This is a genomic window from Caulobacter segnis (assembly GCF_031454995.1).
Taxonomy (GTDB): domain Bacteria; phylum Pseudomonadota; class Alphaproteobacteria; order Caulobacterales; family Caulobacteraceae; genus Caulobacter; species Caulobacter segnis_E.
The window spans coordinates 109,680-219,610 of sequence record NZ_JAVDRV010000007.1; the positions used below are offsets into that span (position 1 = coordinate 109,680).

Consider the following 109,931-nt stretch of genomic DNA (forward strand, 5'->3'; position numbering starts at 1 on the left):
TGCATCAGGCGCGTCGTCAGGCGCATGCTCTCGCTGGCGTAGCTGAGAGCGGCGTTGCGCGAGAGGATCTTGCTGTCATGCCGGCCGGCGCCGTCCAGATAGGCAGCGGTCTCCTCGACCAGCTGCATGCCTTCCTCGAACGTGCGGTCGAACAGTTCCGATCGGGCGAAGTCCTGAATGACTCCGGCGCGCCAAGGCGTATCGGCCAACGCGTTGACTTCGGTCATAGCTACTCAATGCCCCTTCGAAAGGCCGCGAGGAGATCTCGCTCAGACCGAGGGAACTGCAACCCTCGTGCCAGACGCCGATGTCCCGTTTCGCGACCCGCCCTCTCGAACCGACCACATCTAAACTACGTCCGGGGGCGGAATGGAACGCCTTAAGACGCCAGTAACCTCACCGAAACCTTAAAAGAACCGTTAGTCGAGGCGACCAAACAGCGCATTGGCCGCGTCGCGGCCCGCTTTCTTCTTGGCCAACTGGGTCTTGGTGCGTTCGATTTCGGCCTGGAGCGCGGCGATGCGCTCTTCCAGTTCCGCGACGCCGTAGATCTCAAGGTCCTCGTGCGTGGCCTCGATCAGAGCGCGTCCGCTGAAGGCGCGCGGTTCCGCAGCATCCTCGAACATCGGCATTCTCCCTTTTCCGGCCGTCATCTGACGCCTACCTAGGCCGCAAGGCAAGTCACACGAAGGGAGCCGCCCATGGGCGAGACGATGACCGCGATCGCGATCGAAGGCGGCAAAGGCCCCGCCGAGGCTCTCAAGGCCGTGACCGCCAACCGTCCCGAACCGGGACGGGGCCAGATCCTCATCAAGGTCGCCGCCGCCGGCGTGAACCGGCCCGACCTCCTTCAGCGCCTGGGCTTCTATCCGCCGCCGCCCGGCGCGCCCGAGACCCTGGGCCTGGAGGTGGCTGGCGAGGTCGTGGTCGGCGCGGGGCGCTGGCAGGCCGGCGACAAGGTTTGCGCCCTGCTGGGCGGCGGCGGCTACGCCGAGTACGCGATCGTTGACGCACGCCACGCCCTGCCGATCCCGGGCGACCTTGATCTGATCCACGCCGCGGCCCTGCCCGAGACGGTGTTCACGGTCTTCGCCAACGTCTTCGAGCACGGCGCCCTGAAGGCCGGCGAGACGCTGCTGGTTCATGGTGGGACGTCCGGAATTGGGACGACCGCGATCGCCATGGCCAAGGCGGCCGGCGCCAAGGTCATCGCCACGGGGCGCGGCGCCGACAAGAAGGCCAAGGCTCTCGAGCTGGGCGCCGACATCGCCATCGACGCCAAGACCGAGGACTTCGCCGAGGTCGTGAAGGCGGGCGGTGGCGCGGACGTCATCCTCGACATGGTCGGGGCCAGCTATTTCGAGAAGAACCTCGACGCCCTGAACACCGGCGGCCGCATCGTCTACATCGCCAGCCTGGGCGGTTCGACGCTGGAGGTCCCGGTGATGAAGATCATGCAGAATCGGGCGGTGATCACCGGTTCAACCCTGCGTCCTCGCCCAGCGGACGAGAAGGCGCGCCTGGCCGCCGAGGTCGAGCGCGTCGCTTGGCCCTGGGTGGCGGCGGGCAAGCTGAAACCGATCGTCGACGCGACCTTCCCCCTGGCCGACGCCGCCAAGGCCCACGCGCATCTCGAGGCCGGGGAGCACGTGGGCAAGGTGGTGCTGACGGTCGGCTAGCGATCGCCGCGCCTGGGGCGCTGGTGGCTCTCGATCCCCGTTCCCTTTTTTCCAGAACCGCATTATAGCGTTTACAACATCCCGCCCGGCCGAAAGGCCGGGCGCCGTCATTTCTGGAGGACCGCATGTCCGACATCCTGATGCCCAAGGCGACCGCCGTCTGGTTGGTGGACAACACCTCGCTCAGCTTCGAGCAGATCGCCGATTTCTGCGGCCTGCACCCGCTGGAAGTGCGTGGCATCGCCGACGGTGAAGTGGCGCGCGACATCCGCGGCGCCGACCCGATCGGCAACGGCCAGCTGACCCGCGAGGAGCTGGACCGCGCCCAGGCCAATCCGGACTACCGGATGAAGGCCCAGGTCAGCCGTCACGCCGAACTGCTGAAGCCGCAGAAGAAGGCTCCGCGCTACACCCCGGTGTCGCGTCGTCAGGACCGTCCGGACGCCATCGCCTGGTTCCTGCGCCACCACCCCGAAGTGACCGACGCCCAGATCTCCAAGATCCTCGGCACCACCAAGGCCACCATCGAGCAGGTCCGCGCCCGCACGCACTGGAACGCGGCCAACATCAAGCCGGTCGACCCGGTGACCCTGGGCCTCGTCGGCCAGCTGGAGCTGGACGCGCTGGTCAAGAAGGCCGCCGAGAAGAAGGCCAAGGACGACCTGAAGAAGGGCATCCTGCCGGAAGACCCGACCCTGCGCCCGGCCTCGGAAGCCGGCCAGTTCGAGCCGGAGGTCGAGGAAGAGGAAGAAGACTTCCGGGCCAAGCGCGGCGAGATCAAGGCCGAGGACGTGTTCGGCCAGTCGACGGCTTACGTCGACGAGGAAGACGAAGACTAAGGACAGCACGATCCTCCCCGGCGCCGCGCTCCGGGGGATATCGGCGGCTGAAAAGCAAAGGCCCCGCTCCTTGCCGGAGCGGGGCCTCTCGTTTTTCGGCTGCCGTTAGCAGCTAGTGCATTCGCGCCCTAAGGCCCTCGATCTCTTCCTTCAGCCGAAGCTTCTGTCGCTTCAGCTCCCGGAGCATCGTTCCATCGCAAGCGGGTCGACTGGTCTCCTCCTGGATCTTGCGCTCGAGGTTCTCGTGACGGGACCCAAGCTCGCGGATACGGGATTCGATGGCCATGGCTCTCGGCTCCTTGCTGTTGGAGAGGAAAGTGAACACCCGCTGCGCGAGGCTGTCAGATCACATATGATTGCAACCGGCGGCGCTTGACGCGGCCGTTTTTGCTCCCATGACGGACGAACATTCACCATGAGCGACGTTTCGAAGACCGTTGATCGGCAAAGGTTGGCGGTTGGGATCACGGGGGCCTCGGGGGTGATCTACGGCCTGCGAACGCTGGATGCGTTGCGCGAGCTGGGCGTCGAGAGCCACCTGGTGTTGTCCAAATCCGCGGCGTTGACGCTCACGCAAGAGGCAGGCCTGACCGTCTCCGAGGTCAACGCCAAGGCCGATGTCGTCCATCGCCCAGCCGATGTCGGGGCCGCGATCGCCTCGGGCTCGTTCCGGACACTGGGCATGATCATCGCGCCTTGCTCGGTGCGCACGATGAGCGAAATCGCCACGGGCGTAACGTCTTCGTTGCTGACCCGCGCCGCCGACGTGACGCTGAAGGAGCGCCGGACGCTGGTCCTGATGATCCGCGAGACCCCGCTGCACCTGGGCCATTTGCGCACCATGACCAAGCTGGCCGAGATGGGCGCGGTGATCGCCCCGCCGCTGCCGGCCTTCTACGCCAAGCCCGCCTCGATCGCCGAGATGGTCGACCAGTCGGTGGGCCGGGCGCTCGACCTGTTCGACCTCTCCTGGCGGCCGGTGAAGCGCTGGGGCGAGGATCTGGAGACCATCACCGGCAAGGGCGCCCAAGGGGACGAGGGTTAATGGCGATGCGCATCTGGGACTGGGCCTTGGACGTCTATGCGCGACAACCTGTCGCGGAGGCGTGCCTGAACCTGCAGGACGGCCATGGGCAGAACGTCCCGTACCTGCTGTGGGCCGCCTGGGCGGCGGGCGAGGGGCGCTCGGCGGACCTGAAGGAGGCCGCCCGGCTGATGCGCGGCTGGGACGCCGAGATCGGGGCGCCGCTACGGGGCGTGCGCCGGGCGCTCAAGGCTCCGCGTCCGCCGGTCGACGACGGCGCCAAGGAAGCGCTGCGCGACGCGGTCAAGGCCGTGGAGCTGCGGGGCGAGCGCGTGTTGCTGGAAAGCCTGGAGGCCCTGACCGGCCCCGCGGGCGCGCCGGCCTCCGTGATCGAGGGCCTCGTGGCCGCCGCCGAAGCCTCCGGTGACCCGCCACGCCGGGCGGCCTTGGAGCAGCTCGCCAAGGCCCTTGAAAATCAATCGGCTTAAGCGCTTTTACCGCTCGTCAGCCTTTCCCATCTATCTTTCCAACGGGCCCATCTGAGATCATGTCCATGAACGACGACGATCCGTCGGACGACTCCGACATCGCGATCGAACGCCGCCTCGCCGAGCTGCGCGAGGAGCACAAGGATCTCGACGACGCCATCCAGGCCCTGGAAGAGCGCTACCAGCCCGACATGCTGCAGATCGCCCGCCTGAAGAAGAAGAAGCTGGTCCTGAAGGACGAGATTATTCGTCTGGAAGACCAACTGACGCCGGACATCATCGCCTGACGGCAGATTCCGACAATCCTGGTGACGACGATCCGGGCATTCCGCCTTTCGGCCGGGCATTCCATGGAGCCCCGACCCGTGGCTAGCCTTTACCTTCAAACGACCATGCGGTCTGCCAGGGGGCGGGATTTGAGGGCGCTGATCGCACGCTTTATGCTGTCGAATACGGGACCGGCGTCCTCCTCGATCTCGGCGTAGGCGCGGTCGAATTCCGAGGCGAGCCTATCCAGCAACGCCAGCTGCTCGCGCCCCTTGTCCGTGATCTCGATCAGAATGACGCGCTGGTCGTCGGGATTGGGGCGGCGGCTGACCAATCCTAGCGTCAGCAGCTTTGGCAACTTCTGTTGAATGAGCTGGTGCGAACGGTCCAGGGCTCGCACGAGATCGGCGACCGAGACCGGACCGAGCGTGGCGATCGCGCCCAGCAAGGACGAAGACTTGACCGGAATGACAATGCCGGCGCGCTTGAACACCTCCGCCGATTGTTGCTCGATCAGGTCGCTTAGCTGCTCGCTAAGGCGACCCAAGAAGGTGCGGTTCAGCTCGATCAATTCCAACGACCCTCAACCCAGACGGCGATAGGCGACCGTCTTGCCCGACTTCCAAACGCGCTCCAGGCCGCTCACGGCGCCCTTTTCGCGGACCAGACGGATCCGGTAGTCATCCGTCCCTTGCACCGCGAACAGGTCTTCGCCGATCGGATTCAGGGCGAGAACGAAGCGATCACGCCATTGGTAGGCCAGACCGGTCGCTGTGCGAATAAGCGTTCGTCCCTCGTACTTTCCGACCGCGGCGTCCAGGTCCGTGGCGCTCGCCGTCTTGCCCGAGAGCGCGAACGCGATGGGGAGCAGGGCCCAACGCGCGTCCGCGTCGCCCGCCTCCGCTCGACGTTGCAGCAAGACTCTTTGCCCGGCCAACAAGGCTTCCGAGGCTGGGACGACAATGTCGGGGGACACGCCGACGCCCTCGAAATCCCGCCCGCTGACCGGATCCTGGATCTGACCGAACGGCGTCTGAAGCATGAACCGGTCATCGATCGGCACGCTGGTGACCGGGTGCGCGCCGCCGGCGGTCCGTTCGCCGATGATGGTCGCGCGCCCTAGCCGTTGCAGTGAAAACGCCATCCATTCGGCGGAGGAGAACGTGGTCGATCCCGTGAGCACCACCACGGGCATGTCCGCGGAGCGCTGGCCCGGTACGGCGGCCAGATTCCATTGGCTCCGTCGCACCCGGACCCCTTGGTCATTGTAGTAGTAGTCGAAGAACTTCAGTTCCTTGCCCGCCGGGTAGAGGTAGCTCATCAGAAACTGCGCCATCTCCAAGACCCCGCCGTTGTTGTAGCGCAGGTCGATGATGAGCCCCTTGGCGCCCTCGGCGAAGCGCATGGCCCCCGCCGCCATGTGCTGGGCGTCTTGCGGATCGGCGAAGAAATCGAACCGGACATAGGCCAGACCGCCATCAAGGCGGCGGGCGTCGCGAAAGCCGAAATTGGCCGCCCGTTCGCTTTCCCGCCGTGCTTGGGTGGTTTCATCGCCCTTGGCTTTCGCCTGGCGTTCCGCCGCGACGCGGTCTGGATCGAAGGCCACCGAGAAATGCAGATCCTCGCTCGCCTTGATCAAGCCCAGCGTGAGGCTCTCGGCGAACTGTTCGCTGTCGATTGGCTGGGATTGAACCCGGCGGCCCAACTCGGCGGAGATGGCGGGGATGCGGTCGGGAAAGATGTAGTTCCGCTTCAGCGCGGCATCGAGGCGAGAAATGATTTCTTGCTGCGCCGCGCGATCCAGGGCTTGCGCGAGGGCGGTCACGGGACTCAGCGCGGCGATAGCCAGCAACGAAAGAAAAAGCCGGGAAGCCATGTTCAACACCATTATACAATGTGTTGCGCAACATATTGTATAAATGTCCGCCGTCAATCCGTGGACGGGCGCGGGTTCGTCAGGCCCAGCGCTTGTCGGTTGTCGCGGATCGAGAACGGCGCGAGCTTTAGTGCCCTCGGCCCTGCGCGGCTTCCATCGCGCGGACCATATCCAGCAGTCGCCCCGGCGTGATCGGCTTTTCCAGCCGCGCGTCGGCGTGCTGGTCGGCGCGCAGCAGGTGCGTGTCAACGCCCGACGCCATCAGGGTCACGGTGTGCGGACATGTCCGGCGCACGGCGCTGATCAGGTCGCCGCCGCTCATGCGCGGCATCGAGTGATCGGTGATGACGAGATCGGGCGAAAAGCCAGCCAGCGCCTCGAAGGCCTCCTGGCCGTCATGGCACAGCAGCACCTCGAAGCCCGCCTCCGTCAGCGTGATCTCGTAGATCATCGACAGGACGGGGTCGTCCTCGGCGATCAGAATTTTTTGCATCCGTCCCGTGCCGCCATGCTTAACAGAACCTGAAGAGCATAGTCCGCGAACGAGAAGCGGTCGCCGCGCGATAAGGTCGCACGATCTTCGGTTGTCCCCGCTGTTCGGGGAGGGGGGCGAAAAGGACCTAGGCGACGGCCTTGCGCTTGCGCATGAACATCGCCGCGTCGGCCTCGGCCAACGCAGTTTCGGGATCGGCGCCGGGCTCGATCTCGCGCACGCCGTAGGAGATGTGCAGCGGCGCGGACCACTCGCCGAACTCGACTGGCGCGCCCATGACCGCGTCGGCCAGGGCGCGGGCCTTGGTCATGGCGGTTTCCTTGTCGGCCTGGGCCAGCAGCACGGCGAACTCGTCGCCGCCCATGCGGCCGACGATGTCGCTTTCGCGGACGTTATTCTGAAGTCGTTTGGCGACGGCCTTGAGCGCCTGGTCGCCCGCGGCGTGACCAAAGCGGTCGTTGACCCGCTTGAAGTCGTCCAGGTCGAAGAACACCACGCTGGCCGGCGAGCCGTAGCGCTGGGCGAAGGCGGCGACCCGCTTCATCTCGCGCAGGAAGGCGCGGCGATTCAGCACCGGGGTCAGGGCGTCCATGTCCGCCAGGTTCTGGGCCTCGTTCAGCCGCAGCTTCAGCGCCGAGACCTCGTTCCGAAGGTCCTGGATCTCGGTCATCAGGGTCTGGAGCGCCTCGATCACCTTGGGCGTCAGGTCCGCATCGGTCAGGCCCAGGAAGGCGGCGCTGTCGGGCGCCGAAACCTCCCTGACCGCGACCTGGGCCCCAGCTCGCGCCAAGGCCCGCTTGCGGATGGCGGCGAAGGGTTCGGTCCGGGCGCCGGTAATCTTCATGACCCTACGCGAATCGAAATGGCACAGCTTGAATATGGTTAACGCCAACCGTGACGGGCGCAATCGGGGCGCCGGGATGTCGTGGTCGAGGGTCGTCGCGCGCTCTTGTTTCAGGCGTTTGGTGACGTTTTGGGCTTGCGCGAAAGGGGTGGACGCGCATACGGGGCGGCTTTCATCAACGGGATGACGCCGATGTCTTCGACCACCCCGCCTGTCGCCATCATCATGGGCAGCCGTTCGGACTGGCCGACCATGAAGGGCGCCGCCGACGCGCTGGACAGCCTGGGCGTGGCCTGGGAGGCCAAGGTGGTCTCGGCCCACCGTACGCCTCAGCGCCTGTTCGACTTCGCCACGGGCGCCGAGAAGGCCGGCTACAAGGTGATCATCGCCGGGGCCGGCGGCGCGGCGCACCTGCCGGGCATGGCCGCCTCGATGACCAATCTGCCGGTCCTCGGCGTGCCGGTGCAATCCAAGGCGCTGTCGGGTCTCGATTCGCTGCTGTCGATCGTGCAGATGCCCGGTGGTATCCCCGTCGCCACCCTGGCGATCGGCGAGGCCGGCGCCAAGAACGCGGGCCTTTTGGCCGCCCAGATCCTGGCTCTGTCGGACGGAGCCCTGGCCCAGCGCCTGGCGGCCTTCCGCGCGGCCCAGACCGACAGCGTCGCCGAAAGCGTCGAGGACTGAGAGACCAAAGATGGCTGAGTTTCCCCTGGTCCCCGGTTCGACCATCGGCATCCTGGGCGGCGGACAGTTGGGCCGCATGCTGGCCCTGGCCGCCGCGCGCCTGGGCTTCGACGTGGTGATCCAGGATCCGGAAGAGGCGTCCCCCGCTGGCCGTGTCGCCGCTCGCCAGATCGTCGCGTCCTACGACGACCGCTGGGCCCTCAAGCGCCTGGCCGAGGCGTGCGACGTCGTCACCTACGAGTTCGAGAACGTCCCCGCCGACACCGTGGCGGAACTATCCGCTCTTGGCGCGGTGGTCTCGCCGGGCGCCAAGGCCCTGGCCGCCGCCCAGGACCGGGTGGCCGAGAAGAGCTTCCTGGCCGAGATCGGCGTGCCGACCGTGGCCTTCGCCTCGGTCCACGACAGCGAGAGCCTGGCCGAGGCGGTGGCTCGCATCGGCGCGCCGTCGCTGCTGAAGACCCGTCGCGAAGGCTATGACGGCAAGGGGCAGGCGTGGATCCAGAAGGCCGCGGACGCCGAGGCCGCCTACGAGAAGATCGGCCGCCAGGCCGCCATTCTGGAAGCCCCGGCCGACTTCGGCCGCGAACTGTCGGTGATCGCCGCGCGCGGCCGCGACGGCGAGATCGCCTGCTATCCGGTCAGCGAGAACCACCACGAGGGCGGCGTCCTGCGCCGCACGGTCGCTCCGGCCAAGATCACGCCCGCGACCCGCGATCAGGCCGAGGCCATCGCCGCCAAGATCCTCACCGCCCTCGACTATGTCGGCGTGATCGGGGTGGAGTTGTTCGAGCTTTCCGGCGGCAAGCTGCTGGTCAACGAGTTCGCCCCGCGCGTCCACAACACCGGGCACTGGACCCAGGACGGCTGCGAGGTTGATCAGTTCGAGCAGCACATCCGCGCCGTCGCCGGCTGGCCGCTGGGCCCCACCGAGCCGCACCACCACGTCGAGATGACCAACCTGCTGGGCGTCGACGTCGACGCCTGGAAGAAGCTGGCGTCCGAGCCCGAGACGAGGCTCCACCTTTACGGCAAGGGCGAGGCTCGCCCCGGCCGTAAGATGGGCCACGTCAATCGCCTAAGGCCGCTACGGGATTGAGGACCGGCTTGGCCGGGGCGGGCGGCAGGCGCGCCTTGAGCCGCAGCGCCGGCTTCTCGACCAGCAGCCAGGACGCCAAGGCGAAGGGCAGGGTCAGGGCCAATGACGTCGCCAGGTTCAGCTGGCTTCGCTCGGCCAGCATCTGCTGCAGCGGAAAGCTGTAGATGTAGAGGCCATACGACAGGTCGACCGGCGCGCGCGGCGCGTTCAAGGCGCCAAGGCGGAGCGCGATCAGCGGCAGGCCCAGGAACCAGAGCGGCGTGATCAGCGGGATCAAGGCCGCGACCGCCAGCCAGGACGGGGCTCGCCACGCGCTCGTTCGTAGGGCCGCGCCGCTCAGGAAGAGAAAGCCGTTGATCGCCGCCAGATAGGCGATCCGATAGAGATCTCCCCGAGCGTCCAGGCCCAGGGCGTGGATCGCGATCGCGCTCGCCGCGGCGGCGAGCGCCAGGACGGTCAGGACCCTTGGCTTCACCTGGCGCGCCGCCCCCAGCGCCGCCAGGGCCAGATAGGCGGTGAACTCCAGCCGCAGCGTCCACAGCGACCCATTGACGACGCCGGCCACCGGCGCCGCCAAGAAGACCCCGGGCAGGTCGTAGGTCACCGCGTAGAGGGTCAGGTTCTTCAGCACGTAGCCGTAGACCTCTGGCGAGGCCAGGTAGTCGCTTCTCGCGAGCGCCGTGCTCGCGGGGCCGATGACGAAGGCGGTGACCAGAAGCGCCGCTAGCAGCCCCGGGAAGATGCGCAGGGCGCGCTTGGCGATGAAGCTCCAGAGGCGGGGCGTCCGTTCGAGGCTTCCCGACACCAGATAGCCGCTGATCACGAAGAACACCCCGACCCCAAGCGCGCCGAGATCCAGGCTTGTCCCGATCATGATCGGGGGCTCCCCGTTCAGCACTCGGGCGTGGTGGGCGATCACCAGGATCGCGGCGATCAGCCGTAGATAATCAAAGCCGCCCATGGTGAACTCAAGGTGGAGCCTAGGCCTCACCTTAGACTCGTCGTTGAAAGGCCTGGCAAGGGGCCATGGAGGGGACGCCGATGCCGCCGACGATCGAGACCGAACGCCTCGTCCTGCGGGCGCCGGTCCAGGCGGACTTCGACGCCGGCTGGGCCGAGTTCCATGCCGACCCGGAATGCATGCGCTATCTCGGGGGAGCGATGCCCAGAGCGGTGGCCTGGCGGGCCTTGGCCCAGGTGGTCGGCATGTGGTCGCTGCTGGGCTTTGGTCAGTTCTCGGCGATCGAGAAGGCGACCGGCCGCTGGGTCGGTCGCGTGGGCCCCTGGCGGCCCGAGGGCTGGCCCGCGCCGGAAGTCGGCTGGCTGTTCCATCGCTCGGCCTGGGGCAAGGGCTACGCCACGGAGGCGGGCCGGGCGTGCCTTGAGCATGTCTTCGAGACGCTGGGCTGGGACTTCGTCGGCCACATGATCCACCCCGACAACCGGCCCTCTCAAGCCGTGGCCCAGCGGTTGGGCTCTCGCCTGGTCGAGATGGTCACCCTGCCGCCGCCGATGGACGTGGCCGGGCCCACACAGATGTGGGGGCAGACCGCCGATGCGTGGCGTCAGTCCGCCTCGTCCGGCGCGCTCAGATCGTCGACGTCGAAGTCGTAGTCCAGCAGGTCGCCTGGCTTGCACTCGAGGGCCGCGCAGAGCCGGGCCAGGGTGCGGAACCGGATGCCTTTCACCTTGCCCGAGCGGAACAGCGATAGCTGGGTTTCGCTGAGCCCCACTTCGGCGGCGAGGTCGCGGGCCTTCAGGCCCTTGGCGACAATCAGAGCGTCCAGGGTGACGCGGACAGGCATCAGATCATCTCGTCGAGTTCGGCTTGCGCCGCCAGGGCTTGGTCCATCACGCGGCCAAGCAGGAAGACCGCGCCGCCGATCATGCCCAGCGTCATGCCGGCCACGTCGAAGTGCAGATAGCCGCCCTTGGCGTGGCCGACCAGCCGCATCAGGTTGGTGACCCCGAACACGCCGATGAGGCCGCCGACGCCGAGGGCGATCCCGACCCTCCGCAGCGCGGGCGGCAAGGCCGCCTGGATAAGTCGGCCGTTCGCCAATTCCCCGAGCGTCCGCCCGATCGTCCAGACCGCGAACAGGTAACAGGCGATCGGCAGGTTCCAGATCGTCGCGGCCAGCATCTGGTCGCCCCGGATCGGCTCCCGATGCACCAGCGCATAGAGCAGGGGGAAGATCCAAGCCATCGCCGCGACCAGGGCGCCGACGCTGATCACCATGAACATCGCCAGCCAGCGAAACTGGCGGCACATGCGGCGGAAGGCGAGGGTTTCGGTCTGGCTCATGGGGGGCTCGCGCGGCGGGATCCTGTCCTTTCTTTAATCTTGACTTAAAGACCGGGTGTCCGCAACTTTATCTTAGACTTAAATTTCGTGAGCGCCGCCCATGCCCGCCGCCATCGAGACCAAAGGCCTTTCCCGTCGTTTCGGCGCGCGCCTGGCGGTCGACGGCATGTCGATGACCGTGCCCGAGCGAGCCGTCTATGGGTTCCTGGGCCGCAACGGCGCGGGCAAGACCACGACGCTGAAGATGGTTCTGGGCCTGCTGCGGCCGACCGCCGGTCGGGTGCGGGTCCGCGGCCTGGACGTCGCCCGCCACCGAATGGCGGCGGCGCGCGAGATCGGCGCCCTGCTGGAGGCGCACGGCTTCTACGGCAACCTGACCGGGCGCGAGAACCTGGCGTTGACGGCGACCTTGCTGGGCCTGGGCGCGACCGAGGTCGAGCGGGTTCTGGATGTGGTCGAGATGCGCGCCGACGCCCATCGCAAGGTCGGTGGCTACTCCCTGGGCATGCGCCAGCGCCTGGGCCTGGCGCGCGCCATGCTGGGCGCGCCGCCGGTGCTGCTGTTGGACGAGCCGACCAACGGCCTCGATCCGGACGGCATCGCCGACATGCGCCGCTTCCTGAAGAGCCTGCCCGAGCGCACGGGCGCCACGGTGCTGCTGTCCAGCCACCTGCTGGGCGAGATCGAGCAGACCGCGACCCACGTGGGCGTCGTCAACGACGGCCGCCTGGTGCTGGAGGGCGAACTGGCGCGACTGAAGGCGGATCTCGCCCCAGAGCTGATCCTGCGGACGAGCGACGATACGCGGGCCGCGAGCCTGCTGCTGGCGCATGGCCGCTCGCCCGTCGCCGCCGAGGCGGGCCTGACCGTCACGCTCCGGCCCGGAGAGGACGCCGACCAGGCCGCCGCCGCCATCACGCGCCTGCTGGTCGAGAGCGGCGCGTCCGTCTTCGCCATCGGCCCACGCGAAAGGTCCCTGGAGGACATCTATCGTGGCGTCGCCGGTTTCCGTTCGTCCCTCGCCGAGGCCGCCTGATGATCGCCGTCCTGTCCGTCGAACTGCGCAAACTGAACCGATCCCTGGCCGCCCTGCTGGCCGTCGCCGCGCCCGCCTTGATCGGTCTCATCGCCTTCTTCAGCCTGCTGCGCGCCCAGCATCCCATGCCCTGGGAGAAGTGGCTCCAGATGTCGGCGGGGGTATGGGCCTTCTTCATGCTGCCGATGAGCGTGACGGCCCTGACGGCCCTGGTCGCCCAGATGGAGCACGCTCCACGCGCCTGGGACCACCTGCGCGCCCTGCCCGTGGCGCGATGGAAGCTCTACGCGGCCAAGGCGATCTGCGTGGTGGCCCTGGTCGCGGTCATGACCCTGCTGAACCAGCTGATCACCTGGGCCGCGATCTCCGCCGCCACGGCCCTGAAGCCCGCCGTGGCCCCGACGGGCGCGGTCGATGCTTCCAAGGCGCTCTTGCTCAATGGCAAGATCGTCGCCGCCGCCTTGCTGATGATCGCCATCCAGCTGTGGATGGCGCTGAGGTTCTCCAGCTTCGTGCCGGCCCTGGCCGTCGGGATCGGCGGGACCTTCTTTTCGGTGGTGGCGACCAGCGCCAAGCAGGGCGTGTTCTTTCCCTGGCAGATGCCGGTGAACATGCTGGCGCGCGAGGCCTGGCGGATCGAGACGGCCCTGGCGCTGGGCGGAGGACTGGGCCTGCTGGCCCTGATCGCCGCCATCGCTCACCTGGCGCGGCGGGAGGTTCTTTAACCCGTCCCCACCTGCTAGAGGGCGTCGCGTCGACAGCGCGGAGATCGCCATGACCGAACAGGCCTTGATCGGATTGATCGGGGGCATGAGCTGGGAAAGCTCGGCCCAGTATTATCGGCTGATCAACGAAGCCGCGCGCGAGCGGCTGGGCGGCGTCGCCTCGGCGCGGACCTTGATGTGGTCGTTCGACTTCGCCGAGATCGAACGCCTGCAGCACGCCGGCCAATGGCCCGAGCTGTCCCGGCGTCTGGCCGACGCCGCGAGGGCGCTGGAGGCCGGCGGCGCCGACTTCCTCGTGCTCTGCACCAACACCATGCACCGCGAGGCCGAGACCATCGAAGCGGCGGTGCGTATCCCGCTGCTGCACATCGCCGACCCGACGGGCGAGGCGATCAAGGCCGCCGGTCTCTCCAAGGTCGGCCTGCTGGGCACGGCCTTCACCATGGAGCACGACTTCTATCGCGGGCGCCTGGAGGCCAAGCACGGTCTGACCGTGTTGACGCCCGACGCCGACGATCGCGCCGCGGTGCACCGGATCATCTACGAGGAGCTGGTCGCCGGCCGCGTGTTCGACGTCTCGCGCGAGGCCTACCGCGCCGTCATCGCGCGCCTGGTGGAGCGAGGCGCCGAAGCGATCATCCTGGGCTGCACCGAGATCATGCTGCTGATCGGACAGGCCGACAGCGCCGTCCCCGTCTTCGACACCACCACCCTGCACGCGCTGGCCGCGGTGGACCGGGCCTTGAAAGGCGGCGCCTAGCCGATAGGGTGCTTCCGCTCAAGTTGCGGAGTTTCCGAATGCGTCTGCGCCTCGCCCTGCTCGCCAGCCTTTCGATCCTGGCGGCGACACCGGCCCTGGCTCAGACCACCAGCGCCTACGACGCCGTGGACCCCTTCATCGGCACCGGCGGAGACGGCCACACCTTCCCGGGCGCGGTGGTTCCGTTCGGCATGGTGCAGCTCAGCCCGGACACCGACATCCTGCCGTTCAGGCAGAGCTATGCTCGCGCCGCCGGCTATCGCTTCGGCGACCCGACCATCCTGGGCTTCTCGCACACGCACTTCTCGGGCGCGGGCCACTCCGACCTCGGCGACATCCTGCTGACGCCGGTCGTCGGCGAGGCCAAGCTGGAGCCGGGCGAGGCGGACCAGCCGGGAAGCGGTTATCGCTCGCGCTACAGCCACGACAGCGAGGTCGCCCAGCCCGGCTATTACGCGGTCACGCTCAGCGACAGCCAGGTGCGCGCCGAGCTGACCGCCGGCCCGCGCACGGGCCTGCACCGTTACGCGTTCCCGAAGAGCCAGCGCGCCCAGGTGCTGATCGACCTGCGCAGCTCGATCTACAACTATCCGGGCAAGGTCTTGTGGTCGCGCCTGCGCGTGGCGCCGGACGGGACGATCACCGGCTATCGCGAGACGCGCGGCTGGGCCCCTGGGCGCAAGCTGTTCTTCGCCATCCGCTTCGACAAGCCGCTGGTCGGCCAGGCCTTCCACAACCGCGAGACGGACGTGCCCTACAAGGGCCTCGCCCAGCCGGGCCGGACGCCGAACGACCGCGCCCAGATCCAGGGCCGGGCGCTGGTCGGCGTGTTCGACTTTGGCCAGCTCGACGGTCCTCTGACGGTCAAGGCGGCCCTGTCGTCGGTCAGCGAGGACGGGGCGATCGCCAATCTCGCCAGCGACGAGCCCGGCTTCGACTTCGACGCCCAGCGCGCCCGCGCCAAGGCCGCCTGGGAGAAGGCGCTGTCGGCGGTCGACATCGAGGCTCCGGCCCCGATGCGGAAGACGCTTTACACGGCGCTCTACCACACCCTGCTGGCCCCCAGCGTCTTCGCCGACGCCGACGGCCGTTATCGCGGGCCAGACGACCAGGTGCACGAGGGCAAGCTGGACGGCCGCCCCTTCACCTTCCACTCGACCTTCTCGCTGTGGGACACCTTCCGGGCCGAGCATCCGCTGCTGACCCTGGTGCAGCCCGCCGACTACACCAACGATGTCGTCAACTCGCTGATCGCCTCGCGGCGCCAGAGCCCCTACCAGATCCTGCCGGTCTGGCAGTTCCACGGCCAGGAGACCTGGACAATGATCGGCTATCACGCCGTTCCGGTCATCGCCGACGCGTGGATGAAGGGCATCCGGGGCTACGACGGCAAGGCGGCCCTCGACGCCATGGTCAAGAGCGCCACCTACGCCCCGTACGGCGGCCTGGGCGACTACATGAAGCTCGGCTACGTCCCGATCGACAAGGAGCCCGAGGCGGCCTCCAAGACGGTCGAGTACGCCTATGACGACTGGACCATCGCCCGCATGGCCCGCGACATGGGTCAGGCCGACACCGCCGCCACCTTCGAGAAGCGCGCCGCCTACTGGCGCAACAGCTTCGACGCCAAGACCGGCTTCCTGCGCGCCCGCAAGAGCGACGGGACCTATCGCGAGCCGTTCAACCCGACCGCCATCAACTACGGCTCGGACTACACCGAGGGCAACGCCTGGCAGTACTCGTGGTTCGCGCCGCAGGACCTGGGCGGGGTGGTCAGGACGCTGGGCGGCGACGCGGCGACCGTGAAGAAGCTGGACGCCATGTTCGACTTCGACAACTCCAAGGTCGACTACTCGCACGCCGAGGACATCGCGGGCCTGATCGGCCAGTACATCCACGGCAACGAGCCCAGCCACCACGTCGCCTACATGTACAACTACGCCGGCGCGCCCTGGCGGACCCAGGCGCGGCTGACCCAGATCGTGAACAGTCAGTACAAGCCCACCCCGGACGGCCTGTCGGGCAATGACGACCTGGGCCAGATGTCGGCCTGGCTGATGTTCACGAGCCTCGGCTTCTATCCCGTCACGCCGGCCTCGAACGAGTACGCGATCGGGCGCCCATTCGTGGACAAGGCCGCGCTGAACCTGCCGAACGGCAAGCGGTTCACGGTGCGCGCGGTGGGGATGTCCGACGCCGCGCCCTACGTCGCCAAGGTGACCCTGAACGGCCAACCGCTGACCCGCGCCTTCCTGAGGCACGAGGAGATTGTCGCGGGGGGCGAGCTAGTGTTCACGATGAGCGCCGCGCCGAACAAGACCTGGGCGACGCGGGCGGTCGATCGGCCGGCCTCGATGACGGGTTATCGGTAGGGCGGTTAGTTCACCGGCTCCTCGGTCGCTGGCGCCCCGACGTCCTCCCGCTCCGACGCCGTCCGCGCGAGCTCGGCGGCCAGGGTCTCGTAGAAGCCGTTGCGCGGGTCGGGCTTGGTCTCGGCGACCGGATCGTCCAGCAGCCAGGGGAAGTCGCTGACCGCCAGAGAAGCGTGGGCCGCGACCATGAAGCGCCGCCAGATGCCTGCCGGGATGTCGCCGCCGACCACCCTGTTCATCGGCCGCTCGTCGTCGTTGCCGACCCAGACGCCGGTGACGTAGTCGGGGGTGAAGCCGACGAACCAGGCGTCGCGCCAGTTCTGGCTGGTGCCGGTTTTGCCGGCGGCGGGCCGGCCGAACTCGGCGCGGCGGGCCGTGCCCTCGGTCACCACCTTTTCCATCATCCGCACCATGATGCTGGCGTGGCCGCGATCATAGACGCGCCGTTCGGCCTCGGGCGGTTGGTGCGCCCAGATCTCCTGGCCGCCCTGGGTGCCGACCGACTGGATCAGATAGGGCTCCAGCCGGGCGCCGCCCAGCTGGAAGACCTGGAAGCCCGAGGTCAGCTGCAGCAGGGTCACCTCGTAGGACCCCAGGGCCACGGATAGGTCCGGCGCGTCGGGCAGGCTGGTGATCCCGAAGCGGCGGACCAGCTCGCCGATCGTGGCGCCGCCGACCTCGTTTCCCAGCTGGGCGGCGATGGTGTTGGTCGAGGCGATCAGGGCCTGCTCGACGCTGATCGGTCCGCGATACTCGCCGCCATAGTTCTCCGGCGCCCAATCGCCGAACTTCACCGGCTCGTCGACGCGGATGTCGGTCGGCAGCACGCCGTGCTCGACGGCCGCGGCGTAGATGAACGGCTTGAAGGTCGAGCCCGGCTGGCGCCGGGCCTGGATGGCGCGGTTGAAGGGGCTCTCGACATAGTCGGTCCCGCCGATCATCGCGCGGATGGCGCCATCCGACGACAGCGACAGCAGCGCGGCCTGAGAGACACCTGAGTTCGGGCCGTCGACGGCGATGGTCTGGCGGATCGTCTCGGCGGCCTCGCGCTGCAGCAGCGGATCGATCGTCAGGCGCACGACGAGGTCAGGCGCGTTGGGCCCGGCGATCTTGACCGCCTCGGCCGTGGCTTGGTCCAGCACCCAGCCGAAGTCGCCCTCGTCCTGGCCGACGGGCGACAGCGCCGGCCTGTCCTCCAGGGCCTCGCGCTCCTCCTGGGCCGTGATCCAGCCCTCGGCGCGCATGTTGGCCAGGATCAGCCGCGAGCGGGCCAGGGCGCGCTCCAGGTCGCGGTTCAAGGCCAAACGCGACGGCGCCTTGGGCAGGCTGGCCAGCAGCGCCGCCTCCGACAGGGTCAGCTGGCTGGCGGACTTGCCGAAATAGGTCTGCGCCGCCCCGTCGAGGCCATAGGCGCCGGCGCCGAAATAGATGCGGTTCAGATAGATCTCGAGGATCTCGTCCTTGGTCAGCACCTGCTCCAGCCGATAGGCCAGTAGCATCTCCCGCAGCTTGCGCTTGATGACGCGGTCGGGGCTGAGGAACAGGCCCTTGGCCAATTGCTGCGTCAGGGTCGAGGCGCCCTGCACCGTTCGGCCGGCCCGCCAGTTGATCCAGGCGGCCCGCGCCACGCCCTGGATATCGATGGGGCCGTGTTCGTAGAAGCGACGGTCCTCGGCGGCCAGGAAGGCGCGGGAGACGTATGGCGGCAGCTCGCCGACCTTGACCGCTCGGCCGTAACGCGGGCCGCGCGTGGCGATCACCTGGCCGTAGCGATCCTCGAAGCGAATTCCGGGCGCGCGGTTAAGGGCGAACAGGGCCTCGCGCGGCGGGAGCTGGGGCGTGTCCTTCAGGTACTTGTTCCAGACGATATAGGCGCCGCCGGCGGCCGCCAGCGCGACCACCAGGATCGCCGCCAGCAGCCCGCCCAGCACCCAGGCCCAGACGCGCCAGGCGCCGCGCGGCTTGGCCGGCTTGGTCTCGAAGCGAAGCGGCGCTTCCGGCGGCCTTTCCGCGGCGTCTGGAGCCGGGGCGGGAGCCTGCGGCGGCGGGGTCTCGTCGGTCGGCGGCGTCGAGTCGGTCACGGTTAAGGTCAGGCTCTATTTGGTCGCCGGGTCATTCGGGTTTAGGACGAGCCCATGAGTTCAAGCAAACCTTTCTGGCGAACCAAGACGCTCGCCGCGATGACCGTCCCCGAATGGGAGAGCCTGTGCGACGGCTGCGGCCTGTGCTGCCTGGTCCGTTTCGAGGACGAAGACACCGGCGAGATCGTCCCAACCCGCGTGCACTGTCAGCTGTTCGACGAGCACCTGTGCCGCTGCAAGGACTATCCGAACCGCAAGAAGACGGTGCCGGACTGCATCAAGCTGACGCCGTACAACATCGAAGACTTGGAGTGGATGCCGCGATCCTGCGCTTACCGGCGCCTGTACGAGGGCAAGGATCTGCCGCAATGGCATCCGCTGGTGACCGGCGATCCGGAGAGCACCCACAAGGCCGGGATCTCGGTGCGCGACCAGACGGTGTCGGAGCTGTGCTTCGACGACGCCGAGGACGCCCTGGATTTCACGGCCACGGATCTGATGCGCGACCGGGGCGATGATCCGTACGAGCCGGAAGAGACCTGACCTCCAGACACAGAAAAAGCCGGCCCGCGATGCGCGGAGCCGGCTTTCCGTCGCCCTTACGGCGAGAAGCGCGAAGCTTCTTACTTCTTGCCGGTGAAGCCGGCGAACTTGGCGTTGAAGCGCGAGACGCGGCCGCCGCGGTCCATCAGCTGGGCGTTGCCGCCCGTCCACGCCGGATGGGTGCGCGGATCGATGTCGAGCGCGAGCGTCGCGCCTTCCTTGCCGTAGGTCGAGCGGGTCTTGTAGCTCGAACCGTCGGTCAGGGTGACGGTGATGAAGTGGTAGTCGGGGTGAATGTCTTGTTTCATGGCGGCGATCCAGACCGACTAAGCCGGCGAGTGAGAATGGGGTAAGCGCCAAACCGCGCACGCGCGGGGTGGCCCTCGAAGACGCGCGGCTATAAAGAACGCGCGCGATTTTGGCAAGGGACAGTTGATGACCGACGTGACCGCCGGCGAGCAAAAGGCCGAAGGCCGCCCCGGCGCGGGAGCGGAATTGGTCCAGGGCATGGCCGAGGCCAAGGCCCGGCGGCCGCGCCGCAAGGACATCCGTCCGCTGGCCCATCTGCTGCCGTTCGTGGCCGCCCACAAGGGCGACGGCCTGGCGGCGGGCTTCTTCCTGCTGTTCTCGACGGGCGCGACCCTGGGTCTCACCGCAGCCTTCAAGGAGGTCATCGACCACGGATTCGCCAAGGGCCAGGGCGCGGAGATCAACAGCGCCTTCGTCGGCCTGGGCGCGGTGGCCATGGTGCTGGCGATCGCCACGGCCTTGCGATTCTTCTTCGTCACCCGGCTGGGCGAGCGCGTCGTCGCCGACGTGCGCCGGGCGCTGTATGGCCACACCCTGACGCTGGACCAGGAATATTTCCTGAAGACCCGCACCGGCGAGGTGCTGTCGCGTCTGACCACCGACGTCGCCCTGATCGAGCAGCTGGTCGGCGCCTCGGCCTCGATCGCCCTGCGCAATATCCTCAGCCTGGTGGGCGGCCTCGGCTACATGGCGGTGGTCTCGCCCAAGCTGGCGGGCTTCATCGTGGCGATGGTCCCGGTGATCCTGGCGCCGATGTTCCTGGTCGGCCGCCGCGTGCGCAAACTGACCGTGACCGCGCAGGATCGTTTCGCCGACGCCGTCGGCTACGCCGGCGAGAGCCTGGACGCCCTGGAGACCGTGCAGGCCTTCGGCCGCGAGAAGGCCTCGGCGACTCGCTTCGCAGGCGCGGTGGAGGCGGCCTACAAGGCTTCGGTCCAACGGATCGCCACGCGCGCCAGCATGACGGCGATGGTTATCACCCTGGCCTTCGGCGGCATCACCCTGTTGCTCTGGACCGGAGCGCGTCTGGTGCTGTCGGGCGAGATGACCGGCGGCACCCTGGCTCAGTTCGCCATGCTGGCGGTGATGGCGGCCGGCTCGATCGGGGCGCTGGGCGAGGTCTGGGGCGACGTCCAGAAGGCCTCCGGCGCCATGGATCGTATCTCCGACCTGCTGAACGCCCGCCCCGGCATCGCCGCGCCCGCGGTTCCCAAGCCCCTGCCGACGCCCGCGCGCGGCGAGATCGCTTTCGAGAACGTCACCTTCGCCTATCCGGGCCGGCCCGACCTGCCGGCCTTGAATGGCTTTGATCTTTCCGTGAAGGCCGGCGAGACCGTCGCCCTGGTCGGCCCCTCGGGCGCGGGCAAGAGCACCGTCCTCCGGCTCCTTTTGAGGTTCTACGACCCCCAGGCTGGAGATATCCGCCTGGACGGCGTGAACCTGCGCGACGCCGATCCGGCCGAGGTTCGCGCCCGCATGGCCCTGGTCGCCCAGGACTCGCCGCTGTTCTCGGGCTCGGCGCTTGACAACATCCGCTTCGGCCGCGCGGACGCCGCCGATGAAGAGTTGAAGGCCGCCGCCGAGGCCGCCCAGGCCGCGGGCTTCCTGTCGGCCCTGCCGCAAGGCTTCGACACCCCCGTGGGCGAACGCGCCAAGACCCTGTCGGGCGGCCAGCGCCAGCGCCTGGCCATCGCCCGCGCCCTGGCCCGCGAGGCGCCGATCCTGCTGCTGGACGAGGCCACCAGCGCCCTCGACGCCGAGAGCGAGCGCCTGGTGCAGCAGGCCCTGACCGCCGCCATGGAGGGCCGCACGACGCTCGTCATCGCCCACCGCCTGGCCACCGTGCTGAAGGCCGACCGGATCGTGGTCATGGAGGAGGGGCGCGTGGTCGAGCAGGGCACGCACGCCGAGCTTTTCGCCAAGGGCGGCCTCTACGCCCGCCTGGCCCGCCTTCAGTTCGGCGTCGAGGCGGCGTAGCCGTTACGTCCCTTCTTCGCGCTTGATCACGTCGACGTGCTCGATCTGAAGGCGCAGAGCCTTGATCGCCGGGTCTTTGCCGGACAGCCCATTCGGCTGGGCCTCCGCCCAGTCCAGCAGGACCTTGAGCGCGTCGCTGATGCGGCCGATCTGGCGGCCGTAGCTGCCGACCTCGGCGAGCACGCGACTCTCGACGCCCGGCGCCGCCGACTGGCCGAGATTGATGCTGAACAGGCTGAAATCGCCGAACGTCCAGCTCCACGGGTTGATGGTCTGGGTAAGCTGACGGGGGGCGAGAGAGACTTGAAACGCCTTGGGCATGTGAAGTCCTCCATGGGGAGGACCTCAGCATGCGTCGGGGTTCGGCTCGGCCGGCGCCAAAAACGCCGCTCTCGGTCCAGAACCTCTACTTCGCCAAATCCGCGGGCGTCGTCGGCTCGCTGATCACGCGTTCCATGGCCGCCCAGCGCGCGGCCTCGCTCTTGCCGGCGCGTTCGACGTGGGCGCGGACCAAGTCCTGGCCCAGGCTGTAGTTGATGATGTAGGCGCGGTAGGCCTCGATGAACGAGAGACGCTTCTCGGCCCGGGCCGTGGACGTCAGGCCGTACTTGGCCAGGGCCCTCACCGCCTCGGGCTTCTTCATCTTGCCGTCCAGATAGGCGGCCGCGATGGTGAGCTCGCTCTGGGCCAGAGCGGCCTTGGCGTCCATCAGCGCGCCGTAGGCCGCCGCTGTCTTCGGATCCAGCCCCGCCAGCGGGTAGAGCTTGTCGCGCTCGAAGTCGGTCTTGGTCTTGCCGGGGAAGGCCAGGGCGATGCCGTAGTTGGCGCTGCCCTCGGCGATCAGCGATTGCGGCGAGAACAGCGGATAGACGCTGAACTCCACCCAGCCCTTGCCCTTGGTCAGCTTCTCTTCCAGCAGGGCGTTCAGCACGTGGTGGCCGGGATAGCCCTCGTGGCAGCCCAGGTCCAAGGCGCGGCTGATGTAGATCGGCAGGTCGGTGTTGATCTCGATCAGGCTGTGCGCGCCGCCCTGGTACCAGTTGTAGCCGCTCCAGGGCTTCTGGGTGACGAACGACAGGTCGAAGCGCTCGTTCGCCGGCAGCTTGATGTGCTCTTCGGTCTTGGCCTTGCAGGCGGCGATGCCGGCCTTCATCACCGGCTCGAGGCGGTCGGTCGGGATCACGTAGGCGGCCTGGAAGGCGTCGACGCGGGCGGCCAGATCGCCCTTGCCGGGGACCAGCTTGTCGAGGCGCGCCAGGATCGGGTCGTAGCTCTTCAGAGGCTTGATCGCGGGGCGCACGCCGAACAGGCCTTGGGCCTCGTCCTGGAAGCTGAACTTGTCGCCGGCGATCATCGCCAGCCGCGTCTGGGCGGCTTTCACTTGGCCCTTCAGGAACAGCTTGCGGCGGCGCTGATCGGGCGTGAGGTCCTTGTCCGCGACCTTGGCTAGCCGCCCTTGCAGGCGATCGGCCTCCTTGCGCAGCACGGACACCGGACGCGGGGCTTGCTTGGCGGCCGCCTGCCAATCCTTGGGGCCGTAATAGGCATCGACATAGCCGGGCTCGCGCTCGCCAGCTTCCAGCGTCAGGCGCACGAAATCGACGGCGATGCCGTCGAGCCGTTCCGAGCTGGGCGAGGCGAGGGCGGGCGCGCCGACGGCGAAGGCGACGGCGACGGTGGCGGCCAGCGAGGCGGCGGCGTGATGGAACTTCATGGAACTCACCCAGAGGATCTAGGGCCGGCACGCTGCACCGGTCCGACCCGTCTGGGCAAGAGGAGGGCTAGCCTCGCGCGGCGACCGCCAGGGCGGGGAAGTCGCTGAACACCCCGTCGACGCCCGCCGCGTAGAGCGCCTTGAGCACGGCCGTGGCGTCGCCATGCTGGGCCAGGAAGGCCGGGTCCTTGGGATCGCCTTTTCGCAAGGTCGCGGGCAGGAAGTAGTTCTCGGCGCGCACCGTCCAGGGGTGGACGACCAGGCCCGCGGCGTGGGCGTTCTTGACGAGGTCCGTGGCCGGCAGCAGCGCGTCGGCGCTCTGCGGGACGACCATGGTCTTCTCGGGGCCCAGGCCGTCGGCGTAGATCGCCACGTCCTTCAGGCCCTGGGCGGTGACGAGATCGGCATACTTGACGTTGGGCAGGTCGGCGGGCCCGCCCTCGCTGGCGACCAGGAAGACGAGGCGCGCGGGGGTCTTGGCGCGCAGGCGCTTGAGAGGCCCGACTTCGAAGCACTGCACGAACACGGGCGCGTTAGCCGAGTTCAGGTCCAGCGCCTTCAGCTTGGCGACCAGGCGGTCCTCGGTGGGCAGGCCGATCGAGGCGAAATAGGTCGGATGCTTCAGCTCGGGATAGACGCCGATCGTTCGGCCGGTGCGCTGGCTGCCGGCGCGGGCGATGGTGACCACTTCCTCGAAGGTCAGCAGCTGGGCCTGGCCGTCATAGGCGGTGTTGGTCGGGCGCAGTTGCGGCAGGCGTTCGCGGGCGCGCAGGGTCTTCAGCTCGGCGAGGGTGAAGTCCTCGGTGAACCAGCCGGTGATCGACTCGCCATCGATGGTCTTGGTGGCCTTGCGGGCGGCGAACTCGGGGCGGCTGGCCACGTCGGTCGTGCCGCCGATCTCGTTTTCGTGGCGGGCCACCAGGTGGCCATCCTTGGTCGGGACCAGGTCGGGCTCGATGAAGTCCGCGCCCTGCTCGATGGCGCGCTCATAGGCGAGGACCGTGTGCTCGGGCCGCTCGCCGCTGCAGCCGCGGTGGCCGATGACGATCGGCTTTCGGTTCTGGGCGCGAGCCAGGCCCGGCAGGAAGGTGCCGGCGAGGGCGGCGGTGGTCAGGGCGCGGCGGGTCAGCAGGGTCATGGGCCGCGATTTAGCGCGCGGATGTGACGGTTTGGCTAGGCCTTGAAAACTGTCATCCCAGGTCGCCTACGTCGCCTGGGATGACACGAGAGAGTGGGCTGCTTACGCCGCCCGCAGGCGTTCCAGGATCTGCGGGTGCAGGTCCTGGTTCGAGGCCAGGATCGACTTGCCGGCCACGAGATCGAGGTCGCTCTCGTCGATCGTGGTGATCTTGCCGCCGGACTCCTGGATCATCAGGATGCCCGCCGCGACGTCCCACGGATTGAGGTTGCGCTCCCAGTAGGCGTCGAAGCGGCCGGCGGCGACCCAGGCCAGGTCCAGGGCGGCCGAGCCGAAGCGGCGCACGCCGGCGACCTTCTGGCTGACCTGGTGCAGCTCCTTCAGGAACTGGCCGTGGCCTGGCTTGCCGGCGAACGGCACGCCCGTGGCCAGGACGCTTTCGTCCAGATGACGGCGGGCGGCGACGCGCAGGCGCTTCTCGGCGCCTAGGAACGCGCCCTTGCCCTTTTCGACCCAGAAGAGGTCGTTGCTGATCGGGTTGTAGGTCACGCCGGCGACGATGCCTTCGCCCTCGCGCTGCAGGGCGATGTTGACCGCGAAGTGCGGGATGGCGTGCATGAAGTTGGTGGTGCCGTCCAGCGGGTCGACGATCCAGGTGTGGGTCTTGTCGGTGCCCTCGATCATGCCGCGCTCTTCGCCTAGGAAGCTGTAGCCCGGGCGGGCCTTGGTCAGGATCTCGAACAGGGTCTGTTCGGCCTTGAGGTCGGCGTTGGTGACGAAGTCCGCCGCGCCCTTTTTCGAGACCTGCAGTTCCGTGACTTCGCCGAAGTCGCGGGCGAGGCCTCGGGCGGCTTTCCGGGCCGCGTCGATCATGACGTTCAGGAGGGCGGAAGGCGTGGCCACGGGCGGACTATCCTCAATGAAAGCCGTCGACGCCCACCGGAAGGTCCGGCGGCGGAGCGGTAGGTCGACGGTGTGAAAGAACGGGCGCGGAACTTAGTCGTCCACAGGCGCGAAGGCAAGGCAAGGCGGATTCGAAGGGGTTAACCAGGGCATGATCAACGCCGTGTCATCCCGGAAGCCTCGCGGAGGCTATCCGGGACCCAGGGGCGGCGCGCACAGCGTTCCCGCACCCCCTGGGCCCCGGCTCTTCGCTTCGCCGCAGCCGGAATGACACGGTTTGGACGTCTTGGGATTATGCCGTCGCCTAGGGCAGCTCGACCTTCGGCAGGCTGTCCTTGGTCTCGCACAGGAGCTTGCCGGATTTGCCGACGGCGCCCGAGATGTCCTCGATCTTGGCCTCCTTGCGCCAGCCCTTGGGCAGGCCCTTGGTTCCGTCGAAGTCCATGCCCAGGTCCATCCACTTGTCGGCCGCGCAGTCCAGCGCGAACAACAGGATCGGGCCCTTGCTGGCCGGCCAGTTGCGGTAGGGGCCGTTGGCCTTGCCCTCGGCGATGCGGGTGACGATCAGGCCGGTGGCCTGATCCACGCGAGAGAAGTCCTCGTCGTAATAGGTCTTGGTTTCGCCCGGCGCCAGTTTCCAGGTCTCGGCGGTCGCGGCCGTCGAGACGGCCAGGGCCGTTACGCTAAGCAAACACACTACGAGCCGCTTCATATCGAGCGTCCTCCCCAGGTTTTTGTTCGCTGGAGGGGAGGCTATGCCTGTGTGCGGCGCGTCACAAGGCGGGGCGGGGACCTCGTTTTACTTACGCAGCGCCAGGCCCTCTGCGATCGCGGCGTTGAGCGCGGCCACGGCGGCGGCGGGACCTCGCGGATCGGCCCAGACCCCGGCGGAGACCGCCAGGAAATCCGCGCCCGCCGCGGCGAGGCCCGCGGCGTTGGCGGCGGTGATCCCGCCGATCGCGACGCACGGGGTCTCCATCGTCTCCTGCCAGATGGTCAGGATTTCGGGATCGGCGGTGGTCGGGGCGTCCTTGGTCGTGGTCGGGAAGAAGGCGCCGAAGGCGACATAGTCCGCGCCGGCCTCGGAGGCTTCCATCGCCAGGTGGCGGCTGTCGTGGCAGGTCACCCCAACCATCCGCTGACCCATCAGCTTGCGGGCTTCCTTGTAGGGCATGTCCGACTGGCCGATGTGGACGCCGTCGACGGCGAGGCGCGCGGCGAGGTCGGGGCGGTCGTTCAGGATCACGGCCACGTCGCGCGCCTGGGCGATCGGCGCCAGGACGTCGACCGCGGCGGCGACCGCGTCGTCCGGCGCGTCCTTCAGGCGGATCTGCAGGGCGGCGACGTCGCCGCCTTCCAGGGCCTGGGCCAGCGTGCGGCCGAAGCCGGCCAGGTCGGGCAGGGCGGGTGGGGTGATCAGGTAGAGGCGGCAGTCGAGCGTCATGGGGTGGGTTTAGGCCAAATCCTCTCCCTGTGGGAGAGGTGTCGACCCGAAGGGGCGACGGAGAGGGGCGTATTTCATCGACTTCCCCCTCCGGTCGCCGCGCGATCACCTCCCCCGCTAGGGCGAGGATTTGAGCGTGCTCCCCCATCGCAATGAGAGTCAGTTGCAAAACCCTCCTCGGTAAGCTAGATGAGAATGACACTCATTCGGTAGGGCGTTCTTCCTTGTACGTCTGCAACTGTAACGGCATCCGCGAGCGCCAGGTGCGCGCCGCCATCGACGCCGGCGCCCAGCGCCCGGTGGAGATCTTCCGTCATCACGGCTGCCAGGCCCAGTGCGCCAAGTGCGTCTGCGAGATGCGCCAGATGATCCAGGAAAACCGCGAAGCCTTGGCCTACGCCGCCGAGTAACGGCCAAAAGCCTTGTAAAATCAGAGATCGCGAAGCACTCGCACGAATTTCCGTGAGAGCGCGAAACACTCGCACATATTCGTGTTGAAGCCCGCTTCGGCTTGCCCCAGGTTCCGGCCAACAGTGAATCTAAAGGAGGCCGCCATGCAGGGCGATCCCGGCATCATCCGTTTGCTCAACGCGGTGCTCACCAACGAGCTGACGGCGGTCAACCAGTACTTCCTGCACGCGCGGATGTACGACAACTGGGGCTTCAAGCGCCTCGGCAAGATCACCTATGACGAGTCGATCGGCGAGATGAAGCACGCCGACATGCTGATCAACCGCATCCTGTTCCTGGAAGGTCTTCCCAACCTTCAGGACCTGCACAAGCTGAAGATCGGCGAGACGGTTCCCGAGTGCCTGAACAGCGACCTGCAGGTCGAGCTGGGCGGGCGCGAGACGCTCATCCCCGGCATCGTCCAGTGCGAGCAGGCGCGCGACTATGTCAGCCGCGAGCTGCTGCGCGAGATCCTCAGCGACACCGAGGAGCACATCGATTTCCTGGAGACCCAGCTGTCGCTGGTGAAGTCGCTGGGCGAGGCCAACTACCTGCAGTCGGCCATGGGCGAGCTGCCGTCGTAAGGTTCGCTAGATCGGTCGCTGCATGAACAGGCGCGCGCCCTCGTCGAGGCCGCGCGCCACATGCTCCCGTCGAACCGCGCGCAGGGCGTCCGAGAGCGCGGCGTCGGGGATGTCGAGAAATCCTAGCCGCCGGTAGTACGGGGCGTTCCAGGGGATGTCGCGGAACGTCGACAGCGTCAGGCGCGCCAGCCCCGCGGCGGCCGCCCGCTCGGCCACGGCGTCGATCAGGGCCGCGCCGATCCGTCGCCCCTGGAAGCGGGGATTCACGTCGATCTGTTCGATGTAGTGGCTGTCCTCGAGCGGACGGAACATCACGAAGGCCGCCAGCTCCCCGTCGATCGTCGCCGCCAGCAGGCCGTCCGCGCCCAGGCGCCGCGCGAGCACGTCGGCGGGCGTGGGATCATCGACGGCCAGGGCGTCCATCACGCCCAGGAAACGGCGCGAGGACGCGCGCTCAAGATCGCGGATCGCGTCGATTTCGCGTTTCAGGGCGGGACGGATGGCGAGCGTCATGCCCACTTTTCTAGTCCACGCCTTCGTCTCGGCGAAGGCGTCAGGCGGCCTGTCGCCGCTCCTGATCGTCGAACTTCTCGACCAACTCGCCCAGGCGCGAGGCTTCGCCCTTCAACGAGTGGGCGGCGGCGGTGGTCTGTTCGACCATGGCCGCGTTCTGCTGGGTCATCTGGTCCATCTGGTTCACGGCGCTGTTGACTTGGCCAAGGCTCAGCGCCTGCTCCTTCGCGGCCATGGCGATCTCGGCCACCAGCTCGGAGATGTCGGTGACGCGCTGGATGATGCTGCCCAGGGCCGAGCCGGTGCGGTCGACCAGGGTGACGCCGACCTCGACCTTGTCGGTGGCCGCGCCGATCAGCCCCTTGATCTCCTTGGCGGCGTCGGCCGAGCGCTGAGCCAGGGCCCGCACTTCCTGGGCGACGACCGCGAAGCCCTTGCCGCTTTCGCCCGCCCGGGCGGCCTCGACCCCGGCGTTCAGAGCCAGCAGGTTGGTCTGGAAGGCGATTTCGTCGATCACCCCGATGATCCGCCCGATCTGGGACGAGGCGGTTTCGATCTCGCGCACGGCGATGACGGCCTCGCGCACCGACACCTCGGTGGCGCGGGCCTCCTCGCGGGCCGCGTCGACCATGCCGTTGGCGCGGCCGGCGCTGTCGGCGGCCTGGCGCACGGCGCCGGTGATCTCGTTGAGGGCGGCGGCGGTCTCTTCCAGGCTGGCGGCCTGCTGCTCGGTCCGGCGCGACAGGTCGTCGGCGGCCTGGGCGATCTCGGCGGCGCCGACATGGACGCCGCGCGACGAGGTCCCGATGTCGCCGAGCGTGGCGTTCAGGGTCTCGGCGGTGGCGTTGAAGTCGTGGCGCAGGCGTTCGTAGTCGGCGTGGAAGGTCTTATCGAGGCGCACGCCAATATGGCCGCCGGCCAGCCCGGCGAGACCTTGGGCCAGGCCGTCCATGGCTTCGCGGCGGGCCTCCTCGGCGGCGCGGCGCTCGGCTTCGGCCGCCGCCCGGCTGTGCTCGGCGTCCATGCGCGCCTGGTCCTCGCGGTCGCGTAGCGCCCGGCGCTCGAGCGTGGCTTCGCGGAACACGGCGATGGCCTTCGCCATCTCGCCCAGCTCATCGGTCCGCTTGGCGAAGGGGACTTCGTTTTCGTAGTCGCCCTGGGCCAGCTTGGCCATGTAGGCGGTGATGGCCTCGACGGGACGCACGACCGCGCGGCGCATGGCCCAGACGCCGCCTAGGATCAGCCCCCCCAGCAGCAGGGTCAGGCCGGCCATCAGGCCCAGATCCCAGACTTGCTTGCGATGGGCCAAGGCCTCGACGGCGGCGTTGTTGGCGGCGATGACGGGCGTGGCCTTGTCGACCAGGGCGCGGTGGGCGGTATAGGCGGTTTTCAGTTCGGCATAGGCGGCGTCGGCCGTCGTCTGATCCCCGGTCTCGACGGCGGCGACGAGCCGGTCGGCGGCGGCCAGCATCTGCTTGGCGCGCGCGTCGGAGTCCACCAGGAGAATCTGCTTCACCTCGGGATCGACGTCGGTCGTCCGCCAGTAGGCGATGCGGGCCTCGTACTCGCCGCGCAGCCGCTTGAGCTCGCCGGCGGCCCATCGCGCGGAGTCCGGCGTGCGGGTGAAATAGGCGGTCTGGGCGTCGAGATAGGCCTCGATGACGTACATCGGCGGCGGCAGGATATCGGCCGTCAGGTCCTTGCCCGCGACGATTTCGCGGTAGAGCGGCCCGCCGACCCGTTGGTTGGCGATCGCGTTCCACGAGCCCGCGGTGAGCAACACAAGGCCGACGGCCAAGGTCGCGCCGAACAGGCTCATGGCCCCGGACAACTTAAGACGCATAGCGCCCACTCCCCCAAACAGGAGGCTAGAAACGCCACAACAGGCGTGAACTGCGTCTTAATCACGCAGGTCGCCTACCCATATCGGGCCGCTTTGCGCGCCCCTAGGCCCTTCGCGCGCAAGGTTTTTGCAAGGCCCGGGCCGGCGCCGCGGCAAATCGACGCAGGGACGGATCCCGTTTTCGCGCATCCCGCCGCCGGGGTGCTCTGAGGCATTTTCGGGTGGCGTCGCGCGAGGATCGCGCCATGATGAAGCGAGCCCGGCCGCCCTGGAACCAAGGCTTGAGCCGGGCTGTTTGACCTTGCGAGTTTTAACAGGGAGTTCCGCCATGCACATCGCCCACGGAAAGTCGCGCGAGCGCGCTTTGGCCGGCCGCGAGGCGTTCGAGCTGGAGCAGCGGAAGGACTTCCATCCGGTGGGGCAGATCGCGGTCGGGGCGGCCTTGGCCAGCGTCGCCATCGTGGGGGCGCTCGTCATGGGACGCCGGCACGAGAAGGTGCTGGACGACGAGATGTACGCCGTCGAGTTCGCGGAAATGCACGAGCCGGTCGCCCACCAGCCCAAGCCCCTGACCAGCTTGCTGCTGCCGCCGCTGTTCATCGCCATGACGCTGTCGGGCCTGCGCACCTGGAACGCGCCGTCCAGCCCGGCCCGCACGCGCGCCCTGACGATCTGGAGCCTGGTGCAGGGCTTCAACGCCCTGTGGCTGGGGCTGGGCGCCAAGCGCCTGGGCGGCCAGCTCAGCGCCGCGACGGCCTCGCTGGCGGCCTCGGCGGCCTACGCCATCGAGGCGCGCAAGGTCGGCGGCGGCACGGCGCCGGACCTCGGCTGGGTCGGTCTCGCCAACGCGCTCAGCTCGCAGCTGTGGCGCAAGCCCGTGCCGCGCGCGCCGACGATCCACTAAGGCCTCTCGGGTCAGGGAATCTTCAGCAATCGGTCCAGGCTGAGCTTTCCGCCGCCGCGCGCGAGAATGAGGAGCAGCAGGCCCGCCCACGACAGGTGGGTGGGCCAGGCGTCCGGATAGACGAAGATCTCGATGACCGCCGTCATGCCCAGGAGGGCCATGGCCGAGACGCGGGTGAACAGGCCCAGCACCAGCAGGATCGAGAAAAGGTGCTCCGAATAGGTCGCCGCGTGGGCGGCCACCTCGGGCGGCAGTAGCGGCACGTGATACTCGCTCTCGAACAGGGCGTAGGTCCCGTCGGTGATGTGCAGGATCCCGTCGACCTTGGTCCGGCCCGACAGGAAGAAGACGGACGCGATCCCCAGGCGCGCGACCAGCAGAAGCAGATCCTCGGGCAGCAGCTTTTCAGCCATACGGGCGAGCAGGGTCATCGGCGCGCGAAGCGCCGTCGAAAAGTCGGTCATCGGGATGGTCCTCTAGGGTGAGCCGGCGAAGACGCCGTCGGCGATCAGGGCGGCGAAGAGCGGAGCGAACGGTGTGTCGGGATCGGCGGTCGCCGCGGACCGCGCGGCCTCGGCGGCGGTGAGGCCCTCGCGGCAGGCGCGCAGGAACGCGGTCTCGGCGGCGCCGACCACGCGGCTCGCCACCACCTGGCCTTGGCGGACCAGCAGCAGGGTCTCGGGCGTCTCGGAGAGTTCAAGGTCCTCGGCGCCGTCGCGGGCCGCGCGCCACAGGCTGGGCAGGCCCGCGTCGAAGGCGGCGAAGCGGACGCTGGGATGGAGGACGAGGGGCGTCTCGGCCAGCGCGTCGGGTGAAAGGCGCGACAGAGCTTCGGCGTCCAGCATTGGGGCCTCGGCGGCGAACAGGGCCTCCGTCCATAGGCGATCCAGGTGGGCGATCCCGGCGAGATAGGGCAGCTCGGCGGCGGGCGGAAAGCGCTCCAGCCAGGCCGGGAAGCCCGCGCCATAGTCGAGCAGGGCGGCGCTGGTCGGCGGCGCCTCGCGGGCGAACAGGGCCGCGGCGGCGCGGAACCAGTCCTCGCCGACCATCGACTGGACGGTGGGGAAATTGGCGGCCAGGGCGTCGACGCAGCCCTTGGCGATGGTGTTGCGATAGACGGCGAGGCCGGGGTGCTCGCCTTCGTCTAGCCAGGGCGACAGAGCCGCGCGCTGGCCGCCGATCGCGGCGACGAAGGCGTCCTGGAAGTCGAGCAGCTCAGGCATCCGCCATCTCCAGGGCGGAGAGCTCGGCGGCGGCGCGGTCGCGCTCGGCCATCAGCGTCGCGAAGGCGGGAATGTCGTCGTCGCGCTCGATGAGTGTCGGGCGCGCACCGACGCGGCGGATCAGGCGGCGGTAGAGGGCCCAGACGGGCTCGGCCACTGGCGCGCCATGGGTGTCGATCAGCAGGCCCGAACCGCCGGCGTCGGGGCCGTGGCCCGCCAGGTGGATCTCGCCGATCGCCTCTGCGGGAAGAGCGTCCAGATAGGCCTCGGCGCCGTAGCCGAGGTTGCTGGCGCTGACGAAGACGTTGTTGACGTCGACCAGCAGACCGCAGCCGGTGCGGGCGACCAGGCCTTTGAGGAAGTCGACCTCGTCGAGGTCGTGGCCCTTCAGCGGTAGGTACAGCGACGGGTTCTCGATCAGGACGCGGCGGGCGAGGGCCTCCTGCATCTGGTCGATATTGTCGGCGATGCGGGCCAACGCCGCCTGGGTGCGGGGGAAGGGCAGGAGGTCGGGCTGGTGCGTCCCGCGATGGGTCGACCACGCCAGGTGCTCGGAGACGACGAACGGCTCGAAGCGATCGGCCAGGCGCCTGAGGGCGGCCAGGTGCTCGCGGTCCGGGTCGGCGTCGGCGGCCAGCGACAGGCCCACGCCGTGCAGCGAGAGCGGCCGACGCTGGCGGATCGCCTCCAGCGCCGACAGCCTCGGACCGCCGGCCGACATGTAGTTCTCTGGATGGACCTCGAACCACAGGCCGTCAGCCTCCGCCGCGAGGGCGTCGGCATAGTGCTCGGGTTTCAGGCCAAGGCCGGCGGTGATCATGGGGGAGACGAGCGCTTAGGGGAAAAGGGGGCCCGCCGCCGACGAGGTCGCTGGAGGTCCGCGCGATGTGGGGGGATGAAGCGCGGAGGCCGCGAACGCCGGCGGCGGGTTGGCGGAGGCCTAGGCCTTCGGCGTCAGCGAGCCCATGCCCTTGGGGGTCTTGATGGTGGCGCAGGTGCCCTTCTTGACCATCTTCCAGGCGTCGCCCTGGTAGTCGACCTTCGAGGTGCCGGCGCACGAGGTGCCAGCGCCCGCCTTGCAGTCGTTCTGGCCGGCCTTGGCCACGCCGTAGCACTTTTCGGTGTCGCCCTTGCCCATGTGTTCGTCGGCGGCGGCCATCGAGACGCCGGCGCTGAGGGCGAAGATGGCGGCCAGGGCGGCGGAAGCGGTGCGGTTCATGGAAGTTCTCCTTGGCGTTTCTCGCCGAGGCGGCCTCGTCGCCGCTCGGTCATGGGCAAGTACGAAGCGGAACCATTCAAGGTTACACCGGTCGGCGAACAAATTTTCGACCGATCTTCCGGGGCAGGTTCCGGCCGCGCGGCAGGGTGTGTAACCATTGGCGACTCGCGCGCGAATAGGGGTGGGCGTGACGGAGACCGAGACCCGTTTGAAGGCGCTGATGCTGCGCGGGCTGGAGGGCGATGCCCCGGCCTATCGCGCCTGCTTGGCCCTGCTTGGGACCCGGCTTCGGGCCTATTTCGCGCGTCGGATGACCGGCGCGCCCGGCGATGTGGAGGATCTGGTGCAGGAGACGTTGCTGGCGGTGCATCTGAAGCGGTCGACCTGGGACTCCTCCCAGTCGTTCACCGCCTGGGCGCACGCGGTGGCGCGCTACAAGCTGATCGACCACTGGCGCCGGCGGAAGATCCGCCAGACCCTGCCCATCGAGGATCACATCGAATTCCTGGCCGCCGAGGAGCCAGAGCCCTCCGTCGGGATCGAGCTGGACCGCGCGCTGGCCAGCCTGCCCGAGCGGCAGCGCATCCTCGTCTCCGACGTCAAGCTGACGGGCCTTTCCCTGGCCGAGGCCGGGGCGCGGGCCGGCATCTCCGAGGGCGCGGCCAAGGTCGCGCTGCACCGGGCGCTGAAGGCCCTGGCCGAAAGGATGCGTCGTGCGGACGGATGATCTGATCGACGCCTTGGCCGCCGACGGCGCGCCGGTCCGCACGCCCCCGCGTCGCCTCGCGGCGGTCGCGGTCGCTGGCGCGCTGGTAGCGCTCGTCCTGGTGCTCACATGGCTTCACACGCGCCATGACCTGATGCCCGCCATGCGCGGCGGCATGTTCTGGATGAAGGCGGCCTATACCGCCGTCCTGGGCCTGGCCGGCTATCTGGCGATCGAGCGTCTGGCGCGGCCGGAGGGATCGGGGCGGCGCGGCTGGCTGCTGGGCGGGGCCGTGCTGGCGCTGTTCGCCGCCGCGGGCCTGATCCAGGCGATGGTCAGCCCGGACATCCAAGCCACCCTTCACATGCTGCGCGGCCATTCCTGGCATTCGTGCAGCCGCAACATCCTGGTCCTGGGCCTGCCGATGCTGGCGCTGGGGCTGCTGGCCGTGCGGGGCATGGCGCCGACCCGGCCGGTCGCCGCCGGCTTCGCCACGGGCCTGTTCGCGGGCGGGGTCGCGGCGACGGTCTATGGCCTGCACTGCGCCGAGAACACCTTCACCTTCGTGGCGCTGTGGTACAGCCTGGGCGTTCTGCTGCTGGCGGCGCTGGGCGCCGTGCTCGGGCGCTGGGTCCTGCGCTGGTAGGCCCAAGAAAAAGGCCTCCCGGATCGCTCCGGAAGGCCCTTCGTCTCGACAATCAGCCTCGCCTTACTCGGCGGCGGCCTTGGTCTGGCGGTCGCCGAACTTGGCGTGCAGCTCGCCCGAGGCGTAGCGCTTGGCCATGGCGGCGGTCGACATCGGCTTGATCTTGTCGGCCCAGCCGGCCGAGCCGAATTCGGTGAAGCGGGCTTCGCAGACCTTGCGCATGGCTTCCTTGGCCGGCTTCAGATAGGCGCGCGGATCGAATTCCGACGGCTTCTCCATCAGCACCTTGCGGATCGCGCCGGTGATGGCCAGGCGGTTGTCGGTGTCGACGTTGATCTTGCGCACGCCGTGCTTGATGCCGCGCTGGATCTCTTCCACCGGCACGCCCCAGGTCTGGGGCATCTCGCCGCCGTACTGGTTGATGACGTCCTGCAGGTCCTGCGGCACCGAGCTGGAGCCGTGCATGACCAGGTGCGTGTTGGGCAGGCGCTGGTGGATCTCCTCGATCACGTTCATGGCCAGGACGTCGCCGTCCGGCTTGCGCGTGAACTTGTAGGCGCCGTGGCTGGTGCCCATGGCGATGGCGAGCGCGTCGACGCCGGTGGCGTGGACGAATTCGACCGCCTGGTCCGGATCGGTCAGCAGCTCGTCATGGGACAGCTTGCCTTCGAAGCCGTGGCCGTCCTCGGCCTCGCCCATGCCGGTCTCCAGCGAGCCCAGCACGCCCAGCTCGCCCTCGACCGAGACGCCGCAGGCGTGGGCCATCTGGACGACGCGACGGGTGACGTCGACGTTGTACTCGTAGGTCGCCGGGGTCTTGGCGTCCTCCATCAGCGAGCCGTCCATCATCACCGAGGTGAAGCCGTACTGGATCGCCGTGGCGCAGGTCGCCGGACCGTTGCCGTGGTCCTGGTGCATGCAGACCGGGATGTTCGGATAGAGCTCGACGAGACCGTCGATCAGGCGGGCCAGCACGATGTCGCTGGCGTAGTTGCGCGCCCCGCGCGAGGCCTGGATGATGACCGGCGAGTTGACGGCGTCGGCCGCCTCCATGATCGCCAGGCCTTGTTCCATGTTGTTGATGTTGAAGGCCGGAAGCGCGTACTCATGCTCGGCGGCATGGTCCAGCAACTGTCGCAACGTAATGCGAGCCACGTAATTCTCTCCTGCAAGCGTGAAGTGGGTGGGTTCGTTTCTTGTTGTTGGGGCCGTGACGCTTGTGCGTTCTCTGCCCGGTCTCTCTTCAGTCTAAAGCGCGCCGGGGCGGTGAAAAACCGCACACACGTTCGCCCAACGCGCTCCATAATCCAGTCTGGCACAGGCTGAACGCGGATCTGCACGATCCGCGCCAGCGAAGTTCGTGTTTAGGCCTCGAGCGCGGCGACGCCCGGGAGGGTCTTGCCCTCCATCCATTCCAGGAACGCGCCGCCGGCGGTCGAGACGAACGTCATGTCGGCCGCGACGCCAGCGTGGTTCAGGGCCGCCACCGTATCACCGCCGCCAGCCACGGCCACGAGTTTACCCGATTTAGCCCGTTCAGAGACATGTTTCGCCGCCGAAACGGTCGCTTTGTCGAACGGCGGGACCTCGAAAACGCCCAACGGGCCGTTCCAGATCAGGGTTTCGCACCGGTCGATCGTGGCGTTGAGCGTGGCGACGGTCTCGGGGCCGGCGTCGAGGATGCGATCCTCGGGCTGGACTTCGTAGACGTTGCGGACGCTGGAGGCGACGCCCGGCTTGACCTCCTGGGCGACCACGACGTCGGTCGGCAGCAGGATCTTGCAGCCGGCGCTTCCGGCCAGGTCGATGATCTGACGCGCGGTCTCGGCCATTTCGGTCTCGCACAGCGAGGCGCCGACATCGATCTTGGCCGCGTAGAGGAAGGTGTTGGCCATGCCGCCGCCGATGGCCAGGTAGTCCAGCTTGGTCACCAGGTTGCGAAGCAGGTCGAGCTTGGTCGAGACCTTGGAGCCGCCGACGATGCCGATGACCGGCTTCTTGGGCTTGCCGAGGGCCGCGTCCAGGGCTTCCAGTTCGCGCTGCATGGAGAGGCCCGGATAGGCCGGCAGCAGACGGGCCAGGCCTTCGGTCGAGGCGTGGGCGCGGTGGGCGGCGCTGAAGGCGTCGTTGACATAGACGTCGCCGTTGGCGGCCAGGGCCTTGGCGAACTCGGGATCGTTCTTTTCTTCGCCGGCGTGGAAGCGGACGTTCTCCAGCAGCGCGACTCCGCCGTTCTCGAGGCCGTTGACGACCTGGGCGGCGGCGGGGCCGACGCAATCGCTGGCGAAGGCGACCGGCTGCTCCAGCAGCTTCGAAAGCGGCTCGGCGACGAAGGCCAGGCTCATCTCCGGAACGACCTTGCCCTTGGGGCGGTCGAAGTGGGCCAGCAGCACCACCTTGGCGCCTTGCTTGGACAGGTAGGCGATGGTCGGCAGGGCCGCGCGCAGGCGGGTGTCGTCGCTGATCTTGCCGCCGTCGACGGGCACGTTGAAGTCCACGCGGACCAAGGCGCGCTTGCCGGCGAGGTCGGCGGTGTCGAGGGTGCGGAAGGTCATCGGTCGTCCTGAATGTCGAGCAAGGAAAACCCCCGCTCCTTGCGGAGCGGGGGCTGGGTATCTCGGTTCCTTAGAGGAACTTCGCCATCTCGAGAGCGGTGTCGCTCATGCGCGTCGCGAAGCCCCACTCGTTGTCGTACCACGACAGCACGCGGGCCAGCTTGCCCTCGATGACTTGCGTCTGGGGCAGGGCGGCGGTCGAGCTGGCGGCGATGTGGTTCAGGTCCGACGAGACCAGCGGCTCGGTCGTCGTGGCCAGGACGCCCTTCATGGCGCCGTCGGCGGCGGCCTGCAGGGCGGCGTTGATCTCGGCGATGTTGGTCTCGCGGGCGGCGACGACCTTCAGGTCGATGACCGAGACGTTCGGGGTCGGGACGCGGATCGACGAGCCGTCCAGCTTGCCCTTCAGTTCCGGCAGGACCAAGCCCAGGGCCTTGGCGGCGCCGGTCGAGGTCGGGATCATGCTCAGGGCCGCGGCGCGGGCGCGGTAGAGGTCCTTGTGCATGGTGTCCAGCGTCGGCTGGTCGCCGGTGTAGCTGTGGATCGTGGTCATGTAGCCACGCTCGATGCCGAACAGGTCGTGCAGGACCTTGGCGACCGGGGCGAGGGCGTTGGTGGTGCACGAGCCGTTCGAGACGACGATGTCGTCGGCCGTCAGGGTCTCGTGGTTGACCTTGTAGACGATGGTCTTGTCGGCGCCGTCGGCGGGAGCGGACACGAGCACGCGCTTGGCGCCGGCCTTCAGGTGGGCGCTGGCCTTGTCCTTGGCGGTGAAGATGCCGGTGCACTCGAAGGCGATGTCGACGCCCAGGTCCTTGTGCGGCAGCTCTTCGGGGTTACGGATGGCCGTGACCTTGATCTTGCCCTGGCCGACGTCGATCCAGTCCTCGCCCGAGGTGACGACGCCCGGGAAGCGGCCGTGGACGCTGTCGTAGCGCAGCAGGTGGGCGTTGGTCTCGACCGGACCCAGGTCGTTGATGGCGACGACCTCGATGTCGCGACGGCCATGCTCGGCGATGGAGCGCAGGACCAGACGTCCGATGCGGCCGAAGCCGTTGATGGCGACGCGAACAGCCATGGGTCATTCTCCGATTTGGCCGCCGAGCGGGATCGTTCGGCGTTCCCTATTTTCGCTGCGCGTTTTGCGGCCTGGGGGCGCGAAGTCAAGTCCGGGAGGCCGCGTTTTGGAGCGTCCGGCGCCAAAATCGGACCCCGCCTAGGGCTTGGCCCGTCCCCAACGAAACAAGCTTTGACCCGCATGGAGCGCGGACAAAAGGCGGCGAATGCTGCTATGGGCTTTGCATCGCCCAATTGTCGCCCCGCGCGACTGGCTTAGAGGGCATCGATCTGTATGTTGCGTTGCATGATGGAAATCCGCCGATGATCCCGGCCGACGGTACGGCCCTCGACCTCGCCGTGCGCCGTCTGGAGCGCGCGGTGAGCCAGCTTGAGCAACGCCTGGCGGCCAAGGCCGCCGAAACCAAGCGCGCGCTCGCCGCCGCGACCGCCGCGGGCGGCGGCGCCGTCGCGCCTGGACTGTTCGAGGAAGACGAGAAGGCCCAGCTGGTCGCCGACCTGGAAGCCGCCCGCGAACGCGAGAAGGCGCTGGAGGAAGCCGGCGAGCAGGCCTCGGTGGCCCTGGGCCGCGCGATCGCGGAGATCCGCGCGGCGCTGGGCGAGGACGGCGCGGCCAACGACCTGCACGCGCCGAACGACGATGACGACCTGTTCGAAGACTCCGAGGAGGCCTGACGCATGGCCCAGGTGACGATCCAGGTGAACGGCCGGCCCTATATCGTCGGCTGCGAGGACGGCCAGGAGCCGCACCTGACCGAGCTGGCCCGCCTGTTCGACCGCCAGGTCCGCCAGGTCAGCTCGGACGTGGGGCAACTGGGCGAGACCCGGCTCTTCCTGATGGGCGCCCTGCTGCTGGCCGACGAACTGTCGGACATGAAGCTGCGCCTGGCCCACGCCCAGGCCGAGATCGCCCGCATGCAGCAGGAAGGCACCAAGGCCGAGATCGCCGCCATCCGCGCCCTCGACGCCGCCGCCGAGAAGATCGAGAAGCTCGCGGCGGACTGATACGCGTCATCGCGCCGCTGGCGTTTCCGCCTCCGAACCCCTATCTATGACCACGGCGGGTCTTGCTGTGGCTCTCGTCGAAGATTTCTATTCCCAGGGACCTTAATCTCTCTATCGGGACCTGTTCCCTCCCGTGGCCGTGGCCGCGGGAACACGGGGCCCACCTGTTACTGACAGGTTCGAGTGGATTGAAACGTCTTCACGGTTCTTCGCGGCGCCGCCACCTTTTCTTCCCTATAAGCGGTCCATGACCATCGCCGACCCCGTCGCGGCCAAGACGGCCCTGCGCGTCTTCCTGCGCAACCAGCGCAAGCAGCTGGCTCGCGAGCATCCGCAGGCCGACTGGATGATCGCCGAGATCGCCCGCGAGCCGCTGGCCGCCCAGTTCCCCGATCCGGCCGGGAAGGTCGCCGCGCTCTATCATGGCCTGGGCTCGGAGTTGTCGCCGCTGATCCTGGCGGACCATCTGCGCGAGGCCGGCTGGACCTTGGCGCTTCCAGCCGTTGTCGACGCCGACGCCCACCGGATGGTGTTCCGCGCCTGGACGCCGGGCGATCCCCTCGTCCACGACAAGATCGGCCTGCGCGCGCCCAGCGCCAAAAATCGTGTCCTGGAACCCGATCTGGTGATCACGCCGCTTCTGGCCTTCCAGCGCGACGGCGTCAGACTGGGGCAGGGCGGAGGCTACTACGACCGGGCGCTGGAGGCCTTGCGGAGCCGCAAGCCGACCTTCGTGCTGGGCGTCGGCTACAGCGGTCAGCAGACGGAGAATTTGCCGCGCGAGCCGCACGATCAAAGGTTGGACGCCATTCTCACCGAAAAAGAGTATATCGCCGTCAAACCCTGAGCCGTTGGCGGCTCGATCCATACTGTTTCTTGGGACTCTCGATGCGTTTCGCCTTTTTCGGCGATGTCGTCGGCAAGTCGGGCCGGGATGGCCTGGCCGACCATCTGCCCGACCTTCGTCGCCGGCTCGGGCTCGAGTTCGTGATCATCAACGCCGAGAACGCGGCGGCGGGTTTCGGCATCACCGAGAACACCGCGCGCGAGCTGTTCGAGGCGGGCGCCGACTGCCTGACCCTGGGCAACCACAGCTGGGACCAGCGCGAGGCCCTGACCTACATCGTGCGCGAGCCGCGCCTGATCCGGCCGGCCAACTATCCGATCCTGTCGGACGCGCCGGGGCGCGGCAGCCATCTGTTCCAGACCGACTCCGGCAAGACGATCTTCGTCGTCAACCTGCTGGGCCGGGTGCACATGGACGCCATGGACGACCCGTTCGCCGCCGTCGATCGCGAGCTGGATAAGGCGCCGCTGGCCCAGGTGGCCGACGCGGTGGTGGTCGACATGCACTGCGAGGCGACCTCCGAGAAGATGGCGATGGGCCACTATTGCGACGGCCGCGCCTCGCTGGTGGTGGGCACCCACACTCACGTGCCGACCGCCGATTGCCAGGTCCTGCCGGGCGGCACCGCCTATCAGACCGACGCCGGCGCCTGCGCCGACTACGACAGCGTGATCGGCAACCAGAAGGAAGAGCCCCTGCGGCGCTTCACCACCAAGATCAGCGGCGGCCGCTACCAGCCCGCCAGCGGCCCGGCCACGGTCTGCGGCGTGTTCGTCGAGACCGACGACCGCACGGGCCTGGCCACGCGCGTCGAGCCGATCCGGGTGGGCGGACGCCTGAAGCCGACCATCCCCGAGGTCTGATCGACGGCGGACTCCCCTTTTCTCGGGGATCCAACGGCCGTCCTCGCGGTTGTCATGATCCGCGCCTCAAATGCGGATCTCGCAAAGGAGACTTCCATGACCGACGCCATCTACACCGCCCACGCCCACGCCGTCGGCGGCCGCAACGGAACCGTGAAGTCCGACGACGGGCATCTGGACGCGCGCCTGGCCTATCCCAAATCGATGGGCGGCGACGGGAACGGGACCAATCCCGAGCAGCTGTTCGCCGCCGGCTATAGCGCCTGCTTCCTGGGCGCGCTGGGCCTCGTCGCGCGCAACCAAGGCGTCAAGCTGGGCGAGCACAGCCTCGACGCCGAGGTTGATTTGATCAAGGACGAGACCAGCTTCCACGTTGGCGTGCGTCTCAAGCTGAACGCCCCCGAGCTTGACCGCGAAACCGCCGAGAAGCTGCTGCGCGACGCCCACGAGGTCTGCCCCTATTCGAAGGCCACGCGCGGCAACGTGCGGGTCGATCTGGAAGTCGCCTAGCCTCTTTCGGGCCGGCTTTTCGGAGGGCGGGGTGACAAAACCCCGCCTCAGGGGCTAAAAGCCCCGCCTCCAATCGTATCAGAAGCAGAGCCTCCGAATGGCCGGCCACTCGAAATTCAAGAACATCATGCACCGCAAGGGTCGCGCCGACGCCGCGCGGTCCAAGCTGTTCTCCAAGCTGTCGCGGGAGATCACCGTCGCGGCCAAGTCGGGCCTGCCCGATCCGGCCATGAACCCGCGCCTGCGCCTGGCCGTGAACAACGCCAAGGCCGAGAGCCTGCCCAAGGACGTCATCGACCGCGCGATCAAGAAGTCGCAGATGGGCGACGCGGCCGACTACACGGAAATCCGCTACGAGGGCGTGGCCGCTGGCGGGGTCGGGATCATCGTCGAGGTGATGACCGACAACAAGAACCGCGCCGCCGCCAATGTCCGCTCTTACTTCACCAAGATGGGCGGCAACATGGGGGCCACCGGCTCGGTGACCTTCAACTTCGATCGCGTCGGCCAGATCAGCTATCCGGCCAAGACCGCGTCGGAAGACGACATGATGGAAGCCGCCATCGAGGCCGGCGCCGATGACGTCACCTCGGACATGGACGAGGAAGGCGAAGGCCACACGATCTACACCGCTTTCGAGGACCTGAACGAGGTGGCCGCGGCCCTCGAAGCCAAGTTCGGCGCGGCGGCGAACACCAAGATCGCCTGGCGTCCCAAGATGCAGGTCCCGGTGACCGGCGACAGCGTCGCGACCCTGATGAAGCTGCTCGACATGCTGGACGAGGACGACGACGTCCAGGCCGTCTACTCGAACGAAGACATCAGCGAAGAAGACCTGGCCAAGCTGGGCTGATCCCCCTTCTCCCCTTGCGGGAGAAGGTGTCGCCAAAGGCGACGGATGAGGGGTTGAAGATCTTGAACGCCGCGACCGGCTCGACCGCCGTCGCGGCGTTTTCTATTTGAGCGACCCCTCACCCGGCCCTTCGGACCACCCTCTCCCGCGAGGGGAGAGGGATCACGAACCACCTTTCACCCGTTACAGCCGACATGGCCTGGCTGTCTCCCTCAGACTTCCTACCCATTCTCGGGGCCATGATCGCGGGCGGCGTGATCGGGTTCGAGCGCGAGTACCGCGCCCGGCCGGCGGGTCTGCGCACCCACATGCTGGTCAGTCTGGCCTCGGCCTTGCTGATGTTGGCGGCCGTCCATCAGGTGCGATGGATGAGCGACACGCCAGGGGACATTCTGCGGATCGATCCCGTTCGCATGGCCCACGGCGTGCTGACCGGGGTCGGCTTCCTGTGCGGCGGGGTGATCTTCCAACAAGGCTTCTCGGTGCATGGCCTGACAACGGCCGCGTCCCTGTGGATAACTTCGGCGATCGGCACGCTGTTCGGCGTCGGGCTCTATGACCTGGCGACGCTGGGCACGGTGCTGGCGGTGGTCACGCTCAGCGCCGCGCGATGGCTGGACCGCAGCTTGCCGCAGACCAACTACACCGAAATCATCGTCCGCTCGCGGGGCGAGACGCCTCTGGAGGAGGAGGCGCTGCGCCGCTTGCTGGCCGAATACGACCTGAAGGGCCAGAGGCTAAACCAGCGTCTGCGCGAGGGCGGCGCGGTGTTCGAGCTGTCGGGGCCGTTCTCGGGCAAGGGCGCCTTGCGGTTGCGCGAGGTGGCCGATCGGCTGAGGTCGGACCCCCGCGTCGTCGAGTTCGACATCCTGCCGCGCAAGGACTGACGGACGCGTCGTCTTCTCGCGGTGATCTGGCCCCGCTAGAGTGGCCGGATGGTCCTGAAGGTTCACATCGACACCGATTGCGGCGTGGACGACGCGCTGGCGCTGGCCCTGCTGGCGCGCGCCCGCCAGGCGGTCGAGGTGGTGTCGGTCTCGGCCGTGTTCGGCAACACCTATGTCGACCAGGCGGCCGCCAACGCGCGGGGCGTGCTGCGCCTGGCGGGCTGCGGGGCCGAGGTCTATATCGGCGCCGGCTCGGGCCTGGCCAAGCGCCGGGTCGAGCGGATGCGGCCCGCTCACGGCGTGGACGGCCTGAACGGGGCCGGCTTCTCCCAGCGCTGGAAGCTGCCCGAACTCGATCGCGGTCACTCGACCAACTTCCTGGCCTTCGCCGCGCGCCGCAAGGTGGTCGGCCTGTTCCTCGGCCCCCTGACCAACCTCGCCAAGAGCCTTCTGGAGGATCCAGCCGCTTTCCGAGGCTGGCGTCCAACGATCACGGCCGGCGCCTTCGCCGTCGAGGGCAAGGCCGCCGGCGGCGCCGACTTCAACAGCTGGAGCGACCCTGAAGCCCTGCAGCGCACCCTGGAGGCTGGCGCGACGCCGCGCCTCGTGCCGCTGGATGTCAGCCGAATGGTCGAGATCACCGCCGCCGACCTGGCGCGCGGCGCCGACTGCTGCGGCTCGCCGCTGTCGGCGCGCCTGACCAAGGCCGCGGAGCGCTATATCGCCTTCCACCAGAGCGTCTGGGGCGGCGAGGGGTGTCGCCCGCATGACGCCGTGGCCGCCGCCAGCCTGATCGCGCCCGAGTTCTTCACCTTCGAGCCGGCGCGCTTGCGCGTGGCCGTCGAGGGGCCGCGCCTTGGACGCGTGGAACGGATCGATGGCGCGCCCAATGCCGAGGTTTGCGTTGGCCTCGATGTCGAAGGCGTCCGCCGGTTGATCGTTGGCGGCCTGTTCGGCGCGAAGGCGGTCGAGGCGGCCTGAAGCGCCTAGTGCGGTTGGCCCCACTGCGCGGCCCGTTCGCGGACGAGGTCGCGCATGAACTGGTCGAGGTCGGCCAGGCGCTGGTCCATCTCCGACACGGGCACGCCGTTCCAGATCGCGTGGTCATAGGCCGAGCGCGCCTCTTGCAGGTTCTCGCCCGCCCGGTACCGCTCGGCGATGTAGAGGGTCTCAAGCAGCTTGGTGGGACGGTCGATCTTCTCGTGCTTCATCGACCAGTAGCTGACCATGTACTCGGCCAGGATTCCTTCGTCCGACGTACCGGCCATCGGCGTCTCCCTAACGACTGCCCGCTAGATAGGGAGCCCCTTCGAGCCCGCCAGGGTTTGGATCAAATTCCATCGGCGACTTCCCCGCGAGAGCGCGCGGCGTTTACGACTCGTTAGGGAAGAGGGGGCTTTTCCTCCGGGGCGGAAGCGAGGAAAGTGCGAGAACACATGATGAACGCGAATCGCACGCCTGTCCGAATTCTCGGCCTCGATCCGGGGCTGCGCCGCACCGGCTGGGGCGTGCTGACCATCGACGGCGCGCGGATGAGCCACGTCGCCCACGGGGTGATCGTGCCGGATGAAAAAGCCGACTTCGCCCAGCGTCTGCTGCACCTGTTCGAGGGCATCTGCGCGGTGATCGAGCAGCACCGTCCCGACGAGGCGGCAGTCGAGGAGGTGTTCCTGAACACCAACGCCCAGTCGACGCTGAAGCTGGGCCACGCCCGCGCCGCGGCCCTGATCGCGCCGGCCCGCGCCGGACTCCCGGTCGCGGAGTATTCCACGCGCCTGGTCAAGAAGGCGGTGGTCGGGACCGGCGCGGCCGACAAGGCTCAGATCGGCTTCATGATCGCGCGCCTGCTGCCGACGGCCGGCAAGACCACGGCCGACTGCGCCGACGCCCTGGCCGTCGCCATCACCCACGCCAACCTGCGCGCCGCCCACCGGAGGGTCGCATGATCGGTCGTCTCAGGGGCGCAGTCGCCGAGGTCGGCGAGGAAGAGGCCCTGATCGACGTCATGGGCGTCGGCTATGTCGTCCGCTGCGGTCACCGCACCCTCCAGCGCCTGCCGGCCCTGGGCGAGGAGACCCTGCTGCACATCGAAAGCCAGTGGAGCGAGAGCGCGGGCCTGCGGCTCTACGGTTTCGCCACGCGCGAGGATCGCAAGGCCTTCGTGCTGCTGCAGGCGATCCAGGGCGTGGGCCCCAAGGCCGCCATGGCGGTGCTGGACGTGCTGTCGCCGGCCGAGCTGGCCTCCGCCGTCGCGCGCGAGGACAAGGCCGCCGTCGGCCGCGCCAATGGCGTGGGGCCGAAGCTCGCCCTGCGCATCGTCACCGAGCTGAAGGACAAGCCGATCACCGACGGACCGGTGCTGATGACGGCCCCCGCCGCCAGCGCCGCCTCTTCCGCGCCCGCCAAGCCCGCCCCGACCGGCGACGCCGTCGCCGCCCTGATGGGTCTTGGCGTCGCCGAGGTGAACGCTCGCCGCGTGGTCGAGGCCGCCGCCGATCGTCTCGGCGAGGAGGCGACTGTTCAGGCCCTGATCAAGGCCGGCCTGCAGGAGCTGGGCCGATGAGCGCTGTACAAAGCCCTTCCCCCCATCAAGGGGGAAGGGGGAGGATCGCGCCATGACCCGCGTCATCTCCGGCGAGCCCCAGCACGGCGACTTGGCGCCCACTGATCGCGCCCTGCGGCCCCAGACCCTGGCCGAGTTCGTCGGTCAGGAGCAGGCCAAGGGCAATCTCCGGGTCTTCATCGAGGCCGCCAAGGGCAGGGGCGAGGCCCTGGACCACGTGCTGCTGTTCGGCCCGCCGGGCCTGGGCAAGACCACCCTGGCCCAGATCGTCGCCCGCGAGCTGGGCGTGAACTTCCGCGCCACCTCGGGCCCGGTGCTGAACAAGCCCGGCGACCTGGCGGCGATCCTGACCAATCTGGAAGCCAACGACGTCCTGTTCATCGACGAGATCCACCGGCTGTCGTCGAACGTCGAGGAGATCCTCTATCCGGCGATGGAGGACCATGTGCTGGATCTGGTGATCGGGGAGGGGCCCTCGGCCCGCTCGATCCGCATCGATCTGGCGCCCTTCACCCTGGTGGCCGCGACCACGCGAGCGGGGATGCTGGCCACCCCCCTGCGTGACCGCTTCGGCATTCCGATCCGCCTGGAGTTCTACACCCCGGCCGAGCTGCGCCACGTGCTGCAGCACGCCGCCCGCAAGATGGGCGCGCCGCTGTCGGACGACGGCGCCGACGAGATCGCCAAGCGCGCCCGGGGCACCCCGCGCGTCGCCGGCCGCCTGCTGCGCCGGGTGCGCGACTTCGCCACCGCCGACGGCGCGACCGTGATCGACCGCAAGGCCGCGGGCCTGGCGCTCGCCCGCCTGGAGGTCGACGAGGTCGGCCTCGACAGCCTGGACCGCCGCTATCTGCGCGCCATGATCGAGCACTATGGCGGCGGGCCGGTGGGCGTGGAGACCATTGCCTACGCCATCGCCGAGGCCCGCGACGCGGTCGAGGACGTGATCGAGCCCTATCTGATGCAGCAGGGCTTTATCCAGCGCACGCCGCGCGGCCGCATGGCCTGCGGCAAAGCCTATCTGCACCTGGGCCTGACCCCGCCCGCCGCCCCGCCGGGACAGGCGCAGGGAGGTCTGTTCGATGAAGGTTAGCGACCCGCGCGCTATCCGACTGTTCACGGCCGGTCTGGCCGCCGTGGGTCTCGCCGTCTCCCTGGCCGCCATCGGCGTGGCGGGCGGGCCGCGCAACGCCTTGATTGTCCAAGGACTTGCCGCCGTGCTCGCTGTGGGTCTGGCCCTTCTGGTCGGGCGTTTCTGGCGACGGACTCGCTGGCGGCTTTGGGTGCTGACGGCCGCCTGCGGCCTGGCCCTGGTCCTCACGCTGATGAATGGCGTCTCGCTGGAGGGCGCTAGGCGTTGGCTGGCGCTGGGGCCGATCCAACTGCACACCGCCTCCCTAGCCCTGCCGTTTGCGGCCTGGGCCTTCGCCAAGGGCTTCGACGATCGTCGCGTGGCGCCGATCGCGGGCCTGGTCGCTCTTCTTCTGCTGTACCAGCACGACGCGGCCTCTTCGCTGGCCTTCGCCTTGGCGCTCGCGGCGGCGGCGCTGGTGGAGCGCCCGCGTCAGCTGACGCCCTGGGCGTGCGTGATCGTCGCTGCGCTCTTGGCCTACGCCGCCTGGGTCGAGCCCGACACCCTGCCCGCCGTGCCCTATGTCGAGGGGCTGCTGGTCAATGCGATGGCTGCCAATCCCGTGCTGGGCTTCGTGGCGGGCGTCTTGATGATCAGCTTGCCCGCGCCATTCCTTGCTGTTGCCCAGGCGCTGCCCGAACGCCGCGCCGAGGCGCTGGCGCTGGCGGCTCTGTGGACCGGCTGGATCGCCGGCAACCTGTTTGGAAACTATCCCGCGCCCGTTCTAGGCTACGGCGCCGCGCCGATCCTGGCCTGGGGTCTATCCTTGGGTTTAGTGCTCGGAGATTCCGAAAACCAGGACCCGCCCGCGTCATGATCGAACCCACCGCCGGCGTCTTCGACGGCCGCGAGCACCAACTGCCCGTGCGCATCTATTACGAGGACACCGATTTCACCGGCGTCGTCTACCACGCCAACTACCTGCGTTATCTGGAGCGAGGGCGCAGCGACTTCTTCCGGGCGGTCGGCATCTCTCACAGCGAGCTCGCCGAGCAGGACACCGGCTTCGCCGTCATCCGGATGGAGCTGGACTTCAAGCGCGCCGCCAAGATCGACGACGCCTTGGTGGTTCGCACCCTGTACGAACGGGTCGAGGGCGTGCGGCTGCACGTCAGCCAGAGAATCACGCGCGGCGACGAGGTGATCCTTGAGGCCAAGGCGGTGGCCGTCTGCATCAGTCTGTCCGGGCGGCCGCGCCGGCCGACGGCGGAGATGACGGCCAAGCTGGCGCCCTGGCTGGCGCCGACCGCCCAGGCTTAAAGCGCCGCGCCGATTTTTTCGGATCGATCGACCCTCGTCATAGTTTCACCCAAGCGCCGCTTCATGCCATACGGCGCACACCTGTCCTGATCAGACGCCCCAACGGAGCCCTACCCCGCATGGACGCCTCGGCCGCCGCCCCCAATTTCTCGTTCTTCGCCCTGTTCATGCAGGCCGACTGGGTCGTCAAAGGCGTGATGATCGGCCTGATCCTGGCCTCACTGGGCTCGTGGGCCGTGATCCTGGACAAGCTGTTCCGCTTCACGAACCTCAACCGCGCGGCCGACCGCTTCGAGGAGCAGGTCGGCGGCGGACGCTCGCTGGAGGACGTGGCGGGCGAGGCCGGCGCCAATCCGCCCCACGCCCTGCCGCGCATGCTGCAGGCGGCGCTGAAGGAGTGGCGCGAAGCCAAGACGCGGGCCATGACCGAGAATCAGACGGCCTTCCTGGTCGCCCGCATCGACCGGATCCTGGACACCATGATCGCCCGCGAGACCGCCAAGGTCGAAGAGGGCCTGGGCAGCCTGGCCATCGTCGCCACGGCCAGCCCGTTCATTGGCCTGTTCGGCACGGTCTGGGGCATCATGCACGCCTTCCAGAACATCGCCCTGTCGAAGAACACCTCGCTGGCGGTCGTCGCCCCGTCGATCGCCGAGGCGCTGTTCGCCACGGCCGTGGGCCTGATCGCCGCCATCCCGGCCTATATCGCCTACAACAAGTTCTCGACCGACGCGGGCAAGTACGCCGGCCGCCTGGAAGGTTTCGCCGACGACCTGTCGACCGCGATCCAGCGTCGCCTGACCGAGCGAGTCTAGGCCCATGGCGATGTCCTCAAACGACGCCTTCGCCACCGGAGGCGGCCGGGGCCGCCGCCGTCGCGGCCGCCGCTCGCGCGGGGCGCTGTCCGAGATCAACGTCACGCCCCTGGTCGACGTGATGCTGGTGCTGCTGATCATCTTCATGATCAGCGCGCCGCTGCTGACCGCGGGCGTGCCGCTGGAGCTGCCCAAGACCGAGGCCGCAGCCCTGCAGAACCAGGAAGAGCCGATCACCGTTTCGATCCGCAAGGACGGCGGCGTTTTTGTCGGCGAGACCCAGATCCCGTTCGAAAATCTGGCGCCGCGCATCAGCGCCATCGCCGGCGACGGCTATGACAAGCCGATCTTCGTCCGCGCCGACGGCGGAGCGACCTACCAGGTCGTCGCCCAAGTGATGGCGGGCCTGTCGAACGCGGGCTTCAACAAGATCAACCTGATCACCGAGACGGGCGGCCCCTCTTCGGGTTCAGCCCCCCGCGACGCCCAGCCGGCGGACGCGGGCGCCTTGCGGCCCGCGCAGTAGGGGCGGCATGATCGCCCACCGCGAACAACGGGTCTCTCCGGCTCTCCTGGGCTCGATCGCGCTGCACGGCGCGGTCGCGGCGCTGATCGCGTTCGGCCTGCCGTGGAAGTCGTCCAAGCCGATCACCATCGGCGAGTCGGTGCCGGTGACCATCGTCACCAACGGTCCGACCAATGTCCGCCCGGCCGAGCAGGCGCCGGTCGAGCAGACCGCCCAGGCGCCGGAGCCCGAGCCACAAGCGACACCGCAGCCGCCGGCCCCGACCCCCGCGCCGACGCCAACCCCCGCGCCAGCTCCGCCGCCCAAGCCGACGCCGGTTCCCAAGCCCGCGCCGACTCCGACGCCGGCCAAGCCGACCCAGCAGAAGAAGACCGACAGCAACGACTTCTTCGCCTCACTGGAAGCCACCCTGGCCAAGACCAAGAAGGCGACGGGCAAGCCGACCTCGAATGCCGCCAAGGGACCGGCGCGGCAGGAGACCTCGGTCTCGGCGCGTCCCGCCCTGGGCGCGGCCACGGGCCTCTCGGCCTCGGCGCTGGGCCGCCTGCAGGGCGAGGTCCAGGACCGCTGGAACCCCAACTGCGAGGTCGAGGGCGGCGCCAACGTCAATGTCCGCGTGGTCTTCGTGATCGGGCCGGGCGGCCGCGTTGTCGGCCAGCCGGAGTCGCCGGGAACGTCCTCGCCGGACCCCGTGGTCAAGGCCGCGTCGGACCGCGCCATTCGCGCGCTGTTCGCCGCCTCGCCGTTCGCCTACCTGCCGCCGGACCTGTACGGTCAGAAAATCGCCCTGAACTTCAACGCAAAACAGGCCTGTTCGCGTTGATGCCAGGAACGGTCGAGAACAAGGAGACCCCGATGCGCCCTAAAGCCTGGAAGCGAATGCAAGCCCTGATGCTGGCGGCCGCCGTCCTGCTGAGCGGCGCGGCCTTCGTCACGCCGGCCGCCGCGCAGATCGAGGTCGACATCAACGCCGGCGCGGTCAAGCCGATGCCGATCGCCATACCGGCCTTCTCGGGCGCCACTCGCGGCGCCGAGATCGCCCAGGTCATCAGCGGCAATCTCGAGCGCTCGGGCCTGTTCCAGCCGCTGAACGTGGCGGGCGTCCCGGACAAGCTGTCGGACGTCAACATCCAGCCGCGCTTTCCCGACTGGCAAGCCACGGGTGCTCAGGCGCTGATCAACGGCCAGGTGACGGTCGGGCCCGATGGCGGCCTGCGCGTCGACTTCCGCCTGTGGGACGTGTTCTCGCAGCAGCAGCTGCTGGGCCTGCAGTTCTCCTCGACGCCCGACAACTGGCGGCGCGTGGCTCACAAGATCAGCGACGCCGTCTATGAGCGCCTGACCGGCGAGAAGGGCTATTTCGACACCCGCGTGGCCTTCGTCGCCGAGAGCGGTCCCAAGCTGGCCCGCGTCAAGCGCCTGGCGATCATGGACCAGGACGGCGCCAATCCGCAGTACCTGACCGACGGCTCGTACATCGTCATGACGCCGCGCTTCAGCTCCACCAGCCAGGAGCTGACCTACATGGCCCTGCGGCCGACGGGCTCGTCGATCTACCTGCTGAACCTGGAGACCAGCCGCCAGGAGACGGTCGGCAAGTTTCCCGGCATGGTGTTCGCCCCGCGTTTCTCGCCCGACGGCGGCAAGGTCGCCTTCTCGGTCGAGAAGAACGGCAACAGCGACATCTATGTGATGGACCTGCGCAGCCGCTCGACCACGCGCATCACCACCGATCCCTCCATCGACACCTCGCCCTCGTTCTCGCCGGACGGGACGAAGATCGTGTTCAATTCCGACCGGGGCGGCCAAGCCCAGATCTACGTGATGAACACCGACGGATCGGGCGTGCGCCGCATCTCGTATGGCGGCGGCCGCTATACGACGCCCGTGTGGAGCCCGCGCGGCGACTTCATCGCCTTCACCAAGCAGACGGGCGGCCAGTTCCACATTGGCGTGATGCGGCCTGACGGCGGCGACGAGCGCCTGCTGACCACCAGCTATCTCGACGAAGGTCCGACCTGGGCGCCGAACGGCCGCGTGCTGATGTTCTTCCGCGAGGGCGGCGGCGGCAATCCCAAGCTCTGGACGGTGGACATCACCGGCCGGATCCTGCGACCGGCCGCCTACAACGGCTCGGGCTCGGACCCGGCTTGGTCGCCGCTTCTAGACTGACAAATCGTCGAGCCGCGCAACCTTAAGCTTGCGAGCGCGTTCTGCGGCTACTAACTCGACGTCGTTGCGCGTCGGGATTGTCTCGTTGAAGAGTTTCGGCGCCGTCTGACCGACTTCTGACGTCATTGTGAGGTATGGTCGGACATTTAGCAGGTCCATTGCCCGCATGTCGCAGGTATGGATCAGGTCCAGAGTTGTTGACTTGAGGAGAAACTGGATGAGCTTCGACACCCAGCGCGCCGTTAGACTGGCGCTCGTCGGCCTCGCCGCCGGCTCGCTCGCCGCCTGCGCTTCGCGTCCGAAGCCCCAGCCCGCCGCGCCGGCGCCCCAGCCGCCGCCGGCCCAGGAGCCCGCGCCCTACACCCCGCCGCCGGCCCCGCCGGTCGCTCAGGGCCCGCTGCCGGGCTCGGTGCAGGACTTCGTCGTCAATGTCGGCGACCGGGTCTATTTCGACACCGACGAATATTCGGTCCGCGCCGACGCCCAGCCGGTCCTGGCCGGTCAGGCCCAGTGGCTGAACCGCTATCCCGCCGTGAAGGTCCGCATCGAAGGCAACGCCGACGAACGCGGCACCCGCGAATACAACCTGGCCCTCGGCGCCCGCCGCGCCAACGCCGTGCGCGATTTCCTGATCGCCCAGGGCGTGTCGGCCTCGCGCATCGAGACGATCTCGTTCGGCAAGGAAAAGCCGATCGACGCCGGCTCGACTGAGGAAGCCTGGGCCAAGAACCGTAACGGCCACACGGCCATCACGGACGGCGCCCGCTAAGCGCTGAGCTAAAATGGGGCGGCGTCTCACCGAGATGCCGCCCTAGTTTTGTCCGCTAGCTCCCGGTACATCACGGTCATGAAGCTGAAATCCGCCTTGCTTGCCGTTCTGTTCGCCTCGGCCTCCGCCGTCGCGGTGGCTCAGACCCCGCTGCCGGCGGCCGATCCGCTGGACGACCGCTCGGCCAAGCGCGTGGAGCGGATGGAGAAGGTGGTCCGCGAGCTGCGCGCGATCGTCTTCCAGGGCCGCGACACTGGTAAGCCCGTCGTGGTGCAACCGGCCGAGACCGACGCCCAGATCGCCGCCCTGAACGACCGGGTCACCGATCTCGAGCAGACCCTGACCAAGCTGAATGGCCAGAACGAGACCGTCACCTTCGAGCTCAATAAGGCCAACAAGGCCGCCGCCGACCAGAAAGCGCGCGCCGACGCGCTGGAGCAGCGCCTGGCCGCGATCGAAAAGACCCTGACCGACCTGCAGGCCGCCGCCGCCAACGGCCAGATGGCCGCCGGAGCCCAGGCCACCGATGGCGCCGTGCCGCCGCCGCCCCCGCCGCCGGCCGACCCGGCCGTGGCCTTCAAGCAGGCGCGGCAAATGCTGCTGGACGGCGACTACGCCGCCGCGGAGCAGGCCTTCTCGGCCTACGTCACGAACTATCCGGACAACGCCAAGACGCCCGAGGCCCGCTACTGGCTGGGCGAGACCCTGTTCGTCCGCGAGGCCTATACCGACGCCGCCGCCGCCTATATCGGCGCGATCCGCGGCTGGCCGCAGACGACCTGGGGCCCGGACGCGACCCTGAAGCTGGCCCGCTCGATGGTGGCGCTGAAAAAGACCACCGAGGCTTGCCGCACGCTGGACGAGCTCGCCAAGCGCTATCCCAAGGCCCCGGCCCAGGTGAACTCCCGCGCGGCCTCGACCCGCGTCGCGGCGAAGTGCTCGTAGGAGTCTGAACCCCTCTCTCTGAGAGAGGGAGAGGCCCATCCCTTGCGATGGGAGGGTGAGAGGTTACGCTCTCGCGGGCCCAGGCGCGGGCGAATGCCGATGATGGAAGAGCTAGGATTGTCCGGTGGACGGTGAAACCTCTCACCCTCCCACCGCCTCCGGCGGCGGGCCTCTCCCTCTCTCAAAGAGAGAAGGGGTGTCGCGCCCTTTCGACCATCGTCTAGACGCCCTGTCCAACGCCCCCCTCGCCGTCGGCTTCTCCGGCGGCGGCGACTCCCTTTTTCTGCTGAAGGCGACGCTGGACTGGGCGCGGCCGCGCGGCCGGCCCGTGCTGGCGCTGGTCGTCGATCACCGGCTGCAGGCCGATAGCGCGAGCTGGACCGCCGATGCGGTCGAGAAGGCGCGGCGCCTCGGGGCGGACGTCCGCGCCCTGGCCTGGACGGGTCCAAAGCCCGGCGCGGGCCTGCCCGCCGCCGCCCGCCGCGCCCGCCACGCCTTGCTGGCGGCCGCCGCGCGGGAGGCGGGAGCCTCCGTGCTGCTGCTGGGCCACACGGCCAGCGATCTCGCCGAGAGCGCGGCGATGCGCGCCGAGGGCTCGACCGTCCCCGACCCGCGCGAATGGTCGCCGTCGCCGGTCTGGCCGGAGGGGCGCGACGTCTTCCTGCTGCGGCCGTTACTGGCCCTGACTCGTGCCGAGATCCGGGACGCGCTCGGCGCCGACGGCGAGACCTGGCTGGAAGATCCCGCCAACGCGGATCTTCGCTACGCCCGGGCGAGGGCCCGGGCCGGCGGCGCCGAGGAGGCACCCTTGGAGCCGGAAACCGTGAAGTCGCCGCCCGTCTTCTCCATCGACGCCACGGGCGCGATCCGCTTGCCGCGCGACGCCGCGGCCGCCCATCTGGCCGCCGCCCTGTTGTGCGCCGCCGGGACCGAGCGACCGCCGCGCGGCGAGCGTCTCCAACGCTTGGTCCAGCGCCTGCGCGGCGGCGAAGCCTTCACGGCCACCCTGGCCGGCGCGCGGATCGAGGCGGGGGAGATGGCGCTGATCAGCCGCGACGCTGGCGAGACCGCGCGCGGTGGCCTCTCGCCCCTGACCCTCGCGCCTGGCGAGACCGGCGTCTGGGACGGCCGCTGGGAAATCACCGCCGGCGCGGAGCCGCTGACCGTCGTCGCGCTGAAAGGCCGGGGCTCCAGCCTGTCGGCCGCGCAGCGCGCGCGCCTGGCCAGGCTGCCCGCCGCGGTCCGGCCCAGCTTGCCGCTGATCCCGCGGCATGGCGCGGCGCCGTGTTCGCCCACGCTTGACGGCCCGGATTTTGCGGTCGAAGGGGGAGGGCGCGCGCGTCCGCTCGTTCTGGGTCGCTATCAGGCTGCGGTTGGCCTTTGTGACAAAGAATCCGTGACCAGATGTCACGTCCGTGGCGCAAGCGCTCGCGAGCCCTTATCTTGAGGGGCGAAGACCTATCGTTGGGAAGACGAACCGAATGAATTTCCGGAACGCAGCCATCTGGCTGGTGATCGTGGCGGCCCTGATGGGCGTGTTCTTCGTGAGCCAGAACGCGCGCACCAAGGGCGGCGGCGAGATCAGCTATTCGCAGCTCCTCAAGCAGGTTGACGCCGGGCAGATCAAGTCGGCCGAGATTTCCGGCCAAGTCGTCCAGGCCAAGGACGCCAGCGGCAAGGTGCTGACCGTCAACGCCCCGCTCGACTCCGACGAGTTGGTCAACCGCATGGTCGCCAAGAACGCCGACGTGAAGTTCAAGAGCGGCTCGATCAGCTTCCTGGCCATCCTGATCCAGCTGCTGCCGATCCTGCTGATCGTGGGCGTCTGGCTGTTCTTCATGCGTCAGATGCAGGGCGGGGCCAAGGGCGCCATGGGCTTTGGCAAGTCCAAGGCTCGCCTGCTGACCGAGAACAAGAACCGCATCACCTTCGAGGACGTCGCCGGCGTCGACGAGGCCAAGGAAGAGCTGCAGGAGGTCGTCGACTTCCTGAAGGACCCGGCCAAGTTCCAGCGTCTGGGCGGCAAGATCCCGAAGGGCGCCCTGCTGGTCGGCCCTCCCGGTACGGGTAAGACCCTGATCGCCCGCGCCGTGGCGGGCGAAGCCGGCGTGCCGTTCTTCACGATCTCGGGTTCGGACTTCGTCGAGATGTTCGTCGGCGTCGGCGCCAGCCGCGTGCGCGACATGTTCGAGCAGGCCAAGAAGAACGCCCCCTGCATCATCTTCATCGACGAAATCGACGCCGTCGGTCGCCATCGCGGCGCCGGCCTGGGCGGCGGCAACGACGAGCGCGAGCAGACCCTCAACCAACTGCTGGTCGAGATGGATGGCTTCGAAGCCAACGAAGGCATCATCCTGATCGCCGCCACCAACCGTCCGGACGTGCTGGACCCGGCCCTGCTGCGTCCGGGCCGCTTCGACCGTCAGGTCGTGGTGCCCAATCCGGACGTCGCCGGTCGCGAGAAGATCATCCGCGTCCACATGAAGAACGTGCCGCTGGCCGCCGACGTCGACGTCAAGACGCTGGCGCGCGGCACTCCGGGCTTCTCGGGCGCGGATCTGGCCAACCTCGTCAACGAAGCCGCCCTGATGGCCGCCCGCAAGAACCGCCGCATGGTCACCATGAGCGACTTCGAGCAGGCCAAGGACAAGGTCATGATGGGCGCCGAGCGCCGGTCGATGGCCATGAACGAGGAAGAGAAGAAGCTGACGGCCTATCACGAGGGCGGCCACGCCATCGTGGCCCTGAACGTCCCGCTGGCCGACCCGGTCCACAAGGCCACGATCGTGCCGCGCGGTCGCGCGCTGGGCATGGTCATGCAGCTGCCGGAAGGCGACCGCTACTCGATGAAGTACCAGCAGATGACCAGCCGTCTGGCCATCATGATGGGCGGCCGGGTGGCCGAGGAGCTGATCTTCGGCAAGGAGAACATCACCTCGGGCGCCTCCAGCGACATCAAGGCCGCCACCGACCTGGCGCGCAACATGGTCACCCGCTGGGGCTATTCCGACGTGCTGGGCACGGTGGCCTATGGCGACAACCAGGACGAGGTGTTCCTGGGCCACTCGGTCGCCCGCACCCAGAACGTGTCGGAAGAGACCGCTCGCCTGATCGACAGCGAGGTCAAGCGCCTGGTGCAGTACGGTCTGGACGAGGCTCGCCGCATCCTGAACGAGAAGATCGAGGACCTGCACACCCTGGGCAAGGCCCTGCTGGAGTACGAGACCCTGTCTGGCGAGGAGATCGCCGGCGTGCTGAAGGGCGTGGCGCCCAAGCGGGAAGAGGAGGAGACTCGCGAGACGATCGTCGCGCCGTCTCTGGTTCCCCTCTCGCCGGGCGCGGGCGCCAGCGTCACCGCCTGACGCTCTTTAGGACTTCCAAGGACAAAGCCGGCTCGCGAGGGCCGGCTTTTTTCTTGTCCAGCTGCAACCAGGTCGGAATGGGGCCGTTGGAGCTTCACCGCGAGTTCGCGGCAAGGGGCGAGCGCGGGCCAATGGTCACCACGGGCACCGATGACATGGCCGGCGCGAGCGTCCGTTCCGCAGCCGAGAGCGCGTTCCTGGCGCGAGGCGGACGAATGGGCGCGGCCATCGCGGCGGGCGACTGGACGAGCGCCGGCTTGCCGGCCCCGCCGTCCTGGCCCGCGGCCCTGAAGGTGGCGGTCGGGATGATGCTGGCCTCGCCGATCCCTTCCTTCCTGGCCTGGGGGGATGCGGCCATCACCCTCCACAACGACGCCGCGCGCGCCATGCTGGGTCTTCCCGACACGCTGAGCCGGCCCTTCCCCGAGGCGTTTCCGATCCACCAAGGCGTCGAGCTGCTGGCCCGGGGGCGTCTGGGCGAAAGCGTGGTGCTGGAAGGCGTCCCGTTCAGCCGGTTGGGAGAAGAGGCCTGGTGCAACCTGCTGGCCTCGCCCGTCCGCGACGAGGACGGCGTCGTGCGTGGTGTTCTGGTCCACTGCAACGACATCACCACGCGCGTCCTGGACGATCGCGCGCGCCTGGCCGACGAGCGCCGCTACCGCGCCCTGTTCGAGTCGATGGACGAGGGCTTCTGCGTCATCGAGTTCCTGGACGGTCCGCATGGGCCGGATAGCGACTACATCCACATCATGGCCAACGCCGCCTATGAGCGGCACGCTGGTATTCCCAACGTCGTTGGCCAGAAGCTGCGCGAGATGGTGCCGGACGAGGCCGACGCGTGGGTCGCCCGCTACGGCGCGGTGCTGCGCACGGGCGTACCGATCCGCTTCGAGCAGGAGCTGGTCGCCACCGGGCGTCATCTGTCCCTGTCATCGTTCCGGATCGAGCCGCCCGAGCTGAAGCAGGTGGCGGTGCTGTTCCAGGACGTCACCGACCGCAAGCGGACCGAGGCGGCGCTGCGCCACCTGAACGAAACGCTGGAGGCGCGGATCGCCGAAGCGCTGGAGGAGCGCGAGCGCACCGAGGAAGCCCTGCGCCAGGCCCAGAAGATGGAGGCCGTGGGCCAGCTGACCGGCGGCTTGGCCCACGACTTCAACAACCTTCTGGCCGGCATCTCGGGCGCCTTCGAGATGATCGGCGCGCGGCTGGCCCAGGGGCGGACCAGCGATGTCGAGCGCTATCTGGGCGCTGGGCAGGGCGCGGCTCGACGGGCGGCGGCCCTGACCCACCGCCTGCTGGCTTTCTCCCGCCGCCAGACCCTGGCCCCCAAGGCCGTGATCATCAACCGGCTGATGGCCGACTTCGTGGAGCTGGTCCGCCGCACGGTGGGGCCTTCGATCGAGGTGGACATGGTCGCCGCCACGGGGCTCTGGCCGACGCTGGTCGACGCCAACCAGCTGGAAAACGCCCTTCTGAACCTGTGCATCAACGCCCGTGACGCCATGCCGGACGGCGGGCGGATCATGATCGAGACCGCCAACCGCTGGCTCGACGACCGCATCGCCCGCGAGCAAGGCCTGGAGCCGGGCCAGTATGTCTCGGTCTGCGTCAGCGACACCGGTTCGGGCATCGACAAGCAGACCTTGGAGCGGGTGTTCGATCCGTTCTTCACGACCAAGCCGATCGGTCAGGGCACGGGGCTGGGCCTGTCGATGGTCTACGGCTTCGCGCGCCAGTCGAACGGCCACGTGAGGATCTATTCCGAGGTCGGCCAGGGCACGATGGTGTGCCTCTATCTGCCGCGCCACCTGGGCGCCGAGGACGAGGAGCCGGCGGCCGCGCCGCTCGAAGCCGCCCAGACCCACGCCGACCGGACCGTGCTGGTGGTTGACGACGAACCGACCGTGCGGATGCTGGTCACCGACGCCCTAGGCGAGCTGGGCTATGCCTGTATCGAGGCGCAGGACGGCGCGGCGGGCCTGCGGATTCTGCAGGGCGGCCATCGCGTCGATCTCCTGATCACCGACGTCGGCTTGCCGGGAGGGCTGAACGGACGCCAGGTGGCCGACGCCGCCCGGGCGCTGCGGCCCGAGCTGAAGGTCCTGTTCATCACCGGATACGCCGAGAACGCGGTGCTGAACCACGGCCACATCGAGCACGGCATGGAGGTGCTGACCAAGCCGTTCGCGATCGCCGATCTGACCGGACGGATCGACCGGATGCTGCGCGAGGTCTAAACGTCGGGGCATGAGCCTCGCCGCCCGCCCCGCCGCTCCGCGCCCCCAGGTGATGGGGATCGTCAATGTCACGCCCGACAGCTTCTCGGACGGCGGACGGTTCTTCGATCCGGGCGACGGCGTCGAACACGCCCGCCGGCTGATCGCACAGGGCGCCGACATCCTCGACATCGGCGGCGAGAGCACGCGGCCGGGCGCGACGCCGGTGTCCGCGTTCGAGGAGATGCGGCGGGTGGTCCCGGTGATCGAGGCGGCGCGCGCCGCCAGCGCCATCCCGATCTCGATCGACACCCTGAAGCCCGAGGTCGCTCGCGCGGCGGTCAAGGCCGGCGCCACGATCTGGAACGACGTCAGCGCCCTACGCTTCTCGCCCGACGCCCCCGAGGTCGCCGCCGAGCTGGGCTGCGAGGTCGTGCTGATGCACATGCTGGGCGAGCCAGGAACGATGCAGGACGCCCCCCGCTACGACGACGTGGTCGCCGAGGTCGAGGCCTTCCTGCTGGCCCGCGCCTTCACCGCCATGGCCGCCGGGGTGGCCAAGGAGAAGATCTGGCTGGATCCAGGGATCGGCTTCGGCAAGACCGCCGCGCACAATCTGGCCCTGCTGGCGGCTCTGCCGAGGTTCGTGGCCCTCGGCTATCCGATCCTGCTGGGCGCCAGCCGCAAGCGGTTCATCGCCGGCGTCGACCCGTCGGCGCGCGAAGCCGACGACCGCCTGGGCGGCTCGCTGGCCGCGCACCTGGCGGGCGCCGCCGCCGGCGTGGCGGCGGTCCGGGTCCACGACGTGCGCGAGACGGTCCAGGCGCTGGCGGTTCAGGCGGCGATCGCGGCCGCCTAGGTCCCGCTCAGTCGCCAGTAGGTCGCGTAGCGCTGGTGGGCGATGCGGTGGTAGGGCACGAGGCGGACCTCGCTGCCGCTGGCCGAAGCCACCGTGAACTCCAGCGGCTTGCCCGTGGGCCGGATGCGGGCCGCCACCGAGGCGGGATCGCCGGTCAGCGTCGGCGGCGTGAACGGGCTGTCGTTGTATTTCCCGTAGAGCCGCTCGTTGACGACGATGTCGGCGCCGGGGGCGAGGCCCTCGGTCCCCAAGGCGCCGGCCAGCACCAGCGGGCCGTGGGTGAAGGCGGCGATCTCGCGGCTGGTCGGGTCGGTCTCGAAGCCGGTCCGCATCTCCAGGCGGAGCTCGACCCTGTCGCCGTCCTTCCACGTCCGCGCGACCTCGAGGAAGCCCGGGGTCTGGGAGCGTAGGGCGACCTTGCCGTTGACCAGCACCGTCGCGGTACGGCTCCAGCCTGGCTGACGCAGCTTCAGCGCGAGGGCGGTTGGGCGCTTAAGGCTCCAGCGCAGCGTGGTGGTCGGGTCGTCCGGGAAGGTCGTCGTCTGGGTCAGGGTCGCGTCGTGGGCCTTCCAGGCGACCTTCGACGGGATGAACAGGTTCACATACAGCGTCTCGCCGTCGTGGAAGTAGATGGAGTCCCGGTACTTGGCGTGGTTCTCCATGCCCGTGCCGGTGCAGCACCAGAACGAGTCGACCGGGGTGCAGTAGAGCTTCATGTAGCCCGGCCGCGCGCCCTGGAAGTAGGTGACCATGCCGCTGTCGGGGTCCTGCGACGCGAGGATCCCGTTGTAGAGCGACCGCTCGTAATAGTCGGCGTATTCCGCGCGCGGATCCTGGGCGAACAGGGCGCGGGTCAGTTTCAGCATGTTATGCTGACAGCAGGTCTCCGAGCCCTTGGCCGAGAAGACATGCTTTTCGAAGTCGGCCCTTGGGAAGAAGAACTCGCCGTCGCCCGACCCGCCGGTCGCGAATGACCGCGTCCGCGTGACCGTTCGCCAGAAGAACAGGGCCGCGTCGCCGTAAGGAGCCTGGCCGGTGACCTCGTGGACGCGCTGGAAGCCGATCACCTTGGGGATCTGGGTGTTGGCGTGCAGGCCGTCCAGCGTGTCGCGTCCTTGGGACAGCGGCGTCAGCAGGGCCTTGTGCGAGAAACGCTCGGCGGCGCCGCGATAGCGCGTGTCGCCCGTCAGGGCGAACAGGTCGGCGAAGGCCTCGTTCATGCCGCCGTGCTCGGTGGCCAGCATGGTCTCGAACTGGGCGTCCGACAGGGGCGCGGTGGCGTTGACCGTCCAATCGGCTAGCCGAAGCAGCACGGCGCGGCTGCTCTGGCTGTCGGCCAGCTGCCAGCCGTCGCGCAGGCCGGCGAACACCTTGTGCAGCGTGTACCAGGGCACGCCGGTGATCTTCTCGCCGCGGATATGGGCCTCGACCAGGGCGGGGCCCTTGGGGAAGGCGCAGACGAGGCCGGCGTTCGAGGCGGCCTGGCAGGCGGCCAGCTCGTCGGCGATGTAGTCCACCCGCTGCTTGAAGCGCGCGTCGCCGGTCGATCGATACATCAGGGCGCAGGCCGACTGGTAGTGACCCAGGGTGTGGCCGTGGCAGTTGATGTCGGCCCAGATCGCCTCGGACTCCCAGCCGCCGTAGGGCGGGGCCTTGGGCGCTAGGCCGGCGTTGGTCCGGAAGGCGCTGAGCAAGCGGTCGGGCTCCAGCGACAGCAGATAAGCCTCGGTCCGGCGCTGGGCGTGCAGGAAGGGGCTGTCCAGCAGATCGACGTCGCGCATGTCGAAAGGGGAGAGGCCGGCCTTGGCGCCCTTGCCGGCGGCCGCCAGGACTGGGGTCGAGGCCATCGCGCCCAGCGCGCCGGCGATCACGTAGCGCCGGGGCCATCCTGTCCGCGGGCCGCCAGAGCAGCAGTCACCATGGGCCATACGCGAACTCCCTGACGCGATGCGGTCGTCGCCGCCTATTAGTAGGAGTTATTAAGCGTTGAATGGCCGCGAGGAAAGCGGCAGGCGCGGATTTTCGCACGAGCGCTCGCCGGGCTCGCATATTGGCAGTCGGAGTAATTTGGCGTTGTCGTCGGGGCCTCCCCATCGCCTCGATTCCCGCCTAAACCTCTTCCATGTCCCAAGCTCCCCCCCAGGCGCCGCAAGGCCGCGTTCTCGTCATCGCCGGATCGGATTCCGGAGGCGGGGCGGGGATCCAGGCCGACATCAAGACCATCACCGCGCTGGGCGGCTACGCGGCCACGGCGATCACGGCGGTGACCGTGCAGAACACCCTGGGCGTCACGGGCGTGCATCCGATCCCGCTCGAGATCATCGCCGCCCAGGCCCGCGCGGTGCTGGACGACATCGGCGCCGACGCGATCAAGACCGGCATGCTGGGCGACGCGGCCGTGGTCGAGACCGTGGCGGCCGCGATCGATCACGCGGGCCAAATCCCGGCGGTGGTCGACCCGGTCATGGTCGCCAAGGGCGGCGCGCCGCTGCTCGCCGAGGCCGCGATCGGCGCGGTCAAATCGCTGATGATCCCGCGCGCCGCGCTGCTGACCCCCAACGCGCCCGAAGCCGCCGCTATGACGGGCCTGACCGTCGAGACCACCGATGACCTGCGCCGGGCCGGCGAGGCGCTGTTGGCCCTTGGCGCCAAGGCCGTGCTGATGAAGGGCGGACACGTCGCGGGCGACCGCGTCGTCGATGTGCTGATGACGGTCGACGGCGAGACGACCTTCGAGGGCGAGCGGATCGAGACCCGTCACACTCACGGCACGGGCTGCACGCTGGCGAGCGCCTGCGCGACGGGCCTGGCTCAGGGCCTGCCGCTGGAGCAGGCGGTGGCGCGGGCCTGGAACTACGTCCACGAGGCCATGCTGCGCGCGCCGGGCTTCGGCGCGGGGCATGGTCCCCTGGATCACGGCTGGACGCTGCGCGCATGACCGACACGCTGGAAACCCGCCTGGCCGAGATCGTCCGCGCCACCCCGACGACCTGGGCGGTGCTGCGGACGGCGCGCGACCTCGACCTGCCCGACTGGATGATCTTTTCCGGCGCGGTCTACCAGCCGGTCTGGAACCACCTGACCGGGCGGCCGCTGGACTACGGCATCAAGGACTATGACCTAGCCTATCACGACGCCAGCGACGTCAGCTACGAGGCCGAGGACGTGGTCATCCAGCGCGTCGCGGCCGCCTTCGAGCCGCCGCTTCGCGAACTGGTCGAGGTGCGCAACCAGGCCCGGGTTCACCTATGGTTCGCCAGCAAGTTCGGGGCCGACGAGCCCTATCCGCCGCTGGAGACCAGCGCCGCGGCCTTGAAGCGCTTCGTGGCGACGGCCTTCTGCGTCGGCGTGCGGTTGGAGGCCGATGACAGCCTGACCGTCCACGCGCCGTTCGGTCTTGAGGACCTGTTCGCCCTGCGCCTGCGGCCCAATCCGCTGCGGCCGTCGGGCGCCGGCGGCTGGGAGCGCACCACGGGCTCGGCCAAGGCCCGTTGGCCGGAGATCGCGATCGAGCCTCGATTGTCACCGGGACAATAAAGGCTTTGCGCGGCGATCCGCGCCCGCATAACAGCGATGTCCATCGGAATTCCGGGAGATCGCCCGCCATGCGCCAGTGGACCGTCGACGCCTTCGCCAGCGCCCCTTTCCGGGGCAACCCCGCCTGTGTGGTCGAGCCGTTCGAGACTTGGCCTTCCGACACCTGGATGCAGGCCCTGGCGGCCGAGAACAACCAGGCCGAGACGGCCTTTCTGCTCAAGACCAACGACCCGGCGCGCTTTGGCCTGCGCTGGTTCACGCCGGCGCTCGAGGCGCCGCTGTGCGGACATGCGACGCTGGCGGCGGCCCACGTGCTGTTCGCGGAGCTGGGCGTCGAGGTTCCGCTGCTGACCTTCGACACGTTGTCGGGGCCGCTGACGGTGAGACGGGCGGGCGAAGGACTGGAGATGGACTTCCCCGCCGATCCGCCGCGCCGTACCGCGGTTCCCGACGGTCTGGCCGAAGCGCTAGGCGCGACGCCGACCGAGGTCTGGGCGGGCGCCTATCTGATCGCGGTGCTGGAGAATGAGACCACGGTCCGGAACCTGAAGCCCGACCTCTCGGCCCTGAAGATGATCGGCGGCGAGGCGACCGGCGGACCGGGCCAGACGGTGGTCGTGGCGATGGCCGATGCTGGCCAGCCCCACGCGGTGGTCAGTCGCTTCTTCGCGCCAGGCTTTGGCATTCCGGAAGACCCGACCACGGGCTCGGCCCACTGCATCCTGATGCCGCTCTTTGGCGACAAGTTGGGCGCGGAGGTCCTGAAATTCCATCAGGCCTATCCCGGCCGGGGCGGGGACCTGGAATGCGAACGCCGCGGCGCGCGCGTCTTGCTGCGCGGCCGCAGCGTCACGGTGGTGGAAAGCCGGCTGCGGGTGGCGCCGGCCTTCAGCTAGGGAGGCTTACCAGCGGTTCGGGCCGCGGTGGTCGCCATAGCCATAACCATAGTCGCGGTCATGGCGCTCGTAGCGGATTTGGGCGCTGATGCGGTCGAAGCGGCGGTCCAGATCGGCGCGCTCCCAGCCGCTCAGGCCGTTACGGCGATAGCGGTGCTCCAGGCGCTCGGTCTCGCGCAGTTCGGCGCGCAGGCGGTAGGCTTCCGAGCGGGTCAACGCGCCGTTGCGCTGCCCCATGTCGATCCGGCGTTCCAGCTGGCCCTGGCGCTGGTTGATCGGTTGAGCCGAGGCGACGGCGGGAAGGGCGGCGGCCGCCAGGGCCGAGACCGTAACGATCGGGATCAGGATCTTCTTCATCGGTTCGGTTCCTCTTGAACATCTCCGTCGACACGCCCGGGGAGGTGGGAGGACGACGTTGAGGTAAGAGAAACACGCGACGGCTGAAGCGGTTCTGAGCCGCTCGTTGTGCGAGGTTCAGGAAGATTTGGGGGGCAGGCGCGGCTAGGCGGCCTTGGCCATGCGGGCCGAGGCGATGGCGTCCTCGATGGCGCCGTAGAGCTTGGTGACCTCGACCGGCTTGGCGACGTGGCCTTCCATGCCGGCGGCCAGATAGTCCTCGACCTGATGGGCCAGGGCGTTGGCGGTCACGGCGACGATCGGGGTGCGGGCCCGGCCTTCCTGGGTTTCCAAGCCGCGGATTTCGCGGGCCGCCTCGATCCCGTCCATGACGGGCATGTGGATGTCCATCAGGATGATGTCGAACTTCGTGACCTTCCAGGCCTCGACGCAGGCCTTGCCGTCCGGGACCATCGTCACCTCGGCGCCCAGCGGCGCCAGCACCGCCTCGATGACCTTCTGGTTGGTGGGGTTGTCGTCGGCGGCCAGGATCCGCAGCGCCGCCTTGGCTTTCCGCGCCGGCGCGCGGGCGACGACGGGCGCTTCGTCGTCTATATAGTGGACCTCGGTCAGGGTCTCCTCGCGCGGCAGGGCGACCAGGACCGTGAAGGTCGAGCCCCGGCCTTCGCGGCTCTGGACCTTGATCGAGCCGCCCATCAGCGCCGCCAGCTCTCGGCAGATGGCCAGGCCCAGGCCCGAGCCGCCGAAGCGGCGGGTGGTCGAGCTGTCGGCCTGGACGAACTTGTCGAACAGGCGCGGCAGGATTTCCGGCGCGACCCCGATGCCGGTGTCCGCCACGTCGATCCGCAGGCCCGAGCCATCCTCGGCCGAGGCGAAGCGGACGGCGACGGCGCCCTCCAGCGTGAATTTCAGGGCGTTCGAGATCAGGTTGCCGAGGATCTGGCGCAGGCGATCGACGTCGCCGCGCCACAGGCCATGGGCCTCGGGGGCCACCGCCACCTCGAAGGCCAGGCCTTTCTCGCGGGCCTGGTGGGCGTAGCTTTCGCGAATCGACTGAGCCAGTTGAGCGATGTCGAAGGGGCGATCCTGGATTTCGAGACGGCCGGCTTCGATCTTCGACAGATCCAGAACGTCGTTGAGCACGGCCAACAGCAGGCCGCCGGACTCGCGGATCACCGTCAGGCGCTCGCGCTGGGCGGGGCTGAGCTCGTCCATGTCCATGACCTCGGCCATGGCCAACACGCCGTTCAGGGGCGTGCGGATTTCATGGCTCATATTGGCCAGGAAGTGCGATTTCAGGACGTTGGCGGTGTTGGCGTCGTCGCGCGCCTTGACCAGTTCGGCCATGGCCCCGCGCAGGTCCTCGTCATTGGCGCGCAGGCGCGCGACCAGATGATTGAAGCTGTGGATCAGGCTCTGAAACACGTCGTCGTCGGCCGCCTGTTCCACCGGCATGAAGCGCCCGGCGACGGCGGTTTCGTGCATGGCGCTCGACAGGCGCTCCATCGGCCGGGCCATGCGGCGGGCCAGGCCGTTGGCCAGTAGGATCGCGAGGCCCGCCGAACCAAAGAACAGGGCGCCGGTCAGGGCGAGGTCCCGGGCGAGGATCTGACCGACGCCAGGACGGCGCGCCACCAGCACGACGGCGCCGATCTCGCGGCCGCTGAGCTTGACGGGACGGGTCAAGGTGTCGACGTCCGCCGGCGCGGGGTCGCCGATCTGGGCCACGGTGTGGCCGCCTGTATCGACGATACGCACGGCGGCCACGCCGGGCGCCTTGGCCACGGCCTCGAGCGCGCGATAGACGCCCGCCAGGTTGTTGTCCGCCAGGGGACCCGCGGCGCCGGCCGCGGCCATCTGGGCCAGGACCGCGTGGTTGGCCCGCGATTCCTGCCGCGCCACGCTCCACTGCTGCAGCATGAAGCAAAGACACGCCGCCACGAGCGCCAGCACCGTGGTGGCCAAGGCCACGCCGGCGATTCGCGCCTGGAGAGGCGCGTGGGTCGATTCGCGGTTCGCGCGCGGGCTGTGTCTGTCGCTCATAGGCGTCCAGGTACTCAATCGTAGCGGCAGTTTGCCGCAAGGTTCCTAACGCTTCGCTTCCAAGTGCAGGTGTGGCGCGCTTTACGCCAACGATTGCGTGCATTTACGCGTTGCTTAGTCTTAACTTTCTATTTACCTTCTTCGTTAGTGTTTTGTTAACGGAGGCGGGCGTGGAAAAAGTATTTGTTGCTCAACGGGTTGCGACCAAGCTGTTCGCATCGGAGAACGCCGTGGACGCGGCGATGGTCGAAACGGCGGAACTGATGGCCGATCTGTTGAAGGCGCGTAAGGACCTCGGAGTTTCGGCCGTGGTCGGCGATCGCGCCGCCAGCAAGCTGGCCGAAGCCATGGCCGCGCTCAGCGAGGCGCGTTCGGCGATGGTCGAGGCGCACGGGGAGCTGGCCACGACCAAGCTGCGTCTCGGCATTCGCACCAAGCTGGCCGGTGTCGAGGAAAAGAACCAGGGGGAGGAACCCAGGGGCCGCGCCGACCTTCGTCAGGTCGTCTGAAGGTTGCAATAGTTTAACCCAAAAGGCCTCTAATTATGATTAGAGGCCTTTTCATGCCTGTGTCCCTGTTCCTGATTTCGTCCTTGGCGTTGATTTTCAGCGTCTGCGTATTCGCCGTGACGAAGGGCGGGCCGGCCGAGCGCTACGCGGGGATCGTCGTGGCGGTCTCGACCATAGGCGTCGAGGTGATCCATCTGACGGTGTCGCGCGAGGTTCAGGGAAGCCTGCTCCTCGCCATGGACGGCTTTGTTGGTGGCGCGTTCTTGCTCCTGGCTCTGCGATACGCCAGCCTATGGCTGGGCGGCGCTCTTCTGCTGCAAGCCATTCAGTTCAGCCTGCACGCCTATTATTTCGTGACCGGGATCCGGCGCGGCAACACCTACGCCCTGATCAATAATCTGGACTCCGCTGGCGTGCTCCTGTGCATTCTGGTCGGGTCCTTGATCGCCTGGCGTCGGCGCGCGGCTGGAAAATAATTTCCTTCAAGCAAAGGAAATCCGCCCTCCGCGACAAATCTCTCCTTGCCTTTTGGCCGCGAACGCGGTTTCTCGCCGGCGGGCCACGCCCTCCCAACGGGGCGCAGTCCATCTGTAAGGATGGGAGACATCGCTATGACCACGACCCTCGCCAAGCCGGCGATCCGCCCGGCTCGCCCCGAGTTCTCTTCCGGGCCTTGCGCCAAAAGGCCAGGCTGGACCCCCGAAAATCTCAGAAACGCCGTTTTGGGTCGGTCGCACCGCTCCAAGCTGGGCAAGGCGCGCCTGAAGGCCGCCATCGACCAGACGCGCGAAGTGCTGGAAGTCCCGGCCGACTTCCTGATCGGCATCGTCGCCGGCTCGGACACCGGCGCCGTCGAAATGGCGATGTGGTCGATGCTGGGCGCTCGCCCGGTGCAACTGCTGGCCTTCGAGTCCTTCGGCAAGGACTGGGTCACGGATGTCACCAAGCAACTGAAGCTGCCCGACGTCGAGGTGCTGAGCGCCCCGTACGGCCAGCTGCCCGACACCTCCAAGGTCGATCCGGCCAAGGACCTGGTCTTCACCTGGAACGGCACAACCTCGGGCGTGCGCGTGCCCAACGCCGACTTCATCTCGGCCGATCGTGAAGGCATCACCATCTGCGACGCCACCTCGGCGGCCTTCGCCCAGGAACTGGACTGGGCCAAGCTCGATGTCGTGACCTTCTCCTGGCAGAAGGCGCTGGGCGGCGAGGGCGCGCACGGGATCCTGATCCTGTCGCCGCGCGCCGTGGCCCGGCTGGAAAGCTACACGCCGGCCTGGCCGATGCCGAAGCTGTTCCGCATGACGAAAGCCGGCAAGATCGCCGCCGACATCTTCGAAGGCGCGACGATCAACACCCCGTCGATGCTCTGCGTGGAAGACGCCTTGGACGCCCTGAAGTGGGCCGCCTCGATCGGCGGCCTGCAGGCCATGCAGGCCCGCGCCGACCAGAACCTGAAAGTCCTGGCCGACTGGGTCGCCAAGACCCCGTGGGTCGACTTCCTGGCCGCGACGCCGGAGATCCGGTCGAACACCTCGGTGTGCCTGAAGGTCGTGGATCCCAAGATCTGCGCCCTGCCGGAAGACGCTCAGGCCGACTTCGCCAAGAAGCTGGCCAGCCTGCTCGAGAAGGAGGGCGCGGCCCTCGACATCGGCGGCTATCGCGACGCTCCGGCCGGCCTGCGCATCTGGTGCGGCGCCACCGTCGAGGCTTCTGACCTCGAGGCCCTGACGCCCTGGCTCGACTGGGCCTTCGCCACCGTCTCGGCCGAACTGGCCGCCGCTTAACTCGCGCCCTCCCTCCCCCTTGATGGGGGAGGGGTAGGGGCGGGGGTGATCCCCCGCCGCCTAACAAAGCGCCCCCAATCCCAACCCTTCGCCCATCGAGGCGGAAGGGTTCGATATCCGGAGACGACCTCCATGACCGCTCCCCGCGTCCTCATCGCCGACAAGCTCAGCCCCGCCGCCGTCGACATCTTCAAGAACCGCGGCCTCGCCTTCGACATCAAGGTCGGCCTGTCCAAGGACGAGCTGATCGCCGTGATCGGCGACTATGACGGCATCGCCATCCGCTCGGGCGCCAAGCTCGACAAGGACGTGATCGCCGCCGCCCACAAGCTGCGCGTCATCGCCCGCGCCGGCATCGGCGTCGACAACGTCGACATCCCGGCCGCCACGGCCAAGGGCATCGTCGTGATGAACACGCCGTTCGGCAACTCGATCACCACGGCCGAGCACGCCATCGCCATGATGTTCGCTCTGGCCCGCCAGATCCCCGCCGCCGACGCCTCGACCCAGGCCGGCAAGTGGGAGAAGAACCGCTTCATGGGCGTGGAGCTCTACGCCAAGACCCTGGGCCTGATCGGGGCCGGCAACATCGGCGGCATCGTCGCCGACCGCGCGCTGGGCCTGAAGATGAAGGTCGTGGCCTACGACCCCTTCCTGTCGCCCGAGCGCGCCGTCGAGATGGGCGTCGAGAAGGTCGAGCTGGAAGACCTGCTGGCCCGCGCCGACGTCATCACCCTGCACACCCCGCTGACCGACAAGACCCGCAACATCCTGTCGGCCGAGGCCCTGGCCAAGACCAAGAAGGGCGTGCTGATCGTCAACTGCGCCCGCGGCGGCCTGGTCGACGAGGCGGCGCTGCGCAAGCTGCTGGACGAAGGTCACGTGGGCGGCGCGGCCTTCGACGTGTTCACCGTCGAGCCGGCCAAGGAAAACCCGCTGTTCGGCTCGGACAAGGTCGTGGCCACTCCGCACCTGGGCGCCTCCACCTCGGAAGCTCAGGAGAACGTCGCCCTGCAGGTCGCCGAGCAGGTTTCGGACTACCTGCTGACCGGCGCGGTCACCAACGCCCTGAACAGCCCCTCGATCACCGCGGAAGAAGCGCCCAAGCTGAAGCCGTTCGTGGCCCTGGCCGAGAAGATCGGCGCCTTCGCCGGCCAGATGGTCGACTTCGGCATCAAGGCCATCGACATCGCCTTCGAGGGCGAGGTCTCCAACCTCAACGTCAAGCCGATGACCTCGGCCGCCCTGGCCGGCGTGCTCAAGCCGATGCTGGCCGAGATCAACATGGTTTCGGCTCCGGCCGTGGCCAAGGAGCGCGGCATCACCGTCTCCGAGAGCCGCCAGGAAGTCAGCCCCACCTATGACAGCCTGATGCGCGTGACCATCACCACCGAGAAGGGCAAGCGCGCCTTCGCCGGCACGGTGATCGCCGGCGCGCCGCGCATCGTCGAGGTCAAGGGCATGGAGCTGGACGCGGCCTTCTCGCCGGCCATGCTGTACATCAACAACCTGGACAAGCCGGGCTTCATCGGCGCCCTGGGGATGATGCTGGGCGAGGCGGGCGTCAACATCGCCACCTTCAACCTGGGCCGCCTGGCCGCCGACGAGGACGCCATCGCCCTCGTGGGCGTCGACCAGGCCCCCAGCGCCGAACTTCTGGCCAAGATCGAGGCCCTGCCGCACGTGAAGGAATCGCGCGCGCTGACGTTCTGATTATAGATGCTCCCCCGCGATGCGGGGGAGCTGTCACGGAGTGACTGAGGGGGCTAATGCTGCCTGGGCCGAGTTGGCCCCCTCCGACCCTCCGGGCCACCTCCCCCGCTCGCGGGGGAGGATCTGCATTTTCAAAGGCCCCGCATGTCCCTGCTCGTTCCGCGCAAGATCAACTGGCTGGGCCTGGCCGTCTTCACCGCCGCCGTGGTCTTCACCCTCTATGCGGCCCTCGCGCCCGGGGACGACACGGCCGGCCTGATCCCGTGGGACAAGGCCAAGCACTTCATCGTCTTCTACGGCCTGACCTTCCTGGCGACGATGGCCCTGCCCAAGAGCCGTTACTGGAAGATCGGCGTGGTGCTGCTGGCCTTCGGGATCGCCATCGAGATCCTGCAGGGCCTGCCCATCGTCGGCCGAGACGCCGACATCTTGGACGTCGTCGCCGACACCTTGGGCGTCGGCTTCTTCTTCGGCCCGATCATCGCCACCCAGTGGCTGAACCGCGAAGACTGACCGTCCGCCCGCGACACTCCAGTCCTTGACTCTCGCCGCGCCAAGCGCGAGAACAAAAAGAGAACTTGGAGTGTGGGATGGCCGGATCGCGCGAGGCGCGTCTTGCGGCCCTGAGAGGCCGGATCGCCGCGATCGAAGCGGGGACTCGGACTCCGACTCCAGTCCTGCCGTTCGGTGATCGCGCCATCGACGGCTGCTTCCCGGGCGGCGGCCTGCCGTTGGGCGCCTGGCACGAGGTGGTCGGCGCGGGGCTGGAGGGCGAGACCGGCGCGGCCCCGGCGGCCTTCATCGGCCTGATGTTGCGGCCGCTGCTCACGACCGGCGTGGTGGTCTGGGTGGCGCGGCGGACCGACCTGTTCGTCCCCGGCCTCTTTGGTCTGGGCTTTCCCGCCCAGCGGCTGATCCAGGTCCGCGCCCGCGACGAGGCCGAGGTGCTGTCGGTGCTGGAGGACGCCCTCTCCACGGAAGGGGTGAGCGCGGCGGTCGGCGAGGCCGAGGCGCCCGACCTGACCGCCGGCCGCCGGCTGCAGCTGGCCTGCGAGAAGCGGGGCGGCCTTGGGCTGCTGCTGCATCGCCGACCCTATGGCGGTCGCGCCGGGGAGGGGCCTCGGACGGTATCGGGCTCGGCCTCGTTCAGCCGCTGGCGCGTGGGGCCCCAGCCCAGCGGGGCGCCCCCCGACAACATCGGCCTAGGCCCGCCGCGCTGGCGGGTCGAACTCGAGCGCTGCCGGGGCGGACGTTCCGGCGGCTGGATCTTAGAAGCTCAGGAGGCCGGCCATGGCCCGCATCCTTTCCGTCTGGTGTCCCAACTGGCCGATCACGACGTGGCGCCGGCGGAACCCGGACTGCGCCTCGTCGGGTGAGCAATCCTCCCCCCAGAGGGGGAGGTGGTCCGAAGGACCGGAGGGGGAAGGGGCCGGACCAGCAGGACTTCCCCCTCCGTCGCCTGCGGCGACACCTCCCCCGCTGGGGGGAGGATTGGCGTCTCCGCCCCTCGCCCTGCTGGTCTCCGAACGCGGAACCCGCCGCCTCGCCGCCGTGGACGACCGCGCCCGGGCTCTGGGCCTGTTCCCCGGCCAGAAGGCCGCCGACGCGCTGGCCCTGGTCCCGGACCTCGCCACCTTCGACCACGACCCCGCCGCCGACCGCGCGGCGCTGGAGGCGCTCTGCGACTGGTGCGTGCGCTTCTCGCCGGCCGTGGCGATCGACGGCGAGGATGGTCTGTTGCTGGACATCACCGGGACCGACCACCTGTGGGGCGGGGAGGGCGCCATGCTGGTCGACCTCGTGGCGCGGCTGGCGCGCTGGGGCGTGCCGGCGCGGGCGGCGATCGCCGACACGGCCGGGGCGGCCTGGGGGCTTGCGCGGTTCGGCGAGGACCTCGCTGTCGTCCCGCCCGGGGGACAACGCGAGGCGCTGGCGGACCTGCCTGTCGCCGCCCTGCGGCTGGACGAGGCGGCCGAGGCCCAGCTGCCGCGTCTGGGCCTGCACTGCGTGGGCCAGCTCTACGGCCTGCCCCGCGCCCAGCTGGCCAAGCGCTTTGGCCTTTCCTTCACCACCCGGCTGGACCAGGCCCTGGGCGCGGCGGCCGAGGCCCTGACCTTCCGCCGGCCGGCCAGCCCCTGGTTCGACCGCCTGGCCTTCTTCGAGCCGATCAGCGCACCGGAGGACATGGCCCGCGTCGCCGCCGACGCCCTGGCCCTGATCTGCGCCCGACTGGAGGCCGAGGAGCGCGGGGCCAAGCGCTTCGAGGTCGTGTTCCACCGGCTGGACGGCCAGGCCTTCCCGGTGCGCGCGGGCCTGGCGCGGCTTGGCCGCGACGCCAAGCGGCTGGCCAAACTGGTCGTTCCCAAGCTGGACAAGGTCGATCCGGGCTTCGGCATCGAGGTCGTCACCGTCCACGCCGCCGGGGTCGAGCCCCTGGCCGCCGTGCAGAACGGGCTGGACAGCACGGCGGGCGCGGGCCTCGACGAGACCCTGGCGCCGCTGATCGACCGGCTGGTCAACCGCCTGGGCGAGGCGCGCGTCTGGCGGGCCGATCCGTACGAGAGCCACGTGCCCGAACGCTCGGTGGTCCGCGCCGCCCCGCTGGACCCGCCGGCCGTCGCGGCCTGGGACCCGGACCGCCCGCGCCCGGTGCGCCTGTTCAAGCGGCCCGAGGCGATCACGGCCCTGGCCAAGGTGCCCGACGACCCGCCGGTGTCCTTCACATGGCGCGGCCGGTCTCACCGCGTCCGTCGCGCCGAGGGCCCCGAGCGCATCGCCCAGGAATGGTGGCGCGCCGGGACGGGCGAGGGCGAGACGGGGCCGGGCAAGGTCCGCGACTACTACCGCGTCGAGGACGAGGCCGGCGGGCGGTACTGGATTTTCCGGCAAGGGCTGTTTGGCGGGGAAGACGCGCCGAAGTGGTGGATCCATGGCCTGTTTGGGTGAGGCGCGAAAATCCTCCCCCCAGCGGGGGAGGTGGTCCGAAGGACCGGAGGGGGAAGTGCTGGAGAGCTTGCCTCTTCCCCCTCCGTCGTCTCTTCGAGCCGACACCTCCCCCGCTAGGGGGAGGATTTAGCCATGCCACGCCCTCCCGCCTACGCCGAGCTGCAGACCACCAGCAACTTCTCCTTCCTGCGCGGCGCCTCGCACGCCGAGGAGCTGGCCATCGCCGCCGAGGCGCTGGGACTGACCGCCGTCGGGATCGCCGACCGCAACAGCCTGGCCGGCGTGGTGCGCGCCTGGACGGCGGCCAAGCAACGGAAGGTCAGGGTGCTGACCGGCTGCCGGCTGGACTTCATGGACGGGACGCCCAGCCTGATCTGCTACCCGACCGACCGCGAAGCCTTCGCCCGTCTGACGCGCCTGCTGACCCTGGGCCAGCGCCGGGCCGAGAAGGGCCAGTGCGAGCTAACCTGGCGGGATTTCCTGGACCATGCCGACGGGCAACTCGGCCTGATCGTCCCGCCCCGGACGCTGGACGAGGCCTTCGAGGGGGACCTGGCCCGCATGGCCGGCGACCTCTCCGGCCGCTCCTGGCTGGCGGCCAGCCGCGCCTACGCCGCCCAGGACCTCAAGCGCCTCTCGCGCCTCGACGCCCTGGGCCAGGCGGCCCGCGCGCCGATCGTGGCGACCAACGACGTGCTCTATCACGGCCCCGAGCGGCGGCCGCTGCAGGACATCATCACCTGCGTGCGCGAACATTGCGCGATCCACGAGGCGGGCTTCCGGCTGGAGGCCAACGCCGAGCGCCACCTGAAGTCCGCGCCCGAGATGGCCCGTCTGTTCGAGCGCTGGCCCCGCGCGGTCGAGCGCACCGTCGAGATCGTCGAGCGGATCGGCTTCGACCTCGGCCAGATCAAGGAGCAGTACCCCGACGAGCCCGTGCCGCCCGGCAGGACAGCCATGCAACACCTGACCGACCTGACCTGGCAAGGCGCGGCCTGGCGTTATCCGAACGGCGTGCCGGACAAGGTGAAGGCCCAGCTCGAGGAAGAGCTGCGGCTGATCGCCAAGATGGACTACCCCAACTACTTCATCACCGTGCACGACATCGTGCGCGAGGCGCGGAAGATGGGCATCCTGTGCCAGGGGCGCGGCTCGGCGGCCAATTCCTCGGTCTGCTACTGCCTGGGCGTGACGGCGATCGACCCGACCGAGCACCGCCTGCTGTTCACCCGCTTCATCTCCGAAAACCGCGGCGAGCCGCCGGACATCGACGTCGACTTCGAGCACGAGCGGCGCGAGGAGGTGATGCAGTACGTCTACGAGCGCTATGGCCGCGAGTATGCCGCCATCTGCGGGACGGTGATCCACTACCGCCCGCGCAGCGCCATCCGCGACGTCGGCAAGGCCCTGGGCCTGACCGAGGATGTCACGTCCCTGCTGGCCGGCACGGTTTGGGGCAGCTGGGGCGACGGCCTGCCCGAGGAGCACTTGCGCGACGCCGGGCTCGATCCCCAGGCGCCGGAGATCGCCCGCGCCGTGGCCCTGGCGACCGAGCTGCTGAAGTTCCCGCGCCACTTGTCCCAGCACGTCGGCGGCTTCGTCCTGACCAAGCGGCGGCTGGACGAGACCGTGCCGATCGGCAACGCGGCGATGAAGGACCGCACCTTCATCGAGTGGGACAAGGACGACATCGACAGCCTGTCCCTGATGAAGGTCGACATCCTGGCGCTGGGCATGCTGACCGCCATCCAGCGGGCCATGACGATGCTGCGCGAGGACCACGGCCAGGCCTGGCTGAAGGACCTGGCCGACATCCCAAAAGAGGTCTCGGGCGTCTACGACATGCTGTGCAAGGCCGACAGCGTCGGGGTCTTCCAGGTCGAGAGCCGGGCCCAGATGTCGATGCTGCCGCGCCTGAAGCCGCGTGAGTTCTACGACCTGGTCATCGAGGTGGCGATCGTGCGCCCCGGCCCGATCCAGGGCGACATGGTCCATCCGTACCTCAAACGAAAGAACAACATCGAGCCGGTCGAGTGGCCCGCGCCCTCGCCCGAGCATGGCCCCGAGGACGAACTGAAGGGGATCCTGGGCAAGACCTTCGGCGTGCCGCTGTTCCAGGAGCAGGCCATGAGCCTGGCCATCGAGGCGGCCAAGTTCACGCCCGACGAGGCCGACGGCCTGCGCAAGGCCATGGCCACCTTCCGCAACCTCGGCACCCCCGCCGAGTATCGCGACAAGTTCGTCGAGGGCATGGTCCGGCGCGGCTACCAGCGCGACTTCGCCGAGCGCTGCTTCAAGCAGATCGAGGGCTTTGGCCACTACGGCTTTCCGGAAAGCCACGCGGCCAGTTTCGCCAAGCTGGTCTATGTCTCGGCCTGGATCAAATGGGCCTGGCCGGATGTGTTTTGCGCGGCCCTGATCAACTCCCAGCCGATGGGCTTCTACCAGCCGGCCCAGCTGGTCCGCGACGCGCGCGAGCACGGGGTCGAGGTGCTGCCGCCCGACATCCTGGCCAGCGACTGGGACTGCGCGCTGGAGAAGGGCGCCGCCTATGAGGGCTTCCGGCCCCGCGCCGACAAGATCGCCGACTACGCCAGCCGCCAGAACTGGAAAGCCGTCCGCCTGGGCTTCCGGCAGATCAAGGGCCTGAAGAAGGCCGACGTCGCCGTGCTGGCCAAGGCCCGGGCGGAGGGCGCGCGCACGCCGGGGGAGCTCGCGCAGGGCGGCGTGCCGCAGCGGGCGCTGGAGCTGCTGGCCGAGGCCGACGCCTTCGCCGGCGTGGGCCTGACGCGGCGCGAGGCGCTATGGGCGGTCAAGGGGCTGAAGGGCGAGCACAGGGCGCCGGTCCAGGCCCCGCTGCTGGCCGGCCTGCCGCTGTTCGAGGACCGCGTCGCCCTGCCGGCCATGGCCAACCCCCAGGAGGTGGCCGAGGACTACCGCACCACCAGCCTGTCCCTGAAGGCCCACCCGATCGACTTCTACCGCTCGATGCTGCAGCGGCGCGGGGTGATCACGGCCGAGCGGCTGTCGACCCTGAAGGACGGCGCGCGGGTGTCGGTGGCCGGTCTGGTCCTCATTCGCCAGCGGCCCGGCACGGCCAAGGGCGTGGTGTTCGTGACTCTGGAGGACGAGACCGGCGTCGCCAACGCCGTCGTCTGGAAGGACCGCTTCGAGGCCGACCGCAACCTGGTGATGACCGCCTCGTTCCTGGTCGTCCACGGCCGGGTGCAGCGCGCCGACGGCGTCATCCACGTGGTGGCCGAGGGTTTCACGGACCTGTCGGCGCACTTCTCGGCGTTAAGGGACGAGCCGGGCGCTCCGGCGCCGCGCGTGCGGCAGAAGGTGTCCGGACGGCTGCTGCGGAGCCGGGATTTCCACTGAGGGGAGGGCGTTGCTGAAACCCTCTCCCAGAGGGAGAGGGCGGGGCCCGCCGCGTAGCGGTGGGAGGGTGAGGGGTTACGAGGTCCGAAGACGCGCTCCGTCCGACGCATTACCCCCTCACCCCAACCCTCTCCCCATGGGAGAGGGAGCCGCTCAGCGATCCTTCTCCCCCGAGAAGCAGCCCTGCACGCTGCAGCCTCCAAGAGATCTAAGGTTCGCCCCGACCAGGGGAGGTCGACTCACGACCCGTAGCGGACGCTTGGAAAATCCTCCCCCCAGAGGGGGAGGAGGCCGAAGGCCGGAGGGGGAAGTCCTGCCGAGCCGGCTTCTTCCCCCTCCGTCGGCTTCGCCGACATCTCCCCCGCTGTGGGGAGGATTTGGTCCGACTTCCACCCATAGCCGACGTTCATGATCTCTCCCGAATGCTGGCGTGCTGTGGGCCGCCTCACCCCGGCAGCGCGTAGTGCTCCTCCGTCAGCCGCTTGCGGATCAGCTTCTTGTCGATCTTACCGGTCGCGCCCAGCGGAATGTCATCGACGAACAGCACGTCGTCGGGGGTCCACCACTTGGCGATCTTGCCTTGCAGGAAGTCGAGGAACTCGAACCGCGTCGCCGTCTCGCCGGGCTTCAGCTTGACCAGCAGCACCGGCCGTTCGTCCCACTTGGGGTGCGGCACGCCGACCACGGCGGCGAGGGCGGCCTTGGGGTGGCCGACGGCGATGTTCTCGATCTCGATCGTGCTGATCCACTCGCCGCCCGACTTGACCACGTCCTTGGCCCGGTCGGTGATCTGCATGAAGCCCTGCTCGTCGATCGTGGCCACGTCGCCGGTGTCGAAATAGCCCTCGGCGTCCAGGATGTCGCCGCCAGCGCCCTTGAAGTACTCGCCCGCGATGATGGGCCCGCGGATCTTCAGGTGGCCGAAGGCCTTGCCGTCGTGGGGCAGGCGCTTGTCGTCGTCGTCCTTCAGGCAGATGTCGACGCCCAGCGGCGGGCGGCCCTGTTTCAGCCGCCAGGGCATCTGCTCTTCGTAGGGGAGCTTGGCCAGCTGGTCGGTCATCACCGACAGGGTGCCGACCGGCGAGGTCTCGGTCATGCCCCAGGCGTGGACCACCTCGACGCCGTAGTTGTCGTGGAAGGCGCGAATGATGCTCTCGGGGCAGGCGGCCCCGCCGATCACCACCTTCTTCAGCGTGGTGATCTTGCCGTTCGTGCTTTCCAGGTGATGCAGCAGCATCTGCCAGACGGTGGGCACGGCGGCCGAGAAGGTCACGCCCTCGGTCTCAAGCAGCTCATGGATCGAGGCGCCGTCCATCTTGGCGCCCGGCATCACCATCTTGGCCCCGGTCCCCGGGGCCGAGAACGCCACGCCCCAGGCGTTGGCGTGGAACATCGGCACGACCGGCAGGATCACGTCCTTCTGCGACAGGCCCATCACGTCGGGCTGCAGGGTGATGAAGGTGTGCAGGAAGTTGGAGCGGTGCGAATAGAGCACGCCCTTGGGGTCGCCCGTCGTGCCCGAGGTGTAGCAGAGGCCCGCGGCCGTATCCTCCGGGAAGCCGCCCCAGGCGACGTCGGGCGAGTGCTGCTCGACCAGGTCCTCGAAAGCCAGCAGACCCTTGAAGCCCGGCGCGTCGCCGGCCAGGGCGAAGTCGGCGGGCATGTGGTCGCGGTCGGTGAAGACGACCACGTATTCGAGACTCGGAATGCGGGGCGCGATCTGCTTGAGGATCGGCAGGAAGGTCAGGTCGGTGAAGATGATCCGGTCGCCGGCGTGGTCGGCGATCCAGGCGATCTGCTCGGGGAACAGGCGCGGGTTCAGGGTGTGGCAGACCATGCCGACGCCCATGATCCCGTACCAGGCCTCCATGTGCCGGCCGGTGTTCCAGGCCAGGGTCCCGACGCGGTCGCCGGCCTTCATGCCCAGGGCTTGCAAGGCGTTGGACACCCGCTTGGCCCGCTCGCGCATCTGGCCATAGGTGGTGCGCACGATCGGCCCTTCGACGGACCGGCTGACCACCTCGCGATCGGCGTGCCAGCGCGCGGCGTGGTCCATGATCTTGTCGAGGGTCAGCGCCCCATGCTGCATCAGCCCATACATCGGCTGTTTCTCTCCCGGTTGATTATCGTTGTTCAGGAGAAGCTAGTGGGACGCGTGCCGTTGTGCAACGCAGCGCGTCCTTAGGGCGAGCGGCGGAAGGCCGAAGGGCTCATGACGACGCCCCCTCCGTCACGATGCCGCGCATCGCGGCTCCTCCCCCGCTCGCGGCGAGGAGGAACGGCATCTTCCCCGTGCAACGGGGGAGGCGACGAGACGGAAGGCGGGGCGCCCTTGGCCTACCCCATCGCCTCGGCCAGGGCCCGGGCCTCGTCCTCGAAGGCGCTGACGGTGTCGACCCTATGCCAGGCGATCTCGCCCGGATCGCGGGCCAGCTGGCTCTCCAGCACCGCCACGTCGGCGTCCGAGGCGTCGTTGACGCGGGCGGCGACGCGGGCGCGCAGCACCTCGGGCGGGGCTTCCAGCCAGACGCCCTGGAAGGCGACGTCGCAGGTCTGGGCCAGGGCCTCGGCGCGGGCGCGCTCCTCGGGCTTGAGGAACACCGCGTCCAGCACCACCGAGCGGCCGGCCTTCAAGCACAGCGCCGCGTCGTGGAACAGCTGGTCGTAGGTCTTGGCGCTCATCTCGGGCGTATAGGCCTCGCGGGGCAGGCGCTCCAGCGAGGGCACGCCCCACAGGCGCTTGCGGATCTCATCGGTGCGCAGGACCACCGCGCCGGGCGCGGCGCCCAGGCCAGGGGCGCAGACGCGCGAGAAGGTCGACTTGCCCGAGCCCGACAGGCCGCCGGCGGCGATTAGGCTGACCGGACGCGGGGCCAGGTGCTCCAGCGCCGTTTGCAGATAGGCCCGCGCGGCCTCGTCGTCGCCGGTATAGGCCCAGACGTGGGTGCGGACCGCCGCGCGGACGCTCAGCATCAGGGGCAGGGCGGCCAAGCCCGTCCAGAGGCCGTCGCCGAACGACCGGGCGGCTTCGTCGAGATAGGCGTTCAGCACCCGGCCGGCCGCGTCGCGGCGGCGGCGGAAGTCCAGGTCCATCAGCAGGAAGGCCAGGTCGTACTGGATGTCGATGTCCGACAGGGTGTCGTTGAACTCGATGCAGTCGAACAGGATCGGCTGGCCGTTCTCGATCAGGATGTTCCCGAGGTGCAGGTCGCCGTGGCAGTGGCGGGCAAAGCCCTCCTGGGCGCGGGCGTCGAGCAGCGGACCCAGACGCTCCAGGGCGGTGTCGGTCTCTTGCACCAGGCGCTCGACCGCCTGCTTGCCCAGGCGCGGCGCCAGGCCCCGCAGCAGGTTGGCGTTGGAGCGGATGGTGTAGCCCAGGGCCGAGACGCCGCCGCCTTGCGGGCGTGGCGTCGAACCGGCGTGGAAGCGGGCCACGGTGCGGCCCAGCGAATCCTCCAGCGCGTCGTCGATCGCCCACGGCTGGGTGGCCAGCACGCCGTTCTGGTCGAAGCGACGCATCTCCAGCAGGTACTCGACGATCTCGCCGTCGCCGTCCAGCTCGACCCCGCCGTCGGCCGTGCGGGTCAGGCGGCGAACCTCGCGATAGATGTCCGGCGCGGCGGCGCGGTTGAAGGTCAGCTCGCGCTCCAGCGCCCAGCGGCGCAGCTCCAGCGTCGAGTAGTCGAGGAAGCCGAAATCGACCGGCCGCTTCACCTTGAAGGCTGAACCGCCGATCAGGAACACGCGGGCGCACGAGGTCTCGATCGTGCTTTCCGCCCGCTCGCCGAACCAGGCGGCCACTTCCTGTTCGCGCGCGGCTTCCGCGTCCTTGATCACGCCGTCGATCCTGTTTCTTCCGCCCACAAACCAGGCGACGGCGCTGCATAACCGAAACGAAAGACGAAGTCCTCTCGCGCCACCCTTGCTTAACCTCGATTTTCGCGGCTAGATTGCATCGAAAATCAAACAGCGGGTTTCCCCCATGCTCGTCGGCGCAGGTCTCAAGCGGTCGGGTCACAAGCGCGAGGAGATCCTCGCCTCCGCCAGGGCGCTGTTCCTACGCGAAGGCTATGCCGACGCCGGCATGGAGGTGGTGGCCCGCGCGGCCGGGGTCTCGACGGCTACCCTCTACGCCTACTTCCCAGGCAAGGCGGACCTGTTCCGGGCGATCGTCATGGAGACGGTCAGCGGCGTGGCCGCGCCGGTCCGCGAGGCCGTGCGGGTCAAGGGCGACGCCCGCACGCGCCTGACGGCGCTGGCCTGCGCCTACGCCAACTTCTTCTCGCGCCCCGACGCGCGGGCCCTGTTCCGGGTGGTGACGTCCGAACGCCGCCGCTTCGAGGACGTGGCCGAGTATCTGCTACAAAGCGCCCGCGACGAGCTGGGCGGCGCGGCGATCGCCGTGATCAACGACCTGGTCAAGACCGGCGAGCTGAAGGTCGAAAAGGCCTCCTGGGCCGCCAGCCAGCTGATGGGCATGCTGGACCACGTGACCCTGGTCCTGGGCCTCTCGGCCGGCGACGAGGTCCAGCCTCGCCGCCCGCTGAGGGCGATCGCCGAGGACGCGGTCGAGACCTTCCTGGCGCGGTATGGGACGCGGGGGTGAGCTTCTAAGCAGCCATATTTCCTGTGTCATCCCGGCCGTAGCGCGAAGCGCGCAGAGCCGGGACCCAGGGGCGGCGCGCACGGCGCTTTGTCACCCCCTGGGTCCCGGATAGCCTCTGCGAGGCTTCCGGGATGACACGATGAAGGAAGGCGCGGACCACCGGATAGGCGGTTACCGCCGCTCGACCTGGCTTACATCCCGCACCGCGCCCTTGGCGGCGTTGGTGGTCATGGCGGCGTAGGCGCGCAGGGCGGGGCTGACCTCGCGCTTGCGGTTCAGCGGCTTCCAGGCGTCGGCGCCCCGGGCCAGCTGGGCGGCGCGGCGCTCGGCCAGGACCGCGTCGGAGACCTCCAGGGTGATGCCCCGGTTCGGGATGTCGATCAGGATCGAGTCGCCGGTCTCCACCAGGGCGATCAGGCCGCCTTCGCCGGCCTCGGGCGAGACGTGGCCGATCGACAGGCCCGAGGTGCCGCCCGAGAAGCGGCCGTCGGTGATCAGGGCGCAGGCCGCGCCCAGGCCCTTCGATTTCAGATAGGTGGTCGGGTACAGCATCTCCTGCATGCCCGGGCCGCCCTTGGGGCCTTCGTAGCGGATGACCACGACCTCGCCGGCCGTGACCTGGCCGCCCAGGATGCCGCTGACCGCCGCCTCCTGGCTCTCATAGACGCGGGCGGTCCCGCGGAAGGTCAGGATCGACTCGTCGACCCCGGCCGTCTTCACGATGCAGCCCTCGGGGGCGAGGTTGCCGAACAGCACGGCCAGGCCGCCGTCCTTGGAGAACGGATGCTCGACCGAGCGGATGACGCCCTTCTCGCGGTCCAGGTCCAGCTCTTCCCAGCGGGCGGCCTGGCTGAAGGCGATCTGGGTCGGCTTGCCGCCGGGCGCGGCGCGGAAGAGCTCGTGGGCCGTGGCGCTGTTGGTGCGGCCGATGTCCCAGCGGGCCAGGGCCTCGCCCAGGGTGGCGGCGTGGACGGTGGGCTGGCTGGCGTCGATCAGGCCGCCGCGCTCCAGCTCGCCCAGGATGGCCATCACGCCGCCGGCGCGGTGGACGTCCTCCATGTGCACGTCGACCTTGGCCGGGGCCACCTTGGACAGGCAGGGCACGCGGCGCGACAGGCGGTCGATGTCGGCCATGCTGAAGTCGACCCCGCCCTCGTGGGCGGCGGCCAGCAGGTGCAGCACGGTGTTGGTCGAGCCGCCCATGGCGATGTCCAGGCTCATGGCGTTCTCGAACGCGGCCCGCGTGGCGATCCCGCGCGGCAGGGCGGTGGCGTCGTCCTGCTCGTACCAGCGCTGGCAGAGGTCGACGACCAGGCGGCCGGCCTCCTTGAACAGCGCTTCCCGATCCGCGTGAGTGGCCAGGACCGAGCCGTTGCCGGGCAGCGACAGGCCGAGCGCCTCGGTCAGGCAGTTCATCGAGTTGGCGGTGAACATGCCCGAGCACGAGCCGCAGGTCGGGCAGGCGGCCTTCTCGATCGCCGAGACCTCTTCGTCGGAATATTTGTCGTCGGCGGCCACGACCATGGCGTCGACCAGGTCCAGGGCGCGGATCTGGCCCTTAACCGTCACCTTGCCGGCCTCCATTGGCCCGCCGGAGACGAAGACAACCGGGATGTTCAGGCGCATGGCGGCCATCAGCATGCCGGGGGTGATCTTGTCGCAGTTGGAGATGCAGACGATCGCGTCGGCGCAGTGGGCGTTGACCATGTACTCGACGCTGTCGGCGATCAGGTCGCGGCTGGGCAGAGAGTACAGCATCCCGCCGTGGCCCATGGCGATGCCGTCGTCGACGGCGATGGTGTTGAACTCCTTGGCCACGCCCCCGGCCGCCTCGATCTCGCGGGCGACCAGCTGGCCCAGGTCCTTCAGGTGCACGTGGCCCGGGACGAACTGGGTGAAGCTGTTGGCGATGGCGATGATCGGCTTGCCGAAGTCGCTGTCCTTCATGCCGGTGGCGCGCCAGAGGCCGCGGGCGCCGGCCATGTTGCGGCCGTGGGTCGAGGTGCGCGAGCGATAGGGAGGCATGATCAAATTCCAGTGTCGGTCGTGGGGTCTTTTACGGCACTCGTGGTCGATCGAAAAATATATTAGTCGCGCCTGATTAGGTCGCTAAACCTATCGTCATGGATATCCGCCAGTTCCGCCAGTTCCGCCACTTCGCCGCGGTGGCCGAGAGCCTGCACTTCGGGCGGGCCGCCGAGCGCCTGGGCATGACCCAGCCGCCGCTCAGCCAGTCGATCCTGGCGCTGGAGAAGGAGCTGGGCGCGCCGCTGTTCGCGCGGACCAAGCGGAGCGTCGAGCTGACGCCCCTGGGCCAACAGTGGCTGCCGCATGTGCTGGAGGCCCTGGCGGCCGTCGACGCCCTGCCCGAGACGGCGCGCCGGCTGCGCGACGGCCAGACCGGCTACCTGACCCTGTCGTTTGTCAGCACCGCCGACTACAGCGTGCTACCCGACCTCGTGCGGCGCTACGCCGAGGCCTTTCCGGACGTCGAGATCCGTCTGGTCGAGGCGACCAGCGACGTGCAGATCCCGGCGGTGGCGGCGGGCGAGCGGCACGCGGGCATCATCATCCCCCCGGCCGAGCGGGCCCTGCCCGAGGCCCTGGCCTATCACCGCCTGGTCTCCGAGCCGCTGGTCGCGGCGGCGCCGGCCGCCTGGGTGGAGGACGGGCGGTTGCCGATCGTGAACGGCGTCCTGGCGCCCGAGGCCCTTCTGGACGCGCCGCTGGTGCTGTTCCCGCGCACGGTGGCGCCGGCCTTCCACGACCTGGTCACGGGCTATTTCAGCGCGCGCGGCCGTCCGGCGCGGATCGTCCAGGAGGCGATCCAGATGCAGACGATCATCAGCCTGGTCTCGGCGGGCCTGGGCCTGGCGCTGGTCCCGGCCTCGCTGAGGAATCTGGCGCGGGCCGGCGTGGCCTATGTCGAGCTGTCGTCTCCGCCGGTGCTGGAGACGGGGCTGGTGTGGCGGCGAGAGGATGAAGCGCCGACGTTGCGGGGCTTGCTGGGGCTGGTGGGGGTTTAGAGATCCTCCCTTTTAACCCCGCCTTCCTCGCCCTTGTGGCGAGGACCCATGGATCGGCTTGGCGAAGCGAGTGGGCGAAGCGCGCCGCCGGCTCTCGCGAGCACCGTCAGGCTCAAAGCCCGCTGAACGCTGGGCCCCAGGCACAAGGCCTGGGGAGGCGGTTCAATGGAGCGTCTCGGAACGCGCAGCCGCCCTACGACGCCCGGATCTTCACGACCTTCGACGGGCCCGTTTGGCGCAGGGCCTCGACGAGGTCGAACAACGCCGCGCGGATGCCGGCCTCGTCGCCGGCCTCGGCCAGGGCGTCCAGGGTCTCGAGCCGCGCGTCGGCGATCGGCGCCGCCGGCGACATCCGCACGGCTTCCATGATGCCCGGCGCCTTGGCGCGGGCGACCTCGTTCACGTCGACCAGGGTCTCGGTCAGCTTTTCGCCCGGGCGCAGGCCGGTGATCTTGATCTCGATGTCGCGGCCGGGAACCAGGCCCTGCAGTTCGATCATCCGCTTGGCCAGGTCGATGATCTTGACCGGCTCGCCCATCTCCAGGGTCAGCACGCCGTCCTCGTCGCCGTCCGAGGCGATCATCGACAGGGCCACCGCCCGCAGCACCAGCTGCACGGCCTCGGGGATGGTCATGAAGTAGCGTTCGACCTCGGCGTCGGTCAGGGTGATCGGGCCGCCGCGCGCGATCTGGCTCTGGAAGATCGGCACCACCGAACCGGCCGAACCCAGCACGTTGCCGAAGCGGACGATGCTGACGCGCATGTCGCCGCCGCCGCCGTACTGGCGGGCCACGGCCTCGGCCACGCGCTTGGCCGCGCCCATGATGCTGGTCGGGGCCACGGCCTTGTCGGTGGAGATCAGGGCCAGGTGCGCCGCGCCGCAGGCCTTGGCGGCCAGGGCGACGTTGCGGGTGCCCAGGACGTTGGTGCGCACGCCCTCGCACGGATGGTTCTCGACCAGCGTCACGTGCTTCAGCGCCGCGGCGTGGAAGACGATGTCGGGCTTGTGTTGGGCGAAGACCCGTTCCACCCGAGCGGCGTCGCGGACATCGCACAGGATCTCGCGGCGCGGCAGCAGCGGGTGGCGCTCGGCGATCTCGCGGTCGATATGGAAGAGGTTGTATTCCGAGGCGTCGACCATGGTCAGCTGGGCGCAGCCGCTGGCGGCGATCTGGCGGCACAGCTCCGAGCCGATGCTGCCGCCGGCGCCGGTCACCAGCACGCGGCGACCCCAGACCAACGCCCGGATCGGCTCGGGGTCGAGGCGCACGGGCGGACGGCTCAGCAGTTCCTCCAGGCTGATCTCGCGCAGGATCGGGCCGTTGTCCCCCGCGGGGCCCATCTCGACCACGCCGTGACGGCGCAGCAGGCGAACCCCTTCGGTCTTCAGCCGCCCCAGGCGCTCGGCGCCGAAGGTGCTCATGGCGCTGTCGGTCATGAACAGGATGGCCGAGGGCGGCAGGCCGCTATCGCGCAGGCGGGCCAGAACGCGGTCGAAATCGGCGATCGCGCCCAGCACGCAGACGCCGCGCAGCTCGTCGCCGGTTTCGCGGTCCATGGGGGAGACGACGCCGATCGGGGTGTAGCGCTCGCCCAGGCCCGCGGGCGAGCGCAGGAAGGCCTCGGCCTCGGCGGCCGAGCCAATGATCAGCAGGCGCGGCAGGGCGGGGTGCATCGAGGCGGGACCCAGGCGCAGGACCGAGTCCAGCAGCTGACGCTCGTGCAGGCTGCGGCGGATCACCCGCAAGGCCGATAGGAAGGTGCCCTGGATCAGGGCGGCGCCCGCTACGGTGCGCAGGCCGCCGTCGATGCCGGGGTGAACCATGCGGGTGATGACCATGAAGGTCGCCGCCGTCAGCACGGCCGAGCGGAACAGGCGCAGATGGTCGCTGGCGGAGACGAAGCGCCACGGCGCGCGCTCGACCCGGAACACCAGCTCCACGATCAGCGCGCCCAGACCGTAGTAGGTGGCCTGCAGCAGGGTGTCGCCCGTGAAGGGCATGTCGATGACCAGGTAGCGACCGACCAGCAAGGCCAGGAAGGCCAAGAGGACATTGGTCGCGATCTTGCCGACATGTCCCATGAACGAACCTCTTGAGTAGCCGCGACACCGGGGTGGGTCCCCGCGAAGATTCGTGTCCAAGTAGCACGGCATTTCCGTGGCGTCGCCTTTTCAGCCTCTCCGTAGGGGGAGAACCTCGACGATGTCGCCGGCTTGGGCGGCGGGCGCGGCGCCCCCGCGGCGCAGCAGGGCGTCGGCTTGGGCGAACACGCCGATCAGGGACGAATCCTGATCCGGGAAGGGGGTGGCGGTCAGCCGGCCCTCGGCGTCGACCTCCAGGCGAGCGCGCATCCAGTGCTCGCGCGGACCCGTGGCGGACAAGGGCGCGACGAGGCGCGCGGGGCTCAGGGCGATCGTCGGGTCGGCCCCGGCCAGAGCCGCCAGCAAGGGCTTGAGGAACAGCTCGGCGCAGACCAGGGCCGAGGCCGGATTTCCCGGCAGGCCCAGCACCCGGCGGCCGTCCGCGAGCGTTCCGGACCAGGTCGGCTTGCCGGGGCGCACGGCGACGGTCTCGACGGCCAGCGTCAGGCCCAGGGTCCTCAGCGCCGGCTTGACCAGGTCGTGGTCGCCGACCGAGGCGCCGCCGATGGTGACGATCAGGTCGGCTTCGACGGGCGCCACGCTCGCGGCGATGGCGGCGGCGTCGTCGACCTGGGCCTTCAGGCGAAAGGCCTCGCCGCCCCAAGCCTGGATCAGGGCCGCCAGGCTGAACGAGCCGCTCTCGAAGATCTGGTCGGGGCGGGGCGCCTGGCCGGGCGGGACCAGCTCGTCGCCGGTGGCCAGGATCGCGACGCGGGGGCGGCGGGCGACGGGGACCGTCGACAGGCCCGCCGAGGCGACCAGCGACAGCCGCCAGGCGTCGATGACGACGCCGGCTTCGAGCAGGACCGCCCCGGCCCGGAAGTCGCCGCCAGCCGGGCGGATGTTGGCCTTGGGGGTCTCGCCCGCCTCGAAGCGCACGGTGTCGCCCTCGCGGACGGCTTCTTCCTGGATGATGACGAGGTCGGCGCCGGCCGGGACCGGGGCGCCGGTGAAGATGCGGACGGCCTCGCCGGCCTGGACCGCCTTTGGATAGGCCTTTCCGGCCGCGCTCTCGCCCGCGATCGCGAAGGCCTCGCCCCGCGCGTAGTCGGCCCGCCGGATCGCCCAGCCGTCCATGGCCGAGGCGTCGAACGGCGGCTGGGCGCGGCTGGCGACGATCGGCTCGGCGAGGACGCGGCCGAGGCTCTGTTCCAGCGCGACCGTCTCGACGCCGAGGCGCGCGGCGCCGGCCAGGATGCGGGCGCGGGCGTCTTCGACGGGGAGGTTTCGGAGGGAAGGGGGACTATTCATGGGTGCGCTCAAATCCAACCACCAATAACCCAGCCTTCCTAGGCCTTGTGCCTAGGACCCAGCCGTCCGCTCGCGTAGTCTTGGTCCGTGTTCGCCTACACTGGCGGCTTGCCCTTCGGACGAGCCTAACCTCGCTGAAACATGGGTCCTAGGCACAAGGCCTAGGAAGGCGGACTTTGAATGCCTGACAAAAGCCGCTGACGCCTCTCCCGCAAGGAGAGAGGTCTCGCCTACCCCACGAACGCCCGCTCGATCACGAAGTCGCCGGGTTCGGCGTTGGAGCCTTCCTTCAGGCCCTGGGCCTCGAGCATGGCGGCGGTGTCCTTGATCATGGCCATCGAGCCGCACAGCATGGCGCGGTCGTGCTCGGGATCGAACTTGCCGCCCTCGATGCCGAGGTCGCTGAACAGCTTGCCGCTGGCGATCAGGTCGGTGAAGCGGCCCTGGCGCTCGAACGGCTCGCGGGTCACGGTCGGGTAATAGACCAGCTGGGCGCGGGCCTCGTCGCCGACCAGCGGGTCGTCGAAGATCTCGTGGGTGAAGAGGTCGCGGTAGGCCAGCTCCTTCACCTCGCGCACGCCGTGGGCGACGATCACCCGCTCGAAGCGGCTGTAGGCGTCGGGGTCGCGGGCCACCGACAGCCAGGGCGCCAGGCCCGTGCCGGTGCCGAACAGGAAGAGGCGCTTGCCCGGGCGAACGGCGTCCAGCACCAGCGTCCCGGTCGGCTTCTTGCCCAGCAGGATCTCGTCGCCTTCCTTGATCTGCTGCAGGCGCGAGGTCAGGGGACCGTCCGGCACCTTGATCGAGAAGAACTCCAGCTCCTCGGCGAAGGACGGCGAGCCGATCGAATAGGCGCGCAGGATCGGCTTCTTCTCGCCCAGCTCCTCGCGCGGCGGCAGGCCGATCATCACGAACTCGCCCGAGCGGAAGCGGAAGCTGGCCGGGCGGGTGATGGCGAAGCTGAACAGCCGGTCGGTCCAGTGCTTCACCCAAAGCACCTTCTCGACGAAGTAGGGGGCGTCCTTCACGGGCGCGGCTGGAACGGGGGCGGCGGGAGCGGCAGCCGTCATCTGAACTCTTCGGGATTTAGGCGCGGGGAGGCGCGGAAAAGAGCGAAACCGCCACGGCCCTGAGGCGGCGCGTGTCTCATGCGAGCAAGGCCGACATCCTGTCAATGACGGTTGTCTAATGCGGGCGCCCGAAAATCTCAGCTCCGGGGGCGGCCGGCCTGGCTGGTGAGCGGAGTTCGGAATGTTCGGTTGTCTTTAGTCGTCGGGCCGACATTAAAGATGTTGATGAGATTGCCTCGCATCGCGGCATGTCGTCGAAACAAGATGAACGTCGCCGAAAACTAAAAGCGGGGTTTTCTCGACTTCGCCGAAAACCGCGAACCGCGTTTCTGAATGCGGCAAAAATGTGATTGCCGGGGGTCGAAACCAGGCGCAGACTTCCTTTTGCTTCGTTCGCGGAGCCAACGATACGGAGGAACGTATGCGGGTTTGGTTCGTAGGGGCCGCCGCGGCGGCCGGTTTAGTAGCGTTTGGTTTGGCTGGTTGCAGCGACGGCGGCGCGAAGACGAAGATCGCGCAGGCCAATCAGGTGGTCGTCGAGGCCACGCCGGTGACGGCGTCGGGCTGCGTCCGCCCGGTCGAGAACACCAATTGCCTCGTCGTGAAGGGCCGCGGTGGCGGCTATTACGACATCAGCTCCGCCAGCCCGGCGCCGGACCTGTCCAAGGGCGTGGCGATCTCGCTGCGCGGCAAGGACCAGGGCAAGAACACCCAGTGCGGCCGGCAGCTGACCGACGTGAAGTGGTCGTATCTGGGCATCCAGTGCGGGGCGACCCTGCCGTCGACGGCCTCGACCGCCACCGACAAGGACGCCAAGGGCAAGACCGAGAAGGCGGGATAGGCGAGGCGCTCGATAGAGCCTCGAGCTCTCTCGTCATCCCGGATAGCCTCTATCCGGGATGACGAGGCGCCGTGGCTGAAAGGCGAGCCTAGCTCTCGCCCGTCCCGGGGTCCGTCTCGGTCTTCGGCGATCGGCTGCTGCCGGCCGCGCCGGGCGGCTCGGTCGCCGGGCGGGGCGGCTGGCCGTCGCGCGACGGCGTCCGCTGGTTCTCCTGCTCGACTTCCCGATTCGACGGGCGGCTCGAGGGGGAAGAGCTGGACGAGGGCGGTTGGCTGTTGATCGTGGGCATGACGCGAAAACGCCTGGCGGGGCGGTTCGATCCGCGCCTTTCCTGGCTCTCCGCCGGGGGAGGAAGGCCGCCAAACACCGCCAAAATCTCCAATCTCCAGCGCGCCGCTTGCCCGCCGGGTGCGACCCTGCTAAATGGCGCGGCTCTGGCGACAGAACATGGCGCGCCGAGGCTTTAAGGCCTTCCGGCGCGCTGTCTGTCTCTGGATGTCCGTCGGCCCGAAAGGGCGGTCGGTCCGCAGGAGTGTAGCTCAGCTGGTAGAGCATCGGTCTCCAAAACCGAGGGCCGGGGGTTCGAGTCCCTCCACTCCTGCCACTATATGTATCCGACGGGTCGCTCGAAGGCCCGCTCGTTTAAGAAAGTCGTGAGCTTCAAGAGCATGGCCAGGAAACCGGGATCCAGCCCGTCCGCGATGAAGAACCGCGCCGCCAAGACGGCCGCGGCGATGTCGCCCGCCGGCGCCGCGACGGCCGCCGCCGCTCCCGCCGCCCCCAAGAAGCGCACCAGCCCGGTCCAGTTCTTCCGTGAAGTCCGCGCCGAAGCCCGCAAGATCACCTGGACCTCCCGCAAGGAGACCTGGATCACCTCGGTGATGGTCTTCATCATGGTGGTGATGGCGTCGCTGTTCTTCCTGGCGGTCGATGGCGGCCTGGGCTTTGCCGTGAACCAGCTTCTGAAGCTGGCCACCGCGAGATAAGATAGAGACGATGAGCACCGAAACCGCCTCGAACCCGAACCACAAGTGGTACATCGTCCACGCCTACTCGAACTTCGAGAAGAAGGTGGCCGAGAGCATCCGCGAGCAGGCCAAGAACCAGGGCCTGGAGGAGAACTTCTCCGAGATCCTGGTCCCGACCGAGGATGTCGTCGAGATCCGCCGCGGCCGTAAGGTCAACGCCGAGCGCAAGTTCTTCCCGGGCTACGTCCTGGTGAAGATGAACCTCTCGGACGAAGCCTACCACCTGATCAAGAACACCCCGAAGGTCACGGGCTTCCTGGGCAGCGGCTCCAAGCCGATGCCGGTCTCCGAAAAGGAAGTCCAGCGCATCATCGGCACGATCGAGGAGGGCGTCGAGAAGCCCAAGACGGTCGTCCTGTACGAAGTGGGCGAGAACGTCCGCGTCATCGACGGTCCGTTCGCCAGCTTCAACGGCTCGGTCGAGCAGGTCGACGAGGAAAAGGCCCGCCTGCGGGTCACCGTCTCGATCTTCGGCCGCGCCACGCCGGTCGAGCTGGAATACGCCCAGGTCGAGAAGATCGCTTAACGCGATCTGGCAGGTCGAGAAGATCGCCTAACAGCGGTCCTCAAGTCCGAAGCTTTTCAAAGCCCCGCGCTCGCAAGGCGCGGGGCTTTTGCTTTGCGGGCCGGGCGAGGTTATCCACAGGGTGACCCGCGCGGAGGCCCTCATGTCCAACCCGATGATCCTGGAAGGCGAGCGCCAGACCGCGCTCGCCGAGTTCGAGGCCGGCCCGATCCGCGCCCGCGCCGAGGTCAGCGTCACCCCGGCGGGCGTCCTGGCGATCGGGGCTCTGCTCAGCGGGGTGCTGCTGTCGACCGCCGCGGTGGTTTGGGCCGCGCGGCGGCGGCGCTGAAAGTTATCCACAGGGGGCCGACGTCAAAATACCCCGCCTTCCTGGGCCTTGTGCCCAGGACCCATGCCAAAGGCGGCTTCAGCCCGTCTCGCGAGGCGGAAGCGGAGAGGCCTAGAGCGCTGTTCGGTCTTTCGGATCGCGGAAAGATGGGTCCTGGGCACAAGGCCCAGGAAGGCGCCGGATATGGGACGAAGAGAGGGCAACTCCCGTCCCTTTCCCCCGCGAGAGACCAACGTTTCTCTTCCACCACGCGCACTTACCGAAAAAATCCCGGCGTCCGTCCCCGGTGCTCCCGGCGGCCTCATGCTTTATCCTCATGAGCCAGACCCACACCCCCGCCGCCCGCTCGCCCCGCCAGTGGTGCGATGAGATGCAAGCCAAGCTGATGGCCGCGCTCGACGAGGCCTGGCGCATCGCCGAGTCCAGCGAAGACCCCGCCGTCCAGGCCCGCGCCCGCGACAAGGCCAAGCTGTGCGCCCAGATGGCGGCCGCGGCCCGCAAGATCGCCGCCATGAACCCGCCGCCGAAAGCGGCCAAGGCGGGCCCCGAGCACCCGCTGGACCTGATCCAGAACTTCGTCCGCCGCCTGGACAAGGCGACGACGGCGATCGAGGCGGAGGCGGCTGAAGCCTCCCCGCCCGAACCGCCCAAGCCCGAACCCCGCGCCGCCCAGGCCGTGGCCATGCGGGCGGCCCTGGCGAAGCTGAAGCGGCGGTAGGCCTCACCCAGACTTCGAAACCCGCCCATACGTCTGGCCGTCCAGCACCAGGCGCTCGACGCCGTCGAAGCGGAGGATCTGGCCCTGTAGGGGCACGAGCTCGACCCGGACGCTTTCGGGCGCCGAACCCGCCTCGGCCGTCGCGGACATCACGCCGGCCCGGACGGCCATGCGCCCGTCGACCTCGGCGATCTCGACGCGGCCCATGTCGGGGTTCTCGTAGGTTCCGACATAGTCGCCGGTGGGCCGCGCCAGGGACCAGGGACGCGCCGCCCGATCGGCCCGGCTCTTGGCCAGCCCGGCCTGGCGCTTGTCGCGACGGGCGACCAGCGCCGTCAGCTCGGCGTCGTAGTGGGCCGTAAGGTCCGGCCGCCCGGCGAAGCGGTCGTAGGCGTGGTTCGCCACCAGGTCGACCAGCTCTCCGGCCATCAGGTCCTCGTTGGCCATCACCGCCACGCCCAGGCCCCGCGCCGGCATGAAGGAGACATGGGCCCGCGCGCCGGCGAAGTTGCCGAAATGGTGGATCAGGACCTCGTCGCCATAGTGGCCGACCTGCCAGCCCAGGCCGTAGCCGTCGCGCGCGTAGGGGCCGAAGACGGTTTGCTGGGTCGCCACGGCGCGATGGGTCGAGGCCACGAGGCCGGCCGGAAAGACGCGCCGGCCGTCCAGCCTTCCGTCATTGAGCTGCAGCTTCAGCCATCGGGCCATGTCGCGCGCGGTGGAGACCAGGCCGCCGGCCGACTGCATGGTGGCGTCGACCTTCTGCAGCGGGCTGGGCGTCGGCCGTCCGTCGTCGGTGGGGACGTGGCTGGTGGCGACCACGCCCTGGCGTCGGGCCTTGGAGATCCAGCCCGTCGTGCGGCGCATCCCGGCCGGCGCCAGCACCTCGCGCCGGACCAGCGCGCGCCAGTCGAGACCAAAGCGGCCCTCGGTCAGCGTCGTGGCCAGGTTGTAGCCGGTGTTCGTGTAGAGAAAGGTTCCGTGGGGCGTGGTCTGGCTTCTGACCGTGCGCGCCAGCAGAGCCCGCATCAGGGCCGGATCGTGCTGGCCCGTATAGGCCGCGCGATAGGGGATCGGCGCGTTCTCCAGGCCGGACCGGTGGCTCAAGAGGTCGGTCAAGGTGATCGACCCGGCGAGGTCGGCGGGCAGGGGGCTGGCGCCGGCCCAGGCCGCGACGGGCGTGTCCAGCCCAAGCTCGCCGCGCCCGGCCAGGCGGGCCAGCGCCAGGGCGGTGAAGGCCTTGGTCGCCGAGGCGATGTAGAAGCCGGTGTCGGCGTCGACGCGCGCGCCCGTCCGGACGTCGGCGACGCCATGGCCGGCGACGAGCACCGCCTCCTGGCCCCTGACCACGGCCAGCGAAAGTCCCGGGACGGTCTCGACCCGGACCATGGCCGCGCGGATGAAGGCGTCGATGTCCCGAGCCTCGGCGGTGGTCTTCGCGGGCGACCCGGCGATCCCCGCGGCGGGCGCGCCGAAGGGCGCCAGGGCGGCGAGCGCGCCGACGATGTGGCGGCGCGAGGGGTGTGCGAGGTCGGTCATGGGCTCTCCTGCGGGGAAGAGGCTCCGGCGACGCGGTTTGGAGGCGGTGGGGCGGGATATTTTTCGAGGGGGAGGTCGGCGCTTTGAATCCCTCTCCCCATGGGAGAGGGAGCCGTGTCCGTGTCCGACCCATGTCGGACATGCTTTCGCCCCCATCCATCGACCTAGATGTCTTTTTCCCGGGGAGCTTGGGTGGAACCTATGGGCGTATTGCTGGCGCTTCTTCTTGCAACCAGTCCCATGTCCGGAATTGGCGAGCCACAACCACCCGAAGCGGCTGTGCCTGTCATCGCCAAGCTAGAAGGGATCGCCAGTAGGGCGAGCGTCATCGAGGCCATCGCTGGAATGGGTGAGGTCGATCGCGCCATGCGAATAAGCATGCTGGAGGCGACCCGCGATCTTGCTCCGGAGATACGCGCGAAGGTGCAAACCCAAGCGGGACTCATCATCGACGAACAAGATCGGGCCCATACCGAGCGGCTGAAGGGCATCATCGCCACGCACGGTTGGCCGAAGATCTCGGAGACATCCGAGCGCACCGCCGCGACGGCGGTGCTCATCGCCAATCACTCGGGCGACATCGATTTCCAGCGACAGGTCCTCGCGCTTCTGGAGCCGCTCGCAAAGGCGCGAGAGGCGCGTCCAGAGGACTACGCACGGCTATACGACCGTATCGCGATGACAGATCGGCGACCCCAGCGTTACGGCACGCAAGGCACGACGTGCCAAGGGGGCAAATACGCCGTCCCGAGTGACCTTGAGGCGCCAGAAGGGCTTGAGGCGCGACGAGCCGCCATGGGATTGCAGCCGATGGCGGAGTATTTGGCCGCCTTGGACAAGATGTATGGCGCCTGCGTCCCGCCTCCACGCTAGCATCACCTAACCACCCATCCGGACCAGGATGTCGGCTCCCGTCCCCACCTTCCGCCCCATCCCCCTAGACTCCGCTCCCCCCGCCTGCTACACGCCCCGCCTCGCTCCCGGACCCCGCGTCCTGGGGCGTGCTTGTCGTTTGGGCTTCGGCCCGCGCGACGAGATCAAATCCGTGGAAGGGTCGCCAAGCCCGCACCACGGCTCACCAGCGAGGGCTTCTGGCCCTCACGAGAGGACACTATGGCTAAGAAGATCCTGGGCTACATCAAGCTCCAGGTGAAGGCTGGCTCGGCCACGCCTTCGCCCCCCATCGGCCCGGCTCTGGGTCAGCGCGGCGTCAACATCATGGGCTTCTGTAAGGAGTTCAACGCGCGCACCGAGAACGTCGAAAAGGGCACCCCCCTGCCGACCGTCATCACGGTCTATCAGGACAAGTCGTTCACCTTCGTCACCAAGACGCCCCCGGCGACGCACTTCCTGAAGCAAATCACCGGTCTGAAGTCCGGCGCCAAGCTGACGGGTCGCGAGACCGTCGGTGAAGTCACGCGCACGCAACTGCGCGAGATCGCCGAGAAGAAGATGAAGGACCTGAACGCCAACGACATCGAGGCCGCGGCCAAGATCATCGAAGGCTCCGCCAAGGCCATGGGCCTGAAGATCGTGGAGGCCTAAGATCATGGCTAAGCAACCCAAGCGCATCAAGGCCTGGACCGGCGACCGCGACGCGGCTCACTCGGTCGAAGCCGCCATCGCCCTGGTCAAGGCCAACGCCAAGGCCAAGTTCGACGAAACCATCGAGATCTCGGTCAACCTGGGCGTCGACCCGCGTCACGCCGACCAACAGGTCCGCGGCGTCGTGAACCTGCCCTCGGGCACCGGCCGTGACGTCCGCGTCGCCGTCTTCGCCAAGGACGCCAAGGCGGCCGAAGCGACCGCGGCGGGCGCCGAGCACGTCGGCGCCGAGGATCTGTACGAAAAGATCAACGGCGGCTTCATGGACTTCGATCGCGTCATCGCGACCCCGGACATGATGGCCCTGGTCGGTCGCCTCGGTAAGGTGCTGGGCCCGCGCGGCCTGATGCCGAACCCGAAGGTCGGCACCGTGACCCCGAACGTCGGCCAAGCCGTCAAGGACGCCAAGGGCGGCGCCGTCGAGTTCCGCGTCGAGAAGGCGGGTATCGTCCACGCCGGCATCGGCAAGGCCTCGTTCACCGACGAAGCCCTGGCGATCAACGTCAAGGCCCTGATCGAAGCTCTGAACCGCTCCAAGCCCTCGGGCGCCAAGGGCGTGTTCATCAAGCGCATCGGCCTGTCGTCGACGATGGGCCCGGGCTTCAAGATCGACACCTCGTCGGTCGGCTGATTTCAGCCCGGAGCTAGAGAATGAGAGGGCGGGGCCTTGCGGCTCCGCCCTTTTTCTTTGATGCAAGGTCGATGACTTCCGCCGTGGCAAGCCAGGACGAGCTGATCCTCGACGTCGCCGTGATCGGCGGCGGGCCGGCCGGGCTGATGGCCGCCGAGACCGTGGCGCGCGCCGGCAAGTCGGTGGCCGTGTTCGAGAAGATGCCGACCTTCGGCCGCAAGTTCCTGATGGCCGGGCGCGGCGGGCTGAACCTGACGCATTCCGAGGACTTCGATCGCTTCGCGCGGCGCTACGCCGAACGGTCGGCGGCGTTGGCGCCGATGCTGGAGGCCTTCACGCCCACGGACCTGGTGGCCTGGGCCGAGGGGCTGGGGCAGGAGACCTTCGTCGGGGCCAGCGGCCGGGTGTTCCCCAAGGCGATGAAGGCCTCGCCGCTGCTGCGCGCCTGGCTGGCCCGGCTTGAGGGGCTGGGCGTGGCCCTGAAGCCCCGCTCGACCTGGAAGGGCTGGGACGCGGTCGGCCACCTGCTGATCGAGGACCCGGACGGCCGCCACGTCGTGCGCGCCCGCGCCGTGATCCTGGCCCTGGGCGGCGCCAGCTGGCCCAAGCTGGGCTCGGACGCCGCCTGGGTTCCGCTGCTGCGGGTGGGCGGGTCCGAGATCGCGCCGTTCCGCCCGGCCAACTGCGGCTTCGACATCGGCTGGAGCGCCTTCTTCGCCGAGCGCTTCGCCGGCGAGCCCCTGAAGAACGTGGCCCTGAGCCTGGGGGCGGCGAAGGCGCGGGGCGACGCCATGATCGCCCGCTACGGCCTCGAGGGCGGGGCGGTCTACGCCCTGGGCGGGGCGGCGCGCGACGCGGCCCTGGCGGGCGGCGCGACCCTGACCGTCGATCTTCGCCCCGATATCCCGGTCGAGACCCTGGAGCGCCGCCTGCACGCCCCGCGCGGCGGCCAGAGCCTGGCCAACTTCCTGCGCAAGGCGGTCAAGCTGTCGCCCGTCGAGATCAACCTGCTGCGCGAGGCCTTTGGCGTGGACCTGCCGTCCGCGCCGACGGCGCTGGCGGCGGCGATCAAGGCCGCGCCGCTGGCGGTGACCGGCGTCCAATCCCTGGACCGCGCCATCTCGGCCGCCGGCGGCGTGCGCTTCGAGAGCCTGGACGGACTGTTTCTGCGGGGTCGCCCGAACGTGGTCCTGGCCGGCGAGATGCTGGACTGGGAGGCCCCCACCGGCGGCTACCTGCTGCAGGCCTGCTTCGCCACCGGCGTCGCGGCGGGTCAGGCGGCGCTGGGGCGGTTGGGGTGAGTTCCTCCCCCGCGATGCGGGGGAGGTGGCCCAGAGGGCCGGAGGGGGCGAGCGCGGTCGGCCTCCAGCTTGCCCCCTCAGTCGCTCCGCGACAGCTCCCCCGCACCGCGGGGGAGCATCTTATGTCGCCCTACTTCATCGCCGCCCGGATCCTAGCCGCCATCGCTTCCAGGTCCTTCGGATCGGCCGGCGCGTTCTCGGCCAGGTAGGCGGGCTTGCCCGCGATGCGGGGGATCACGTGGACGTGCAGGTGCGGCACGCTTTGGCCGACGCCGTTGTTCTGGATGATCATGAAGCCCTCCAGGCCCAGCGCCTCGACCTCGGCCCGGCCGACCCGCTGGACGACGGCCATGACCTTGGCCAGGTCCTTTGGATCCATCTCCAGGATCGTGCGGGCCTTGGAGGTCTTGGAGATCACCAGCACGTGGCCGGGCTCCATCGGGGCGCGGTCCATGAAGGCCAGGACATCGGCGTCCTCGTAGACCTTGTAGGTCGGCAGCTCGCCGCGCAGGATCTTGGCGAAGGGGTTGTTCTCGTCATAGGCGGCCGTCAGCGGGATGCGGGCCCCGGCGGGGGTGATGGTGGGATCAAAGCGCGCCAGCCAGCGCAGGACCTCGCTTTCGAGCGTGATGCGCGAGTCCGAGAAGCTGTGGTCGGTCGGGTATTGGGCCTCGACCACGGTGTCAGGATGGGCCTCGCGGGCGGCCTTGGCCAGGGCGGCGGTCATCTGGCCGATGCCGCGCTCGGCGCCGATCATCAGCACCGGCCGCTCGGCGATGGTCCGCGACAGGGCCACGAGGTCCAGCTTGGCGCGGTCGCGGCCGACCTCGGCGATCAGGGCCTCGGGACTGGTCCCGGCCAGGGGCGCGGTGTCGGGCCGCATCTGCTCGGCCAGGACCTTGGGATCCAGCGTCGTGAAGCGCGGGTCGGCGCCGATGTTCCAGGCGTCGATCAGGATGGTCCCGGCCACCGCCGACGAACGCGCGGCCGAGGCGCTGGCGGCCATGAACCCGCCCATGCTGTGGCCGGCGACGACGATGCGCTTGGGGTCGATCCGGTACTTGGCGATGTTGGCGGGGGCGGTCAGAAAGTCGACGGCGGCCTCGGCGTCGGTCCGGGCGTGGGCGAAGCTGAACGCCCCGTGGCTGCCCCACGAACCGCGATAGTTGATCTTCAGCACGTTCCAGCCGGCCCGGCGCACGGCCTGCATCAGGTCGATATTGGTCTCGTTGCCCGGGAAGCCGTGCAGGAACAGCATCGTCGGGTGGGGCTTGTCGCCCGAGGCGACGTACATCACCGCGTTGACCTTGGAGCCCGCCACGTCGATCTGGAAGGCGTCCAGCCCGGCCGGATGGGCCTTGTCCCGGGGCGGATCGGCCACCACGGCCCGGGGCGTCGGCGGGGCCTTCGGCTCGGCGAAGGCGGGCGCGGCGAAGGCCAGCAGGAGCGCGGTCAGGGCGGCGGCGAGGCGGTGCATGGGGCGGGGTCCGGCTGCTTTTGGGCGAGCTTAAGCTGTAAGCGAGGCTGATGACACGCCCTGTCAGCAGCGCCCCCTCCGTCACGCGGCTTCGCCGCGCGCCACCTCCCCCGTTTCACGGGTGAGGAGGATGCGGCTCCCCTCCTGCCCCGCTCGCGGGGGAGGTGGATCGGCGCGAAGCGACGAGACGGAGGGGGCGTTAAGTGGTCCCTGTTGAAATCCCCGTCATCTTCGTCTATACGGCGCGCCTCTCCGACGGACTCTCGTCCGCTGGAGAACCTGTTTGAGAACTGCGGGGCGTGGGGTCACCAACGCCGTAACCGAGGAAGAGCCCTTCCTCGCCGTCGGGAGACAGGGATAGAGACGCCAAGGTCTCCTGCTCGTGACGCCTTCTCCGGAAGGCCTGTCCGAGACCGGAGCGCGGCCGACTTTCCTTGGAACAGGCATATGCGACTCGCGCGCGGGAGCAATTCCGCATGGGACCGCATCTGGCTGCCGGAATGGTCCGGCCGCTGCTAACTGAGTAGGAGACCGCAATGGACCGCGCTCAAAAGCAGGAGTCGATTGAATCGCTGAAAAGCGTGTTCACCGACGCCGGCGCTGTCGTCGTGACCCACTACATGGGTCTGACCGTTGCGGAAATGACCGACCTTCGTCTTCGCCTCCGCAAGGAAGGCGCCGCGATCAAGGTTGTGAAGAACACCCTGGCCCTCAAGGCTCTGGACGGCAAGCTTGGTGACAAGGGCGAAAAGCTCTTCACCGGCCCGGTCGCCATCGCCTACGGCCCGGACGCTGTTTCGGCCGCCAAGGTCGCGGTCGCGTACGCCAAGGAAAACGACAAGCTCAAGGTTGTCGGTGGCGTGCTCGATCAGACCAACGTGCTGGACGAGAACGGCGTGCGCGCTCTGGCGACCCTGCCGTCGCTGGACGAACTGCGTGGCAAGCTCATCGGCCTCATCCAGGCTCCGGCGACCAAGATCGCTGGCGTCCTGCAGGCCCCGGCTGGCCAGCTGGCTCGCGTTTTCAACGCCTACGCGACCAAAGACGCCGCGTAACGGTCATCCCCGCATCTATCCCAATCTCTCTAAGGAACTGACACATGTCCAAGCTCGAAAAGCTGGTTGAAGAACTGTCCACCCTGTCGGTGCTGGAAGCCGCCGAACTGTCGAAGCTGCTGGAAGAAAAGTGGGGCGTCTCGGCCGCCGCTCCGGTCGCCGTCGCCGCTGCTGGCGGCGCCGCCGCTGCTCCGGCTGAAGCCGCCGAAGAGCAAACCGAGTTCACCGTTGTCCTGGTCGACGGCGGCGACAAGAAGATCAACGTGATCAAGGAAGTCCGCGGCGTCCGTCCGGACCTCGGCCTGAAGGAAGCCAAGGACCTGGTCGAAGGCGCTCCGCAGAACGTCGTCGAGAACGTCTCGAAGCAACAAGCCGAAGAGATCTCGAAGAAGCTCACGGAAGCCGGCGCCAAGATCCAAATCAAGTAATCTGGCTCCAGCGTTTCGCTGGAACCGGGTTCCTTTTGGACCTGCCGAAGCGGCCTCGGAGGGAAACCTCCGGGGCCGTTTTCTTTTGGGCGTTCGAGGAACCCTCTCTCTTAGAGAGAGGGAGGGGCCCGCCGCGAAGCGGTGGGAGGGTGAGTGGTTTCGCCGTCGGCGGAAAATCCCGATTCCTTTGATTGAGCACGCCCACCGTTGCGCCCACGCTAGGCTCATGGACAAGACCGCCTACGCCCGGCGCCTTCGCCCACAGCAGAGAGGCGGACACCCTAGCCACCGAAGCCGCCCATGGCGAACCTGGCGACGCGCTCTCTCGGCCATTAAAGTCATTTAACTAGGGCCTGCACGCATTAAGGCCGACACCATCGCGCTGGTCGGAGTCGGAGATCTTGATGCGCGCGGGATTGAATTGTGCTCTTGGGGCCTTGGCGCTTTGCTTGGCCACCCAAGCTTTCGCCCAATCCGCCGGCTCGAGCACGGCGCGGGTGGAAGATCCGGCCTACGCCCATGCGCAGCGACGGGTTGATTTGGGAGGCGGCCGCAAGCTGAACCTCTACTGTATCGGTTCCGGCGCGCCGGTCGTGGTCTTCGAAGCGGGCCTCGGCGACGACACCAGCACCTGGGGACTAGTCCAGCCCGCGATCGCCAAGCGCACGACGGCCTGCGCCTATGATCGCGCTGGGATCGGTTTCAGCGACCCAGCGACGCGGCCAAGCTCGGCCAGCAACATCGTCGACGATCTGCATCACCTGCTGAAGAAGGCTGGTGTGAAGGGCCCCTACGTCCTGGTTGGTCACTCCTACGGCGGGCTGACGTCAACTCTCTACGCTAGCCGCTATCCCAAGGATGTCGCCGCGTTCGTCGCCGTCGATCCCGCCAACGAGCGCCAAGTCGATGCTTTTCGGGAGGCCTTCTCGAACTACGAAGCCGACCTTCTGGCGCCGGCGCTAACCCGAAAGCAGGACTGTGTCCGCAAGGCCGAACGGGGCTTTGGCCTGGATCCGGCGGCGGGCGCGGGATGTGTCGACAAGCCAGACCCGCGCATGGGCGATGCGCTAAACGCGATCCATGCCCAGATCCATCGCCAGCCGGCGTATCAGCGAGCAGCCTTCTCGGAATTTGAGAGCATGCGCGGCGGACTCAGCGGTTCCCAACTCGCCTCGGAGATCGGTTCGTTTGGATCGATACCGCTCATCGTGCTGACGCGTCCAAAGGACACGGTTCCGCTCGGCCCGAACGAAACGGCGCAGAGTCGAGCCATTCTCTGGGCCAACTGGACGACAATGCACGACAAGCTGGCCGCGCGCTCCACCCGGGGCGAGAACCGGCAGGTCGCCGCAACGGGCCATTACATTCAGCTTGATCAACCCGGCGCGGTTATCGACGCCATCGATACGGTTCTCGACGCCGTTGCCGTCTCGAATACGCCGAAGCCGAAATAGCCCGCCCGCCCCCTAAACCGCCGCCTGGTCGGGAACCGCTTCCGCCTCAGCGTCCGGCGCGGGGTGGATCAGCGAGATCATGGTGCCGGGGCTCATGTCGGTCACTAGAACCTGGGCCTTCAGCTGGCGGGCCAGGGCCTGGATGATGCTGGTGCCCAGGCCGGCGGCGGGCGGGGTGTCCTTGGCCATGCCGACGCCGGTGTCGGCCACCGACAGCGTCCAGGCCGCGCCGTCGACGCGGTAGTCGACGACGATCCGGCCGGGCTGCTTGTCGGGGAAGGCGTGCTTGAGCGCGTTGATCACCAGCTCGGTGACGACCAGGCCGATGCTGATGGACGCGCCGCCGTCGATCGTGACCTCCTCGGCCACGACGACGAGGGCCAGGCGGCTGGGGTCGGGGATCATCGAGGCCGCGATCGTGGCGCAGAGCTTGTTCAGATAGGCCCGAAGCTCGACCACGCTCGTGGTCGCCCCGGCCAGTTGCTGCTGCAGGTCGGCGATCGACATCACCCGCGCATGGGCGTCGCGCAGTTTCTCCCGCGCCTCTTCCGACTGGGCGGCGCGGGCGTTCTGCATCAGGACGGCGGCGATGATCTGCAGACTGTTGGCCACGCGATGGCGGATTTCCAGCAGCAAGGCTTGGTTCTCGGCCGCCAGCTCGTCGCCGCGCGCGGCGTTGGCCCGCAGCAGGTCCTGGCTCTGCTTGGCGGCCGCCCTGGCCTCGGTGACGTCGGCGACGGAAGCCAGGAGCCGGACCGCGTCGAGATCGCTGTAAGCCAGCTTGCGGACATTGATGACCAGCCGCCGGTCGGGCCGACCCGGGCGCTTGAGGTCCATCTCGTAGGCGTCGATCAGGACGCCGTCGGCGGTGCTTTCCAGCAGCATCCTCAGCTGCGGCGCGCGCCATTCGCCAGCGCCGATCTCCATCATCTCGCGACCGACGGCTTGGCTGGCGTCGACGCCGAAGGTCCGCTCGAACGAGTCGCTGGCCGCGATCACCTTCAGATCGCCGCCGATCAGCAGCAGCGGCGTCGTCGACGCCGCGATCATGGCCAGGGCCAGGCTCAGGCCCGGCGCGTCCGGATGGGATATAAGGCGGTCGGGCACGAACGGCCCTTTCAACGAACCGGAGGCTCGCGAGGCGAAAGCCGTACCCGGGGCGATTGATGGAACGCGCGAATGGTCCCATCGCTTCAACCTTTAGCACATCAAAGGGCTGGGCGTCGGACTTAGGTTCACTTGCGCGCATTCCGCGCCAAGGCCGCTTGCGCTTTCCGCCGTTTCGCCCGAAGCCAAGGCGTCGAACCTTGGGCGGGCTTTCATGAATCGCAGAGACGTCATCCTCGCCGGCGCGGCCGCCCTGGCCTCCGGCGCCGCTTCGCCCGCCTTCGCTCGCGACGGCCTGGGCGGCATCCGCATTCCCGCCTCGGCCGCGGACAGCGAGCTGCGCGGCCTGTCGCCGACGGGCGGCAAGACCTACTGGGCCTCGGGCTCCAAGGGCTGGATCATCCGGGGCAAGGACGAGCGGCAGGACGCCATGCGGATCGTCGGGGCCGAGGGGCTGGACTTCCGGGGGCTGCACGCCTTTTCCGACGATCACGTGCTGGCCATGAGCGCCGGACCCGGCCAGGCCTCGCAGCTGTGGCGCACCACGGACGGCGGCAAGCGCTGGACTCAGGTGACGGTCAACCAGGACCCGAACGGCTTCTGGGACTCGATCGCCTTCGTCGACGATCGGCGCGGCTTCATCCTGGGCGACCCGACCGAGGGGCGCTTCACCGTGCTCTACACCGCCGACGCCGGGAAGACCTGGGCGCGGTTGCCGCCGGAAGGCGTGCCGCCGGCCGCCGACGGGGAGGGCGCCTTCGCCGCCTCGAACGGCTGCGTCGCCATCGGCCGTCGGGGGCAGGTGGCGTTCTGCACGGGCGGGGCGGGCAAGGCGCGGGTCTATCTGTCGCGCGGCGGCGGCGGAGTGTTCGTGGCGATGGACACGCCGATCCTGGCCGACGCGCCGTCCAAGGGCGCCTTCGCGATCGCCTTCGGCAAGCGCGGCGAGCTGTGGGTCTGCGGCGGCGACTACAAGAACCCGCGCGCCCAGGGCGTGAACCTGGCCTGGCTGGCGCCGGGGAGCCTGGCCTTCCAGCCGGTGGCCGCGCCGGCCGGCTATCTGTCGGGGATCTCGGTCAAGGGCGAGACGGTGATGGCCACGGGCCTGGCCGGCACGATCGTGGCCCGCGACGGCCGGACGTTCCAGCGGGTGTCGGAAGCGCCGATGAACAGCGTGCGGCTCACGTCGAAGAGGACGGCCGTGCTGTGCGGGCCGAAGGGAGCGGTGGGGCTGTGGCGGGGGTGAGGGGGCCTTCTTTGTAGTCGCCGCCTAAACCCGCCTCCCTGGGCCTTGTGCCCAGGGCCCAGCGTTCAGCTTTCTTTGCATCGCCGGGCGCGTGCCGAGGCGCCGCGTGGGGCCGCCGTCGAGCCGCTGGCTGGCATGGATCCTCGCCACAAGGGCGAGGAAGGCGGTGCTTTTATGGGCTGGGGTTTTTAGACTAGAGGAACCTCTCCCCCACCATCCGCGTTCCAACCCCATGCTCAAGCTCGCCGCCGTCCTGCTCGCCCTGATGATCCTGTTCGGGATCCTCGGTTTCGTGGTCAACGTGGCGGGCGCCATCACCAAGGTGGCGTTCTTCGTCTGCCTGATCGCCCTGGCGGTCTCGCTGGTCATGAAGGCGATGAAGAAGGCCTAGAGCCTCGGCAAAAACCGCCGGGTCGCGCTTGGTGTTCTCAGCTGGGGCAGGCTTCTCAAGTCCAATTCCCGTGGCGCGATTCTTGCAATCTCCGGATGAGGTTTTCCGGAGGCGGGCATGTCGGTTGCGGGAATCGGAGGCGGTGGCTGGGCGGCTTACGCGGCGCGCGGCCTGAACAAGGTCGGGGTAGCCAGCGAAGGGGAAGGCGACATCGCCGCCGTCCGTAAGGATGGCCTGACGACCTTCGCCAAGAACGCCAAGAAGGAAGCCTGGCTCGAGAAGCTGCGGCAGTGGCGCGAAGAGGCCATGAAGGCCATGGGGCTCACGGAGGAAAAGCTGGCCAGCATGTCCAGCGAAGCTCGCTCCAACGCGCTGCGCCAGATCGAGGAGGCCGTCCAGCGCAAGATCAAGGAAGCGATGGAGCTGGCCCGCGAGGAGGGCAAGCGCAAGGGCGGCGAGAACGGCCAGATGAGCGTGCCGCAGTTTATCGACTTCAGCGTATGACGATGGCGCGCGCCAGCGAGGCGTGATCGCGCGCATTTACGCGTCCTAAAGAATCCCCCTTTCCTTCCGCGCCTCCATCCCCTATATCCCCGCGTTCACGATTACATCGGCGGAGCGCTTTGTCGCGTCCGTATTACGCCCCGAGGCGCGGTCAGCCGCCCTCCGACCAGCGCGAAGGGGCGCCCGTCAGGCTTCCGGTCCCGGTCGCCCGACAGGGGAATTCCAGCGTCCGCGGCTCCCTCTAGCAGGCGAGCGGCGAGGGTGGACGCTAGGTACATTCGAATTCACGCGCGGATTCCGTCCGCGCCGCAGGGAAACAACATGGCGCAATCCTTCACCGGCAAGAAGCGGATCCGGAAGTCGTTCGGCCGCATTCCCGAGGCTGTGCAGATGCCGAACCTCATCGAGGTTCAGCGCTCCTCCTACGAGCAGTTCCTTCAGCGCGAGGTCCGTCCGGGCCAACGCCGCGACGAGGGCGTCGAGGCGGTCTTCAAGTCGGTGTTCCCGATCAAGGACTTCAACGAACGCGCCGTCCTGGAATACGTCTCGTACGAGTTCGAAGAGCCCAAGTACGACGTCGAGGAATGCATCCAGCGCGACATGACCTTCGCAGCGCCGCTGAAGGTCAAGCTGCGCCTGATCGTCTTTGAAACCGAAGAAGAAACCGGCGCCCGCTCGGTCAAGGACATCAAGGAGCAGGACGTCTACATGGGCGACATCCCGCTCATGACGGACAAGGGCACCTTCATCGTCAACGGCACCGAGCGCGTCATCGTCTCGCAGATGCACCGCTCGCCGGGCGTGTTCTTCGACCACGACAAGGGCAAGACCCACGCCTCGGGCAAGCTGCTGTTCGCCGCCCGCGTGATCCCGTACCGCGGCTCGTGGCTGGACTTCGAGTTCGACGCCAAGGACATCGTCTACGTCCGCATCGACCGCCGCCGTAAGCTGCCGGCCACGACCTTCCTCTATGCCCTGGGCATGGACGGCGAAGAGATCCTGACCACGTTCTACGACGTCGTCCCGTTCGAGAAGCGCAGCGGTGGCTGGGCCACCCCGTACAAGCCCGAGCGCTGGCGCGGCGTGAAGCCGGAGTTCCCGCTGGTCGACGCCGACACGGGCGAGGAAGTCGCTCCGGCCGGCACCAAGATCACCGCTCGCCAGGCCAAGAAGTTCGCCGACGGCGGCCTGAAGACCCTGCTGCTGGCGCCGGAAGCCCTGACGGGCCGCTACCTGGCCCGCGACGCGGTCAACGTCGCCACCGGTGAAATCTACGCCGAAGCCGGCGACGAGCTGGACGTCCCGACGATCCAGGCCCTGGCCGACCAAGGCTTCAGCACCATCGACGTGCTGGACATCGACCACGTCACGGTCGGCGCCTACATGCGCAACACCCTGCGCGTGGACAAGAACGCCATCCGCGAGGACGCGCTGTTCGACATCTATCGCGTCATGCGTCCGGGCGAGCCGCCGACGGTGGAAGCCGCAGAGGCGATGTTCAAGTCGCTGTTCTTCGACTCCGAGCGCTACGACCTGTCGTCGGTGGGCCGCGTGAAGATGAACATGCGCCTCGAGCAGGACGTGTCGGACGAAGTCCGCATCCTGCGCAAGGAAGACGTCCTGGCCGTGCTGAAGGTCCTGGTGGGCCTGCGCGACGGTCGCGGCGAAATCGACGACATCGACAACCTGGGCAACCGCCGGGTCCGCTCGGTGGGCGAGCTGCTGGAAAACCAGTACCGCGTCGGCCTGCTGCGCATGGAACGCGCCATCAAGGAACGCATGTCGTCCGTCGACATCGACACCGTGATGCCGCACGACCTGATCAACGCCAAGCCGGCGGCCGCCGCGGTGCGTGAATTCTTCGGCTCCTCGCAGCTGTCGCAGTTCATGGACCAGACGAACCCGCTGTCGGAAATCACCCACAAGCGTCGTCTCTCGGCCCTCGGCCCGGGCGGTCTGACCCGCGAACGCGCCGGCTTCGAAGTCCGCGACGTTCACCCGACCCACTACGGCCGGATCTGCCCGATCGAAACGCCGGAAGGCCCGAACATCGGTCTGATCAACTCGCTGGCCACGCACGCCCGCGTGAACAAGTACGGCTTCATCGAGAGCCCGTACCGTCGCGTGAAGGACGGCAAGCCGCAGGACGAAGTCGTCTACATGTCGGCGATGGAGGAATCCAAGCACGTCATCGCCCAGTCGAACATCAAGGTCGACGCCGGCGAGATCGTGGAAGACCTGGTTCCGGGCCGCATCAACGGCGAACCGACCCTCCTGCAAAAGGAGACGGTGGACCTGATGGACGTGTCGCCGCGCCAAGTCGTGTCGGTGGCCGCCGCCCTGATCCCGTTCCTCGAAAACGATGACGCCAACCGCGCCCTCATGGGCTCGAACATGCAACGTCAGGCCGTGCCGCTGGTGCAGTCCGACGCCCCGCTGGTCGGCACCGGCATGGAAGCCGTCGTCGCCCGTGACTCGGGCGCCGTCGTCATCGCCAAGCGCACCGGCGTCGTGGAGCAGATCGACGGTACGCGTATCGTCATCCGCGCCACCGAAGAGACCGACGCGGCCCGCTCGGGCGTCGACATCTACCGGATGTCGAAGTTCCAGCGTTCGAACCAGTCGACCTGCATCAACCAGCGTCCGCTGGTGAAGGTGGGCGACAAGATCGTCGCCGGCGACATCATCGCCGACGGTCCGTCGACCGAGCTGGGCGAACTGGCCCTGGGCCGCAACGCGCTCGTCGCGTTCATGCCCTGGAACGGCTACAACTTCGAAGACTCGATCCTGATCTCCGAACGCATCGTCCGTGACGACGTCTTCACCTCGATCCACATCGAGGAATTCGAAGTCATGGCCCGCGACACGAAGCTGGGTCCGGAAGAAATCACCCGCGACATCCCGAACGTCGGCGAGGAAGCCCTGCGCAACCTCGACGAAGCCGGCATCGTGGCGATCGGCGCCGAAGTCCAGCCGGGTGACATCCTGGTCGGCAAGGTCACGCCGAAGGGCGAGTCGCCCATGACGCCGGAAGAAAAGCTTCTGCGCGCCATCTTCGGTGAAAAGGCTTCCGACGTCCGCGACACCAGCCTGCGCCTGCCCCCGGGCGTCGCCGGCACGATCGTCGACGTGCGCGTGTTCAACCGTCACGGCGTCGACAAGGACGAGCGCGCCCTGGCCATCGAACGCGCCGAGATCGACCGCCTGGGCAAGGACCGCGACGACGAGTTCGCGATCCTGAACCGCAACATCTCGGGCCGCCTGCGCGAACTGCTGATCGGCAAGGTCGCTCTGTCGGGTCCCAAGGGCCTGTCGCGCGGCGAGATCACCGCTGACGCGCTGTCGCAGATCCAGCCGGGCCTGTGGTGGCAGATCGCCCTGGAAGACGAAAAGGCGATGGGCGAACTGGAGTCGCTGCGCCGCCTGTTCGACGAGAACCGCAAGCGCCTCGACCGTCGTTTCGAAGACAAGGTCGACAAGCTGCAGCGCGGCGACGAACTGCCTCCGGGCGTCATGAAGATGGTCAAGGTCTTCGTGGCCGTGAAGCGCAAGCTGCAGCCGGGCGACAAGATGGCCGGCCGTCACGGCAACAAGGGCGTCATCTCGCGCATCCTGCCGATCGAGGACATGCCGTTCCTCGCCGACGGCACGCACGTCGACGTCGTTCTGAACCCGCTGGGCGTGCCTTCGCGCATGAACGTCGGTCAGATCTTCGAAACCCACCTGGGCTGGGCCTGCGCCAATCTCGGCAAGCAGATCACCAACCTGATGGAAGACTGGCAGGCCGGCGGTCAGAAGCAGGCGCTCATCGATCGTCTGCGCGACATCTACGGTCCGAACGAAGAGCTGCCGGAAACCGAAGAAGAGCTGATCGAGCTGGCCAAGAACCTGGGCAAGGGCGTTCCGATCGCCACCCCGGTGTTCGACGGCGCGCGCATGAGCGACATCGAGGACCACCTCGAAATGGCCGGCGTCAACAAGTCGGGCCAGTCGATCCTGTACGACGGTCTGACCGGCGAGCAGTTCAAGCGTCCGGTCACGGTCGGCTACATCTACATGCTGAAGCTGCACCACCTGGTCGACGACAAGATCCACGCCCGTTCGATCGGTCCGTACTCGCTCGTCACGCAACAGCCGCTGGGTGGTAAGGCCCAGTTCGGCGGTCAGCGCTTCGGGGAAATGGAAGTGTGGGCTCTGGAAGCCTACGGCGCGGCCTACACCCTGCAGGAAATGCTGACGGTGAAGTCCGACGACGTGGCCGGCCGGACCAAGGTCTACGAGTCGATCGTCCGCGGCGACGACACGTTCGAAGCCGGTATCCCGGAAAGCTTCAACGTGCTGGTCAAGGAAATGCGCTCGCTCGGCCTGAACGTCGAGCTGGAGAACAGCTGATCCGGATCACCGCTCCCGCCACTCTCCAACTAGAGGGATTGGGCGGGAGCGGCCCCGATCGCCGCTTTCCAACTCTATGAATTTTCGCGGGAAACCCCGCAGAAGGAACCAAGATGAACCAGGAAGTCCTGAACATCTTCAATCCGGTCCAGGCCGCTCCGACCTTCGACCAGATCCGCATCTCGCTGGCCTCG

General features: G+C 68.6%; 109 protein-coding genes, 1 tRNA gene, 1 other RNA gene and 6 pseudogenes (2 of these 117 cut by a window edge). 77 read left to right on the forward strand and 40 right to left on the reverse strand.

Annotated features, from left to right (window positions below; translation table 11 throughout):
* On the reverse strand, positions 1–227 hold the 5' portion of the coding sequence (gene rcdA, locus J2728_RS19375; RefSeq protein ID WP_013077809.1) for a protease adaptor protein RcdA. 283 nt of this gene lie to the left of the window's left edge; the window shows 227 of its 510 coding nt (coding positions 1–227); it begins with the start codon at positions 225–227; the stop codon falls past the left edge of the window.
* A gap of 192 nt (positions 228–419) precedes the next feature.
* Positions 420–626 carry a DUF1192 domain-containing protein gene (locus tag J2728_RS19380; RefSeq protein ID WP_013077810.1) on the reverse strand — a complete coding sequence of 69 codons (207 nt, stop codon included), beginning with the start codon at positions 624–626 and terminating at the stop codon, positions 420–422.
* A gap of 75 nt (positions 627–701) precedes the next feature.
* On the opposite strand from J2728_RS19380, the gene J2728_RS19385 reads away from it, so the two are divergent.
* Together J2728_RS19385 and J2728_RS19390 are read left to right on the forward strand one after the other, a co-directional pair.
* Entirely contained in the window at positions 702–1,679 is a 978-nt protein-coding gene (locus J2728_RS19385; RefSeq protein WP_310001784.1) for an NAD(P)H-quinone oxidoreductase, read from the forward strand.
* Between the two features lie 125 nt (positions 1,680–1,804).
* Positions 1,805–2,518, forward strand: coding sequence for a DUF1013 domain-containing protein (locus J2728_RS19390; protein ID WP_013077812.1), 714 nt, complete (start codon positions 1,805–1,807; stop codon positions 2,516–2,518).
* A 112-nt stretch (positions 2,519–2,630) separates the two neighbouring features.
* Here J2728_RS19390 and J2728_RS19395 read toward each other — a convergent pair whose 3' ends face one another.
* Positions 2,631–2,804, reverse strand: a complete 174-nt coding sequence (locus tag J2728_RS19395) for a YdcH family protein (protein ID WP_013077813.1) — start codon at positions 2,802–2,804, stop codon at positions 2,631–2,633.
* A 129-nt stretch (positions 2,805–2,933) separates the two neighbouring features.
* Here J2728_RS19395 and J2728_RS19400 point away from each other — a divergent pair, with 129 nt between their 5' ends.
* The 3 genes and pseudogenes from J2728_RS19400 to J2728_RS19410 all read left to right on the forward strand — a co-directional run bounded on the left by J2728_RS19400 (position 2,934) and on the right by J2728_RS19410 (position 4,317).
* A complete protein-coding gene (locus J2728_RS19400; protein ID WP_310001786.1) occupies positions 2,934–3,563 on the forward strand; it encodes a UbiX family flavin prenyltransferase in 630 nt (209 codons plus the stop codon).
* Positions 3,517–4,030: pseudogene (locus J2728_RS19405) on the forward strand (TIGR02444 family protein). Before J2728_RS19400 ends, J2728_RS19405 begins: the two are co-directional and overlap by 47 nt.
* A gap of 56 nt (positions 4,031–4,086) precedes the next feature.
* On the forward strand, positions 4,087–4,317 hold the full coding sequence (locus J2728_RS19410) for a YdcH family protein (protein ID WP_310001917.1): 231 nt from the start codon (positions 4,087–4,089) through the stop codon (positions 4,315–4,317).
* Between the two features lie 95 nt (positions 4,318–4,412).
* Here the strand turns inward: J2728_RS19410 and J2728_RS19415 are convergent, their stop codons facing one another.
* The 4 genes from J2728_RS19415 to J2728_RS19430 all read right to left on the reverse strand — a co-directional run bounded on the left by J2728_RS19415 (position 4,413) and on the right by J2728_RS19430 (position 7,510).
* Positions 4,413–4,874, reverse strand: coding sequence for a MarR family transcriptional regulator (locus J2728_RS19415; RefSeq protein ID WP_310001787.1), 462 nt, complete (start codon positions 4,872–4,874; stop codon positions 4,413–4,415).
* Positions 4,875–4,880: 6 nt separating this feature from the next.
* Positions 4,881–6,173 carry a S41 family peptidase gene (locus J2728_RS19420; RefSeq protein ID WP_310001790.1) on the reverse strand — a complete coding sequence of 431 codons (1,293 nt, stop codon included), beginning with the start codon at positions 6,171–6,173 and terminating at the stop codon, positions 4,881–4,883.
* Between the two features lie 127 nt (positions 6,174–6,300).
* Positions 6,301–6,666 (reverse strand): response regulator, encoded by a 366-nt coding sequence (locus tag J2728_RS19425; protein WP_310001792.1) that lies wholly within the window; start codon positions 6,664–6,666, stop codon positions 6,301–6,303.
* 127 nt (positions 6,667–6,793) lie between these two features.
* Complete coding sequence (locus J2728_RS19430) at positions 6,794–7,510, reverse strand: GGDEF domain-containing protein (RefSeq protein WP_310001794.1); 717 nt, start codon at positions 7,508–7,510, stop codon at positions 6,794–6,796.
* Between the two features lie 192 nt (positions 7,511–7,702).
* Here J2728_RS19430 and purE point away from each other — a divergent pair, with 192 nt between their 5' ends.
* Together purE and J2728_RS19440 are read left to right on the forward strand one after the other, a co-directional pair.
* Complete coding sequence (gene purE / locus J2728_RS19435; protein WP_310001796.1) at positions 7,703–8,194, forward strand: 5-(carboxyamino)imidazole ribonucleotide mutase; 492 nt, start codon at positions 7,703–7,705, stop codon at positions 8,192–8,194.
* 10 nt (positions 8,195–8,204) lie between these two features.
* Positions 8,205–9,290, forward strand: a complete 1,086-nt coding sequence (locus J2728_RS19440) for a 5-(carboxyamino)imidazole ribonucleotide synthase (protein WP_310001798.1) — start codon at positions 8,205–8,207, stop codon at positions 9,288–9,290.
* On the opposite strand, the gene J2728_RS19445 is transcribed toward J2728_RS19440, so the two are convergent.
* On the reverse strand, positions 9,262–10,251 hold the full coding sequence (locus J2728_RS19445; RefSeq protein WP_310001801.1) for an acyltransferase family protein: 990 nt from the start codon (positions 10,249–10,251) through the stop codon (positions 9,262–9,264). The two genes, J2728_RS19440 and J2728_RS19445, sit on opposite strands and share 29 nt — an antisense overlap.
* A gap of 80 nt (positions 10,252–10,331) precedes the next feature.
* Here J2728_RS19445 and J2728_RS19450 point away from each other — a divergent pair, with 80 nt between their 5' ends.
* The gene (locus J2728_RS19450) at positions 10,332–10,904 is read left to right on the forward strand and encodes a GNAT family N-acetyltransferase (RefSeq protein ID WP_310001803.1); all 573 of its coding nucleotides are present in this window, start codon (positions 10,332–10,334) and stop codon (positions 10,902–10,904) included.
* Here the strand turns inward: J2728_RS19450 and J2728_RS19455 are convergent.
* The gene (locus J2728_RS19455; protein ID WP_310001804.1) at positions 10,856–11,095 is read right to left on the reverse strand and encodes a helix-turn-helix domain-containing protein; all 240 of its coding nucleotides are present in this window, start codon (positions 11,093–11,095) and stop codon (positions 10,856–10,858) included. The two genes, J2728_RS19450 and J2728_RS19455, sit on opposite strands and share 49 nt — an antisense overlap.
* Positions 11,095–11,595 carry a DUF2975 domain-containing protein gene (locus J2728_RS19460; RefSeq protein ID WP_310001807.1) on the reverse strand — a complete coding sequence of 167 codons (501 nt, stop codon included), beginning with the start codon at positions 11,593–11,595 and terminating at the stop codon, positions 11,095–11,097. Before J2728_RS19460 ends, J2728_RS19455 begins: the two co-directional genes overlap by 1 nt.
* A 100-nt stretch (positions 11,596–11,695) precedes the next feature.
* Between J2728_RS19460 and J2728_RS19465 the strand changes: the two genes are divergently transcribed.
* The 4 genes from J2728_RS19465 to J2728_RS19480 are packed head-to-tail and all read left to right on the forward strand — an operon-like array spanning position 11,696 to position 16,488.
* On the forward strand, positions 11,696–12,631 hold the full coding sequence (locus J2728_RS19465; RefSeq protein WP_310001808.1) for an ABC transporter ATP-binding protein: 936 nt from the start codon (positions 11,696–11,698) through the stop codon (positions 12,629–12,631).
* Positions 12,631–13,356, forward strand: a complete 726-nt coding sequence (locus J2728_RS19470) for an ABC transporter permease (RefSeq protein WP_310001809.1) — start codon at positions 12,631–12,633, stop codon at positions 13,354–13,356. The genes J2728_RS19465 and J2728_RS19470 overlap by 1 nt, the downstream gene beginning before the upstream one ends.
* A gap of 49 nt (positions 13,357–13,405) precedes the next feature.
* A complete protein-coding gene (locus J2728_RS19475) occupies positions 13,406–14,116 on the forward strand; it encodes an aspartate/glutamate racemase family protein (RefSeq protein ID WP_310001810.1) in 711 nt (236 codons plus the stop codon).
* A gap of 38 nt (positions 14,117–14,154) precedes the next feature.
* Positions 14,155–16,488 carry a GH92 family glycosyl hydrolase gene (locus J2728_RS19480; RefSeq protein WP_310001811.1) on the forward strand — a complete coding sequence of 778 codons (2,334 nt, stop codon included), beginning with the start codon at positions 14,155–14,157 and terminating at the stop codon, positions 16,486–16,488.
* Positions 16,489–16,493: 5 nt separating this feature from the next.
* Here J2728_RS19480 and pbpC read toward each other — a convergent pair whose 3' ends face one another.
* Entirely contained in the window at positions 16,494–18,569 is a 2,076-nt protein-coding gene (pbpC, locus tag J2728_RS19485) for a multimodular transpeptidase-transglycosylase PbpC (protein WP_310001812.1), read from the reverse strand.
* Positions 18,570–18,623: 54 nt separating this feature from the next.
* Here pbpC and J2728_RS19490 point away from each other — a divergent pair, with 54 nt between their 5' ends.
* Positions 18,624–19,112 (forward strand): YcgN family cysteine cluster protein, encoded by a 489-nt coding sequence (locus J2728_RS19490; protein ID WP_310001813.1) that lies wholly within the window; start codon positions 18,624–18,626, stop codon positions 19,110–19,112.
* An 80-nt stretch (positions 19,113–19,192) separates the two neighbouring features.
* Here J2728_RS19490 and rpmE read toward each other — a convergent pair whose 3' ends face one another.
* Positions 19,193–19,420 carry a 50S ribosomal protein L31 gene (rpmE, locus tag J2728_RS19495; RefSeq protein ID WP_013077831.1) on the reverse strand — a complete coding sequence of 76 codons (228 nt, stop codon included), beginning with the start codon at positions 19,418–19,420 and terminating at the stop codon, positions 19,193–19,195.
* A gap of 124 nt (positions 19,421–19,544) precedes the next feature.
* Between rpmE and J2728_RS19500 the strand changes: the two genes are divergently transcribed.
* Entirely contained in the window at positions 19,545–21,398 is a 1,854-nt protein-coding gene (locus tag J2728_RS19500; protein WP_310001814.1) for an ABC transporter transmembrane domain-containing protein, read from the forward strand.
* A gap of 3 nt (positions 21,399–21,401) precedes the next feature.
* Here the strand turns inward: J2728_RS19500 and J2728_RS19505 are convergent, their stop codons facing one another.
* The 6 genes from J2728_RS19505 to thiE all read right to left on the reverse strand — a co-directional run bounded on the left by J2728_RS19505 (position 21,402) and on the right by thiE (position 26,597).
* Positions 21,402–21,719 carry a hypothetical protein gene (locus tag J2728_RS19505; protein ID WP_310001815.1) on the reverse strand — a complete coding sequence of 106 codons (318 nt, stop codon included), beginning with the start codon at positions 21,717–21,719 and terminating at the stop codon, positions 21,402–21,404.
* Between the two features lie 85 nt (positions 21,720–21,804).
* Positions 21,805–23,112 carry a hypothetical protein gene (locus J2728_RS19510; RefSeq protein WP_310001816.1) on the reverse strand — a complete coding sequence of 436 codons (1,308 nt, stop codon included), beginning with the start codon at positions 23,110–23,112 and terminating at the stop codon, positions 21,805–21,807.
* 67 nt (positions 23,113–23,179) lie between these two features.
* Positions 23,180–24,250, reverse strand: coding sequence for a glycerophosphodiester phosphodiesterase (locus tag J2728_RS19515; protein ID WP_310001817.1), 1,071 nt, complete (start codon positions 24,248–24,250; stop codon positions 23,180–23,182).
* Positions 24,251–24,352: 102 nt separating this feature from the next.
* The gene (locus J2728_RS19520; RefSeq protein ID WP_310001818.1) at positions 24,353–25,153 is read right to left on the reverse strand and encodes an inositol monophosphatase family protein; all 801 of its coding nucleotides are present in this window, start codon (positions 25,151–25,153) and stop codon (positions 24,353–24,355) included.
* 304 nt (positions 25,154–25,457) lie between these two features.
* Positions 25,458–25,865: a hypothetical protein gene (locus J2728_RS19525; protein ID WP_310001820.1), complete on the reverse strand. Its 408-nt coding sequence runs from the start codon at positions 25,863–25,865 to the stop codon at positions 25,458–25,460.
* 87 nt (positions 25,866–25,952) lie between these two features.
* Positions 25,953–26,597, reverse strand: coding sequence for a thiamine phosphate synthase (gene thiE, locus J2728_RS19530; protein ID WP_310001821.1), 645 nt, complete (start codon positions 26,595–26,597; stop codon positions 25,953–25,955).
* Positions 26,598–26,821: 224 nt separating this feature from the next.
* Between thiE and J2728_RS19535 the strand changes: the two genes are divergently transcribed.
* Both J2728_RS19535 and bfr read left to right on the forward strand, forming a co-directional pair.
* Entirely contained in the window at positions 26,822–27,007 is a 186-nt protein-coding gene (locus J2728_RS19535; protein ID WP_013077839.1) for a (2Fe-2S)-binding protein, read from the forward strand.
* Positions 27,008–27,151: 144 nt separating this feature from the next.
* Positions 27,152–27,631, forward strand: a complete 480-nt coding sequence (bfr, locus tag J2728_RS19540) for a bacterioferritin (protein WP_310001823.1) — start codon at positions 27,152–27,154, stop codon at positions 27,629–27,631.
* Between the two features lie 6 nt (positions 27,632–27,637).
* Here the strand turns inward: bfr and J2728_RS19545 are convergent, their stop codons facing one another.
* Together J2728_RS19545 and J2728_RS19550 are read right to left on the reverse strand one after the other, a co-directional pair.
* Positions 27,638–28,144: a GNAT family N-acetyltransferase gene (locus tag J2728_RS19545; protein ID WP_310001824.1), complete on the reverse strand. Its 507-nt coding sequence runs from the start codon at positions 28,142–28,144 to the stop codon at positions 27,638–27,640.
* A 40-nt stretch (positions 28,145–28,184) separates the two neighbouring features.
* Positions 28,185–29,987: a methyl-accepting chemotaxis protein gene (locus tag J2728_RS19550; protein ID WP_310001825.1), complete on the reverse strand. Its 1,803-nt coding sequence runs from the start codon at positions 29,985–29,987 to the stop codon at positions 28,185–28,187.
* Between the two features lie 328 nt (positions 29,988–30,315).
* Here J2728_RS19550 and J2728_RS19555 point away from each other — a divergent pair, with 328 nt between their 5' ends.
* Positions 30,316–30,891 carry a tryptophan-rich sensory protein gene (locus J2728_RS19555; protein WP_310001826.1) on the forward strand — a complete coding sequence of 192 codons (576 nt, stop codon included), beginning with the start codon at positions 30,316–30,318 and terminating at the stop codon, positions 30,889–30,891.
* 11 nt (positions 30,892–30,902) lie between these two features.
* Here J2728_RS19555 and J2728_RS19560 read toward each other — a convergent pair whose 3' ends face one another.
* From J2728_RS19560 to J2728_RS19575, 4 genes are all read right to left on the reverse strand, one after another.
* Positions 30,903–31,355: a DoxX family protein gene (locus J2728_RS19560; protein WP_310001827.1), complete on the reverse strand. Its 453-nt coding sequence runs from the start codon at positions 31,353–31,355 to the stop codon at positions 30,903–30,905.
* A gap of 12 nt (positions 31,356–31,367) precedes the next feature.
* A complete protein-coding gene (locus J2728_RS19565; RefSeq protein ID WP_310001828.1) occupies positions 31,368–32,114 on the reverse strand; it encodes a DNA-binding domain-containing protein in 747 nt (248 codons plus the stop codon).
* Complete coding sequence (gene bufB / locus J2728_RS19570) at positions 32,107–32,934, reverse strand: MNIO family bufferin maturase (RefSeq protein WP_310001829.1); 828 nt, start codon at positions 32,932–32,934, stop codon at positions 32,107–32,109. Before bufB ends, J2728_RS19565 begins: the two co-directional genes overlap by 8 nt.
* A 120-nt stretch (positions 32,935–33,054) precedes the next feature.
* Complete coding sequence (locus tag J2728_RS19575; RefSeq protein WP_013077846.1) at positions 33,055–33,333, reverse strand: BufA1 family periplasmic bufferin-type metallophore; 279 nt, start codon at positions 33,331–33,333, stop codon at positions 33,055–33,057.
* 187 nt (positions 33,334–33,520) lie between these two features.
* Here J2728_RS19575 and J2728_RS19580 point away from each other — a divergent pair, with 187 nt between their 5' ends.
* Both J2728_RS19580 and nrsF read left to right on the forward strand, forming a co-directional pair.
* Complete coding sequence (locus J2728_RS19580) at positions 33,521–34,060, forward strand: sigma-70 family RNA polymerase sigma factor (protein ID WP_310001830.1); 540 nt, start codon at positions 33,521–33,523, stop codon at positions 34,058–34,060.
* Positions 34,047–34,685: an anti-sigma-F factor NrsF gene (gene nrsF / locus J2728_RS19585; protein WP_310001832.1), complete on the forward strand. Its 639-nt coding sequence runs from the start codon at positions 34,047–34,049 to the stop codon at positions 34,683–34,685. Before J2728_RS19580 ends, nrsF begins: the two co-directional genes overlap by 14 nt.
* Positions 34,686–34,748: 63 nt before the next feature.
* Here the strand turns inward: nrsF and fba are convergent, their stop codons facing one another.
* The 3 genes from fba to gap form a co-directional block, all read right to left on the reverse strand.
* Positions 34,749–35,840: a class II fructose-bisphosphate aldolase gene (gene fba, locus J2728_RS19590; RefSeq protein WP_310001833.1), complete on the reverse strand. Its 1,092-nt coding sequence runs from the start codon at positions 35,838–35,840 to the stop codon at positions 34,749–34,751.
* A gap of 209 nt (positions 35,841–36,049) precedes the next feature.
* The gene (locus tag J2728_RS19595; protein WP_310001834.1) at positions 36,050–37,240 is read right to left on the reverse strand and encodes a phosphoglycerate kinase; all 1,191 of its coding nucleotides are present in this window, start codon (positions 37,238–37,240) and stop codon (positions 36,050–36,052) included.
* Between the two features lie 70 nt (positions 37,241–37,310).
* Positions 37,311–38,318, reverse strand: coding sequence for a type I glyceraldehyde-3-phosphate dehydrogenase (gene gap / locus J2728_RS19600; protein ID WP_310001835.1), 1,008 nt, complete (start codon positions 38,316–38,318; stop codon positions 37,311–37,313).
* 302 nt (positions 38,319–38,620) lie between these two features.
* On the opposite strand from gap, the gene J2728_RS19605 reads away from it, so the two are divergent.
* The 9 genes from J2728_RS19605 (at position 38,621) to J2728_RS19640 (ending at position 44,263) form a co-directional block, all read left to right on the forward strand.
* The gene (locus J2728_RS19605) at positions 38,621–38,992 is read left to right on the forward strand and encodes a hypothetical protein (RefSeq protein WP_013077852.1); all 372 of its coding nucleotides are present in this window, start codon (positions 38,621–38,623) and stop codon (positions 38,990–38,992) included.
* Positions 38,993–38,995: 3 nt separating this feature from the next.
* Positions 38,996–39,322, forward strand: a complete 327-nt coding sequence (locus J2728_RS19610; protein ID WP_310001837.1) for a cell division protein ZapA — start codon at positions 38,996–38,998, stop codon at positions 39,320–39,322.
* A 59-nt stretch (positions 39,323–39,381) separates the two neighbouring features.
* A non-coding RNA gene (gene ssrS, locus J2728_RS22410) (6S RNA) lies at positions 39,382–39,544 on the forward strand.
* Positions 39,545–39,569: 25 nt separating this feature from the next.
* The gene (locus tag J2728_RS19615) at positions 39,570–40,169 is read left to right on the forward strand and encodes a 5-formyltetrahydrofolate cyclo-ligase (protein ID WP_310001838.1); all 600 of its coding nucleotides are present in this window, start codon (positions 39,570–39,572) and stop codon (positions 40,167–40,169) included.
* 29 nt (positions 40,170–40,198) lie between these two features.
* Positions 40,199–41,032, forward strand: a complete 834-nt coding sequence (locus tag J2728_RS19620) for a TIGR00282 family metallophosphoesterase (protein ID WP_310001839.1) — start codon at positions 40,199–40,201, stop codon at positions 41,030–41,032.
* A 96-nt stretch (positions 41,033–41,128) separates the two neighbouring features.
* On the forward strand, positions 41,129–41,542 hold the full coding sequence (locus J2728_RS19625) for an organic hydroperoxide resistance protein (RefSeq protein ID WP_310001841.1): 414 nt from the start codon (positions 41,129–41,131) through the stop codon (positions 41,540–41,542).
* Between the two features lie 97 nt (positions 41,543–41,639).
* Entirely contained in the window at positions 41,640–42,395 is a 756-nt protein-coding gene (locus J2728_RS19630) for a YebC/PmpR family DNA-binding transcriptional regulator (RefSeq protein WP_066686689.1), read from the forward strand.
* A 239-nt stretch (positions 42,396–42,634) separates the two neighbouring features.
* Positions 42,635–43,282: an MgtC/SapB family protein gene (locus J2728_RS19635; protein ID WP_310001842.1), complete on the forward strand. Its 648-nt coding sequence runs from the start codon at positions 42,635–42,637 to the stop codon at positions 43,280–43,282.
* 48 nt (positions 43,283–43,330) lie between these two features.
* A complete protein-coding gene (locus J2728_RS19640; RefSeq protein ID WP_310001843.1) occupies positions 43,331–44,263 on the forward strand; it encodes a nucleoside hydrolase in 933 nt (310 codons plus the stop codon).
* Positions 44,264–44,268: 5 nt separating this feature from the next.
* On the opposite strand, the gene J2728_RS19645 is transcribed toward J2728_RS19640, so the two are convergent.
* Positions 44,269–44,550: a hypothetical protein gene (locus J2728_RS19645; RefSeq protein WP_310001844.1), complete on the reverse strand. Its 282-nt coding sequence runs from the start codon at positions 44,548–44,550 to the stop codon at positions 44,269–44,271.
* A 156-nt stretch (positions 44,551–44,706) separates the two neighbouring features.
* On the opposite strand from J2728_RS19645, the gene ruvC reads away from it, so the two are divergent.
* The 15 genes from ruvC to folP all read left to right on the forward strand — a co-directional run bounded on the left by ruvC (position 44,707) and on the right by folP (position 59,901).
* Positions 44,707–45,228, forward strand: coding sequence for a crossover junction endodeoxyribonuclease RuvC (gene ruvC / locus J2728_RS19650; RefSeq protein WP_310001845.1), 522 nt, complete (start codon positions 44,707–44,709; stop codon positions 45,226–45,228).
* On the forward strand, positions 45,225–45,845 hold the full coding sequence (ruvA, locus tag J2728_RS19655; protein WP_310001846.1) for a Holliday junction branch migration protein RuvA: 621 nt from the start codon (positions 45,225–45,227) through the stop codon (positions 45,843–45,845). Before ruvC ends, ruvA begins: the two co-directional genes overlap by 4 nt.
* A gap of 52 nt (positions 45,846–45,897) precedes the next feature.
* Positions 45,898–46,938, forward strand: a complete 1,041-nt coding sequence (ruvB, locus tag J2728_RS19660; protein WP_310001848.1) for a Holliday junction branch migration DNA helicase RuvB — start codon at positions 45,898–45,900, stop codon at positions 46,936–46,938.
* Complete coding sequence (locus J2728_RS19665) at positions 46,928–47,794, forward strand: FtsW/RodA/SpoVE family cell cycle protein (protein WP_310001849.1); 867 nt, start codon at positions 46,928–46,930, stop codon at positions 47,792–47,794. The genes ruvB and J2728_RS19665 overlap by 11 nt, the downstream gene beginning before the upstream one ends.
* Entirely contained in the window at positions 47,791–48,237 is a 447-nt protein-coding gene (gene ybgC, locus J2728_RS19670; protein WP_310001851.1) for a tol-pal system-associated acyl-CoA thioesterase, read from the forward strand. Before J2728_RS19665 ends, ybgC begins: the two co-directional genes overlap by 4 nt.
* Positions 48,238–48,356: 119 nt before the next feature.
* Complete coding sequence (gene tolQ, locus J2728_RS19675; protein ID WP_310001852.1) at positions 48,357–49,052, forward strand: protein TolQ; 696 nt, start codon at positions 48,357–48,359, stop codon at positions 49,050–49,052.
* Between the two features lie 4 nt (positions 49,053–49,056).
* Positions 49,057–49,578 carry an ExbD/TolR family protein gene (locus J2728_RS19680; protein WP_310001853.1) on the forward strand — a complete coding sequence of 174 codons (522 nt, stop codon included), beginning with the start codon at positions 49,057–49,059 and terminating at the stop codon, positions 49,576–49,578.
* Positions 49,579–49,585: 7 nt separating this feature from the next.
* Positions 49,586–50,401, forward strand: a complete 816-nt coding sequence (gene tolA / locus J2728_RS19685) for a cell envelope integrity protein TolA (protein WP_310001854.1) — start codon at positions 49,586–49,588, stop codon at positions 50,399–50,401.
* On the forward strand, positions 50,401–51,750 hold the full coding sequence (gene tolB / locus J2728_RS19690) for a Tol-Pal system beta propeller repeat protein TolB (protein ID WP_310001855.1): 1,350 nt from the start codon (positions 50,401–50,403) through the stop codon (positions 51,748–51,750). Before tolA ends, tolB begins: the two co-directional genes overlap by 1 nt.
* Before the next feature lie 202 nt (positions 51,751–51,952).
* Positions 51,953–52,519 (forward strand): peptidoglycan-associated lipoprotein Pal, encoded by a 567-nt coding sequence (pal, locus tag J2728_RS19695; protein WP_310001856.1) that lies wholly within the window; start codon positions 51,953–51,955, stop codon positions 52,517–52,519.
* A 78-nt stretch (positions 52,520–52,597) separates the two neighbouring features.
* Positions 52,598–53,464, forward strand: coding sequence for a tol-pal system protein YbgF (gene ybgF / locus J2728_RS19700; protein WP_310001857.1), 867 nt, complete (start codon positions 52,598–52,600; stop codon positions 53,462–53,464).
* Positions 53,465–53,660: 196 nt separating this feature from the next.
* On the forward strand, positions 53,661–54,911 hold the full coding sequence (gene tilS / locus J2728_RS19705; protein ID WP_310001858.1) for a tRNA lysidine(34) synthetase TilS: 1,251 nt from the start codon (positions 53,661–53,663) through the stop codon (positions 54,909–54,911).
* 34 nt (positions 54,912–54,945) lie between these two features.
* A complete protein-coding gene (ftsH, locus tag J2728_RS19710) occupies positions 54,946–56,826 on the forward strand; it encodes an ATP-dependent zinc metalloprotease FtsH (RefSeq protein WP_310001859.1) in 1,881 nt (626 codons plus the stop codon).
* Between the two features lie 131 nt (positions 56,827–56,957).
* Complete coding sequence (locus tag J2728_RS19715) at positions 56,958–59,063, forward strand: hybrid sensor histidine kinase/response regulator (RefSeq protein ID WP_310001860.1); 2,106 nt, start codon at positions 56,958–56,960, stop codon at positions 59,061–59,063.
* A gap of 10 nt (positions 59,064–59,073) precedes the next feature.
* Positions 59,074–59,901, forward strand: a complete 828-nt coding sequence (folP, locus tag J2728_RS19720) for a dihydropteroate synthase (protein WP_310001861.1) — start codon at positions 59,074–59,076, stop codon at positions 59,899–59,901.
* On the opposite strand, the gene J2728_RS19725 is transcribed toward folP, so the two are convergent.
* The gene (locus tag J2728_RS19725) at positions 59,898–61,829 is read right to left on the reverse strand and encodes a glycoside hydrolase family 127 protein (protein ID WP_310001862.1); all 1,932 of its coding nucleotides are present in this window, start codon (positions 61,827–61,829) and stop codon (positions 59,898–59,900) included. The genes folP and J2728_RS19725 overlap by 4 nt on opposite strands.
* 194 nt (positions 61,830–62,023) lie before the next feature.
* Here J2728_RS19725 and thiD point away from each other — a divergent pair, with 194 nt between their 5' ends.
* The 3 genes from thiD (at position 62,024) to J2728_RS19740 (ending at position 64,334) form a co-directional block, all read left to right on the forward strand.
* The gene (thiD, locus tag J2728_RS19730) at positions 62,024–62,839 is read left to right on the forward strand and encodes a bifunctional hydroxymethylpyrimidine kinase/phosphomethylpyrimidine kinase (RefSeq protein WP_310001863.1); all 816 of its coding nucleotides are present in this window, start codon (positions 62,024–62,026) and stop codon (positions 62,837–62,839) included.
* Complete coding sequence (locus J2728_RS19735; protein ID WP_310001864.1) at positions 62,836–63,438, forward strand: nucleotidyltransferase family protein; 603 nt, start codon at positions 62,836–62,838, stop codon at positions 63,436–63,438. Before thiD ends, J2728_RS19735 begins: the two co-directional genes overlap by 4 nt.
* Before the next feature lie 68 nt (positions 63,439–63,506).
* Positions 63,507–64,334 (forward strand): PhzF family phenazine biosynthesis protein, encoded by an 828-nt coding sequence (locus tag J2728_RS19740; RefSeq protein ID WP_310001866.1) that lies wholly within the window; start codon positions 63,507–63,509, stop codon positions 64,332–64,334.
* Between the two features lie 6 nt (positions 64,335–64,340).
* Here J2728_RS19740 and J2728_RS19745 read toward each other — a convergent pair whose 3' ends face one another.
* Positions 64,341–64,691, reverse strand: coding sequence for a hypothetical protein (locus J2728_RS19745; protein WP_310001867.1), 351 nt, complete (start codon positions 64,689–64,691; stop codon positions 64,341–64,343).
* 144 nt (positions 64,692–64,835) lie between these two features.
* Positions 64,836–66,837 (reverse strand): annotated as a pseudogene (locus J2728_RS19750) (ATP-binding protein).
* Between the two features lie 67 nt (positions 66,838–66,904).
* Between J2728_RS19750 and J2728_RS19755 the strand changes: the two are divergent.
* From J2728_RS19755 to J2728_RS19800, 11 genes and pseudogenes are all read left to right on the forward strand, one after another.
* A complete protein-coding gene (locus J2728_RS19755; protein ID WP_310001868.1) occupies positions 66,905–67,243 on the forward strand; it encodes a hypothetical protein in 339 nt (112 codons plus the stop codon).
* Positions 67,244–67,296: 53 nt separating this feature from the next.
* Positions 67,297–67,719 (forward strand): hypothetical protein, encoded by a 423-nt coding sequence (locus J2728_RS19760; RefSeq protein ID WP_310001869.1) that lies wholly within the window; start codon positions 67,297–67,299, stop codon positions 67,717–67,719.
* Between the two features lie 135 nt (positions 67,720–67,854).
* Positions 67,855–69,030, forward strand: coding sequence for a phosphoserine transaminase (locus tag J2728_RS19765; protein WP_013077883.1), 1,176 nt, complete (start codon positions 67,855–67,857; stop codon positions 69,028–69,030).
* 132 nt (positions 69,031–69,162) lie between these two features.
* The gene (gene serA, locus J2728_RS19770) at positions 69,163–70,743 is read left to right on the forward strand and encodes a phosphoglycerate dehydrogenase (RefSeq protein WP_310001870.1); all 1,581 of its coding nucleotides are present in this window, start codon (positions 69,163–69,165) and stop codon (positions 70,741–70,743) included.
* Positions 70,744–70,887: 144 nt separating this feature from the next.
* Complete coding sequence (locus tag J2728_RS19775) at positions 70,888–71,256, forward strand: VanZ family protein (protein WP_310001871.1); 369 nt, start codon at positions 70,888–70,890, stop codon at positions 71,254–71,256.
* A gap of 65 nt (positions 71,257–71,321) precedes the next feature.
* Positions 71,322–72,119, forward strand: coding sequence for an ImuA family protein (locus J2728_RS19780; RefSeq protein WP_310001873.1), 798 nt, complete (start codon positions 71,322–71,324; stop codon positions 72,117–72,119).
* Positions 72,120–72,294: 175 nt separating this feature from the next.
* Positions 72,295–73,689 (forward strand): Y-family DNA polymerase, encoded by a 1,395-nt coding sequence (locus tag J2728_RS19785; RefSeq protein ID WP_404979810.1) that lies wholly within the window; start codon positions 72,295–72,297, stop codon positions 73,687–73,689.
* A 5-nt stretch (positions 73,690–73,694) separates the two neighbouring features.
* A pseudogene (locus J2728_RS22380) lies at positions 73,695–73,816 on the forward strand (hypothetical protein); the annotation flags it as partial.
* Between the two features lie 5 nt (positions 73,817–73,821).
* Positions 73,822–77,070 (forward strand): error-prone DNA polymerase, encoded by a 3,249-nt coding sequence (locus tag J2728_RS19790; RefSeq protein WP_310001876.1) that lies wholly within the window; start codon positions 73,822–73,824, stop codon positions 77,068–77,070.
* A gap of 19 nt (positions 77,071–77,089) precedes the next feature.
* Positions 77,090–77,221 (forward strand): annotated as a pseudogene (locus J2728_RS19795) (hypothetical protein); the annotation flags it as partial.
* A gap of 119 nt (positions 77,222–77,340) precedes the next feature.
* Positions 77,341–77,448, forward strand: a pseudogene (locus J2728_RS19800) (hypothetical protein); the annotation flags it as partial.
* Positions 77,449–77,515: 67 nt separating this feature from the next.
* Here the strand turns inward: J2728_RS19800 and J2728_RS19805 are convergent.
* Together J2728_RS19805 and J2728_RS19810 are read right to left on the reverse strand one after the other, a co-directional pair.
* A complete protein-coding gene (locus tag J2728_RS19805; RefSeq protein WP_310001878.1) occupies positions 77,516–79,171 on the reverse strand; it encodes a long-chain-fatty-acid--CoA ligase in 1,656 nt (551 codons plus the stop codon).
* 236 nt (positions 79,172–79,407) lie between these two features.
* Complete coding sequence (locus J2728_RS19810) at positions 79,408–80,907, reverse strand: bifunctional aminoglycoside phosphotransferase/ATP-binding protein (RefSeq protein WP_310001879.1); 1,500 nt, start codon at positions 80,905–80,907, stop codon at positions 79,408–79,410.
* 145 nt (positions 80,908–81,052) lie between these two features.
* Between J2728_RS19810 and J2728_RS19815 the strand changes: the two genes are divergently transcribed.
* Complete coding sequence (locus J2728_RS19815) at positions 81,053–81,676, forward strand: TetR/AcrR family transcriptional regulator (RefSeq protein WP_310001880.1); 624 nt, start codon at positions 81,053–81,055, stop codon at positions 81,674–81,676.
* A gap of 171 nt (positions 81,677–81,847) precedes the next feature.
* Here J2728_RS19815 and ilvD read toward each other — a convergent pair whose 3' ends face one another.
* Positions 81,848–83,701 (reverse strand): dihydroxy-acid dehydratase, encoded by a 1,854-nt coding sequence (ilvD, locus tag J2728_RS19820; protein ID WP_310001881.1) that lies wholly within the window; start codon positions 83,699–83,701, stop codon positions 81,848–81,850.
* A gap of 98 nt (positions 83,702–83,799) precedes the next feature.
* On the opposite strand from ilvD, the gene J2728_RS19825 reads away from it, so the two are divergent.
* Positions 83,800–84,702 carry a LysR family transcriptional regulator gene (locus J2728_RS19825; RefSeq protein ID WP_310001882.1) on the forward strand — a complete coding sequence of 301 codons (903 nt, stop codon included), beginning with the start codon at positions 83,800–83,802 and terminating at the stop codon, positions 84,700–84,702.
* Between the two features lie 193 nt (positions 84,703–84,895).
* Here J2728_RS19825 and J2728_RS19830 read toward each other — a convergent pair whose 3' ends face one another.
* The 3 genes and pseudogenes from J2728_RS19830 to J2728_RS19840 all read right to left on the reverse strand — a co-directional run bounded on the left by J2728_RS19830 (position 84,896) and on the right by J2728_RS19840 (position 89,246).
* A complete protein-coding gene (locus tag J2728_RS19830; protein ID WP_310001883.1) occupies positions 84,896–86,785 on the reverse strand; it encodes a polysaccharide biosynthesis protein in 1,890 nt (629 codons plus the stop codon).
* Positions 86,786–86,875: 90 nt separating this feature from the next.
* Positions 86,876–88,096 carry a molybdopterin molybdotransferase MoeA gene (locus J2728_RS19835; protein ID WP_310001884.1) on the reverse strand — a complete coding sequence of 407 codons (1,221 nt, stop codon included), beginning with the start codon at positions 88,094–88,096 and terminating at the stop codon, positions 86,876–86,878.
* Positions 88,097–88,326: 230 nt separating this feature from the next.
* Positions 88,327–89,246: pseudogene (locus J2728_RS19840) on the reverse strand (ferredoxin--NADP reductase).
* A gap of 341 nt (positions 89,247–89,587) precedes the next feature.
* On the opposite strand from J2728_RS19840, the gene J2728_RS19845 reads away from it, so the two are divergent.
* The 6 genes from J2728_RS19845 (at position 89,588) to J2728_RS19870 (ending at position 92,607) form a co-directional block, all read left to right on the forward strand.
* On the forward strand, positions 89,588–90,007 hold the full coding sequence (locus J2728_RS19845; RefSeq protein WP_310001886.1) for a hypothetical protein: 420 nt from the start codon (positions 89,588–89,590) through the stop codon (positions 90,005–90,007).
* 528 nt (positions 90,008–90,535) lie between these two features.
* Positions 90,536–90,611, forward strand: a tRNA-Trp gene (locus tag J2728_RS19850).
* A gap of 64 nt (positions 90,612–90,675) precedes the next feature.
* A complete protein-coding gene (gene secE / locus J2728_RS19855; RefSeq protein ID WP_299010932.1) occupies positions 90,676–90,993 on the forward strand; it encodes a preprotein translocase subunit SecE in 318 nt (105 codons plus the stop codon).
* Positions 90,994–91,003: 10 nt separating this feature from the next.
* Positions 91,004–91,561, forward strand: a complete 558-nt coding sequence (gene nusG, locus J2728_RS19860; protein WP_310001887.1) for a transcription termination/antitermination protein NusG — start codon at positions 91,004–91,006, stop codon at positions 91,559–91,561.
* A 142-nt stretch (positions 91,562–91,703) separates the two neighbouring features.
* Positions 91,704–91,889: a hypothetical protein gene (locus J2728_RS19865; protein ID WP_310001889.1), complete on the forward strand. Its 186-nt coding sequence runs from the start codon at positions 91,704–91,706 to the stop codon at positions 91,887–91,889.
* Between the two features lie 316 nt (positions 91,890–92,205).
* Entirely contained in the window at positions 92,206–92,607 is a 402-nt protein-coding gene (locus J2728_RS19870; protein ID WP_310001890.1) for a hypothetical protein, read from the forward strand.
* 3 nt (positions 92,608–92,610) lie between these two features.
* Here J2728_RS19870 and J2728_RS19875 read toward each other — a convergent pair whose 3' ends face one another.
* Positions 92,611–94,146 (reverse strand): serine hydrolase domain-containing protein, encoded by a 1,536-nt coding sequence (locus J2728_RS19875; RefSeq protein ID WP_310001891.1) that lies wholly within the window; start codon positions 94,144–94,146, stop codon positions 92,611–92,613.
* A 201-nt stretch (positions 94,147–94,347) separates the two neighbouring features.
* Between J2728_RS19875 and J2728_RS19880 the strand changes: the two genes are divergently transcribed.
* The 4 genes from J2728_RS19880 to J2728_RS19895 all read left to right on the forward strand — a co-directional run bounded on the left by J2728_RS19880 (position 94,348) and on the right by J2728_RS19895 (position 97,683).
* Complete coding sequence (locus tag J2728_RS19880; RefSeq protein WP_310001892.1) at positions 94,348–95,019, forward strand: DUF6624 domain-containing protein; 672 nt, start codon at positions 94,348–94,350, stop codon at positions 95,017–95,019.
* 240 nt (positions 95,020–95,259) lie between these two features.
* Positions 95,260–95,691 (forward strand): 50S ribosomal protein L11, encoded by a 432-nt coding sequence (gene rplK, locus J2728_RS19885; RefSeq protein ID WP_056046604.1) that lies wholly within the window; start codon positions 95,260–95,262, stop codon positions 95,689–95,691.
* Positions 95,692–95,695: 4 nt separating this feature from the next.
* Entirely contained in the window at positions 95,696–96,382 is a 687-nt protein-coding gene (rplA, locus tag J2728_RS19890; protein ID WP_310001893.1) for a 50S ribosomal protein L1, read from the forward strand.
* Positions 96,383–96,453: 71 nt separating this feature from the next.
* Positions 96,454–97,683, forward strand: coding sequence for a TIGR03862 family flavoprotein (locus J2728_RS19895; protein ID WP_310001896.1), 1,230 nt, complete (start codon positions 96,454–96,456; stop codon positions 97,681–97,683).
* Between the two features lie 130 nt (positions 97,684–97,813).
* Here J2728_RS19895 and J2728_RS19900 read toward each other — a convergent pair whose 3' ends face one another.
* Positions 97,814–99,160 carry an alpha/beta fold hydrolase gene (locus J2728_RS19900; protein ID WP_310001897.1) on the reverse strand — a complete coding sequence of 449 codons (1,347 nt, stop codon included), beginning with the start codon at positions 99,158–99,160 and terminating at the stop codon, positions 97,814–97,816.
* A gap of 536 nt (positions 99,161–99,696) precedes the next feature.
* Here J2728_RS19900 and rplJ point away from each other — a divergent pair.
* The 3 genes from rplJ (at position 99,697) to J2728_RS19915 (ending at position 102,097) form a co-directional block, all read left to right on the forward strand.
* Entirely contained in the window at positions 99,697–100,215 is a 519-nt protein-coding gene (gene rplJ, locus J2728_RS19905) for a 50S ribosomal protein L10 (protein ID WP_013077912.1), read from the forward strand.
* 44 nt (positions 100,216–100,259) lie between these two features.
* On the forward strand, positions 100,260–100,643 hold the full coding sequence (gene rplL, locus J2728_RS19910; protein WP_010918385.1) for a 50S ribosomal protein L7/L12: 384 nt from the start codon (positions 100,260–100,262) through the stop codon (positions 100,641–100,643).
* 497 nt (positions 100,644–101,140) lie between these two features.
* On the forward strand, positions 101,141–102,097 hold the full coding sequence (locus tag J2728_RS19915; RefSeq protein WP_310001898.1) for an alpha/beta fold hydrolase: 957 nt from the start codon (positions 101,141–101,143) through the stop codon (positions 102,095–102,097).
* A gap of 12 nt (positions 102,098–102,109) precedes the next feature.
* On the opposite strand, the gene J2728_RS19920 is transcribed toward J2728_RS19915, so the two are convergent.
* Positions 102,110–103,204, reverse strand: a complete 1,095-nt coding sequence (locus J2728_RS19920; RefSeq protein WP_310001899.1) for a sensor histidine kinase — start codon at positions 103,202–103,204, stop codon at positions 102,110–102,112.
* A 214-nt stretch (positions 103,205–103,418) separates the two neighbouring features.
* Between J2728_RS19920 and J2728_RS19925 the strand changes: the two genes are divergently transcribed.
* The 5 genes from J2728_RS19925 to rpoC all read left to right on the forward strand — a co-directional run.
* Positions 103,419–104,450 (forward strand): WD40/YVTN/BNR-like repeat-containing protein, encoded by a 1,032-nt coding sequence (locus tag J2728_RS19925; protein ID WP_310001900.1) that lies wholly within the window; start codon positions 103,419–103,421, stop codon positions 104,448–104,450.
* Positions 104,451–104,682: 232 nt separating this feature from the next.
* Complete coding sequence (locus tag J2728_RS19930; protein WP_310001902.1) at positions 104,683–104,841, forward strand: hypothetical protein; 159 nt, start codon at positions 104,683–104,685, stop codon at positions 104,839–104,841.
* Between the two features lie 117 nt (positions 104,842–104,958).
* Complete coding sequence (locus J2728_RS19935) at positions 104,959–105,345, forward strand: hypothetical protein (RefSeq protein ID WP_310001903.1); 387 nt, start codon at positions 104,959–104,961, stop codon at positions 105,343–105,345.
* Between the two features lie 321 nt (positions 105,346–105,666).
* Positions 105,667–109,737: a DNA-directed RNA polymerase subunit beta gene (gene rpoB / locus J2728_RS19940; protein ID WP_310001904.1), complete on the forward strand. Its 4,071-nt coding sequence runs from the start codon at positions 105,667–105,669 to the stop codon at positions 109,735–109,737.
* A gap of 113 nt (positions 109,738–109,850) precedes the next feature.
* Positions 109,851–109,931 carry the 5' end (the start) of a DNA-directed RNA polymerase subunit beta' gene (rpoC, locus tag J2728_RS19945; RefSeq protein ID WP_310001905.1) on the forward strand. It continues 4,110 nt past the right edge of the window, so only the first 81 of its 4,191 coding nucleotides appear in the window; its start codon is at positions 109,851–109,853; the stop codon falls past the right edge of the window.

What these genes read in the sequence shown, in the direction of transcription:
- J2728_RS19560 (WP_310001827.1), bottom strand. Translation starts at nt 31,355, where the DNA reads ATGACCGACTTTTCGACGGCGCTTCGCGCGCCGATGACCCTGCTCGCC.
- J2728_RS19805 (WP_310001878.1), bottom strand. Translation starts at nt 79,171, where the DNA reads ATGTATGGGCTGATGCAGCATGGGGCGCTGACCCTCGACAAGATCATG.
- J2728_RS19875 (WP_310001891.1), bottom strand. Translation starts at nt 94,146, where the DNA reads ATGACCGACCTCGCACACCCCTCGCGCCGCCACATCGTCGGCGCGCTC.
- rpoB (WP_310001904.1), top strand. Translation starts at nt 105,667, where the DNA reads ATGGCGCAATCCTTCACCGGCAAGAAGCGGATCCGGAAGTCGTTCGGC.
- J2728_RS19610 (WP_310001837.1), top strand. Translation starts at nt 38,996, where the DNA reads ATGGCCCAGGTGACGATCCAGGTGAACGGCCGGCCCTATATCGTCGGC.
- bfr (WP_310001823.1), top strand. Translation starts at nt 27,152, where the DNA reads ATGCAGGGCGATCCCGGCATCATCCGTTTGCTCAACGCGGTGCTCACC.
- secE (WP_299010932.1), top strand. Translation starts at nt 90,676, where the DNA reads ATGGCCAGGAAACCGGGATCCAGCCCGTCCGCGATGAAGAACCGCGCC.
- J2728_RS19815 (WP_310001880.1), top strand. Translation starts at nt 81,053, where the DNA reads ATGCTCGTCGGCGCAGGTCTCAAGCGGTCGGGTCACAAGCGCGAGGAG.
- J2728_RS19425 (WP_310001792.1), bottom strand. Translation starts at nt 6,666, where the DNA reads ATGCAAAAAATTCTGATCGCCGAGGACGACCCCGTCCTGTCGATGATC.
- tolQ (WP_310001852.1), top strand. Translation starts at nt 48,357, where the DNA reads ATGGACGCCTCGGCCGCCGCCCCCAATTTCTCGTTCTTCGCCCTGTTC.
- J2728_RS19760 (WP_310001869.1), top strand. Translation starts at nt 67,297, where the DNA reads ATGCCTGTGTCCCTGTTCCTGATTTCGTCCTTGGCGTTGATTTTCAGC.
- bufB (WP_310001829.1), bottom strand. Translation starts at nt 32,934, where the DNA reads ATGATCACCGCCGGCCTTGGCCTGAAACCCGAGCACTATGCCGACGCC.
- tolA (WP_310001854.1), top strand. Translation starts at nt 49,586, where the DNA reads ATGATCGCCCACCGCGAACAACGGGTCTCTCCGGCTCTCCTGGGCTCG.
- J2728_RS19830 (WP_310001883.1), bottom strand. Translation starts at nt 86,785, where the DNA reads ATGGGACATGTCGGCAAGATCGCGACCAATGTCCTCTTGGCCTTCCTG.
- J2728_RS19440 (WP_310001798.1), top strand. Translation starts at nt 8,205, where the DNA reads ATGGCTGAGTTTCCCCTGGTCCCCGGTTCGACCATCGGCATCCTGGGC.
- J2728_RS19555 (WP_310001826.1), top strand. Translation starts at nt 30,316, where the DNA reads ATGCACATCGCCCACGGAAAGTCGCGCGAGCGCGCTTTGGCCGGCCGC.
- J2728_RS19735 (WP_310001864.1), top strand. Translation starts at nt 62,836, where the DNA reads ATGACCGACACGCTGGAAACCCGCCTGGCCGAGATCGTCCGCGCCACC.
- J2728_RS19450 (WP_310001803.1), top strand. Translation starts at nt 10,332, where the DNA reads ATGCCGCCGACGATCGAGACCGAACGCCTCGTCCTGCGGGCGCCGGTC.
- J2728_RS19395 (WP_013077813.1), bottom strand. Translation starts at nt 2,804, where the DNA reads ATGGCCATCGAATCCCGTATCCGCGAGCTTGGGTCCCGTCACGAGAAC.
- J2728_RS19715 (WP_310001860.1), top strand. Translation starts at nt 56,958, where the DNA reads ATGGTCACCACGGGCACCGATGACATGGCCGGCGCGAGCGTCCGTTCC.
- J2728_RS19605 (WP_013077852.1), top strand. Translation starts at nt 38,621, where the DNA reads ATGATCCCGGCCGACGGTACGGCCCTCGACCTCGCCGTGCGCCGTCTG.
- J2728_RS19465 (WP_310001808.1), top strand. Translation starts at nt 11,696, where the DNA reads ATGCCCGCCGCCATCGAGACCAAAGGCCTTTCCCGTCGTTTCGGCGCG.
- thiD (WP_310001863.1), top strand. Translation starts at nt 62,024, where the DNA reads ATGTCCCAAGCTCCCCCCCAGGCGCCGCAAGGCCGCGTTCTCGTCATC.
- J2728_RS19490 (WP_310001813.1), top strand. Translation starts at nt 18,624, where the DNA reads ATGAGTTCAAGCAAACCTTTCTGGCGAACCAAGACGCTCGCCGCGATG.
- J2728_RS19515 (WP_310001817.1), bottom strand. Translation starts at nt 24,250, where the DNA reads ATGACCCTGCTGACCCGCCGCGCCCTGACCACCGCCGCCCTCGCCGGC.
- J2728_RS19665 (WP_310001849.1), top strand. Translation starts at nt 46,928, where the DNA reads ATGAAGGTTAGCGACCCGCGCGCTATCCGACTGTTCACGGCCGGTCTG.
- ilvD (WP_310001881.1), bottom strand. Translation starts at nt 83,701, where the DNA reads ATGCCTCCCTATCGCTCGCGCACCTCGACCCACGGCCGCAACATGGCC.
- J2728_RS19740 (WP_310001866.1), top strand. Translation starts at nt 63,507, where the DNA reads ATGCGCCAGTGGACCGTCGACGCCTTCGCCAGCGCCCCTTTCCGGGGC.
- rplA (WP_310001893.1), top strand. Translation starts at nt 95,696, where the DNA reads ATGGCTAAGCAACCCAAGCGCATCAAGGCCTGGACCGGCGACCGCGAC.
- J2728_RS19625 (WP_310001841.1), top strand. Translation starts at nt 41,129, where the DNA reads ATGACCGACGCCATCTACACCGCCCACGCCCACGCCGTCGGCGGCCGC.
- J2728_RS19870 (WP_310001890.1), top strand. Translation starts at nt 92,206, where the DNA reads ATGAGCCAGACCCACACCCCCGCCGCCCGCTCGCCCCGCCAGTGGTGC.
- J2728_RS19525 (WP_310001820.1), bottom strand. Translation starts at nt 25,865, where the DNA reads ATGAAGCGGCTCGTAGTGTGTTTGCTTAGCGTAACGGCCCTGGCCGTC.
- J2728_RS19680 (WP_310001853.1), top strand. Translation starts at nt 49,057, where the DNA reads ATGGCGATGTCCTCAAACGACGCCTTCGCCACCGGAGGCGGCCGGGGC.
- J2728_RS19790 (WP_310001876.1), top strand. Translation starts at nt 73,822, where the DNA reads ATGCCACGCCCTCCCGCCTACGCCGAGCTGCAGACCACCAGCAACTTC.
- J2728_RS19460 (WP_310001807.1), bottom strand. Translation starts at nt 11,595, where the DNA reads ATGAGCCAGACCGAAACCCTCGCCTTCCGCCGCATGTGCCGCCAGTTT.
- nusG (WP_310001887.1), top strand. Translation starts at nt 91,004, where the DNA reads ATGAGCACCGAAACCGCCTCGAACCCGAACCACAAGTGGTACATCGTC.
- serA (WP_310001870.1), top strand. Translation starts at nt 69,163, where the DNA reads ATGACCGCTCCCCGCGTCCTCATCGCCGACAAGCTCAGCCCCGCCGCC.
- ftsH (WP_310001859.1), top strand. Translation starts at nt 54,946, where the DNA reads ATGAATTTCCGGAACGCAGCCATCTGGCTGGTGATCGTGGCGGCCCTG.
- J2728_RS19865 (WP_310001889.1), top strand. Translation starts at nt 91,704, where the DNA reads ATGTCCAACCCGATGATCCTGGAAGGCGAGCGCCAGACCGCGCTCGCC.
- J2728_RS19615 (WP_310001838.1), top strand. Translation starts at nt 39,570, where the DNA reads ATGACCATCGCCGACCCCGTCGCGGCCAAGACGGCCCTGCGCGTCTTC.
- tolB (WP_310001855.1), top strand. Translation starts at nt 50,401, where the DNA reads ATGCCAGGAACGGTCGAGAACAAGGAGACCCCGATGCGCCCTAAAGCC.
- J2728_RS19480 (WP_310001811.1), top strand. Translation starts at nt 14,155, where the DNA reads ATGCGTCTGCGCCTCGCCCTGCTCGCCAGCCTTTCGATCCTGGCGGCG.
- J2728_RS19430 (WP_310001794.1), bottom strand. Translation starts at nt 7,510, where the DNA reads ATGAAGATTACCGGCGCCCGGACCGAACCCTTCGCCGCCATCCGCAAG.
- J2728_RS19930 (WP_310001902.1), top strand. Translation starts at nt 104,683, where the DNA reads ATGCTCAAGCTCGCCGCCGTCCTGCTCGCCCTGATGATCCTGTTCGGG.
- J2728_RS19925 (WP_310001900.1), top strand. Translation starts at nt 103,419, where the DNA reads ATGAATCGCAGAGACGTCATCCTCGCCGGCGCGGCCGCCCTGGCCTCC.
- J2728_RS19835 (WP_310001884.1), bottom strand. Translation starts at nt 88,096, where the DNA reads ATGAATAGTCCCCCTTCCCTCCGAAACCTCCCCGTCGAAGACGCCCGC.
- thiE (WP_310001821.1), bottom strand. Translation starts at nt 26,597, where the DNA reads ATGACGCTCGACTGCCGCCTCTACCTGATCACCCCACCCGCCCTGCCC.
- ybgC (WP_310001851.1), top strand. Translation starts at nt 47,791, where the DNA reads ATGATCGAACCCACCGCCGGCGTCTTCGACGGCCGCGAGCACCAACTG.
- J2728_RS19455 (WP_310001804.1), bottom strand. Translation starts at nt 11,095, where the DNA reads ATGCCTGTCCGCGTCACCCTGGACGCTCTGATTGTCGCCAAGGGCCTG.
- J2728_RS19390 (WP_013077812.1), top strand. Translation starts at nt 1,805, where the DNA reads ATGTCCGACATCCTGATGCCCAAGGCGACCGCCGTCTGGTTGGTGGAC.
- ruvB (WP_310001848.1), top strand. Translation starts at nt 45,898, where the DNA reads ATGACCCGCGTCATCTCCGGCGAGCCCCAGCACGGCGACTTGGCGCCC.
- J2728_RS19630 (WP_066686689.1), top strand. Translation starts at nt 41,640, where the DNA reads ATGGCCGGCCACTCGAAATTCAAGAACATCATGCACCGCAAGGGTCGC.
- ybgF (WP_310001857.1), top strand. Translation starts at nt 52,598, where the DNA reads ATGAAGCTGAAATCCGCCTTGCTTGCCGTTCTGTTCGCCTCGGCCTCC.
- J2728_RS19420 (WP_310001790.1), bottom strand. Translation starts at nt 6,173, where the DNA reads ATGGCTTCCCGGCTTTTTCTTTCGTTGCTGGCTATCGCCGCGCTGAGT.
- J2728_RS19550 (WP_310001825.1), bottom strand. Translation starts at nt 29,987, where the DNA reads ATGCGTCTTAAGTTGTCCGGGGCCATGAGCCTGTTCGGCGCGACCTTG.
- J2728_RS19765 (WP_013077883.1), top strand. Translation starts at nt 67,855, where the DNA reads ATGACCACGACCCTCGCCAAGCCGGCGATCCGCCCGGCTCGCCCCGAG.
- ruvA (WP_310001846.1), top strand. Translation starts at nt 45,225, where the DNA reads ATGATCGGTCGTCTCAGGGGCGCAGTCGCCGAGGTCGGCGAGGAAGAG.
- folP (WP_310001861.1), top strand. Translation starts at nt 59,074, where the DNA reads ATGAGCCTCGCCGCCCGCCCCGCCGCTCCGCGCCCCCAGGTGATGGGG.
- J2728_RS19510 (WP_310001816.1), bottom strand. Translation starts at nt 23,112, where the DNA reads ATGAAGTTCCATCACGCCGCCGCCTCGCTGGCCGCCACCGTCGCCGTC.
- rplJ (WP_013077912.1), top strand. Translation starts at nt 99,697, where the DNA reads ATGGACCGCGCTCAAAAGCAGGAGTCGATTGAATCGCTGAAAAGCGTG.
- J2728_RS19565 (WP_310001828.1), bottom strand. Translation starts at nt 32,114, where the DNA reads ATGCCTGAGCTGCTCGACTTCCAGGACGCCTTCGTCGCCGCGATCGGC.
- rplK (WP_056046604.1), top strand. Translation starts at nt 95,260, where the DNA reads ATGGCTAAGAAGATCCTGGGCTACATCAAGCTCCAGGTGAAGGCTGGC.
- J2728_RS19895 (WP_310001896.1), top strand. Translation starts at nt 96,454, where the DNA reads ATGACTTCCGCCGTGGCAAGCCAGGACGAGCTGATCCTCGACGTCGCC.
- J2728_RS19475 (WP_310001810.1), top strand. Translation starts at nt 13,406, where the DNA reads ATGACCGAACAGGCCTTGATCGGATTGATCGGGGGCATGAGCTGGGAA.
- J2728_RS19900 (WP_310001897.1), bottom strand. Translation starts at nt 99,160, where the DNA reads ATGCACCGCCTCGCCGCCGCCCTGACCGCGCTCCTGCTGGCCTTCGCC.
- J2728_RS19385 (WP_310001784.1), top strand. Translation starts at nt 702, where the DNA reads ATGGGCGAGACGATGACCGCGATCGCGATCGAAGGCGGCAAAGGCCCC.
- J2728_RS19595 (WP_310001834.1), bottom strand. Translation starts at nt 37,240, where the DNA reads ATGACCTTCCGCACCCTCGACACCGCCGACCTCGCCGGCAAGCGCGCC.
- J2728_RS19545 (WP_310001824.1), bottom strand. Translation starts at nt 28,144, where the DNA reads ATGACGCTCGCCATCCGTCCCGCCCTGAAACGCGAAATCGACGCGATC.
- J2728_RS19505 (WP_310001815.1), bottom strand. Translation starts at nt 21,719, where the DNA reads ATGCCCAAGGCGTTTCAAGTCTCTCTCGCCCCCCGTCAGCTTACCCAG.
- rpmE (WP_013077831.1), bottom strand. Translation starts at nt 19,420, where the DNA reads ATGAAACAAGACATTCACCCCGACTACCACTTCATCACCGTCACCCTG.
- J2728_RS19825 (WP_310001882.1), top strand. Translation starts at nt 83,800, where the DNA reads ATGGATATCCGCCAGTTCCGCCAGTTCCGCCACTTCGCCGCGGTGGCC.
- J2728_RS19880 (WP_310001892.1), top strand. Translation starts at nt 94,348, where the DNA reads ATGGGCGTATTGCTGGCGCTTCTTCTTGCAACCAGTCCCATGTCCGGA.
- J2728_RS19845 (WP_310001886.1), top strand. Translation starts at nt 89,588, where the DNA reads ATGCGGGTTTGGTTCGTAGGGGCCGCCGCGGCGGCCGGTTTAGTAGCG.
- J2728_RS19935 (WP_310001903.1), top strand. Translation starts at nt 104,959, where the DNA reads ATGTCGGTTGCGGGAATCGGAGGCGGTGGCTGGGCGGCTTACGCGGCG.
- J2728_RS19635 (WP_310001842.1), top strand. Translation starts at nt 42,635, where the DNA reads ATGATCGCGGGCGGCGTGATCGGGTTCGAGCGCGAGTACCGCGCCCGG.
- gap (WP_310001835.1), bottom strand. Translation starts at nt 38,318, where the DNA reads ATGGCTGTTCGCGTCGCCATCAACGGCTTCGGCCGCATCGGACGTCTG.
- purE (WP_310001796.1), top strand. Translation starts at nt 7,703, where the DNA reads ATGTCTTCGACCACCCCGCCTGTCGCCATCATCATGGGCAGCCGTTCG.
- rplL (WP_010918385.1), top strand. Translation starts at nt 100,260, where the DNA reads ATGTCCAAGCTCGAAAAGCTGGTTGAAGAACTGTCCACCCTGTCGGTG.
- J2728_RS19445 (WP_310001801.1), bottom strand. Translation starts at nt 10,251, where the DNA reads ATGGGCGGCTTTGATTATCTACGGCTGATCGCCGCGATCCTGGTGATC.
- J2728_RS19380 (WP_013077810.1), bottom strand. Translation starts at nt 626, where the DNA reads ATGTTCGAGGATGCTGCGGAACCGCGCGCCTTCAGCGGACGCGCTCTG.
- J2728_RS19645 (WP_310001844.1), bottom strand. Translation starts at nt 44,550, where the DNA reads ATGGCCGGTACGTCGGACGAAGGAATCCTGGCCGAGTACATGGTCAGC.
- J2728_RS19775 (WP_310001871.1), top strand. Translation starts at nt 70,888, where the DNA reads ATGTCCCTGCTCGTTCCGCGCAAGATCAACTGGCTGGGCCTGGCCGTC.
- J2728_RS19640 (WP_310001843.1), top strand. Translation starts at nt 43,331, where the DNA reads ATGGTCCTGAAGGTTCACATCGACACCGATTGCGGCGTGGACGACGCG.
- J2728_RS19745 (WP_310001867.1), bottom strand. Translation starts at nt 64,691, where the DNA reads ATGAAGAAGATCCTGATCCCGATCGTTACGGTCTCGGCCCTGGCGGCC.
- J2728_RS19575 (WP_013077846.1), bottom strand. Translation starts at nt 33,333, where the DNA reads ATGAACCGCACCGCTTCCGCCGCCCTGGCCGCCATCTTCGCCCTCAGC.
- J2728_RS19725 (WP_310001862.1), bottom strand. Translation starts at nt 61,829, where the DNA reads ATGGCCCATGGTGACTGCTGCTCTGGCGGCCCGCGGACAGGATGGCCC.
- J2728_RS19400 (WP_310001786.1), top strand. Translation starts at nt 2,934, where the DNA reads ATGAGCGACGTTTCGAAGACCGTTGATCGGCAAAGGTTGGCGGTTGGG.
- J2728_RS19470 (WP_310001809.1), top strand. Translation starts at nt 12,631, where the DNA reads ATGATCGCCGTCCTGTCCGTCGAACTGCGCAAACTGAACCGATCCCTG.